Annotated in this window: 108 protein-coding genes, 1 tRNA gene and 3 pseudogenes (1 of these 112 running past the window's edge); 43 read left to right on the top strand and 69 right to left on the bottom strand. The window is 53.5% G+C overall.

Going from position 1 to position 114,956, the window contains the following annotated elements:
- The 28 genes from H6B30_RS06505 to H6B30_RS06375 all read right to left on the bottom strand — a co-directional run.
- Positions 1–868 carry the 5' end (the start) of a baseplate J/gp47 family protein gene (locus H6B30_RS06505; RefSeq protein ID WP_204428395.1) on the bottom strand. Its footprint begins 2,369 nt before the window's first position, so the window shows 868 of its 3,237 coding nt (coding positions 1–868); its start codon is at positions 866–868; its stop codon lies off the left edge, out of view.
- A 38-nt stretch (positions 869–906) separates the two neighbouring features.
- Entirely contained in the window at positions 907–1,245 is a 339-nt protein-coding gene (locus H6B30_RS06500) for a GPW/gp25 family protein (protein ID WP_239483666.1), read from the bottom strand.
- A 179-nt stretch (positions 1,246–1,424) separates the two neighbouring features.
- Positions 1,425–1,946 (bottom strand): hypothetical protein, encoded by a 522-nt coding sequence (locus H6B30_RS06495; RefSeq protein WP_205108936.1) that lies wholly within the window; start codon positions 1,944–1,946, stop codon positions 1,425–1,427.
- A gap of 94 nt (positions 1,947–2,040) precedes the next feature.
- Positions 2,041–2,343 carry a PAAR domain-containing protein gene (locus tag H6B30_RS06490; RefSeq protein ID WP_204428389.1) on the bottom strand — a complete coding sequence of 101 codons (303 nt, stop codon included), beginning with the start codon at positions 2,341–2,343 and terminating at the stop codon, positions 2,041–2,043.
- 18 nt (positions 2,344–2,361) lie between these two features.
- Positions 2,362–4,137 (bottom strand): type VI secretion system tip protein VgrG, encoded by a 1,776-nt coding sequence (vgrG, locus tag H6B30_RS06485; RefSeq protein ID WP_204428387.1) that lies wholly within the window; start codon positions 4,135–4,137, stop codon positions 2,362–2,364.
- A gap of 37 nt (positions 4,138–4,174) precedes the next feature.
- Entirely contained in the window at positions 4,175–4,837 is a 663-nt protein-coding gene (locus H6B30_RS06480; protein WP_204428378.1) for a CIS tube protein, read from the bottom strand.
- 11 nt (positions 4,838–4,848) lie between these two features.
- Entirely contained in the window at positions 4,849–5,007 is a 159-nt protein-coding gene (locus H6B30_RS06475; protein WP_204428376.1) for a hypothetical protein, read from the bottom strand.
- Positions 5,008–5,015: 8 nt separating this feature from the next.
- Complete coding sequence (locus H6B30_RS06470) at positions 5,016–5,477, bottom strand: phage tail protein (protein ID WP_204428370.1); 462 nt, start codon at positions 5,475–5,477, stop codon at positions 5,016–5,018.
- A 25-nt stretch (positions 5,478–5,502) separates the two neighbouring features.
- Positions 5,503–5,958: a phage tail protein gene (locus H6B30_RS06465; protein ID WP_204428368.1), complete on the bottom strand. Its 456-nt coding sequence runs from the start codon at positions 5,956–5,958 to the stop codon at positions 5,503–5,505.
- Between the two features lie 46 nt (positions 5,959–6,004).
- On the bottom strand, positions 6,005–7,588 hold the full coding sequence (locus H6B30_RS06460) for a phage tail sheath family protein (RefSeq protein WP_075318668.1): 1,584 nt from the start codon (positions 7,586–7,588) through the stop codon (positions 6,005–6,007).
- 52 nt (positions 7,589–7,640) lie between these two features.
- Positions 7,641–8,393 (bottom strand): hypothetical protein, encoded by a 753-nt coding sequence (locus H6B30_RS06455; RefSeq protein ID WP_205108934.1) that lies wholly within the window; start codon positions 8,391–8,393, stop codon positions 7,641–7,643.
- Positions 8,394–8,447: 54 nt separating this feature from the next.
- The gene (locus H6B30_RS06450) at positions 8,448–8,975 is read right to left on the bottom strand and encodes a Pvc16 family protein (protein ID WP_204428364.1); all 528 of its coding nucleotides are present in this window, start codon (positions 8,973–8,975) and stop codon (positions 8,448–8,450) included.
- Positions 8,976–9,031: 56 nt separating this feature from the next.
- Entirely contained in the window at positions 9,032–10,846 is a 1,815-nt protein-coding gene (locus H6B30_RS06445) for a fimbrillin family protein (RefSeq protein WP_204428362.1), read from the bottom strand.
- A gap of 19 nt (positions 10,847–10,865) precedes the next feature.
- Positions 10,866–12,611: a fimbrillin family protein gene (locus H6B30_RS06440; RefSeq protein WP_204428427.1), complete on the bottom strand. Its 1,746-nt coding sequence runs from the start codon at positions 12,609–12,611 to the stop codon at positions 10,866–10,868.
- Positions 12,612–12,647: 36 nt separating this feature from the next.
- Positions 12,648–13,538 (bottom strand): fimbrillin family protein, encoded by an 891-nt coding sequence (locus H6B30_RS06435; protein WP_178571351.1) that lies wholly within the window; start codon positions 13,536–13,538, stop codon positions 12,648–12,650.
- A 20-nt stretch (positions 13,539–13,558) separates the two neighbouring features.
- Positions 13,559–14,446 (bottom strand): FimB/Mfa2 family fimbrial subunit, encoded by an 888-nt coding sequence (locus H6B30_RS06430; protein WP_204428355.1) that lies wholly within the window; start codon positions 14,444–14,446, stop codon positions 13,559–13,561.
- Positions 14,447–14,462: 16 nt separating this feature from the next.
- Positions 14,463–15,563 carry a DUF3575 domain-containing protein gene (locus H6B30_RS06425; protein ID WP_204428353.1) on the bottom strand — a complete coding sequence of 367 codons (1,101 nt, stop codon included), beginning with the start codon at positions 15,561–15,563 and terminating at the stop codon, positions 14,463–14,465.
- Between the two features lie 221 nt (positions 15,564–15,784).
- A complete protein-coding gene (locus H6B30_RS06420) occupies positions 15,785–16,891 on the bottom strand; it encodes a helix-turn-helix domain-containing protein (RefSeq protein WP_188521406.1) in 1,107 nt (368 codons plus the stop codon).
- A 110-nt stretch (positions 16,892–17,001) separates the two neighbouring features.
- Positions 17,002–17,790: a PRTRC system ThiF family protein gene (locus H6B30_RS06415; RefSeq protein ID WP_188521407.1), complete on the bottom strand. Its 789-nt coding sequence runs from the start codon at positions 17,788–17,790 to the stop codon at positions 17,002–17,004.
- The gene (locus tag H6B30_RS06410) at positions 17,787–18,485 is read right to left on the bottom strand and encodes a prokaryotic E2 ligase family D protein (RefSeq protein WP_057252935.1); all 699 of its coding nucleotides are present in this window, start codon (positions 18,483–18,485) and stop codon (positions 17,787–17,789) included. Before H6B30_RS06410 ends, H6B30_RS06415 begins: the two co-directional genes overlap by 4 nt.
- A complete protein-coding gene (locus H6B30_RS06405; RefSeq protein WP_204428425.1) occupies positions 18,472–19,575 on the bottom strand; it encodes a hypothetical protein in 1,104 nt (367 codons plus the stop codon). The genes H6B30_RS06410 and H6B30_RS06405 overlap by 14 nt, the downstream gene beginning before the upstream one ends.
- Before the next feature lie 37 nt (positions 19,576–19,612).
- On the bottom strand, positions 19,613–19,834 hold the full coding sequence (locus H6B30_RS06400) for a PRTRC system protein C (protein WP_075318659.1): 222 nt from the start codon (positions 19,832–19,834) through the stop codon (positions 19,613–19,615).
- Positions 19,835–19,837: 3 nt separating this feature from the next.
- A complete protein-coding gene (locus H6B30_RS06395; RefSeq protein ID WP_204428351.1) occupies positions 19,838–20,908 on the bottom strand; it encodes a PRTRC system protein E in 1,071 nt (356 codons plus the stop codon).
- A 35-nt stretch (positions 20,909–20,943) separates the two neighbouring features.
- Positions 20,944–21,159, bottom strand: a complete 216-nt coding sequence (locus tag H6B30_RS16335) for a hypothetical protein (protein WP_239466047.1) — start codon at positions 21,157–21,159, stop codon at positions 20,944–20,946.
- 346 nt (positions 21,160–21,505) lie between these two features.
- Positions 21,506–21,742 carry a hypothetical protein gene (locus H6B30_RS06390; protein WP_075319296.1) on the bottom strand — a complete coding sequence of 79 codons (237 nt, stop codon included), beginning with the start codon at positions 21,740–21,742 and terminating at the stop codon, positions 21,506–21,508.
- A gap of 195 nt (positions 21,743–21,937) precedes the next feature.
- Positions 21,938–24,037: a type IA DNA topoisomerase gene (locus H6B30_RS06385; RefSeq protein ID WP_204428349.1), complete on the bottom strand. Its 2,100-nt coding sequence runs from the start codon at positions 24,035–24,037 to the stop codon at positions 21,938–21,940.
- A gap of 94 nt (positions 24,038–24,131) precedes the next feature.
- The gene (locus tag H6B30_RS06380; RefSeq protein ID WP_057252920.1) at positions 24,132–24,395 is read right to left on the bottom strand and encodes a DUF4099 domain-containing protein; all 264 of its coding nucleotides are present in this window, start codon (positions 24,393–24,395) and stop codon (positions 24,132–24,134) included.
- 45 nt (positions 24,396–24,440) lie between these two features.
- The gene (locus H6B30_RS06375) at positions 24,441–26,213 is read right to left on the bottom strand and encodes a DUF3945 domain-containing protein (RefSeq protein ID WP_204428347.1); all 1,773 of its coding nucleotides are present in this window, start codon (positions 26,211–26,213) and stop codon (positions 24,441–24,443) included.
- 82 nt (positions 26,214–26,295) lie between these two features.
- On the opposite strand from H6B30_RS06375, the gene H6B30_RS16330 reads away from it, so the two are divergent.
- Positions 26,296–26,580 carry a hypothetical protein gene (locus H6B30_RS16330; protein ID WP_239483664.1) on the top strand — a complete coding sequence of 95 codons (285 nt, stop codon included), beginning with the start codon at positions 26,296–26,298 and terminating at the stop codon, positions 26,578–26,580.
- A 474-nt stretch (positions 26,581–27,054) separates the two neighbouring features.
- On the opposite strand, the gene H6B30_RS06365 is transcribed toward H6B30_RS16330, so the two are convergent.
- The 6 genes from H6B30_RS06365 to mobA all read right to left on the bottom strand — a co-directional run bounded on the left by H6B30_RS06365 (position 27,055) and on the right by mobA (position 32,087).
- Positions 27,055–27,543, bottom strand: a complete 489-nt coding sequence (locus tag H6B30_RS06365; RefSeq protein WP_204428345.1) for a hypothetical protein — start codon at positions 27,541–27,543, stop codon at positions 27,055–27,057.
- Between the two features lie 12 nt (positions 27,544–27,555).
- Positions 27,556–27,795 (bottom strand): DUF6926 domain-containing protein, encoded by a 240-nt coding sequence (locus H6B30_RS06360; protein ID WP_430516434.1) that lies wholly within the window; start codon positions 27,793–27,795, stop codon positions 27,556–27,558.
- Between the two features lie 22 nt (positions 27,796–27,817).
- Positions 27,818–28,075: a hypothetical protein gene (locus H6B30_RS06355; protein WP_055172787.1), complete on the bottom strand. Its 258-nt coding sequence runs from the start codon at positions 28,073–28,075 to the stop codon at positions 27,818–27,820.
- A 230-nt stretch (positions 28,076–28,305) separates the two neighbouring features.
- On the bottom strand, positions 28,306–30,339 hold the full coding sequence (mobC, locus tag H6B30_RS06350) for a conjugal transfer protein MobC (protein WP_204428328.1): 2,034 nt from the start codon (positions 30,337–30,339) through the stop codon (positions 28,306–28,308).
- 34 nt (positions 30,340–30,373) lie between these two features.
- Positions 30,374–31,627 carry a conjugal transfer protein MobB gene (gene mobB, locus H6B30_RS06345; protein ID WP_204428326.1) on the bottom strand — a complete coding sequence of 418 codons (1,254 nt, stop codon included), beginning with the start codon at positions 31,625–31,627 and terminating at the stop codon, positions 30,374–30,376.
- Positions 31,617–32,087, bottom strand: a complete 471-nt coding sequence (gene mobA / locus H6B30_RS06340; RefSeq protein WP_204428324.1) for a conjugal transfer protein MobA — start codon at positions 32,085–32,087, stop codon at positions 31,617–31,619. The genes mobB and mobA overlap by 11 nt, the downstream gene beginning before the upstream one ends.
- Before the next feature lie 673 nt (positions 32,088–32,760).
- Here mobA and H6B30_RS06335 point away from each other — a divergent pair.
- From H6B30_RS06335 to H6B30_RS06320, 4 genes are read left to right on the top strand one after another with little or no spacing between them, the layout of a single operon-like run.
- Complete coding sequence (locus tag H6B30_RS06335; RefSeq protein ID WP_071149229.1) at positions 32,761–33,528, top strand: ParA family protein; 768 nt, start codon at positions 32,761–32,763, stop codon at positions 33,526–33,528.
- A complete protein-coding gene (locus H6B30_RS06330; RefSeq protein ID WP_071149228.1) occupies positions 33,525–33,962 on the top strand; it encodes a DUF3408 domain-containing protein in 438 nt (145 codons plus the stop codon). Before H6B30_RS06335 ends, H6B30_RS06330 begins: the two co-directional genes overlap by 4 nt.
- Before the next feature lie 2 nt (positions 33,963–33,964).
- Positions 33,965–34,420 (top strand): DUF3408 domain-containing protein, encoded by a 456-nt coding sequence (locus H6B30_RS06325; RefSeq protein ID WP_071149227.1) that lies wholly within the window; start codon positions 33,965–33,967, stop codon positions 34,418–34,420.
- Positions 34,399–35,178, top strand: coding sequence for a DUF4122 family protein (locus tag H6B30_RS06320; RefSeq protein ID WP_338088948.1), 780 nt, complete (start codon positions 34,399–34,401; stop codon positions 35,176–35,178). The genes H6B30_RS06325 and H6B30_RS06320 overlap by 22 nt, the downstream gene beginning before the upstream one ends.
- Before the next feature lie 163 nt (positions 35,179–35,341).
- Here H6B30_RS06320 and H6B30_RS06315 read toward each other — a convergent pair whose 3' ends face one another.
- Both H6B30_RS06315 and H6B30_RS06310 read right to left on the bottom strand, forming a co-directional pair.
- Entirely contained in the window at positions 35,342–35,647 is a 306-nt protein-coding gene (locus tag H6B30_RS06315) for a hypothetical protein (protein ID WP_071149226.1), read from the bottom strand.
- Between the two features lie 13 nt (positions 35,648–35,660).
- Positions 35,661–36,242, bottom strand: coding sequence for an SLOG family protein (locus H6B30_RS06310; RefSeq protein WP_071149225.1), 582 nt, complete (start codon positions 36,240–36,242; stop codon positions 35,661–35,663).
- 367 nt (positions 36,243–36,609) lie between these two features.
- On the opposite strand from H6B30_RS06310, the gene H6B30_RS06305 reads away from it, so the two are divergent.
- From H6B30_RS06305 to H6B30_RS06240, 14 genes are read left to right on the top strand one after another with little or no spacing between them, the layout of a single operon-like run.
- On the top strand, positions 36,610–36,906 hold the full coding sequence (locus tag H6B30_RS06305) for a DUF4134 domain-containing protein (RefSeq protein ID WP_005801791.1): 297 nt from the start codon (positions 36,610–36,612) through the stop codon (positions 36,904–36,906).
- A gap of 2 nt (positions 36,907–36,908) precedes the next feature.
- Positions 36,909–37,241 carry a DUF4133 domain-containing protein gene (locus H6B30_RS06300; RefSeq protein ID WP_005801790.1) on the top strand — a complete coding sequence of 111 codons (333 nt, stop codon included), beginning with the start codon at positions 36,909–36,911 and terminating at the stop codon, positions 37,239–37,241.
- Positions 37,238–39,736, top strand: coding sequence for a TraG family conjugative transposon ATPase (locus tag H6B30_RS06295; RefSeq protein WP_032944426.1), 2,499 nt, complete (start codon positions 37,238–37,240; stop codon positions 39,734–39,736). Before H6B30_RS06300 ends, H6B30_RS06295 begins: the two co-directional genes overlap by 4 nt.
- A 33-nt stretch (positions 39,737–39,769) precedes the next feature.
- The gene (locus H6B30_RS06290; protein WP_032944423.1) at positions 39,770–40,384 is read left to right on the top strand and encodes a hypothetical protein; all 615 of its coding nucleotides are present in this window, start codon (positions 39,770–39,772) and stop codon (positions 40,382–40,384) included.
- 40 nt (positions 40,385–40,424) lie between these two features.
- Complete coding sequence (locus tag H6B30_RS06285; protein WP_055172651.1) at positions 40,425–41,057, top strand: DUF4141 domain-containing protein; 633 nt, start codon at positions 40,425–40,427, stop codon at positions 41,055–41,057.
- Positions 41,058–41,075: 18 nt separating this feature from the next.
- Positions 41,076–42,080 (top strand): conjugative transposon protein TraJ, encoded by a 1,005-nt coding sequence (traJ, locus tag H6B30_RS06280; protein WP_032944415.1) that lies wholly within the window; start codon positions 41,076–41,078, stop codon positions 42,078–42,080.
- Between the two features lie 20 nt (positions 42,081–42,100).
- Entirely contained in the window at positions 42,101–42,724 is a 624-nt protein-coding gene (traK, locus tag H6B30_RS06275) for a conjugative transposon protein TraK (protein WP_029426967.1), read from the top strand.
- Positions 42,725–42,736: 12 nt separating this feature from the next.
- Positions 42,737–43,030: a TraL conjugative transposon family protein gene (locus tag H6B30_RS06270; RefSeq protein WP_071149221.1), complete on the top strand. Its 294-nt coding sequence runs from the start codon at positions 42,737–42,739 to the stop codon at positions 43,028–43,030.
- Between the two features lie 4 nt (positions 43,031–43,034).
- Positions 43,035–44,327, top strand: a complete 1,293-nt coding sequence (gene traM / locus H6B30_RS06265; protein ID WP_072544863.1) for a conjugative transposon protein TraM — start codon at positions 43,035–43,037, stop codon at positions 44,325–44,327.
- A gap of 20 nt (positions 44,328–44,347) precedes the next feature.
- The gene (gene traN, locus H6B30_RS06260; RefSeq protein ID WP_032944397.1) at positions 44,348–45,319 is read left to right on the top strand and encodes a conjugative transposon protein TraN; all 972 of its coding nucleotides are present in this window, start codon (positions 44,348–44,350) and stop codon (positions 45,317–45,319) included.
- A gap of 2 nt (positions 45,320–45,321) precedes the next feature.
- Positions 45,322–45,894 (top strand): conjugal transfer protein TraO, encoded by a 573-nt coding sequence (locus H6B30_RS06255; protein WP_072544998.1) that lies wholly within the window; start codon positions 45,322–45,324, stop codon positions 45,892–45,894.
- A gap of 6 nt (positions 45,895–45,900) precedes the next feature.
- A complete protein-coding gene (locus H6B30_RS06250) occupies positions 45,901–46,779 on the top strand; it encodes a DUF8464 domain-containing protein (RefSeq protein ID WP_072544862.1) in 879 nt (292 codons plus the stop codon).
- A 33-nt stretch (positions 46,780–46,812) separates the two neighbouring features.
- Positions 46,813–47,313, top strand: a complete 501-nt coding sequence (locus tag H6B30_RS06245; RefSeq protein ID WP_072544861.1) for a DUF3872 domain-containing protein — start codon at positions 46,813–46,815, stop codon at positions 47,311–47,313.
- 13 nt (positions 47,314–47,326) lie between these two features.
- Positions 47,327–47,839: a glycoside hydrolase family protein gene (locus tag H6B30_RS06240; protein WP_204428322.1), complete on the top strand. Its 513-nt coding sequence runs from the start codon at positions 47,327–47,329 to the stop codon at positions 47,837–47,839.
- 57 nt (positions 47,840–47,896) lie between these two features.
- Here the strand turns inward: H6B30_RS06240 and H6B30_RS06235 are convergent, their stop codons facing one another.
- The 3 genes from H6B30_RS06235 to H6B30_RS06225 form a co-directional block, all read right to left on the bottom strand.
- Positions 47,897–48,961 carry a DUF1848 domain-containing protein gene (locus H6B30_RS06235; protein WP_072544859.1) on the bottom strand — a complete coding sequence of 355 codons (1,065 nt, stop codon included), beginning with the start codon at positions 48,959–48,961 and terminating at the stop codon, positions 47,897–47,899.
- Between the two features lie 116 nt (positions 48,962–49,077).
- Positions 49,078–50,001 (bottom strand): DUF932 domain-containing protein, encoded by a 924-nt coding sequence (locus H6B30_RS06230; protein WP_071149216.1) that lies wholly within the window; start codon positions 49,999–50,001, stop codon positions 49,078–49,080.
- Positions 50,002–50,046: 45 nt separating this feature from the next.
- The gene (locus tag H6B30_RS06225) at positions 50,047–50,337 is read right to left on the bottom strand and encodes a DUF4120 family protein (RefSeq protein ID WP_071149215.1); all 291 of its coding nucleotides are present in this window, start codon (positions 50,335–50,337) and stop codon (positions 50,047–50,049) included.
- 334 nt (positions 50,338–50,671) lie between these two features.
- Between H6B30_RS06225 and H6B30_RS06220 the strand changes: the two genes are divergently transcribed.
- A complete protein-coding gene (locus H6B30_RS06220) occupies positions 50,672–51,016 on the top strand; it encodes a hypothetical protein (protein WP_168044568.1) in 345 nt (114 codons plus the stop codon).
- A 54-nt stretch (positions 51,017–51,070) separates the two neighbouring features.
- On the opposite strand, the gene H6B30_RS06215 is transcribed toward H6B30_RS06220, so the two are convergent.
- The 16 genes from H6B30_RS06215 to H6B30_RS06140 form a co-directional block, all read right to left on the bottom strand.
- Entirely contained in the window at positions 51,071–51,784 is a 714-nt protein-coding gene (locus H6B30_RS06215; protein ID WP_072544857.1) for a hypothetical protein, read from the bottom strand.
- A gap of 4 nt (positions 51,785–51,788) precedes the next feature.
- The gene (locus H6B30_RS06210; protein WP_071149212.1) at positions 51,789–52,496 is read right to left on the bottom strand and encodes a hypothetical protein; all 708 of its coding nucleotides are present in this window, start codon (positions 52,494–52,496) and stop codon (positions 51,789–51,791) included.
- Between the two features lie 10 nt (positions 52,497–52,506).
- A complete protein-coding gene (locus H6B30_RS06205) occupies positions 52,507–53,526 on the bottom strand; it encodes an LPD29 domain-containing protein (RefSeq protein ID WP_071149211.1) in 1,020 nt (339 codons plus the stop codon).
- 11 nt (positions 53,527–53,537) lie between these two features.
- Complete coding sequence (locus H6B30_RS06200) at positions 53,538–53,747, bottom strand: hypothetical protein (RefSeq protein WP_071149210.1); 210 nt, start codon at positions 53,745–53,747, stop codon at positions 53,538–53,540.
- A gap of 11 nt (positions 53,748–53,758) precedes the next feature.
- Positions 53,759–54,355, bottom strand: coding sequence for a hypothetical protein (locus H6B30_RS06195; protein ID WP_071149209.1), 597 nt, complete (start codon positions 54,353–54,355; stop codon positions 53,759–53,761).
- Positions 54,356–54,365: 10 nt separating this feature from the next.
- Positions 54,366–54,578, bottom strand: coding sequence for a hypothetical protein (locus H6B30_RS06190; protein WP_239483662.1), 213 nt, complete (start codon positions 54,576–54,578; stop codon positions 54,366–54,368).
- A gap of 31 nt (positions 54,579–54,609) precedes the next feature.
- Positions 54,610–55,191 (bottom strand): hypothetical protein, encoded by a 582-nt coding sequence (locus tag H6B30_RS06185; protein WP_057254238.1) that lies wholly within the window; start codon positions 55,189–55,191, stop codon positions 54,610–54,612.
- A gap of 39 nt (positions 55,192–55,230) precedes the next feature.
- A complete protein-coding gene (locus H6B30_RS06180; protein ID WP_025279125.1) occupies positions 55,231–55,719 on the bottom strand; it encodes a DUF4313 domain-containing protein in 489 nt (162 codons plus the stop codon).
- A gap of 31 nt (positions 55,720–55,750) precedes the next feature.
- Positions 55,751–56,683, bottom strand: coding sequence for a hypothetical protein (locus H6B30_RS06175; RefSeq protein ID WP_057254240.1), 933 nt, complete (start codon positions 56,681–56,683; stop codon positions 55,751–55,753).
- Between the two features lie 84 nt (positions 56,684–56,767).
- Complete coding sequence (locus tag H6B30_RS06170) at positions 56,768–57,055, bottom strand: hypothetical protein (protein WP_022460396.1); 288 nt, start codon at positions 57,053–57,055, stop codon at positions 56,768–56,770.
- A 12-nt stretch (positions 57,056–57,067) separates the two neighbouring features.
- Positions 57,068–57,382, bottom strand: a complete 315-nt coding sequence (locus H6B30_RS06165; RefSeq protein WP_005801751.1) for a DUF8466 domain-containing protein — start codon at positions 57,380–57,382, stop codon at positions 57,068–57,070.
- Between the two features lie 12 nt (positions 57,383–57,394).
- A complete protein-coding gene (locus tag H6B30_RS06160) occupies positions 57,395–57,886 on the bottom strand; it encodes a hypothetical protein (protein ID WP_057254243.1) in 492 nt (163 codons plus the stop codon).
- Between the two features lies 1 nt (position 57,887).
- Positions 57,888–58,106, bottom strand: coding sequence for a hypothetical protein (locus H6B30_RS06155; protein ID WP_235847274.1), 219 nt, complete (start codon positions 58,104–58,106; stop codon positions 57,888–57,890).
- 2 nt (positions 58,107–58,108) lie between these two features.
- The gene (locus H6B30_RS06150) at positions 58,109–61,111 is read right to left on the bottom strand and encodes an N-6 DNA methylase (protein ID WP_118686911.1); all 3,003 of its coding nucleotides are present in this window, start codon (positions 61,109–61,111) and stop codon (positions 58,109–58,111) included.
- A gap of 80 nt (positions 61,112–61,191) precedes the next feature.
- Complete coding sequence (locus H6B30_RS06145; RefSeq protein WP_072544855.1) at positions 61,192–62,133, bottom strand: hypothetical protein; 942 nt, start codon at positions 62,131–62,133, stop codon at positions 61,192–61,194.
- A 12-nt stretch (positions 62,134–62,145) separates the two neighbouring features.
- On the bottom strand, positions 62,146–62,976 hold the full coding sequence (locus H6B30_RS06140; RefSeq protein WP_072544854.1) for a DUF4121 family protein: 831 nt from the start codon (positions 62,974–62,976) through the stop codon (positions 62,146–62,148).
- Positions 62,977–63,587: 611 nt separating this feature from the next.
- Between H6B30_RS06140 and H6B30_RS06135 the strand changes: the two genes are divergently transcribed.
- A complete protein-coding gene (locus tag H6B30_RS06135; RefSeq protein ID WP_205108932.1) occupies positions 63,588–63,902 on the top strand; it encodes a hypothetical protein in 315 nt (104 codons plus the stop codon).
- Positions 63,903–64,372: 470 nt separating this feature from the next.
- Positions 64,373–64,795, top strand: a complete 423-nt coding sequence (locus tag H6B30_RS06130) for a GNAT family N-acetyltransferase (protein WP_205108931.1) — start codon at positions 64,373–64,375, stop codon at positions 64,793–64,795.
- A gap of 77 nt (positions 64,796–64,872) precedes the next feature.
- Here H6B30_RS06130 and H6B30_RS06125 read toward each other — a convergent pair whose 3' ends face one another.
- Positions 64,873–65,376, bottom strand: a complete 504-nt coding sequence (locus H6B30_RS06125) for a GNAT family N-acetyltransferase (RefSeq protein ID WP_239483651.1) — start codon at positions 65,374–65,376, stop codon at positions 64,873–64,875.
- Positions 65,377–65,718: 342 nt separating this feature from the next.
- On the opposite strand from H6B30_RS06125, the gene H6B30_RS06120 reads away from it, so the two are divergent.
- Positions 65,719–68,103, top strand: a complete 2,385-nt coding sequence (locus tag H6B30_RS06120; RefSeq protein ID WP_439116959.1) for a TonB-dependent receptor — start codon at positions 65,719–65,721, stop codon at positions 68,101–68,103.
- Positions 68,104–68,448: 345 nt separating this feature from the next.
- Here H6B30_RS06120 and H6B30_RS06115 read toward each other — a convergent pair.
- Positions 68,449–68,521, bottom strand: a tRNA-Phe gene (locus tag H6B30_RS06115).
- A gap of 770 nt (positions 68,522–69,291) precedes the next feature.
- Here H6B30_RS06115 and H6B30_RS06110 point away from each other — a divergent pair.
- Positions 69,292–70,686 (top strand): hypothetical protein, encoded by a 1,395-nt coding sequence (locus H6B30_RS06110; RefSeq protein WP_205108930.1) that lies wholly within the window; start codon positions 69,292–69,294, stop codon positions 70,684–70,686.
- A gap of 802 nt (positions 70,687–71,488) precedes the next feature.
- A complete protein-coding gene (locus H6B30_RS06105) occupies positions 71,489–71,806 on the top strand; it encodes a hypothetical protein (RefSeq protein ID WP_205108929.1) in 318 nt (105 codons plus the stop codon).
- A gap of 282 nt (positions 71,807–72,088) precedes the next feature.
- Here the strand turns inward: H6B30_RS06105 and H6B30_RS06100 are convergent, their stop codons facing one another.
- Positions 72,089–72,652, bottom strand: a complete 564-nt coding sequence (locus tag H6B30_RS06100; RefSeq protein ID WP_205108928.1) for a Crp/Fnr family transcriptional regulator — start codon at positions 72,650–72,652, stop codon at positions 72,089–72,091.
- A gap of 394 nt (positions 72,653–73,046) precedes the next feature.
- On the opposite strand from H6B30_RS06100, the pseudogene H6B30_RS06095 reads away from it, so the two are divergent.
- Positions 73,047–73,368 (top strand): annotated as a pseudogene (locus H6B30_RS06095) (DMT family transporter).
- Positions 73,369–73,664: 296 nt separating this feature from the next.
- Here H6B30_RS06095 and thiL read toward each other — a convergent pair.
- Genes thiL through sppA form a run of 4 tightly spaced genes read right to left on the bottom strand, consistent with a single transcriptional unit; the run spans position 73,665 to position 78,390 of the window.
- Positions 73,665–74,732, bottom strand: a complete 1,068-nt coding sequence (thiL, locus tag H6B30_RS06090) for a thiamine-phosphate kinase (protein ID WP_205108927.1) — start codon at positions 74,730–74,732, stop codon at positions 73,665–73,667.
- Between the two features lie 15 nt (positions 74,733–74,747).
- Positions 74,748–75,557: a purine-nucleoside phosphorylase gene (locus H6B30_RS06085; protein ID WP_205108925.1), complete on the bottom strand. Its 810-nt coding sequence runs from the start codon at positions 75,555–75,557 to the stop codon at positions 74,748–74,750.
- Positions 75,442–76,614 (bottom strand): tetraacyldisaccharide 4'-kinase, encoded by a 1,173-nt coding sequence (lpxK, locus tag H6B30_RS06080; protein WP_205108923.1) that lies wholly within the window; start codon positions 76,612–76,614, stop codon positions 75,442–75,444. The genes H6B30_RS06085 and lpxK overlap by 116 nt, the downstream gene beginning before the upstream one ends.
- Positions 76,615–78,390, bottom strand: coding sequence for a signal peptide peptidase SppA (gene sppA / locus H6B30_RS06075; RefSeq protein ID WP_205108921.1), 1,776 nt, complete (start codon positions 78,388–78,390; stop codon positions 76,615–76,617).
- Between the two features lie 918 nt (positions 78,391–79,308).
- Here sppA and H6B30_RS06070 point away from each other — a divergent pair.
- The 3 genes and pseudogenes from H6B30_RS06070 to H6B30_RS06060 form a co-directional block, all read left to right on the top strand.
- On the top strand, positions 79,309–80,637 hold the full coding sequence (locus H6B30_RS06070) for a rhamnogalacturonidase (protein ID WP_205108920.1): 1,329 nt from the start codon (positions 79,309–79,311) through the stop codon (positions 80,635–80,637).
- 122 nt (positions 80,638–80,759) lie between these two features.
- Entirely contained in the window at positions 80,760–82,610 is a 1,851-nt protein-coding gene (locus tag H6B30_RS06065) for a rhamnogalacturonan lyase (RefSeq protein WP_205108918.1), read from the top strand.
- A gap of 58 nt (positions 82,611–82,668) precedes the next feature.
- A pseudogene (locus tag H6B30_RS06060) lies at positions 82,669–83,352 on the top strand (DUF6250 domain-containing protein); the annotation flags it as partial.
- Between the two features lie 25 nt (positions 83,353–83,377).
- Here H6B30_RS06060 and araJ read toward each other — a convergent pair.
- Complete coding sequence (gene araJ, locus H6B30_RS06055) at positions 83,378–84,559, bottom strand: MFS transporter AraJ (protein WP_205108916.1); 1,182 nt, start codon at positions 84,557–84,559, stop codon at positions 83,378–83,380.
- A gap of 532 nt (positions 84,560–85,091) precedes the next feature.
- Between araJ and H6B30_RS06050 the strand changes: the two genes are divergently transcribed.
- The 3 genes from H6B30_RS06050 to H6B30_RS06040 all read left to right on the top strand — a co-directional run bounded on the left by H6B30_RS06050 (position 85,092) and on the right by H6B30_RS06040 (position 88,660).
- Entirely contained in the window at positions 85,092–85,958 is an 867-nt protein-coding gene (locus H6B30_RS06050) for a winged helix-turn-helix domain-containing protein (RefSeq protein WP_205108914.1), read from the top strand.
- Positions 85,959–86,081: 123 nt separating this feature from the next.
- Positions 86,082–86,666, top strand: coding sequence for a hypothetical protein (locus H6B30_RS06045; protein ID WP_205108912.1), 585 nt, complete (start codon positions 86,082–86,084; stop codon positions 86,664–86,666).
- The gene (locus H6B30_RS06040; protein WP_205108910.1) at positions 86,657–88,660 is read left to right on the top strand and encodes a TonB-dependent receptor; all 2,004 of its coding nucleotides are present in this window, start codon (positions 86,657–86,659) and stop codon (positions 88,658–88,660) included. Before H6B30_RS06045 ends, H6B30_RS06040 begins: the two co-directional genes overlap by 10 nt.
- A 142-nt stretch (positions 88,661–88,802) precedes the next feature.
- Here H6B30_RS06040 and H6B30_RS06035 read toward each other — a convergent pair whose 3' ends face one another.
- The gene (locus H6B30_RS06035) at positions 88,803–90,203 is read right to left on the bottom strand and encodes an undecaprenyl-phosphate glucose phosphotransferase (RefSeq protein WP_205108908.1); all 1,401 of its coding nucleotides are present in this window, start codon (positions 90,201–90,203) and stop codon (positions 88,803–88,805) included.
- 330 nt (positions 90,204–90,533) lie between these two features.
- A complete protein-coding gene (locus tag H6B30_RS06030; RefSeq protein WP_205108906.1) occupies positions 90,534–91,832 on the bottom strand; it encodes a threonine/serine exporter family protein in 1,299 nt (432 codons plus the stop codon).
- Between the two features lie 719 nt (positions 91,833–92,551).
- Here H6B30_RS06030 and H6B30_RS06025 point away from each other — a divergent pair.
- From H6B30_RS06025 to H6B30_RS05970, 11 genes and pseudogenes are all read left to right on the top strand, one after another.
- Positions 92,552–92,824, top strand: coding sequence for a co-chaperone GroES (locus H6B30_RS06025; protein WP_205108904.1), 273 nt, complete (start codon positions 92,552–92,554; stop codon positions 92,822–92,824).
- 37 nt (positions 92,825–92,861) lie between these two features.
- Positions 92,862–94,493: a chaperonin GroEL gene (groL, locus tag H6B30_RS06020; protein ID WP_205108902.1), complete on the top strand. Its 1,632-nt coding sequence runs from the start codon at positions 92,862–92,864 to the stop codon at positions 94,491–94,493.
- A gap of 407 nt (positions 94,494–94,900) precedes the next feature.
- Entirely contained in the window at positions 94,901–97,870 is a 2,970-nt protein-coding gene (locus H6B30_RS06015; RefSeq protein ID WP_205108900.1) for a DUF4450 domain-containing protein, read from the top strand.
- Between the two features lie 320 nt (positions 97,871–98,190).
- Complete coding sequence (locus H6B30_RS06010; RefSeq protein ID WP_205108975.1) at positions 98,191–99,177, top strand: aminodeoxychorismate synthase component I; 987 nt, start codon at positions 98,191–98,193, stop codon at positions 99,175–99,177.
- A complete protein-coding gene (locus tag H6B30_RS06005) occupies positions 99,161–99,748 on the top strand; it encodes an aminotransferase class IV family protein (RefSeq protein ID WP_205108898.1) in 588 nt (195 codons plus the stop codon). Before H6B30_RS06010 ends, H6B30_RS06005 begins: the two co-directional genes overlap by 17 nt.
- 483 nt (positions 99,749–100,231) lie before the next feature.
- Positions 100,232–101,794, top strand: a complete 1,563-nt coding sequence (locus H6B30_RS06000; RefSeq protein WP_205108896.1) for a RapZ C-terminal domain-containing protein — start codon at positions 100,232–100,234, stop codon at positions 101,792–101,794.
- Positions 101,795–101,808: 14 nt separating this feature from the next.
- The gene (locus H6B30_RS05995; RefSeq protein WP_205108894.1) at positions 101,809–102,567 is read left to right on the top strand and encodes a sugar phosphate nucleotidyltransferase; all 759 of its coding nucleotides are present in this window, start codon (positions 101,809–101,811) and stop codon (positions 102,565–102,567) included.
- A gap of 302 nt (positions 102,568–102,869) precedes the next feature.
- Positions 102,870–104,414, top strand: coding sequence for a glutamine-hydrolyzing GMP synthase (gene guaA, locus H6B30_RS05990; RefSeq protein ID WP_205108893.1), 1,545 nt, complete (start codon positions 102,870–102,872; stop codon positions 104,412–104,414).
- Positions 104,415–104,990: 576 nt separating this feature from the next.
- Positions 104,991–106,253, top strand: coding sequence for a DUF1593 domain-containing protein (locus H6B30_RS05985; RefSeq protein WP_239483649.1), 1,263 nt, complete (start codon positions 104,991–104,993; stop codon positions 106,251–106,253).
- A gap of 1,445 nt (positions 106,254–107,698) precedes the next feature.
- Positions 107,699–108,871, top strand: a pseudogene (locus H6B30_RS16325) (adenine-specific methyltransferase EcoRI family protein).
- Positions 108,872–108,889: 18 nt separating this feature from the next.
- On the top strand, positions 108,890–109,987 hold the full coding sequence (locus H6B30_RS05970) for a GmrSD restriction endonuclease domain-containing protein (protein ID WP_205108886.1): 1,098 nt from the start codon (positions 108,890–108,892) through the stop codon (positions 109,985–109,987).
- Between the two features lie 311 nt (positions 109,988–110,298).
- On the opposite strand, the gene H6B30_RS05965 is transcribed toward H6B30_RS05970, so the two are convergent.
- From H6B30_RS05965 to H6B30_RS05950, 4 genes are all read right to left on the bottom strand, one after another.
- Positions 110,299–112,173: a glycoside hydrolase family 13 protein gene (locus H6B30_RS05965; RefSeq protein WP_205108885.1), complete on the bottom strand. Its 1,875-nt coding sequence runs from the start codon at positions 112,171–112,173 to the stop codon at positions 110,299–110,301.
- A gap of 128 nt (positions 112,174–112,301) precedes the next feature.
- Positions 112,302–113,249: a leucine-rich repeat domain-containing protein gene (locus H6B30_RS05960; RefSeq protein WP_205108883.1), complete on the bottom strand. Its 948-nt coding sequence runs from the start codon at positions 113,247–113,249 to the stop codon at positions 112,302–112,304.
- Between the two features lie 321 nt (positions 113,250–113,570).
- The gene (locus H6B30_RS05955) at positions 113,571–113,936 is read right to left on the bottom strand and encodes a hypothetical protein (protein ID WP_205108882.1); all 366 of its coding nucleotides are present in this window, start codon (positions 113,934–113,936) and stop codon (positions 113,571–113,573) included.
- 119 nt (positions 113,937–114,055) lie between these two features.
- Positions 114,056–114,502 carry a hypothetical protein gene (locus H6B30_RS05950; RefSeq protein WP_205108881.1) on the bottom strand — a complete coding sequence of 149 codons (447 nt, stop codon included), beginning with the start codon at positions 114,500–114,502 and terminating at the stop codon, positions 114,056–114,058.
- Positions 114,503–114,956: the final 454 nt, after the last annotated feature.

Here is a 114,956-nt window from a genome sequence, read left to right as displayed (position 1 = left end):
CGACGTACGCCTTTTCATCGAGCCTGTAGAGCAGGTCATCGCCTCCGGATGTCTTACCTGCCGGAAAAACGGTTCCTTTGGGTAGCGAGAAAGTTTCCGTTGTCCGGTTCCTGTCCGGAATTACAGTGACGTAAGTACCGTCCTGTACGACTCCTTTCGGCTTGTCATGCAGAATCTCCCTACGGTAGAATTCCGTCCAGTCCGAAAATCTGCCGTTGAAATTCGAGACAATTCCGCAATAGTTCCGTACCATGGTCAGCAACAAGGCGAGCGAGGCATCCATGTCGCCTCCTGATTCTATGCGGGCCATGTAAGTGTCCGCCTTTGCCTGTATATCCTCCAGGACACCCAGCATCTGGTAATACGGCTGGCTTCTGTTGTCCATAAACGAAGGCATGCTGCGCATCCGCTTTTCCTCTTTTCTCGAAGGGAGTGCGGATTCGAGTCTTTCCTTGATTTCCAAGGCCACCAACATCGCAGGACTGTCAGAGCTGTAGCCGTGTGACATACGGATGAAACGGTCTAGACGCAATATCCAGTCCGTACAATTGTTCATCAGTTTCCGTGTGAACCACTTTTGGGCAGAGGTGCCCTGTCCTTCCACGAAAGAAGTGATGTAGCTGCCAAGGTGCTTGCGGACAATCTCCACCAGCACGACCAGCACATGCTCTTTCCACAGGCAGGAAAGGCGGTCCGTCTCTTTACCGTCGGCGTCCCGTAACGGCAGGTCGCCGCTTACGGATATGAGCCAGCGGAACAGCTCATGCCAGTCACATTCCAAGGCACGGAAACCATCCAAGGTTGCGGTATCCTTCATACATTCTTCCCGCAACGTGCCTTTCAGTTCGTATGTCGTCTTTTCTGCCATAGGGTCAACTTTATCGGATTCGTACTTTCAATGCTTGCTCACAGTCCGACAAGGTCCGTTCCTTCATTCAGGTAGAAGGGATAGACCATGTTGGTACGGCGGTTTGTCTGATGGATGGTATAGTCGAGGCAAATCTTCAGGATGCCTGCTTTCTGGTCCACCTCGAAATCCACCCGGTTCAGATCCACGCGAGGCTCGAACATCACCACGGAACGCTCTATCTCATCGCGCAGCAGGGTCTGTGTGGAGACATCCATAATCTCGAATACATATCGCCGTATCGGACAGCCGTAGCCGTAGCGGTGGACGCGTTCGTCGGGCGAAGTGCTCAGCAGCGTCCACAGACTCTGGCGGATGTTCTCCTCGTAGGCGGCCATCCGGGTGGGAGTGCCGTCCTTATCTAATGCAGGAGGAAAGCTCCAGCCGTTACCGAGGAATGTTCTGTTTTCGTTCATAAACTTGTTGATTTTTATTCTTGACAGACAATAAACATTTGATGATATCCATTATTCAGTTTATCAATGAATGTCTGTCTATATTGTTCGAAATGCAATTCTTATTCTTCTAAATAAGATACATAATTATTTGTGTTAATCCATTGAGCACACGTTGCGCATCTTGGCATAATATCTCCTATATTTCGTCCTTGATTAATCATGGATCGTGTTGGATTAGCAATTATTGCATCATTAACTCGAATAAAATCTATAACATATCTATTTTTTTTATTTATTTTTCTTAAAGCATCCGCAACAGCATGTGGTTCAGCACATTGTCCTGGATTATTTCCATTTGTTGCCTTTTGGACATTAGCTAATTTATTCAAACGATATAGTCTAAATACTTTGATAACATCAGCACTTGAACTGGCATCTGAACCACCGGTACCATGTTCTGTTATTTGAAATATTCTCTTTCCTGTACTAGTTCTATATTTAATAGTAGCTTTACATTTTATACTGGAACCAGGGAGGCCAAAGTACCTTTGTATCGCATTTTTATTCTGTTTTACTTTATCGTTCCTTTCAATTTTTCGAATAATCTTTTCTTTGCATAGCTTCGTTTCATACATATCCATCAAATTTTAAGTTATTACTTAATTAAAAACCTACCACTGTGGAATCTCTACTTTCATAGAATTACTTTACTTTTGATATACCGTTATTTTATGTTCATCCTCCTATCTGTACCGTGGGGCATCCGGCTACGATGACGCCGCCGTGTGCCGTCGTGTCGCCCATGCGGGCGGCAGGCTTCCCGCCTATAAAGACCGTTGCGGAGCCTTTGACAATCGTGTCCGGAGGACCGGTGCAGACGCATATATCGCCCACGACTGCCGCAGGCAGTTTACCGATCAATACGTTGGGTACTCCGGGTCCTGTGACAGGGCCGCCCACATGCGGTATCGGCGATGGGAATGCCGGAGTCTGCATGGGACAGGTGTGCATGTCTGTAAGTCTTGCTGCCGGTGGCATATTGTCCTCCTTTCTTTTTTAGTTGATCATTACCATCGCACCTTTAATGGTGGTCTGGCCGCTGGCAGAAACTTCTGCCGTGGCGTTGCCTTTGACGGTAGCGCCTATTTTAGCCTGCACTTTGACATTCATGCCTTCGAGACTGGCATCCTGCTTGGCTGTGCCGCTGAGTTTCATCGTGGCATCCATTGAAATGTTGCCTTTTGCCGTCAGCTTGATGTCTTTGGCAGACGAGAGCGAGATACCATTCTTGTCCATCTTGACGCTGTTGCCGTTCTGGTCGGACAAGGTGATGGATTTCCCGTCGTCGTTGATTTCCACTTTGTTATTACCGGGTGTGGAGACCGTTATTATTTTCTTCTCCTCGTCGAACTCAATGCGCATTTTCTCGCGTGTGACGAGGGCTTTCCTGTTGTTCTTCGCTTCGTATTCGTAGGGAGGCTTATGCTTGTTCCCGTACAGGCTTCCGAGAATTACCGGGTGCGTCGGGTCGTTGTTCACGAATCCCACCAGCACCTCATCATCCGGCTCGGGAAGCCAGAAGGAACCTGAACCTCCTGTGGCGTAAAGGGTTGACAGGCGTGCCCAAAGCAGTTTCTCCTTGCTATCCATCCATGGCAGTTCCACCTGTATGCGGCATTGCTTCAGCGGGTCACCGTCCAGTTTCTTCACCACAGCCGTGTGTAGTCCTTCCATACCTGGAAGCAGCCCTGCTGCCGGCGGACTTACCACATCCGGTTCGTCGGTGATGTTGCTGGGACTGATACCTATTCCGGCTTTGGTAATCCACTCGTTCTTCTCGATGATATGGGTCACGGAGCCGATGAAAGCCTTCCCGTTGAACCGTTTGCCGAGGCCCTTCAGCTCGATGATACAGCCCGGTACGGCTTCGGCGGCACCATAGAAGCTGAACGTGCCGTGATAACGGGCGAGTCCGGCCTTCAAAGCCTTGCTGTCCGCCCATGCCTTCAGCACAGAACTGTCGGTCGGGGCATCCGTCTGGAGCAGCATGTTGCCGTCGGCAGAAAGGTCACCCGCCTTCAGGTCGCCCTGGCTGTTCAGTGACGGTGCGGATGCGGACGCCTTGACCTGCTTCTGTTCTTCCGGATTCCATGACACGGCATCATAGCCGGAATACTGGTCGCCTGCCGAAAGTCCGGCATCGAAATCTATCAGGTCGTTGCCGTAGGTGACGGTCAGTACGGGTGACGCGCTTACTTTCGGTTTGAACACCTTGATGTCCTTTCCCACGGTCAGGATGAACATTCCGCAGGCATCGGCACGGGAGAGTGCGAAGTCCCAGTCCGTACAATAGTATTGCACCATTTCAGGATGCTGGTAGTCCGTACTGTCCACCGATACGCTTCCATAATCCTTCAGCACTTCCCTGATCATGTCCGCATCCTTCTTTTTCTCGAAGATACGGTTGTGCCGTCCCTGCGTGGCGGGCCATGCGTTGTCGCGGCATTCCACCACCATCATGGAACGATGTCCCTTCCCGATGCGGATGGCTGTCTGCATGATGATGCCCTCGAACAAGGTCTTCTGGTCGTTCAGGTCGCCTGCGTCAATGCGGATGGCATTTCCGGGCTTGAAACTGTCCGAATCACTCTCATCGAAAGTCTGGGTATCCATGTCCCCGGCGTTGAAGCAGAGGGTGGCCTTGCCGATACGGTTCAGTTCAAGACGTATTTTGACTGAAACGAGTTCGTAGGAACCGTCGAGCCTGGTACCGCCTGCGTAAACTGTCCAGGCAAGGATACGGTCTGCATATTTCGATGGAGAGTCGGCCATATTATAATTAATTTTCTACTGGTTTACAATAGCTTGTTCATTCTTTTTTGAGCGGCGGGAACAGCAGTTCCGTTCCTGCCGGTATATTCCTGAATCCGTCAAGGTTGTTGAACCTTGCCACTTCACGCACAAGCAGCGAATCACTGTATATCTTGTGACAGAGGTATGGCAAGGTTTCTCCAGCCTTCACGGTAATGAGTTGTGACATATCGGGAGACTGTTTGGAATACTTCTTGCGTTCTTCCTCACTACACATATACCCTTTGAATGAAAGTTCAATCTTGGCCTGCAGGGGTATGCCTTTCGTGGTAAACATAGTGTACTTTGTACCCATCTGTGCGAGTCTTCCTTTGAAAAGCAGTTCACCGTATGAGACCATGACATACGAAGGGCTGTGTCCTTTGTTCTTATAAATATAGAGCAGATCGGTAATTTCTTTCACCTTATCATATACACGTTCTCCCTTTTCGATTCCTTCCGCCACTCCCGAACAATCTATGACGAAATTCAGGGAAAGTGTCGTCGGACCATATCTTTCAAAACGTATGTTACCACCTGTATTGCCAAGCTGTTTGTCTTCACGGTAAAGGATGTTCTTCCCCAAACTAATCTGTTCGGGGTCTATTGGAAATTTCAATGGCGAGCCATGCTCATCTTTGAATTGATTGTCTGTATAGGCACTCAGTATAATTTTCTGCATAGCAATCTTTTTTATCGTTCCTTACTTCTTTCCGGTGATATATACTTTTCCCGTTCTGACAATTCTTCTATGATTTTTTCTTTCAGTTTCTCATAGAAACCGTCAGGAATCTCTGCCGGAATGATGACCTTTTTCTCGACAATAGTACTTACTTCTATTTCCTTTATCACAATCGGCATTATTTGTTCCTTATCAGTTGTGTATGTCTAAGAGTAATTGTCTCAGTTGCTATTTCGCTTTTACTTGCATTCAGACTGGCTATCTGCCATTTTACGGGAATGGAGCGGACACCGACCCATCTTGCAACAATCTCGTTTTTTTCGTTGAGCAAGGATATAATAACCGTACACGTATCTATCCACCCTGTATCTCGAAAATTGAAACAGTCCTTCAACCATGCAGTTATTTTCTCATTCAATGGCTCAATGGCACGCTTCAGTACAATGTCAGCAGGTTTAACGCCTTTGGGATGGCCGGGAGTCAAATCAGATTTTACTGTATGGTCATCAAGCACAAGCTCCTGACTCAAGCCGTCCACTTCCGCAAAGGAGGCGGATGCCTTGTCTCCTCCTTTCCATTGGAAGTCCACCCGAAAGTGGAATAGTACAGGAGGTTTCCATGTATTTGAGTCAGAAGCCATGCTTGTTCGTTTTTTAAGGTTTACATTATGCCGGTGTCACACCTTCATGGGCGAGTACGATGGTTTCCATTGACACGCCGTTGCCGTCGGCCTTGAAGCCCTCTACGGTATATTTCTTCGGCCAGGCATTGGTGAGTTTCCAGCTCTGTACAGGGCTTCCGCTCTCGTCCAGCAGGGCCACTGTGACGCTGGCACGCTTGATGGTGTTCATCTTCACTGTGTTGAGCCAATCCATGAGCTTTTTGTCATCCTTGAATATCGCCTTCTTGAGGGTTACATCTCCGCTCTTGCGCAATCCGGGCATCTTGATTTTGGTAAATTCCTTCATGTCACCGGAGCGGTATTCAATTACATCGAACTCGATATCGAGTCCGGACACCTCCTTGCAGGAGATTGTTCCTACCTCGGAGATCTCTACGCTAAAATGAAATTCCGGCACGGGCCACGTGGTAGCGCTCTGTGCTGATCCGTCTTCTGCCATAATATCTTAGGTTTTAAAATGTTAATAACTGAATTTATCTGTCATATCAGCTCTTCTGCATCTGCTGTTGGAAGGTGATTTCGATGAACTCGGCCGGACGGGTGATGGCCACCAGTACGGTAACGCGCATGATTCCGTCAAGGATGTCATTCGCTGTCATTGTGTCGCCCAGCCCTACATGGATTTCGTAGGCATCTTCCGGAGTGGAACCGGCAAGTCCGCCACGTTTCCATACGCTGCGCAGGAAATTGTCAATCATGGATTTCACATTCATCCAGGTAGCCGCCACATTAGGCTCGAACACATACGCCTTGGCTGCGTTCTTGACCGACTCTTCGAGGAAAATCATCGTACGGCGCACGTTCACATACCGCCAGTCCTGCGAGTTGCCGTCGAGTGTACGGGCTCCCCATACCTTGATGCCTTCGCCCGGGAATGTGCGGATGGCGTTCACCGCCTTACCGTTCATCGGCATGTTCAGGTCTTCCTGCTGGGCGTTGTCAATGTTTTCCGTCGGGCTGTTCACGTAGTTGACGGACACGTTTGCAGGAGCCTTCCATACGCCGCGCGTATTGTCCACCATGGTATATAGTCCTGCCATCGCTGCTGACGGAGGAAGGAGGTTCAGCCTGTCTTTCACACGGTTGACGATGTACTGATAGCCCGGAAGGTTCTGCAGCAGGGCATTGTGCAGGTTGTTCTTCATGGCCGCAATTTCGTCCGGCGTGCAGTCCGCAGTCTCGGCAGGTTCCGTTTCCGCTCCGGTTTCGTCTGTCACGGCAGGTTTTACGACCTTCTTGCCGGCGGCGATATCGGAGTAGGTCTCTTCAAAATACTTCGGGAACTTCGAGCCCGGGGCAAAGAACGGTGTCAGGTCCGGTGCGGAAGTGTCCGCCCATACCAGTACGGAACCGTCTATGTCCTTGTCGGAAAGTACGGAGGTATTCAGCCACGGATAATACGCTGCTCCATAGGAAAGGAAGTTCGCTCCCACGTTCGTGCGGAACTTGTCTATCTGTTCCGACATCACCTCGTTGGCCTTGGCCTTGGGCTGTACGTCGAGGATGGCGAAGCGGTTCATCATCTTTCCGCAGTGTGCCAGCATCTGTCCCTGGATGTCCTTGCAGTCCGGTGTGGATGCGGCTTCAGGAACGACAACCATCGTGATTTCCTGTTCCTTCTCCAGTGCGGCGAGCGCCGCCACCACCTTCTCCTTGTCCACCGGCGCACCTTCAGCGTATGTGCCTACAGACACGATGTAGCAGGTGCCGCCACCGTTGGCGAAGAACATCACCATGTTGTAATAGAGTGAGAACGGGTTTTCCGTATCCGCCACTTTGAGGGCTTTCGTGCCGTCCGATGAAGGGATGGAAAAGAGAACCTTCTCATCCTCCGCCGGGGCTTCGCCTACGGAAAGTGTGAATACCGGTGACGGTGCCCCTCCAAAATACTGCTGGAACTCCGTCATGGAAGTGATTTTCCACGGCTTTCCGCTTAATGAATCAGGACCGTTCTGTGCCTTCTCCGTGATGCCGATGAAAGCAGGGATAGCGGTAGCGGCTTCGACTACCGAGTTCGGAAAGGCGCTCTTCTCTACGATGTAAACACCTGGTGTCTTCATTTGTGCCATACGCTTTTGTTTTAAATAGTTAGACAATCAGTTATCTGGTATATTCAGTTTATTAGAGATAGCAGACCTGCCTGAGCAGGCCCGGTTCCGCATCCAGGAACTTGCCCGGTTCCGGTGGCGGGACGTACTTGAGCAATACCTGCCTGCGTCCGCTCCCTGTTGCAGACGAGAACACCTTGAGCCTGTAGGCATAGTGTTCCTTCATGGGGACAGCCTCCTGTGAAACGGTGCGAAGCACTTCCAGCCCGTATGCTTTGAATGTCTTGAACGGCGTGAACGCCAGCGTGCCGCCCTGTTCTTCCATCCGGCATTGCCTGGGATCAGGGCTGCCTCCATCGCGGGGCACCAGCAGGTATTCCCATTTGCATTGCGGGGCATGGAAACGAAGCGTGCAGGTCTTGTGTTTTTCTTTCTGTGCGGCTGCAAGGATTTTCTCCGTCATCAGGATGCTTACCGAACAGAAGCCGCTGCCGATACGCCTTCTGTCAGCGGATTCGCGGATGGCTTCTGCCGCCTCAACCGTATCGCGTGATGCAGGCAACTCCAGGGTATAGGCATTTTCGGGGCGCAGTGCCGCCCAATCCGTGAACAGGACGAAAGCCGGATCCGTAATGCAGAGTTCCGCTTCGACCTTGTCGGAAGAGGTGTCCACCCCCGCACTGTCGCAGTCATACAACAGTGTCCACTCGTTGACCGCTGTCTGTCTGAACAGCAGTCCTCTTCGCCGGCACAAATCGACCCCACTGGCTTTGAGCCGGAAAGCGAGGGCACGACAGGCAAGATTGTCATAGTAGTCGTGCTCCACACGAAGGCTGTATAACGGTCGATAAGTGCCCATATATCTAACTTTTGATTATATTTATGTTTTCACATCCGTAGTTCCTGCCATGCTGCTGCCGGACATGATTTCGGCGGAATCCACTGTCAGTCCGCGAACCTTGCAGATGAACGAAGGGTAATACTGCCCTCCCATGGTCGTCCAGATGTTGTGCAGATCCGTAGTGGACATGGGAACCAGTTCCAAAGTATAACTTTCATTGCCGACCTCGAACCGGGGCAGCGACTGAACGAAAGTGAGTGCATCGGACAATACTGACAACGCCTCGGCATACCGTTTGTCTTCATATACTGCCGCCATCATGATGTGCATGTTCAGCAGCAGCGGCTGACGTCTGCCGGCATAGCCGGTTGCGGCACGCTGCATATAGCCGCCGTCGCCGCTGGCTTCCCGTTCCAGATTAACGAGAGAGACCACCAGCTTGTTGGGGCATTGCTCGCCGGCAGAGCCTATCAGCCCGACCTCGGCCACCCCTTCGGGCTGCCGGTGTGAGCGGGCCAGATATTCATCCAGCCGTGCAGCGTAAGTTGTCAGTATCTTGCGTATCATAAATGCCTACAATTTACTATTTTATATCCAATCAGCCAAACTTTTGGGCTGCCTTTTTATGGATTCTGCACCAATAGAGGTAATGAATTGCCGGGTTCAAATGTGTATCGCCAACTTTCAGCGTTCAATGCGGCGTTCATGGCGTTAGCGGCATTCTGCCAGTTACCGTCCGTCACCTGCTCGGTTCCGCCGATGGTGCCCGCCTGATTATAGCCTATGCCTTGTTCCTGACCGTTGTCTCCCCAGTAGCAGGCGGTGATGACAGGGGCACCGAGTGATGTATAGTTTCGACCCGTTACGCCGCCTGTGGCTCCATCTGGACCGCTGACAGTCCCTGTAGCATGGTAGCAGGCGGTCAGGGTGCCCGAAGCATTGTCTCCCGTTACGCCGCCTACATAACAAGAGCCGGTTCCAGTGCCTGTACCGGTCACGTTGACCGTGGCATAGCAGGCGGTGAGAATGCTGCCGGTTCCGTTAGATCCCACCACGCCGCCGGCGAAGGTGTTGATTGTGGAGGCTCTTTCAAAGGTCACGTTTCCTGTGGCATAGCAGGCTGTCAGGGTGGCACTATTATCCGTTTTACCTGCCACGCCGCCGACTTCGCCCGTTCCCTTCACTGTGGCCGAGGAGCCGCATAGGGTGATGGAACCGCCAAATTGCTGGCCCACCACGCCGCCTGCGGTACAGCGACTGCTGACACTGCCCGACACCGAGCAGTTTTCAATGTTGCCCCGGCTATATCCTGCCACGCCGCCGACATAGCCATACTGGTAATCGCTTGTTATCTGCACATTCTCCAGCACCACGTTCTTCACCGTGCCGCCATCTTTGCCGATGTAGCCGAACAGCCCCGCATTTTCGTCACTTCCCTTCACGGTCAGCCCCGATATGGTATGGTTGCCGCCGTCGAAGGTGCCGGTGTATGAGTTTTTGTAGTCTGTGCCTATCGGTGTCCATTCCCCCGTCAGGGTGATGTCGGCGGTCAGGGTACAGTTTAGCGTGAGGTCGTTTTGCACGGCCTTATTCCATGCCAGCAGGCCATCGGCGGTATAGACTGTGTAGGTCTTGCCGTCCTCCGACACGGTGTATCCCGGGTCTTTTGCCGCAGCGAGGGAGACGGTGTAGGTATATTCCTCGCCCGCCTGCCAGTCGGTATCGTTCTTCATCTTATAGACGAAGACCTTGCCATTGGTGAATTTGCAGGTGATGAAGGCTGTGCCCGTTGCCACCGTCTGCGGGGCGACGAGGGCGGTGTAGGTGTCACCGCCCTTGTCATACGGGGCGATTACAGCCGGGTTTCCATTCTCGGTGGAGAGGCCTGTCAGCCGCACGAACATCTGCTCCTCGGTGTAGTCCGTCAGAACGACGGTGACCCGTGCCGTGCCGTGGGTGAAGCGGAGTGTGGGGTTGCCGTAGCTCACCGTCTGTTCCTCGGCTACGATGAGGTCGCTGCCCTCGAAGTCTTTCCGGGCACTTTGGTCGGCAGCTACCTTCACGGCAGGCGGGGTTGTCTCGCCAGCGGTGTAGGGCCACCACGCCGTGACGGTGATGTTATCGTGGTTGGTCCAGTAGTGCGGGTCGGTGGAGGTCAGCGTGGCGCCGGTGTTGTCGGAGGTGGAGGGCGTCACGTCGTACGCCTTCACCGTGCCGTCCATCAGGACTGCCACGCTCTGCACGCCCTCCCAGTCCCCGTCCACGGTGGCACGGGTGCCGGCGGTGGCTGTCGCGTCGGGGTTCAGCCCCGTGGCGGTGAAGACGATGGGTGTGCCTTCCGCCCCTTCCGGCAGGAAGCCCGCTTCGTCCTGCGTGCAGGCGGCAAGGCCGAGCAGCAGGGCGAGGGCTGCGGATATATGGATGGTTGTTCGTTTCATGATGTGTGTTGTTTAGGGGTTATTCTTCTTTCTTCAGCGTGGGCAGTTCTCCGGTGAGTTTGTAACGCCACTCTGAACCGGCACTCTGCAAGGCGGTGTTCATGGCGGCAACTGCCGTCTGCCAGGTAACGTCTGTGCCGTCCACTTTTGTGGCTTGACCGCTGCCATTGTCGTATCCGATACCGGGATCAGGACTGTCGTTCCAGTAGCAGGCGGTCACACTACCGACGCCGCCGTTGAATCCCGCCACGCTACCGACCCAGTTGTAAGTTGCCGTGACATTTCCATTGACATGGTAACAGGCGGTCACGGTGCCGTAATAGTTCCATCCTACCACGCCGCCGACATAGTTGATATTTCCCGTGACATCTCCCGTGGCATGGTAGCAGGCGCTCACAGTGCCGAAGTTTTCTCCCACCACACCGCCGGTATATTGGTTGCTGGAAATGTTGCCCGAGACAGTGCAGCCGGTCACGGTGCCTTTGTTCTGTCCCACCACACCACCGATACAGCTTTCAGTTCCCGTGATATTTCCAGAGGCGGTGCAGCCGCTCACGGTACCAAAGTTTGTTCCCACTACGCTGCCAACGTAGAAGACACCAGATATATGTACATTTTCCAGCGTCAGGTTCTGCACCTTGCCGTCGGAACCAAGACAACCGAACAGACCCGCATAGTTTTTTTCCGACTGATTGACGGTCAGCCCAGTGATGGTCTTGCCGTTACCGTCGAAGGTACCGTTGTATGAATTGTTTTCGTCTGTGCCTATCCGTGTCCATTCCTTACCCGCCATGTTGATGTCGGCGGAGAGGGTACAATTTATCGATTGGTCTTTTTGTGCAGCTTCGTTCCATGCCAGCAGGCCGTCTGCGTTATAGACCGTGTAGGTCTTGGTGTTGGTGTCGTAGTTATAGCCCAAATCCTCGGCTGCGCCGCTCTCGCCGCCGCCGTCAGCCCAGTCGCCGATAGTGCAACCCTCCAGCGTCAGGCCGGTGGCGTTCACATTGACGGTATATTTATAGCGGTTGCCCGCCTCCAGCACGACGTCGTTCTGCGGGCGGAAGTAGAAGTTGCCGCCGCCGAGTTCCACACGGATGAACGGCTCGCCTTTCGCAACGGTCTGTGGGGCGGTCAGTGCCTCGTAGCTGTTGCCGCCCACTGCGTATGTTTCGATAGTGGCGGGATTGTTGTTATCCGTGCTCAAGCCGGTCACATAGACATCGGCTCCCGTCACGCTCGTGATGCCGTCTCCCGGTTTAAGAAGAACCGTTATACGCGCCGTGCGGTGGCTGAACTTCAAGGTGGGGTTGTCGAACTGCACTGCCTGGGCTTCGGCAGAGATGAAGTCGCTGCCCTCGAAGCCTTCCCTCGTGCTTTGGTCTGCCTTTACTACCACATCGGGCATCGTGGTGCCGTATGGCCACCATGCCGAAACGGTGATGTCCTCGCGGCTTGTCCACCAGAACGGGTCGGTGTCGCTGCTCAGGGTGGCGGAGCGGTAGCCGTCTGCATCGGATGCCGTTACATTGTATTGCTTCACCGTGCCGCCCACGCTGAGGGCTACGGTCTGTATGCCCTGCCAGTCGCCGTCCACGGTGGCGCGGGTGGAGGCAGGGGTTGCCACGGCTTGCAGGCCGGTGGCGCGGATTACCAATGGATACTCGCCCTCGGGCAACGTGCCGCCGCCGAGGTCATCCCGCGTGCAGGCAGTCGCCGCAAAAAGCAGCACCGCCGCTGCCGGTATCAGGTATAATGCATGTCTGATGTTCATATTCCTTATCGTTTATCGGTTCGTATCTGACTACAGGTCAGCACCCACTTCTCCGCCGTCTATTTCGTTCCACGCCGCAATCGTGGCTTGGCTGACTTCAATGCCTCTATTGCGTACCTTGACGGTATAGGTATAGTTGTTGCCTGCCTTCAGTGCGCCTTCGGGCACGGTGAGCGTGGCACGATAATTCTGACTTCTGTAATTCACATTCAACGGCAGGGATGCAGCTGTCTGCGGGAAGAGGATGACCGATGACGTGAGGTTGCCATCGGCCAGCTCCATGGTCAGTTCTCCGGTCTGTGCCCCGTCGTCTGCGGTGGCAATGCCGTCGGCCGTGTTGAACGTACCGGTGAGTTTCAATCCGTCCAGCGTGTAACGTTCAGGCTTGATCACACTGAAATCCACGCCGTCGCCCGCCTCGATGGTAAGGGTTATCCGGCTCATGCGGTGGTGGAAGGAGTTGTCTGCACCGCCATCCTTCGTTTTGTCGGTGAAGCTCACTACCGGGCTGTTTTTGTCTCCCGTGGCTCCTGAGGCAAAGAGGAAGTCGATGGCAGGCTGGTTCTGCTGTGCCGTGGCATCGGTCGTGGCTGCGAGGGTGCCTCCCGCTGCGTTGTACGGATAGTAGGCGCGGAAAGTATGGGTCTTTACATCTTCGATATAGATGACCTTTTCTTCTGCCTCAAATTTCCCGTTCTTCAGGATGAAAGGCACGTTGCCGTACCGAGTATCGTTGCCGATGTCGGTGACGCCGATGCGGTCTCCGCCAGTCCATGTGGTTCCGCTGGCGCGGGTGGCAGGGGCGATGTCGGCGATAAACCGGGCGGCCACGGGACCGTCATTGTTCAGAATCTCGTTGTCGTTATTGCAGGCTGCCAGTGCGAGGGCGAGCGCCGCAAGTGCAAAAAATCTTGTCTTCATTATATCTGTCATTTTATTAGTTACAAATCGGCATTTACATCATCACCTTTCACTTCTTCCCAGCCGGTAATTCCGGCTCCGTCCACTTCCATGCCTTCGGGAGTCTCAACCAGCGTTCCGCCGAGGGTCAGCGATTCGCCCTTTCCGGTGTTGAACTCCTTGAGAGCTTCCGTAAGGTCGCTTTTCAACGTGGTGGGGGTCGGGTTGCCGTCAGCATAGCGGATTTCGCCCGTCAGCAACTGTTCCGTGCCGGTCACACCCAGCAGCCGCACCGTGGCTTTCCACTTGCCGGCATCATCACCTTCGGTTATCTTGGTGAAGGGCAGTACGACGCTCGAAGCGGCTCCGTAGGTATCGGTTGCGAAGTCGAGTGTTCCGGCTGCACCCGTCAGATGGGCAATAATCTCCGTGATGCGTCCGGCGGCATCACCCGTCGGTTCGACGACAAGCGTCAGCTCGCGTACCTGCTGCTTCATTGCGGCGGTCAGCGGATAGTCCTTGTCTTTCTCGATGCTCAACTGTTCCGTATAGGTGAAGAACCATCCCGGAGTATTGTTCACAAAGGCATCCGTGCCTGCCCGGTTTCCCGTGGCTGCGGCAACGGTGGCGGTGGTGCCGCTTACCGTGATTCCTTCAGCTGGGTTCCACACCGCAAGGGTGTAGTTGCCCGGAGCAAACAGATGGTCGGGTGTATGGGTGGCGGAAGTCTCCGTACCCGTATAGTCGCCCATGTTGACCGTCCATGTGGCAGGTATGTCGATGCCCTCACCGCGGGTCGACCAGTCGGCTGTCACCGCAATCTTCCCGTAGTCGGGATGCGGCGTGTCATAAAGCGTGTCCTTCACGCAGGAAGAGAGCAGCACGGCGGCTGCCATTCCCATCATATTTATATATTGTCTTGCTTTCATATTCGATTCCTCCGAGTTAGAATAACTTCCATACCAATGTCACACCGGCATTGAGGGGGCCCCACCAGTCCTTTGTCTCGTTGCCACGGCGCACGCGCACACCGTCGATGACTTCATATTTCTCATAGTCGGCATTCAGGTAGCCCAAGCCGAGGTTGAAATCAAGATCTAATGCCTTGTTCAGCCGCAGCTGGTAGCCGGCAGTGATGCCGCCACCCATCAGGTCGCCCTGCTTGCCTGTTTCGGAGAGCTTGTAGTTGAACTGTCCGGCCTTGAACATAGCACCCAGATACCAGGCTTTCTTCTCACCCATGTAGTAACGCACTTCCGGAGCCACTTCCAAGAGGGCATAGCGACGGTCCTTGTCGCTCCACGTCCAAGAAGTCCACGAGCCGTTTACGGCAATGCCCCACGACGGGCAGATGCGCCATTCAAGTCCTAAATCGGGTGTCAGGGTAGCCCAGCGCAACAGGTTGGCACGCAGGGAGAGATGATAATCATTTGTGATTTTGGTTTCCGACGGCATGTCGGCAAGTGTATTTTGTTGAGCGGCTTTCTCTGCCTCTGCCTTTTCAGCGGCAAGTCGGGCTTCTTCCGCTTTGCGCTGCTCTTCGGCAAGTCGTTCCTGTTCGGCACGCTTCTCGGCTTCCAGTCGTTCGGCTTCCGCCTTGCGTCGTGCTTCCGCTTCCGCATCCGTCGCGGCTGTTTCCTTGACCGGCATCGTTAGGCGCACAGTGACAAAGTCTCCCTCTGTCGCATGGTTGCGGGTGATAAAGTTTTCTTCCTTGATTTCCGCACGGATAATCAGTTCGGATTTCACACGGTTCGAGCGAATTTTGGCTATCGCGAGGTTTTCTTTTTCGCCATTCAAGGAATTGCAGTAGCCATCGACATAAAGCGGCAACTTGCCGTCAAGAATGTCCGTCTTGTTGCTTTCAATGCACTCCAGCAGACGGGCGAGTTCCATGTCATTGCCGTTCCAGGGAACATAGAACATGTCCTTCTGCGGCACGAAGCGGAAGGTGTAGGTCGTGTCTGCTTTCTGCTGCGCAAAGACAGGAAAAGTTACTGCCGTCAGCCACAGAAACAGGGTAAGAAAAGTGATTTTTCTGCTCATATAAACTTGAATTATTATCTTTGTCTTCCCCAAAGGTAATAAATGCCATTCAGCGCCCAAAATATTACAAAAACTTTTTCTGCAAAATTTTAGCGTTTTATACTATTTGCCGATTGAGCACTTTTCAAATTGTTGTATGAGCACTTTTTTGCTGATTGAGCACTTTTATTTTGTCAATAGAGCACTTTTAGTCAATAGAAAATTCTGGTTTTATCATAAAATTACTCCATATTGGCTTTTCTCCACTTGGCCGGTGTGTATCCTTCTTTCTTGGTAAAAGATTTGATGAAGTAACTACGGGATAAGAAGCCTGATGATTCAGCCAATTTCTGCACACTCATTTCGGGATGTCCCTTCAGTAGTTTTTTGGCGTATTCCAGTCTTAGTCCGGTTATCCATTCACAGAATGAGACCTTATATTTCTCCTTTATATAAGCAATCAGATATGTTCTGTTTGTATCGAGCATTTGTGTCAAATCCTGTATGGTTAGCCCCGGCTGCGTGTAACCGTTACGCTCCAGCCATGGAATCAGATTGTTCTCGATGTTTTCAAAATATTTAGGCAATTCCTTTTCTGATTCAGCCTTTACTTCTTCAACCGGTTCATTTCCTATCTCCAAAGTACGTTCAACCTGTTCATAAAATATCATATAGTTCTGGTAAGAATAAAACAGGTAGCTGTAGAACGGTATCGATGACAGAATCCAGATGTAAACATATTTATCTGGAAGGAATGTCAATAGTCCGCATCCGACACCGAAGATAATAGCCCAGTAAGTGAATATGGAAAGCCATTTGATATACGCGTCGATGTCATCCGCTTGAGTGTCTTCAAAAATCCGGATCGCCTTATTATAAGCCCGAAGAAGTCTGCAAGCCAGAACCAATCCATAAATGACCAGCCAAGCAGCCAGAACCAGCAATGCAACCGTCTGGAAGATTCCTTTCGGCAGTAGCAGCAATACAATACAGGAAAGAATAGAATATATAATCCAAAGACTGATATGTGTGCATAATCGACGTTTCGTTATGTAAAAACGGTCTAACAGAATTGTGAGTGCCGAACTGAAAAGCCAGTAGCACAGGAAGTAGGTTGAAAGGTTCATCAGAATGGCAGCATCGGCATTCTTGAACCTGATTCCGAAAAAGAAATGTACGGAATAGTTCACCGCGAGCAACAGCATGGCCACACCCATAATCCGGCGGGAACGCAGATAGTTCCTGAAAATGCTCTTTTCCGGCATTTTGAATAATAGTAAGTAAACGCCGAAGAATAACATCAACGGCAGCGCAAAAATAAGTGAATAGCTGTATAATGATGGTTCCATTTTTATATTATGCTTAATGATTTCTGTTTGCAAAGTTACGGAAAATATCAGTTTTCAGGATTATTTTCCAAGTTCTTTTTATCTTTTAATCATATGGAAACGCTTTTATATTATACAGTTATCGGATTCATTTTCATGGTGGAAAGGTTCAAGTACAGTCCGTGATGTTCGATCATGCCATTACGGAACATCTTCCACAGAATGTTACAGCCGAGCTGTGCCAGCGTGGAGTTAATGAACAGGTCCTGCTTCTCCAGAGCCTCCGCCAGCGAGCAGCTCGGTCCGGAGTCTTTCTCCTTAACTTTCTCATATTTCACATAGCGGGTGATTACCTTCAGCGATTCGACTGTCTCGTACAGTTTGGATGCCGGTTGCCTGATTTTCTTCGGCACGGTTCCGAGGATGACTTGTCCCGTGTCCTGCGTATTCCCGAAGTCCATCCAGTACAGGGGCGTTTCGTGGCTTCTGTATTCTGATATAGGCACGGCTTTCAGTATGTTCCAGAGGTCGAGCCGGGATTTGATGTTGTCCGTACAGGTGATTGTGATGTTGGCCAGGTTTTCCCGTCTGGTGTCCTTCATGATTGTCGGATAGATGTCCGGTATCGCCTTCCAGTCGTTGCCGAAGAAGTTGTTTATGCGTGTGACGAGACACTGCGCCTTGTTCAGTCCGATGTCCGATGGACTGAAGAGCTGCCGCCCGATGTTGGCTTCCGTCACGATGTCGGAATCATACACGGTTATGAACAGTCCGGGGTGTCCGAGTCCCCTGAGTGCCGTGTCGAGCCTTGCCAGACAGGTAAGCACCTGCGAGCCTGTTCCTCCCGCTCCGATAAGGTTTACCGTCACCGGATGCTGCGGGTTTATGAGATAGTTGTCGATGTAATGTACCCTTTTCATTTCAGTATGTCTTTAAGTTTCATATTGTTCAACGGTTTCAGTTCGTCGAGGTTGAAATCCCTGTCCCGTGCCGCCTTTGTCACCAGCACGAGGTTTGACTTTGTCGGGTTTCCGTTTCCTCCCAGGTGGGTGAATTCCGTCAGCCAGAATTTCTTTTCCCAGTATTCGAGCAGGTTCGCATAGGTCAGGTTCCGGGGTTTCTCTATTCTTGCCGAACCGAGACACACGCTTGAGCCTGTCACGTTGAACAGAGGCGCCGCATATAGTGCCGTCTCCATGTCAGGCAGGTTGTCCTTATAGGCATAAACATCCAGCTGTGTTTCTTTGGCCTGATAGATTATGCCAGGCAGGTTGTATTGCGCGTTCTCGATTCCGAGATTTTCCACGAAATACATCATCCGTTTCCCGGGAGGATTGTACCAGATGTATTCCTCGCTTCCCTTACGTGTGTCCGCATACAGCAGATTGGACGGCAGTCTGCCATACGGCGTTCCGCTGTATGTTTCCGAGTAGTTGCGTACCAGTTCATTCATGAATTCCACAGTTACAGGGTGTCCTTCACCCATTCTTCCCTTCGCGTCAATGCTCCGCTGTTCCAGGAAATACTTTTTGTCCTGGGCATAGGTGTAAGCTATCAGTACCGCACGGGGGCAAAGGGTGGTATGTATCGTATTCGTAAGTTCATTCTTTTCCATCTTCTTTATTCGATATATGGTTTATGAATTTGTCCGCCCATCTGAAAAAACGTTCGGGATAATCGTCTTCCATTCTGAACAGGCTGTCAGTTTCCGGTGATATTTTCATTGTGGTGACGGGAATCAGGTCATATGTTTCTTGTCTCTCTGAATTATATTGGTTTTCAAGGCTTTCCGTTACAATATCATAGATGTCATAAGCTATCCGTATCTGTCTGTCAAGTCCCATCGGCCAGTAATCCGGTTCCTCCTCGAAGTACGGGTCATAGCAGTAGTGCATGATCGGTTTTTCCGGAAAGAGAAACTGCACTCCCTCTGTCATCAGTTCCAGCAGGATCGTTTCCCATTTGTCCTTCGGGGAATATTTCCGTATGGCGGCGGGTAGATTCTTGTAATAGGATGTCTTTTCCACCCGTTTCAGCAACCTGCGGACTTTCCCTTTCCTGTATGAACGGATTGTGGCGAGCCTGTTCCGTGTGTCGGTTTCAGGTTCGTCCCATTCCGCCGTTTCAAGCCAGTCGAGTACCATGTCCGTTTCTTCACCGTCCAGTATCGTGGCGATTCCATTGGCATTAGCCATATCGCAGATGAATGATATTGAGATCCGTTTCAAGACCGGGTTTAGTGCTTCCACGAATTTTACGGGGAAATAGTACAGCGTATATTCTCCCCATTGGTGGTATTTCCACAGGTTGAAATACAGGTGTTGCTGATTTTGTTCTATGTTGACACCCACATTGTCCTTGAGCAGGGTTTCCATGTCATATACCAGCTGGTTGATGCTTTCCCCGATATTCCTTCCGGGGACATGATGGGCTTTTACCCCCATGAGTTCCGCATATTTCCGGTATGAGGCGAGCAGGAATCCGTAGTTTTCATCCGTCAGTATATTGAACGGCTCCCCATCGTAGTCCTTTATGAGAAAACCGGGTACGATATTGGAGAAAGCCGTACTTAAAAAATGATTACGGCACCGCTGGGCGCCGCAATCCTTTTTCTCTTTTCTGTTCCGTAACGGTAGGCTTGTCCGGTTCCTTGTATGATGTACCTTGCAAGCTGTTCCATTTGGGATTCGCTCAATAGTCTGCATGATTCCTTCTTTTTTCTGTTGTCCTTTGCCATATCCTTTATCCTTTCGTTCCGATGGTTGTCTTGAACTCATATTCCGCCATGTCCTCCCTGATGACCGGACCGTGTACGGTGGCCGTCGTCAGTTCCGGGTACATGTTCGAATAGTAGCCCATGACCATGTCCGGCGAGATGTTCGGATCCGGGTCCTGAAGGGTTATATACTCCGTTCCTTTCTTGAATCTGAATGAACGTATCATTCCTTTAATTTCGAGTGCCATGGCTTAAACTGTCTGATAAGATGAATACTTGGGTTCCAGCATGGACTGTGGGAAATCAACGTATTCCTCATAGTCCTTCTCACTGTATGCGGGGTACTCCTGGTCGGAGAGGTACGGTTGCTGCTGTTCGTCCTCTTGCATGAGCCTCTCTTCCTGCCAGTCCTGCATTTCAGGCTGCGGCGGGTATTGAGGTTGGGGAGGCTGCTGTCCGCCTGTCCGCTGCACGTATTGCGCGTGCGGCTGTATCTGCGGTCTTGCCTGCGGCTGTGGCGGCTGTTGTTGCGGCGGCCATATTCCCGGTTGCTGCGGATGCTGCGTGTATGCCTGTTGCGGTCTCTGCGGTGCGGGCTGTGCCTGTCCCGGCATCTGTGGCTGTGTGTATGCCGGTTGCGGCGGTACAGGCTGCGGCGGTCTTTGCGCCACTGTCTGTCCCTGTCCCGGCATAGGAGGCTGCGGAGACTGTGTATATACAGGCTGTGGCGGTACAGTCTGTTGCGGATGTTGTGCCTGCGGTGTCTGTGCATATGCCGTCTGTTCCGGCTGTGCTTCCTGCTCCATCAGGTCGAAAAGGCTGCCCTTGTTCATTTCGGAAGTTGCCGCCTTTATCTTCTCCTCTATTTCCTTCAGCTGGGCGGCTGTTGCATACGCTTTCGCCTGTCCGAGCACATTGATGACCTCCCTGTGATTCTTGGCGGCTGTCAGTTCTTCCGCCTTCTTCATCAGTTTCTCGTACTTTTCCCGTTTCTCGCGTTCTTCCTTCGTTTCCTTGGATTTCGCTTCCTTGGCGGCCTTGCTGCTGGCGGCGGCCTTGTCCGCCTGAGCCTCGAACTGTGCCATGTTTGAGATCAGCCCGCAGGCTTTCTGTATCGGTCTTGTGACTGCCTGCAGGAATCCCGTGTCGAGTTCCTGCGGCGTTCCCGTGACAGTCAGCGGCACGATGTGGTTCTGGGCCTCGTCCTTGAGTCCGTTCGACTTGGGTAATGTGGAAACGGTCAGTTGTCCGTTTGTCTTGCGGATGACGATCGTGAGATCCACGCTTTCCGTCATCATCTGGTGGATTGCTGTGAAAAACATAATTGAAAAAAAATTAAATGATTAGACGATAAATTTCAATATTCGCTGAAAAATTCTGCCAGCAGCCTGTCCCTGTCAGGATGCCTGCATATTTCCAGAACGGGGTTCAGCAGCTTTGAGATGTGAACCGGACCGGTGGTCCCTCTCGGTGGCAGCTTGATTGCCGGTTGCGGGACGTGTACTTTCGGTCTTCTTGTCACGGGCATCCCTATCGAGGCTGGTGACTGTCTTGTGATGATCGCTTGTTGCATATTCTTTAATTTTTAACTGTGAATACCCGGGCTTTGGCAGCCCGTTGAACTACAAGGGCCCAACGGCAAATGCTTCCGGAAAGGCAGGGTTTTCGGGAAAAATACCGGAGCGCAGCGAGGATGATTTTTTCCGAAACCGCTTGCGGCCTGACCTTGCCGTCCGACAAGAAGCGTTTGCCAACTTTGCCCTGTAGTTCTCGGTTTGCCAATGTCTGTGTTTTTAGTCCATTCCCTTTTCTTCCCGTGTCATTTCCGGCTGTGACGGATACAGAAAGAGCCGCCCGCTCCCGGACAGCTCCCTTATGCTGCAATGATAAATTCCGTGCATGTTCCATATCGTCAGATTTCAGAAGACCAGAAAACTCAGGATGCACAGAATGATGGCCAGTGCCACGAGAAAACAGGCTATACGGTAGAGGAACCTGAAGAATCCCCTGAAACAGATGATGGCCACGGCGGTCCATACGGGCGATATGCCGTGGGAATAGAGCCAGCTGAATATGATGGCTGCTGTTACGGCCAGCGCGAGTGTCCTTGTCCATCTGCTGTCCGCTATCTTTCTGATACGTTCTTTTGCTTTCATAATCTTCATGTGTTTGGCGGGAATGCCATTCCCGGTTTCAGGGGCTTTCTTGCAGTCCGCCTCCACAGGCAAGGTTTTCGGGGAAAATACCGGAGCCTCGGGCGAGGATGATTTTTCCCAGAAACCGTAAGGCCAGACCTTGCCGGTGGAAACGGGCGGGCTGCGACCTTTGCCCCTCGAATCGGGATGGCTTCATCATTTCCTTTTCCTGCCGTTCCCGTTTTTGGGGAACGAGAGTGTCAGGGTGAACCCGGCGTCGAAAGTGACCGAAGCGTCGAAAGCCACGCCCTTCTTTCCCTTGAATCCCTTGATGAGCCGTGTGGAACCGGAGGAGAAAAGCTGTTCCAGATGCTGGTCCGTCAGTTCCTTGTTCAGGAACCTGCGGTACACGGTCAGTCCGCACCCTTTATTGTCACAGCGGGCACTCTTTTCCCTGACGATGATGTGTCCGGTCTTGCATTTGGGGCAGGTGAACGTGCGGGCGGCTGCCGCCGGAAGGCTGAGGTTCAGGATTTCACGGGTAGCCTTGCGGGTGTAGTCCGTGATGGATACCATGAACGTGTCCGGGCTGAGCGTGTGCCGCTCTATCTGGAGCAGGGTCTTCTCCCAGCTTCCTGTCAGGGAAACATCCGCCACGAGCATGTCCTTCACCGCCTCGTAGATATGGAGTCCCTTTTCCGTGGGGACGATGCTCTTGCCGGAGCGGGCGATATAGTCACGTTTGAACAGTGTGGTGATGATGGCGGCTCTTGTGGCGGGCGTGCCGATGCCCAGCTCCTTCACGGCCTCGCGTGCCTGTTCGTCGGCTATCTCCCTGCCGCAGGTCTCCATTGCTGCCAGCAGCGTGGCTTCGGTATAGAGCGGTCTGGGCACGGTATTCTTTTGGGCCAGTCCGAATCCTGAAACCGGAACCGTGTCCCCTTCGGCAAACACGGCCGTACCCTCGTCGGTTTCCGGCTCGTCATCCTCCCGGTCCTCTTTCCGCCCAAAGATGCCGCGCCATCCCGGGCTGACCACGGTAGAACCCTTCGAGCGGAAGTCCATCCCCTCCAGACGGCACTCCATGAGCTGCATTTCCTTCTCGCAGCAGGGTGCGAACGCCTCCAGCATACGTCCGGCTATCAGCGTATAGACGGCCTCCTCCGCCTCGGAAAGCCCTTCGGGTGCGATGCCGGTCGTGATGAGGGCATGGTGGTCCGTCACTTTCCTGTCGTCCACGCTGCGGGTGTTGAGACGCGCAAAGTCAAGGATTCCGGCACTTGTGGCGAATCCGGGCATGGCCATTATCCTTTCCAGCAGACCGGGCACACAGGCCATCACGTCGTGCGGGATATACCGGCTTCCCGTTCTCGGGTAGGAAATGAGCTTCTTCTCGTAGAGCGACTGGGCGATGTCCAGCGTCTTTGCCGCGGGCAGGTCGAGGTGCACGTTGCAGTCCTTCTGGAGTGCCGTCAGGTCGTAGAGCAGCGGCGGCTGTTGCAGGGTTTTCCTGCGCTCCACTTTCGTGACCGTCGCCGAAGAATCGGGAGAGAGACTGCGGTAGGCGGCTTCCGCCTTCTGCCTGTCGTCAAAGGTCGCGGGATGGAAGAAGCGGCGGTGTGACGTGCCGCCATTGAGGGTGACATGCAGCTGCCAGTATGGTGTGGATACGAAACTGCGGTTCTCCCTGTAGCGGCGGCATATCATGGCGAGCGTCGGAGTCTGCACCCGTCCGATCGAGTTGTTGGAAGAGCCGGAGACGATGGCCAGGGCACGGCTGGCGTTCATGCCCACCAGCCAGTCCGCCTTCGCGCGGCTGTCGGCGGCGGCATACAGGCTGTCGTATTCCGAGCCGTCCTTCAGTTCCTCCAGCCCTTTCCGTATGGCCTCGTCGGTCAGCGAGGAGATCCACAGGCGTCTGAACGGTTTCGTGCAGCCCAGAAAGTCGTATATCCAGCGGAAGATAAGTTCCCCTTCGCGACCGGCATCGGTAGCCACGATGATGCTGTCACAGCGCTTGAACACGCTTTCTATGACTTTCAGCTGTTTCGAGGCGGCGATGTCCGTGACCATTCCCCTGTCCGTGCGCACCTGTCGGGAGACCAGGCGGAACGTGTCCGGCAGCATCGGCAGGTCCTCCGCTGCTGTTTTCGTGTAACCGTAAGTGTCCGGCATGGCCAGCGACACGAGGTGTCCCAGTGCCCAGGTTACCATATATCCGTTGCCGGAACAGTAGCCGTCATTTCTTGTATCAGCCCCGACTACACGGGCTATGTCCATGCCTACACTCGGCTTTTCTGCGATGATTGCTATCATATTGTTAGGATAAAAATTAAGCCGTTTCCCGTTTTCCGTGCGGAAGACAGGAAACGGCGGTAAGACATCAGTTTACTTGATAATTGCTCTCAGGCTATCTGCCCAGCGGCGTTACGCCCTGGATTTCCAGCAGCGGGGCCTCGCCCTTACGGACCAGCTGGAGCGTGGCGTCCATCACCACGTCCACGCCGAGGAGCACGAGGCTCAGGGACATCACTTTTGTTTTCTCTCCCCTGAGGAGGGTGTCCATTTCGCCGGAGAGTTCCAGCTCGTCCTTCATGATACCGATACCGGAGAGTTCGTCCCAGTTCACTTCATCAGCCTTGAAAGGCATGTCGTTTCCGTTTTCCTTTTTCATATTTCTTTCTTTTTTTATTTAACATTCATTTTCCGTTACCTATAGTCAGGCAATGCTCGCACCTTTTGACTTGCGGTTGCCCTGTTCCTGTCGCTGGCTGTTGGCCACCACGTTTCGCTGTGACGCGTCACGTTTACGGTCGGGATTCTCGTTGTAGAAGTCCAGACGCCCCTGGTTGAAGTTCGCCTTGACGTACTGCGAGATGGTCTTCCCGTCATATCCCTTGATGCCTTCCACCAGCACGGCCTTTCCGCTCTGCAGGTCCGCACGCTGCTGTCTGGTCAGTTCCACGTCCCATACCTTGGTTGGAATCTTGAAATCCTCGCGCTGTTCGAAACCGTCCGGCGTACGGGAGTAGCTCAGGCGTCCCGTTTCCAAATCGGCCTTGATGAAGGAGGAGAATTCCTCTCCCTTGCGGTTCACCATGTCATTGAGGAAAATCACCTTGCCGTCACGGAGCTGCTGCTGTTCCTCCAGCGATATTTTCACTCCGTTGATTTCGTTGGGGATATAGATTTCGCGTGCGCCTTCCGGAGAGTCCGGGTTGTAGCGGGTGTATGACGGGCGGCCTGTCGCCTCGTCCAGCTTCACGTAAGAGGAGAACACCTCGCCGTCCTTGCGCTGCATTCCCTCCACGAAGATGGCTTTTCCGGCGTTCAGGTCTTCAATCTGTTTCTGTGTCAGTTCCACACCCCCGAGTGTCTGGCGGTTGAAGAGCTTGTCGTTCTCGAAAATGAACTCGACACCCCTGCGTTCGGCATTTACCTGAATGAAGGCGTTGAACTCGTTGCCGGACTTGGCAATCATGCCCTCTACATAGACCTTCTTGCCTTCACGCAGGTCATTCTGCTCCTGCTCTGTCAGTTCCACGCCCTTGATTTCCCTTGGGATGAAGGCATTCTCCGCTTTCATGGCGACCACCTCGTTGGTCAGCTTGTCAATACTGATGAAAGAAGGGATATATTCCCCGTTGCGTCCTTTCAGTTCCACGACACGTCCCATGTTGCCCGTTTCGAGCAGGTTCTTCTTGTCCTCGTCGGAGAAGATGTGTCCGAAATACGGTCGGTCAAGGTCGGGTTTCTGTCGGATACCATGGATGCCGAGCACCACTTCGCCCGCCATGGACTGCTGGAATGACAGACGTGCGTCAGTCCTCAGTACGGCCGAGCCGAAGTTCATGCTGATGGGTACTACCTGGTTGGTCTTGTATCCTTTGAGCATCTGTTCGAGCAGTCCGCGTTCCTGGAGGTATTCACGGGAGATTCCGAAATTCTTTAGCTGTTCCCAGTTGATCATGGACTCGTTGTAACGGTACTGAGGGGACTGGGTCTGCGGCTGGCTGTCAGCTGCGGCAGCCTGCTGCTGGGTTTCATTTTTCTTTGCCATTTCTTCTTGATTTTTTTGGTTGATACTTTGGTTTTCCTTGTTGCGCGGAACAATCTCGTACTGCTTGAGAAATTCCTCCACGACTTTTGTCTTTTTTCCTGCGGCGATGTCCTCGATGGCCTGCTGTACGGCAGGATCGTCCAGCCTGTCTTCCTTGACGGAGAGGATTCCGAAGCGTGTCGGGTCTTTCAGCTGGCTCCAGAAGTTCTTGATGAAGTTCTCGAAGGCATCTGCATAGCGGTCAATCTTCAGGAAGGAGTTCCGGTTCTGCCTGTCGGCGGCTACCGTGTTGAATTTTCCGTCCTGTCCGATTTGCGACACCGCTTCAAGAATCAGTTCCATCTTGTCGAGGATGAACACGATGTCACTCATCTGCTCGTTTTCGGTGACCTGCGGTTTCGGGGGTTCTTCTCGTGCATTTTTCTTAGCCATAATTTTTGATTTTTAGTGTTGATAACTCATGTTGTCACCGCAAATATATAGGAGAAAAATTGATAAATAATTGATTTGTAATATGTTAGGATATACATTACATCTTGTGTCATCACATTACACCGCAGGCTGGAGAAAACAGAGCGGAAATGCGTGGGAAAACGGCGGGAAAAGGAGGAAAAAGCAAGGAACGAAAAAGGAAAGGGAAAAGGCTGGAACAGGCCGGACAGACAAGGGCATGGCGGTACGCACAGTCGCATGGAAGAAAAGGAAAAACTGTAATTATGCAGAGTTGGGAGCGAGCTGCTTTTGTCCCCCCCTTGATGTGTCCTTTTGTGACAGGAAGCGGATTTTTTTAGGGGAATAACCGGATGGCGTAATCCATTGGGACGGCATAGAGGAGCATGGTTCTCCCGCCGGATTCTTTTTTATTTTGACCTGTATCTATGCGTCGTAGGTCGCTTCGCTTGCTAAGTCCCGGTACTTTCCCCAACTCGGACGGCAATACCGGAGCGTTTTTTCGGGCGGAAAATTACCGCAGGGAATTTTGTGTCCCGAAAACCGGAGGCTTGAACGTGGAGGTATTCGCCCTCCGAGTTACCTTCTTTGAAGGGACTTATCAAGTGAAGCGGGGCTTATGACCGTATTATTGGAATGATTATGGACATTGATGTTTACGATTGAATTCGACATCTGATATGTCCAAACGGTCGGTTTGTATTGATGTACATGTATTGTGAATATTAGAATTAGATTAAGGTATAATTGGTTTCTGATACAAAGATTTAATCCTTGACCTCATCCATACTCATAAAAATCAAAGATTAAATCTTGAATTGTGTCATAAAAGTTCTTCATACACTCCGAATCCGAAACATCCGGCTATGACAAAATCTTCCCCGCTTTTGTCAGCCAGTGACAGCAGGCTGTCCAGAGTATCGCAGTAGAAAAAGATTTCATCGTCCATTTCCGTATCGGAATCCATGCTCAGGGCTATTCTTGTTTCCAGTGTCTCCAAAGTGTCGTTCCAGCGTATGGCGCATTCGAGGAAATGCGGTTCATGTCCCTTTTCAGTACGGTACTCCTGATATTTTTCACGGATTTCCTTCTTGATTTTCTCCGGCTTCTTCCAGGAACTGTCATCCACGATTTCAAGACTCAGACCCTCGACAAGCAGGCACGTGCCTCTGTCATATACCATCAGGGTACGTTTTCCCATGTGTTTTTTTCTCAAGTTTTCCCAATCGGGAATGTCCCATCGTTCGGTAGTCCATACTCCCCGATAATTTTCGGGGACAGCGAGATATTCGCTCAGTGTCATTCTTTTCATTTTTCTGTGTATTTATGGTGAAACAAAAAGAACCTTGCAGGTCTTGCAAGGCTCTCCAAATGCGGGATAGCGGTCAAACTCGTTGCAGGCGTCCCAGTCCACGCTCATCGTGTATCCTTTCGGGAAATGTGTGCCGACAAATTTTTCAATCATGGCCCGTTCCTTTTCGTTCAGACTGCCGTCCTCTTCCGTTCCGTATTCCAGGGCATATATGGCCCATTCGGGGATGTTGTCCCATTCCGTCTTTTTCATGTGCGCTGCCATAGCATACCGTTTATGCGGCGGAAAGTCTGCCGATTATCTCCTGAAGTTCCTGTTCCCATTTCCCGTCGCCATTGCCGAAGGATGGATAGGTAAGCTGGTACCAGTTGTGGTAATCGAAGAGTTTCATCCTCAGCGGATAGTAGTCGAATATTTTCCGGCCGTCCCTAAAGATGCGGATATGATTTATACCTACGTTCATGGCCTGTAATCCGTGTCCGTTTAGAATCTCATGGAATCTTTCCATCGGGGTGAAGTTGCTTCTGCTCATATCTTTCATTTTTTTGAGTTAGACATCTGCGGCTTGTCAAGCCGGTATTTTATTTCTTGCCTGCCTTTCTGTCCCGTGCCGGATAGTGCAAGGCTTTGCGAAAAAATACCGGAGCACTCGTGCGAGGATGATTTTTTCAGCAAACCACGGAGGGCCCCGGCCTTGCACAATCCAGCGGGCACGGGACGACCTTTGCAGGCGGAAATAAAACAGCGGTCTCTGTTGTTCCTCTATTCCTCGTCATTGTTTTCTTCTCCGTCCTGCTGTGGAATAAGGTGTTTCAGCTCCGGATCATTTTTTATTCTTTCCATCTCTTCTTCTATTATCTGCAACACGTCCGCCTTTATCTGCGAGTAGTTTCGGTCAATCTGCTGTTGCATGATATCGTTTCCGTCCGCGTCCCTGAACTCGTTGATGACAGGAATTTTCTTGTAGGCTTTCATCTCTTCCGATACCTTTGCGCTGTCCACGATGATGCGGGCATGGAAAATCTTCTGGTCTATCTCTTCCCCGAAATTGTCGGCCACGCTGCCAACGAATGTACCCTGCGAAAGATTGGCTATCTTGGAGGCCGGTATCAGGGAATCAAGCTGCGTATTGATGGAAGTCGAAGTGTCCTGACGGTTGATGGATATGGACTGCCGCTGCTGGAGAATCTTGCCGAACCGTTCCGACAGTGATTTTGCCGTTTCTCCAACCACCTGTCCGCTGAAGATGTTGCCCACCGTGTTTTGGATTACCTTCGCTTCCTTATCCCCGTAGTCACGTGCCAGTTGCGAGAAGTCCTGGAAGCCGAGACAGACGGCTACTTTGTTGCTTCGGGCGGTCGCAATCAGGTTGTCGATACCACGGAAATAGATGGTCGGAAGCTCGTCAATGATTATGGAACTTTTCAGTTGTCCCTTTTTATTTACCAATTTAACGATGCGCGAATTATACAGGCCGAGAGCCGCCGAATAGATATTCTGCCTGTCCGGATTATTGCCCACACAGAGGATTTTGGGGTGTTCGGGATTGTTCAGGTCCAATGTAAAATCATCCCCCGTCATCACCCAGTAAAGCTGTGGCGAAATCATGCGCGAAAGCGGGATTTTCGCACTTGCTATCTGGCCCTGGAGCTGATCTTGCGCTCCGCCTTGCCAGGCATCCATAAAGGGGGAAAGATAGTTCTCAAGGGACGGATAAGAGGTAAGAATCGTGAAAATATCTGCATACGGCTTGTTAAGAAATTCGATTGCATGAGGGAACGTGCAATACTTCCCGTCCTTGTAAATCCGCAAATACCAAATGATTGCGGCAAGCAGGATAATCGGGGATTCCACGAAAAAATCACCCTGTTTCTGTATCCAGGTCTTGTTCAAATTGAGCATTATGGTATAGGCACTTTCGTAGGCATCGCTGATGTCTGCCATGAATTTTGGATTGATAGGATTGCAGCGGTGGCTGCGTCTGGGGTCGTCGAAATTGATGACGTAGAATTCCGGTTTGACCTTGTAATGTTGTCTGTGCTTGAGCAGATGGTTGTAGGCTATCTCCGAAAGGTCCGGAAACTTGTAGTCATAGATATACATGGCAAAGGATTTCTCAATCTGCTGTTTGATGTAGTTGTTCACCACGGCATAGCTCTTTCCGGAGCCCGGTGTTCCCAGCACGATAGAGGCTCTGAACGGGTTTACGATATTGATCCAGCCGTCCCATTCCTTGCCCTGATAGACAAATTTCGTGGGCAGGTTGACGGAATACTCGTTTTCCATAAGCCTTGTTTCCTGCATGAAACTTTCGTTGGCGGTGTTGAATACGTCTTCCATGAGGTTGTGTTTCAGCATACGGCTGATCCATATTCCCGACATAAGCAGGAGAATGTAACCTGCGGTGAGCGTCAGCGTATATGCGGCCGCATTCACCGTCGGGTTGAACGGCAGGTCAAGCATCCACCAGTTCATGAAGAACAGGACGATGCCGCCGAGGAAGGCGGCGTATATTTTCCGCCACGTCATCTTCTGGTTCTTGACACCTTTCGTACCCAGACACGAAAGTCCCAGGAATATGAAGGCGAACACTTTCGTCACGAGCAGGTTGCTGAACAGTCCTGCCGTCCTCTGGAAGTTCAGCAGAATCCTGTCCACGACTCCGATGTTGATGCCCATATCCACGAATGCGCTGTAGCAGAACCAGTAGACATGGATCACAATAAACACGATGGAAATGGCACGCATGAACTCCATGACCTTGGCCAGTCCTCTTAAATCATCTTCTTGTTGCATAACTGTAAAAATTTTGATGGTTGGTAATTGACAATCAGGATATGCCGCGTGAACGGCGTTTCTTCTTTTTCTTGCGTTGCAGTCTGCGGGCGAGTGCCTCCTCCTGCGGGTCCGGCCCGTTGATGTCGGGACTGAATATTCCGAAAGCCTGTTCGATGGCGCTTTCCATGTTGTCGGAAAGGCTCTCCCGTGTGGAGGCATATTGTCCGGTGGATTCCGGCTCCGGAAAATCCTGCGGCCTGTTAAAAAGCTGTTCGAAGGCGTTGGCGGAAAACTCCTTGCCCAAACGGGAACCGTTATATACCTCACGGTTTCTGTGGTCTATGAAGGTCACGCCGTAGATACGGCCTTCCTCGTTTTCCCTGAACACCACGTCAATGCCCTTTTCCCCGAGCAGCCGGATGAAATCTTCCCGGTTTCCTCGGCAGCCGTGCATGGCCAGCGTGACGGCATCATGGATTTTCGGCTGCCACTTCCGGTTTCTGAAATCTCGGACATTGACGGCAATCCTTTTTTCTATCCATTCGTAGCCGAAGCGCTTGCCGATGAGCGAAGACTTGATGGGCGTGCATACCGGCCTGCCCGCATCGTCCGTCAGGGTATATACGATACCGTTGTAGGGTGATCCTTCAAATTCTCCCCGAACCTGTTTGGCCTCGATGTTGAAGCATGAGAGCATGGCACTGAACTCCCCGAATGTCTGGAAGCGGTAGGCGGTGAACACACTTTTGAGTATATTGCCGACCTGACGTTTCACGTCCCCGTCCCGGTAGTCCGCCTTCTTGAGATACGGTTCCAGCAGTTCGTTCCGCTTGTCAGCCACAGGCTTGAGTCCGAATCTGTTTTCCAGTTCCCGGCAGGCTTTCATCGAACGGTTCCATTCGTATGTGTCACTGATTTTCTCGCCGTTCTCCTTCACGCAGGTGGAGACAATATGGACATGCCTGCGGTCGATGTCCTCGTGCAGATAGACGATGTAGGGCTGGTCGCCGTAGCCCATTTTCTGCATGTACTCGCGTGCCAGTTCCGCGAACTGCCCGTCCGTGAGGCGGTCATCCACCGAAGGGTTCAGAGAGATATGCAGTACCGGCTTCTCCGTGTTCCTGTTGGCGGCGAGGTAGCTCTCGAAAGCCCATAGCGTCTGCTGCATGACATTGTGGGGATTTCCGGTGAGGTCGGTAATCATGCGGTTGCCCGCGATGATACGGGCGGTTGCCTCATCCACTTTACGCTGGTTGTAGATGACCGCCCCGTAGAGCGATACACCCCTGTTGATCTTAGCCACCATTCTGCTGTTCCTCCTTCTTTCTTTTTATAAGGTATTCCTCCTCGAACTCCCGGGTAAGCATGATGATCCGCTTGCTCAGCACCACCAGGTCGATGGTGGCCTTTTCCAGATTGCGGAGCAGGGCGAACGCCCGTTTCTCGCCGAAATTGGACTTGACTGCCTTCACAGTCTGGTTGTAGTTGTTGCCGATGGCCTGGAACTGGTGATAGAAATTTGTAAGTCTAATGTAGTAGTCCATCGCAGCCTTGTCGATTCTGACGACCTTCATTTCACGTCCGAAAATCATCGCCTTGATGAATCTTGCCCGTTGTTTCATCCCGGATTTTTCAAACAGCAGCTTGAAATTTCCGTTCTCTTCCGAAGTCAGTTTGATACCGTAGCGGAATACTGCCGGGTCGGTCTTCGGTTTTCTGCCCGTGCTTCTTCTTGTTCTTCTTTTACTGTTTTCTTCCATACGCATTGAGATTTTCTGTTTCTGATTTTACGTCATGGATTTCCGACTTTGGAGGAAATCCCTCCCGAGCCTTCAGGCGAGTGGCAAGTTTGTTTTGGGATGCCCGAATCATTTCGGGCTGCCCAAAACACAACTTGCTATGTTCGCTTGAACATGAATTTGCCTGAAGTCAAATTGAGTTTTGACCTTCAGCCTCATTCTTCGGCTTCGGGATAGCTCCATCCGGTATCCATTCCGTTGTTGGTGGCAAAGTTACAGCGGTATATTTATCTGTAAAACAGTGGATTATATGTAACAAGATGTCATACGGTGACAAGGGTCGTCACCGTCTCCGGATGATGGTGATCATTCGGGAAAATCCCCTTTTATTTGCAGTGCGGACGGTTGCAACCGGCCTTCTGATAGCGGAATAATGGTCATGTTATCCGATGATTCCGGTAACGGTTGGGATGATGGAAGCAATATCGGACGGGACCGTTGACGGATTGTCATGACCAACAGACAGACCGCGGATGGAAGCGATGTCGGAAAGATGCGGTAACAGTAGCATCAAAGGTTATGACACTGGATGATACCGTTAATGGATGCGGATTCGGATGGTTGGAAAGAAACGTCTGCGGATTCACGGATTAGTGGATGACACCGGTATTTATTCAATAACAATTAAAAAGAAAGACTTATGAGTAAAGAAACTTTGTTCGTTGCGATTAGCAACCAGAAAGGAGGGGTCGGGAAATCGGCCCTGTCCGTAGTGCTTGCCAGTTACTTCCATTTCGAGAAGGGACTGAACGTGGCTATCGTTGACTGTGACTCTCCCCAACACAGTCTCGTACGTATGAGGGAGCGTGACAAAAAGGCTGTTTCCAACAGCGCCTATTACCGGCAACTGATCAAACAGCAGTGGAACCAAGTGCAGAAAAAGGCTTATCCCATTGTAGGCTCCACCGCTGAAAAGGCAAGGGAAGCGGCTGATGCGATTGCGGCAAGCGGGGATTATGACCTTATTTTCGTGGATCTTCCCGGAACGGTAGAATCCACCGGGGTATTCCGAACGATTGTCAATATGGACTACGTGCTTACTCCCACCGTTCCGGACCTGATTGTGATGCAGAGTACACTGTCCTTTGCCACGACCGTGCTTGACCATATCAAGAAGATGGAAAATACCCCGTTGCTCAAGGACATCTTCTTTTTCTGGAACAAGTTGAAAAAACGTACCAATGTGGAGATTCTCAAGTCATATTCGGAAGTCATGAGGGAGTTGCATCTGACAGTCCTCGACAGCACGCTTCCTGACCTGTGCCGTTATGAAAAGGAGATTACCCATGCCAAGCGTGCCTTTTTCCGTTGCACGCTGCTGCCGCCTCCGGCCAGACAACTGGAAGGCAGCGGGCTGGTGGAACTTGCGGAAGAGCTTATGGTCAAACTTAAACTCGGACAGTCATGAAAAAGAAAATCGTAGAGGTGGACGAAGATGTCCTGAAGGAAATCATTGTCGGCGACATACCTGTTTTCGGCAAGGACAGCCTCGCCCCGAAAGAAAAGCCCGTGGAACATCAGGAAGCGAAAAGCCCCGCCTCAACCGTACCGGCAGATACTCCAGCGGAAAAGCCCTCCGTGGAGAAGCCCAAAAGGAAAAAGGATGAATCCTGCGGATACCGGGAAAGGTTTCTGGTCAATATACCCGCGTCAAACCGTTCCCATGTGTATATCAACCGTGAAGTGGCCGAGTGCATCAAACGGGTACTGCCTGTCATCGCTCCGGAGATGAGCATATCCGGCTTTATCAGCAATATCCTTGTGGACCATCTGCAGAAACACTGGGACGAAATCAACGAATTGTATAACAAAGAGTATTATAAACCATTAAAACCATTTTGATTATGACACAGATTATTTTTCAGGCCATCGTTGCCTGTTGCTGCATTTACACTGCTTACAGATTGTCATTGTTTATTTTCCGTAGGCTGTTCAAGGGCAGGAAAAGAGGAAAGGATGTCCGCGACGTTTCTGGTGAAACGGCAGACATGACAAAAACTGACAACAGGGATGACGATACATCCGAGATTACGTTTGAGATACTGAAAGACATATCTGCTTCCAGGTCTCCGGAAAGCGGTTTCTATAAATCCATCTATCTGGTAAACTATCCTGTTGGAAATCGGATACAAGTCTATATCAACAAGGAAAATCACTCCCATATCAAGCGTTTTCTGGCAGTTACCGCTCCTGAGGTGCCCATTTCCGGTTTTGTAAACAGGATTATAGATGAACATTTGAAGAAGTACGAGCATGAGATGTCAAAGCTGTACACGGAATGTATCACCAAACCTTTATAATTATGACTGCGATAGTTTATTTTACCGTAAAGGCAGTATGTGCTGTCTATATATTGTGCCATTTGTGGACATTTATTTTCCACAGACATATGTACGGAATATGGGACCTCATTTTAAGGCTGATGCGGATTGCCCGTGTCAGAGTGTGGAGATACCGCAGACAACGCAAGGAAGAGGCGGAACGTCGTGCCCGCAGAAAGGCAAGGCGCAGAAAGCCGGAAACGGATAAGTCCAAAGGAAAAACCGAAACGGCTGTTCCGTCCTCTTCTTCGGATGACGATGATGTGATAGGCAAGACAAAGGTCATCTATCTGGAAGACCCGAAAGTTGCAAGGATGACTCCAACCCGTTCCGAGCCGATGGAGAAAATTCCATTGGAGGAAGACGAGGATATCGGTTCTGATGATGTGGAGCAGGAAAACAAAGGACTGACAGAAGAAGAGCGTGAGGAACTGATGGCTCCCGTAGATGCCGAACCCGACCCGGATTTCAACACGGCATTGACAATCGAGGAAATAAACAACGTAGCGGAAGTACTTACTTCCGGGATTGTTGACGAACAGAAAGCCCTGCGTGCCGCAAGAACCATCCATTACAAACTGAGTGAAACGGAGATACTGGCTTTCCTGACCGACAAGCTGAGCAATCTGGAGAAGGTGAACGGTTTGCTTGACAAGTATCTGGGAAACCGGAGGGGTGTATCAGGAAGAAAAGGCAGTAAGGAAGATGAGCCTTTCGATATAGACAAGTATGCGTGATCAGGAAGTTCAAACGTGGCCATCCTGAAACGGTCAGATGAAGGAGATTCTGGTTGAATCTGAAAGAGTGATACATACAGGATAACTTTAGTTTCATACCCCTGCTTTCCCTTTTTAATATTTAGGGGGAAGTGGGGGTATGCGATATGAGACGGTGGATATCCTATTTCCTATCCGGGTACAAAAGGTCGGGACTGACATTGATGAAACGTACGTAATCCTCCGTATGCGCGAAAGACTCGTCATTGATTCGTCCAGCCAGTTCATCGGGTGTCAGACATTCCACATCGTAGAATGTCTCGTCTTCAGGATCATCCAGACTTCTGGCGGGGGATTTCCTCCACATCTCAATGATTTTCTCATCAGAAACGTCTCTGCTGAAAAAACCGCAGTTCCATACAAAAGCGAGTAATCGTGTTTCTCTTTTCCCTGTATGGTCAGGGATTTTAATCTGTTCCTTTGATTTCATAAGTTCCTATCTTTTAATCTGTCCATTTTATATTCGGTTTATTTGGTTCATGATTGTTTTGCAATGCAGTTATGTCCGTTATCACTTCTCCAGTAAACAGATTGATGACTTCCCGTCCAGTTTCCACGGCCTTTTTCACGGTATGGTATGTACCTCCGTTGCACACGTTGTCCCAATATGCTATTACCATTGAAGCCCTGCTGACCATATAGGTGTCACGGCGCAGGTAACATCCCCTGTAATATTTTTCTGAAAGCATCACTACCCGGTCAGCCTTCTTAAGCAGTTCCCTGTAAAGCAGCTGGTCTTGCGGGTCAAACCATTCGGCTTGGGCTCTGAAAGGGATAGCAGCCGCCAGTGTCATATCCTCATATTGTTCTTTCAGTTGCAGGACAGCTTCAGCCGCTATCATGTCGAACCCTTCTGCCATGCCCGAATAAAATTCTCTGAAACCTTCTTCATAGAGGTTTTTTATCATAGTTATGACCTTTCCCCTGATTTGTCCGCTGAAGTTCCGGTAGTCCTTGTTTTCCTGCATCAGTCTTTGCTTCCGGTGTCCCGTGAATGCCGCTACCTTTTTTTCTTCCTGTTTCATGATGTTCTGTTTTTTGTTCTACATGTGTCCGGTATATGCCGGAGTTTGATTTCTTGCAGGCTTTTCTGTCCCGTGCCTGGATACTGCAAGGCTTGTCGGGAGAAAATACCGCAAGCGCAGCGAGGATGATTTTCTCCCGGGCAACCGGAACGGCCTGCCTTGCAGATTCCGTAAAGGCACGGGCTACCTTTGCCGGAAGAATCAAAGGACGTTTTCCCAGTGTTTTTCCTTTGCCGAAATCCCCCTGCCGATGTAACGTAATGACACCCGATGTCACGCATCGTCAGTGTTGTAAATCAATGGATTAAGCGTTATATATTCGTGGTCGAAATCATTTTTTTGTCTCACCAATTAAAAGTTTCGACACATGAAAAAAAGATTCTTTTTTGCAGCCATGATGCTGCTTGCAACGACAGGGGCTTTCGCCCAGGGTAATGGTATCGGCGGTATCACTGAAGCCACCAACATGGTCACTTCCTATTTCGATCCGGGAACCAAACTGATTTATGCCATCGGAGCCGTGGTCGGCCTTATCGGAGGCGTGAAGGTCTATTCCAAGTTTTCCTCGGGAGATCCCGACACCTCCAAGACGGCAGCCAGCTGGTTCGGTGCCTGCATCTTTTTAATCGTAGCCGCCACCATCTTACGTTCATTCTTCCTCTGATTATGGCGGAGTATCCTATCAACAAGGGAATCGGCCGCAGCCCTGAGTTCAAGGGGCTGAAAAGCCAGTACCTGTTCATCTTCGCCGGCGGACTGCTCGCCCTGTTCGTCCTGTTTGTCATCATGTACATGGCAGGCATCGACCAGTGGGTATGTATCGGCTTCGGTGTCATCTGCGCTTCGGTGCTTGTCTGGGTGACTTTCCGCCTGAACGCGAAATATGGTGAATGGGGACTGATGAAATTGCAGGCGCTGCGCCGCCATCCCCGCTACATCATCAGCCGGAAGGGTTTCCTCCGGTTGATTTGTCCAACCCCGAAAAAACGTAATGTATGAGAAATGTAATGAAAGCCGCCACACTGGAAAGCCGGTTTCCTCTGATGGCCGTCGAGCACGGGTGCATCATCAGCAAGGATGCCGACATCACCGTGGCCTACAGGGTGGAGCTGCCCGAAGTGTTTACGCTGACACGCGCCGAGTACGAGGCCCTCCATTCCACATGGGCGAAGGCTGTCCGGGTTCTGCCGAACTACAGCATTGTCCACAAGCAGGATATCTTCATCGAGGAGAGTTACAGACCTGACATCTGCCGGGATGACCTGAGTTTCCTCAGCCGAAGCTTTGAAAGGCATTTCAACGAACGGCCGTACCTGAACCATACCTGCTATCTGTTCCTGACTAAGACCACTAAGGAACACAGCCGCACGACAAGCAGTTTCAATGCCCTCACGCGCGGGTTTATCATCCCCAAGGAGATGCAGGACAAGGATACCGTTGCACGCTTCCTGGAATGCTGCGGGCAGTTCGAGCGTATCGTGAACGACAGCGGTCTGCTCCGCATGGTCAGGCTGACGGACGAAGAGATTACCGGTACGGAAACCTCCGCGGGCATTATCGAAAAGTATTTTTCGCTTTCGCAGGAAAATACGACCAGCCTGCAGGACATCACTCTCGGAGCCGGGGAAATGAAGGTCGGCGACAACCTGCTCTGCCTGCATACCCTCTCCGAAACGGAAGACCTGCCGTCATCCGTGGGTACGGACAGCCGTTATGAACGGCTGTCCACGGACCGCAGCGACTGCCGCCTGTCCTTTGCCGCACCGATAGGGATACTGCTCACGTGCAACCATATCGTGAACCAGTATCTCTTCATAGACGATTCGGCGGAAAACCTGAGGAAATTTGAGCAGACCGCCCGCAACATGCACTCGCTGTCCCGTTACAGCCGCTCCAACCAGATCAACCGTGAATGGATTGAGGAGTACCTGAACGAGGCGCACAGCAAGGGGCTCACTTCCATCCGTGCGCACTGCAACGTCTTTGCATGGAGTGACGACCGGGAGAAGCTGAAGCGTATCAAGAACGACGTGGGCAGTCAGATTGCCCTGATGGAGGCCAAGCCCCGTCAGAACACGGTCGATGTGCCGACACTCTTCTGGGCGGCCATTCCCGGCAATGCCGGTGATTTCCCGTCAGAGGAAAGCTTCTACACCTTCATCGAGCAGGCCCTGTGCCTGTTCATCGGGGAAACGTCCTACAAGGATTCGCTCTCGCCGTTCGGCATCCGCATGGTGGACCGTCTGACCGGAAAGCCTGTCCATCTGGACATTTCCGACCTTCCGATGAAGAACGGTACGATTACCAACCGCAACAAGTTCATCCTCGGACCTTCGGGCAGCGGAAAGTCTTTTTTCACCAACCACATGGTGCGCCAGTATTATGAACAGGGAGCGCATGTGCTGCTGGTGGACACGGGAAATTCCTATCAGGGACTGTGCAGCCTTATCCATGCACGCACGCATGGCGAGGACGGCATCTATTTCACCTATGAGGAGAGCGATCCGATAGCCTTCAATCCTTTCTACGTGGAGGACGGTGTGTTTGACATCGAAAAGAAGGAGTCCATCAAGACACTTATCCTTACCCTGTGGAAACGTGACGACGAGCCGCCGACACGTGCCGAGGAGGTGGCACTCTCCAACGCGGTCAATCTCTTTCTGGAGAAGATACGCACGGACAGTACCGTGGTTCCGTCCTTCAATACCTTCTATGAGTTCATCCGAGACGAATTTCAGGAAATCCTGAAGACCAAGCGTACACGGGAGAAGGATTTTGACGTGTGGGGATTCCTGAATGTGCTGGAACCTTATTACAAGGGTGGCGAGTATGACTTCCTGTTGAATTCCGACAGACAGCTTGATTTGCTTGGCAAACGCTTCATTGTCTTCGAGCTGGACAATATTCGTGACAACAAGGTGCTGCTTCCGATTGTCACCATCATCATCATGGAAACTTTCATCAGCAAGATGCGAAAGTTGAAAGGTATCCGAAAGATGATACTTATTGAGGAATGTTGGAAGGCATTGGCATCCGCCAATATGAGCAACTATATCCGCTACCTTTTCAAGACCGTCCGAAAGTTTTTCGGAGAGGCTGTTGTCGTTACCCAGGAGGTGGAAGACATCATTTCGTCACCCATCGTCAAGGGAACCATCATCAACAACAGCGACTGCAAGATTTTGTTGGACCAGAGGAAGTATGTCAACAAGTTCGATGAAATCCAGTCCCTGCTGGGCCTGACCGACAAGGAACGTGCTCAGATTCTCTCCATCAACATGGCCAACAGCCCGTCCCGCAAGTACAAGGAAGTGTGGATAGGTCTCGGCGGAACACAGTCGGCGGTCTATGCCACCGAGGTCTCGCCGGAAGAGTACTGCACCTACACGACCGAGGAGACGGAAAAGCTTGAAGTAATGCGGCTTACCCGGAAGCTGGGTGGCAATATCGAGCTGGCAATCAAGCAGCTGGCCGAGAGCAAGAGGAAAAAGTGAAATCATTTATCAACCCATTAAACTTCTGAATTTATGTATAGCGATCTGGAATCTAATGAAAGCAAACGCCGTGAGGTCGTGTCATCTCTCTACTGGTCCCTGATGCAGGGCTGGAATATTCCTCTTTCCATACAGGACTATTACGGGCTCACGGAGGATTACCGTCTGTTCCATCAGCTTGAAGGGATGGCTCCTGACGAATACCTGCGGAAGAGGCAGACGGGGGAAGTACCCGACATTCTGGAGGTGGATGCAAGACTGACACACGCGGTGGAGAAGATTTTTGAAAGTGTATGTCCCCGTCCTCCGGCTGAATACCTTGACAAGCTGAACGGGGAACTGGAGAGGCTGGGCAGTATTGCCGCCTCGCCGGGTTCCGTACATGACCCGATACATATCCGCCCGGATTTTCTCGTGAAATACGGCATTGACAGGAGCAGTCCGGAGGATGTGATACGGAAACAGGCGGAGAAGGCTTACCGGGAACTGGATGCCCGATTTGTCAGGATGACCGGCAGACGTCCTTATGCGGACGAGTTCTTCAGGAATATCAGGCCTGCCCGCACGGTCTCCTCGGAAACAACACTGCGGAGGAAACCGCACATCACCGTCCGTCCTAAGCCGAAAGGCCGCAAGATGGGACTCTGAACTAACGGAAAAGATTTATCAACCATTAAAGATTAACGACATGAAGAAAAGAATTCTGACAGCCTTATGCTGTATCTGCCTCCTTTCGGCAGGCAGGGCACACGCCCAATGGGTAGTGACCGATCCCGGGAATCTTGCCCAGGGCATCATCAATGCCGCCAAGAATATCGTCCACACGTCCTCGACGGCTGGCAACATGCTCAACAATTTTCAGGAGACGGTCAAGATTTACAAGCAGGGCAAGGAGTATTATGACGGCCTTAGGAAAGTGAAGAATCTGGTACGCGATGCCCGCAAGGTGCAGCAGACCATCCTGATGGTCGGCGACATCACGGAAATCTATGTGACCAGTTATGAGCGTATGCTCAGTGACCCTTATTTCACCCCTGAGGAACTGAGTGCTATCGCCCTCGGCTACACGAAGCTGCTGGAGGAGAGTGCCAATCTGCTGACGGACCTGAAGACGGTGGTCAACGAGAACGGCCTTTCGATGAACGACAAGGAACGTATGGACATCATCGACCGCTGTTATACCGACATGCTGCAATACCGCAGTCTGGTGCAGTACTATACCAACAAGAACATCGGCGTGTCGTACCTGCGTGCCAAGAAACAGAATGATCTTGACCGTGTGATGGCTCTGTACGGTTCACCCAACGAACGTTACTGGTAATTTCAAGGAGGATTGCTTATGGTATTGTTGGCTGTGAATTTTGACAATCTGCACCAGATCCTGCAAAGTCTGTACACGGACATGATGCCGCTCTGTTCGCAGATGACCGGCGTGGCCAAGGGCCTTGCCGGATTGGGAGCCCTCTTTTATGTGGCGTACCGTGTCTGGCAGTCGCTGGCCAGGGCCGAACCTATTGACGTGTTCCCTTTGCTGCGTCCGTTTGCTCTGGGTATCTGCATCATGTTTTTTCCGACCATCGTGCTGGGTACGCTCAACAGCATTTTGTCACCCGTCGTGACCGGAACGCACAGGATTCTGGAGACGCAGACCTTTGACATGAATGAGTATCGGCAGCAGAAGGACAAGCTGGAGATTGAGGCGATGCGGAGGAATCCCGAGACGGCCTACCTGGTGGACAAGGAGGCTTTTGACAACAAACTGGATGAACTGGGAGCTCTGGACGCTATCGAGGCTTGCGGTATGTATGTGGACCGTGCCATGTACAACATGAAGAAGTCCGTGCAGAATTTTTTCCGTGAGCTGCTGGAACTGATGTTCAATGCGGCCGCGCTTGTAGTGGACACGCTAAGGACATTCTTCCTGATTGTCCTTTCCATTCTCGGACCGATTTCCTTTGCCATTTCGTGCTGGGACGGCTTTCAGGCCTCGCTGAGCCAATGGTTTGTCCGCTATATCAGCATCTATCTGTGGCTGCCCGTCTCTGATCTTTTCAGCAGCGTGCTGGCACGCATACAGACCCTGATGCTTCAGAGGGACATCGAGCAGCTGTCCGACCCCAACTTCATTCCGGACAGTTCCAATGCCGTGTACATCACGTTCCTGATTATCGGCATCATCGGGTATTTCACGATTCCGACCGTGGCCAACTGGATTGTTCAGGCCGGTGGAGGTGCAGGAAATTACGGCAAGAACGTGAATCAGGCTGCTTCCAAGACAGGCTCCATTGTGGGCGGTGCCGCAGGTGCTACTGTAGGAAATGTGGCCGGAAGACTAATCAAGTAACAATCATAAAACGAATAAGAATGGAATTCAAATCATTGAAAAATATCGAGACCAGCTTCCGGCATCTGCGCCTGTTCGGAATAGTCTATCTGGGTGTCTGCACCCTGCTTGTGGGCTATTCCGTGTGGAAGGCATACAGTTTTGCCGAAGCCCAGCGCCAGAAGATCTATGTGCTGGATGAGGGGAAGTCGCTCATGCTCGCCCTCTCGCAGGACCTGGAGCAGAACCGTCCCGTAGAGGCAAGGGAACATGTCAGACGTTTCCATGAGCTGTTCTTCACGCTGGCCCCTGACAAGAGTGCCATCGAGGGGAACGTGCAGCGTGCCATGTTCCTGAGTGACCGTTCCGCCTATTCCCATTACGGGGATCTGGCCGAACAGGGTTATTACAATAGAATAATTTCGGGCAATGTCAGCCAGCGTATCGAGATAGACAGCGTGAAATGCGACTTCAACACCTATCCGTATGATGTCATGACATACGCACGCCTTTTCATCATCCGTGAGAAGAGCGTGACGGAACGCAGCCTTGTCACGCATGGCAGGTTGCGGAATTCCACCCGCAGTGACAACAATCCGCACGGGTTCATCCTGGAAGGGTTCCACGTGCTGGAGAACAGGGATATCAGAATGTATGACAGATAAAACAATGTATGTATGAGAAAAATGTATGTAAAGTTCAAGGAATGTATCGGGGGCAGGCTGCGCGGCCTTTGTGACAGACTCACACCCCGTCAGAGGGCAATCGCCATCATCGTGATGGTTTCCCTTTTCGCGCTGGTGAATTTCTACATGATTTTCCGTGCGATTTATGACATCGGACGGGAGGATGCCCGGCAGGACATCATCAGGATAACCCCGCTTGAGGTTCCCGACTTTGTGCCTGCGGATACCCTCTCCGATATGAAAGTCCGTGAGATGGAAGAGTTTTTTAACCAGTTCAACAAGTAAGATTATGAGTACAGATGCAGAAAAATTGAAACAGAAGCAGAAAATCAGGAAATATCTGGTTTTCACAGGCATGTTCCTGCTGTTCCTCGGGTGCATGTGGCTAATTTTCGTCCCGTCCGAAAAAGACAGGCAGGAGGCGGAAAGGAAGACGGGCTTCAATGCCGAACTTCCCGATCCGAAAGGTACGGGTATAGAGGCGGACAAGATGGCTGCCTATGAGCAGGCAGACATGATTCGCCGGCAGGAGGAGAAGAAGCGTACGCTGGCCGACTTCTCCGCCCTGACCGATGGACACAGACAGGATAATGTCCCGAAGACAGAACCGGCGCAGGACATTGCAAGTGAAAATGAAAGCCGTGCGTACAATTCAGGAGGAAACGGCAGGACGGGAGCCTTCGCCTCTTCAGCCTCGGCTTACAACGACATCAACGCCACTCTCGGCAGTTTTTACGAGAGTCCTGAGGAAGACCCGGAAAAGGAAGCCCTGAAAGCAGAGGTGGAACAGCTCAGACAGGCTGCCGCAGCGCAGACGGCCGGACCGAGCTACGAGGAACAGGTGGCTCTGCTGGAGAAGTCCTATGAACTTGCCGCCAAATATATGCCTTCGGGCGGCAGCACGGGAACAGCGGACAGTCAGGAGACGGAAAGTCCCTCAAGGGAGAGGAAGGCGAAAGCCGTTCCCGTCGGGCTGGTGTCCTCTCCGGTCGTGTCGTCCCTTCCTCAGCCTCTTACCGATTCGGTACAGTTCGCGAGGCTGCTTTCCGGTGCTGATATCGGCTTCCATACGGCTGTGGGCAGTGCCGGGACACAGATGGCGAGGAATACCATACGGGCCTGCGTGCATGGCGACCAGACCATTATCAGCGGACAAAGCGTGCGTCTCAGGCTGCTGGAGGCCATGCGTGTGGGAAGACATGTGCTTCCCCGCAATACCCTGCTGACCGGTGAGGGACGTATCCAGGGCGAGCGGCTTGGCATTGAAATCCTGCAGGTCGAATATGACGGCAATGTCATTCCCGTGGAACTGACCGTGCTGGACAGTGACGGACAGGCCGGGATATTCATTCCCGGTTCGACGGAAGCGAATGCGGTAAGGGAAGTGGCTGCCAACATGGGACAGAATCTCGGCACGACCATCTCCATCACCAACCAGTCGGCAGGCGACCAGCTTCTCTCCGAGCTTGGACGAGGGGCCATACAGGGCGTGTCGCAGTACATCTCCAAAAAGATGCGCGAGGAGAAGGTACACCTCAAATCAGGCTACGGACTGATGCTTTATCAGAACAACAATCAATAACCCATTAAAACAGTAAAGACATGAAAAAGATTCTTTTGATGCTTGCCCTCGCAGGCGGCGTTGCAAGTGCACATGCACAGTCGGCTGATACCACGGCCGTAAATGATTTGACCCTGAAGGCGGATATCTATCCGCAGCAGGAGGACGGCGACCTCTATCACGGGCTGTCCAGAAAGCTCACCTTTGATCGGATGATTCCGCCTTACGGTCTGGAAGTGACGTATGACAAGACGACTCATATCATCTTTCCCTCGGCTGTCCGTTACGTGGATCTCGGTTCTCCGAATCTGATTGCGGGCAAGGCGGACGGTTCAGAGAATGTAATCAGGGTAAAGGCTACCAGAAAGAACTTCCGTGAGGAGACCAACATGTCGGTGATTACCGAAAGCGGAAGTTTCTACACCTTCAATGTGAAGTATGCCGATGAGCCTCTGCTGCTCAACATCGAGATGGCCGATTTTGTTCATGACGGCAGCGAGGTGAACCGCCCGAACAATGCCCTTGACATCTACCTGAAGGAACTCGGCAGCGAGTCGCCCAAGCTGGTACACCTTATATCCAAGGCCATCCACAAGGATAACAGACGTCATATCAAGCATATCGGGAGCAAGGCGTTCGGCATCCAGTACCTGCTGCGCGGACTCTATACCCATAACGGGCTGCTTTATTTCCATACCCAGGTGAAGAACACGTCGAACGTGCCTTATGAGGTGGATTTCGTGACGTTCAAGATCGTAGACAAGAAGGTACTCAAGCGCACGGCCATCCAAGAGCAGGTGATATTTCCACTGCGTGCCTACAACTATGCCACGGCTGTCGCCGGAAAGAAGGATGAGCGTACTGTCTTTGTCTTTGACAAGTTCACCATTCCCGCCGACAAGATGCTGGTGGTGGAGATGCACGAGAAGAGCGGAGGCCGTCATCAGACCTTCACCGTGGAGAGTGAGGACATCGTGAGAGCGAGGGTGATCAATGAACTTAAAGTGAAATGACCATGAAGAAGTATCTGTTTCTTTTTGCCGTATGCGTATCGCTTGCCCTGTCATCGGGGCAGGCATACGCCCAGCGTTACCTTCCCGGAATGAAGGGTGTGGAACTCAGGGGAGGCTTTGCCGGAAACCTGAAATCACCGGTTGACTGGTACACGGGCTTTGCCGTGTCGGGATATACGAAAAGGGCCAACCATTGGGTGGCTGGCGTGGAATATCTGCTGAAGAACTACGGCTATCGCGGGACCTTCGTTCCACGGGCCCAGTTTACTGCCGAGGGCGGCTATTACCTAAAGTTCCTGTCCGACCCGGCGAAGATATTCTTCCTTTCTGTCGGCGGTTCTGCCCTGGTGGGATATGAGACGTTGAACTGGGGAGAAAAGGTTCTGTATGACGGTTCCATGCTTTCCTACCGTGATGCATTTGTCTATGGCGGAGCCCTGACGCTGGAGCTGGAAAGCTATGTGACTGACCGTATCGTGCTGCTTGCCCATGTGCGCGAACGTGCGCTATGGGGCAGTTCTCTGGGAAAATTCACGACACAGTTCGGGCTTGGAGTCCGTTTCATCATCAATTAGACGCCTATGGATATAGAGATGATAAGAGGCATTCCCATTGAGGAATTCCTGTCCCGTCTGGGACAGGAGCCGGTCAGACGGCACGGCGACGAATGCTGGTATCTCTCCCCGTGCCGTGAGGAAAGGACACCTTCGTTCCATGTGAACACCCGTAAGGGGGTATGGCATGACTTCGGCACCGGGCATGGAGGCGACATCTTCACCCTTGCGGGGGAACTTTCAGGAAGTGACGGCTTCATGGCGCAGGTGAGGTTCATCGCCGGAGTTTATGGAGGCACAATACCTGAATATGCCGGACAGAAAAGAGAAAAGGAAAGTGTCAGGACAGAAAAGCGCAAGGAGCCTTCCCGCTTCGAGGAGGTGGTTTGCGGTCCCTTGCGGTGTAATGCACTGCTCGGCTATCTGAAGGGACGCGGTATTCCAGTGGAAATTGCCTGTGCGGAGTGCGAGGAAGTACGGTTCCGGCTGTACGGCAAGCGGTATTTCGCCGTCGGTTTCAGGAATATGGGTGGAGGCTATGAGCTTCGGACCAGGTTCATGAAATGGTGCCTGCCGCCCAAGGACATTTCCCTCATCCGTAACGGCTCGCTTACCTGCAACCTTTTTGAGGGCTTTATCGACTTTCTTTCATGGAAGGTACTCGGCATCAGCCGTGGTGAGGATTATCTGGTCCTCAATTCGGTGGCCCTGCTTGAACGCTCGTTCCCTTATCTGGACAATTACGGGAAAATCCGGTGCTATCTGGACAATGACGATGCCGGAAAAAGGACACTGGCCGTCCTTCGGAAACGCTACGGTGACAGGATTGACGACTGTTCCGACCTGTATGCCGGATGCAAGGACCTGAACGAATATCTGGAAAGCAATTTTCCGCCTGAACAGTAATTTTTTTATAAACCGTTAAAACAAGAAATGAATATGAAACCGATTATGAACAAGAAAGGGCTGTTTGCCCTTGTATGCGCCCTGATGGGCATGACCTTCAGTATATTGACCTCGTGCAGCGATGACCTTGACGTGCAGCAGTCCTATCCCTTTACTGTGGAGACGATGCCTGTACCCAAGCGTATCGTGAAAGGCGAGACCGTGGAAATACGCTGTGAACTGAAACGGGAAGGACGGTTCTCCGACGCCCGCTATACCATCCGCTATTTCCAGCCGGACGGCGAAGGCAAACTGCGCATGGATGACGGGATGGTGCTGCTGCCCAACGACCGTTATCCTCTGGACAGGGAGGTGTTCCGTCTTTATTACACCTCAGAGTGTGAAGACCAGCAGAGTATCGACATCTATTTTGAGGATAACAGCGAGCCGGCACAGCTTTTCCAGCTGACCTTCGATTTCAACAACGAGACGGAGGACGAGGATACCGTAGTTATGTCAAGCGGCGAGGAACTGCCTGTTGTCGTATCACAATGAACCTGACCTGCCTATGGGAATAAGAGCAAAGTTGTTTGCGGCGTTTTTCGCCATCATCTGCTTCGGGAGCATACCGTTGCGGGCGGAGAATCCGGTAAAGGAAAAACAGGACAGGTTCAGCCTTGCGGTTGAGTGCATTAAGCGGTTCGAGGGCTGGCATGGAGAAAAAAGACACTGGCCTTATGTCGGGTACGGGCATAAGGTCCTTCCCGGGGAAAGGCTGACCAATGGCATTACAAAAGAACAGGGGGATTCAATCCTGAGAGCGGATTTACGCAAGTTGTGCCGTATGTTCAGTTATCTGGGACGTGATTCGCTGATTGTAGCTGTTTTGAGCTATAATGTGGGGGCATACCGTTTGAAAGGTTACGGCAAGATGCCCAAGAGCAGTCTGTTGAAGAAGCTGGAGGCCGGAGACCGGAATATCTATAAGGAGTATGTTTCTTTCCGGTGTTACAAAGGCAAGGTAGTGCCGAGCATTGAACGGAGAAGGAAGGTGGAATACATGCTGCTTTTTGAGGAATGAAAAATGAGGAAGAATCTTTCAGTCTTTTGACTGTCAGTTTCTTCCTCGTCTTTTGTTTTACTTTCCGGTTATCGTTTCCGCCATAGGGTTCTGCCGGTGCATTTCCCAGTTCATGATTGCCGATTTTTTACTTGAATTTGCATAGCAGTATTCGCAGAGATGGGGGCAGGTATTGTATTCCCCGATATCCTTGGCTGCCATACATCCGCATGAGGCACGTTGTCCCGGATCCTTTTTGTGATTGCTGACGAAGTATTTGTTGCCAGGTAGAAGCACAGCATCGTAAGGAAGGTCATTCATGTCGAAAAAGGCTGGAGAAGGCATTTCCTGTATGGTGACTCCCAATGCAGACATCAGTTTCTTGTCTTTCCATGCCAGACGTGCTATCAGGTCACCGTCGATGCAGCGGTTACGTGATATTCTGTATTTGCCAAGATCCAGATTTTCGCCGCAGGTAGCCAGCTCCAGATTCCATCCTCTGTTACGGTTCAGTACTGTCAGTTTTCCGGCAAGTTCCTCCATTTTTTCTTTATTCCATTCATGATACGGGATTCCGCTGTCTGTCATGTTGGCCTTGACCTTTCTGTACGAGTCTATGTCTGCAAAACTGAAAACCAGCTTTTCCGTACAATTGTGTATCTCCGTTCCTACACGTTCAATCTTTTCAATCAGAGTATCCACGGATATGTTGTCGGTGAGTATCAGCGGATCGAACCGCCATATTACGGCTTCTTTACCCAATATCTCAGAAAGAGTCCTGAATGTTTCAATGCGTTCCGTCAGTGGAGGAACACCGGTTTCCAGTCCGTCTTTCTCATAATCATTCAAAGTGAACTGGATATAGCAGCCGATACCCCTTTCTTTCAGGATTGACAGATAAGGAAGAAGAGGTTTGGGATTTTTCGACCAAAATACTATGAATCTTGTATTCCGGTAAGAGATATAGTTTTTTTTCCCGTTGAACGGGTTGTTCCATACGGAATAGCCGGTTTCGATCCGATGGAAGAACCAGTCCGCATAGAATGCCGGGATGTCCGTGCCACGGCTTGCCGATATGATGTCGGGAGCCGGGACTTCCATCTTTCGGCCGTCTATGATGATATTTGCTTTTTTCCAAGTCATATTGTTAAAATTATATAGTAAAGACAGGCGTCGGTTATGAACGCCTGTCCGGGTTGTTGATATGTCATTGGTTTGCTTGCGGCAAAAATAATATGAATATTTCATTCTGTAGCCGTTCAGCTTACCAGAACCGCATCCTGTATTTCCACCTCTGCTGGAAGACGGGAAAGCAGGAGTTCCGCCATTGCCCCATTCTGTGGAATCAGTGCCGGGAAATCCGTTCTGCCCGGCTTATATATCTCAGTCGCTACGTTATACAAGTCCCAAGCGGTGATTTGTCCCTTTTCGCGGACCAGTTTCAGCACCTCTTCCGTGAAGATGGAAATCTGGCTCTGGTTCAGCGGGTAGGTTTCCACGGAGGATGACAGGTTCCTGTCCGAACTGTCATGGGAGACGCGCAATGCTGTCAGCAGCCCGATATACATATACACTTCCTCCAGGGAGACAATTCTGCGTTTCAGCCGCTGAATCCTTGCGATGTCCTCGTTCATGTTCACCTCGAAGTTTGCCAGCCAACCGTCCACCGTTTCGAATACCCCTTCCGTTGTCACCTTGTTTTTTCCGTAATTGCAGATGCTCCTTTCCGGTGATAGGATACACTGGTTATGGCATATCTTCACGCACGGGCCTATGGCCGCTTGTATGCCGTCCTGATGGTAGGCGACGACCAGCGTAGTCGTCAGCTCGTCCGTTTCCCAGTCCTTGATCCGGATGGTCGCGAAGATGCGTCGGAGGATGTGCGCTTCCACTGCTTTTTCACCAAGTGTCTGTTCCACCTGCGGGAGAATGCTTACTCCCGGCTGTGTCTTGTTCCTGTTCTGTGCCGCGAAGATTTCTTCCACCTCGTAATCGAGGTTGTACTTCTCGCAGATGTCCATCATACGCTGCAGGACCTGGTAGTGATAGATGCCCTGGACAGGCTTGCCGTAGATGTCATTTTCTTTGTAGGTACGCTGGAGAGTCTCGAAGTTCATTACTTCGATTCCGTTGTTCTGAAAATCAAACTGCTGTTGTTTTTCCAATACTGCCATTGCTTCCATAATCTTGAATTTTATAAAGTTAATACTATGATTGTCTATCTTTTTTCAGGTATGTATCTGCCATCCGTGGAACGGTTCAAGTGTCACGGCAAAAGACCGGTCCGGTATTCCGTGATAGAGCAGACCGCCTACGATGCCGATGCTTCCGTCGGGATAGCGTTGCGTGAAGCCGAACGAGTACGGGGCATGGTCATAATAGAGCGAGATTTCGCTTGGATGGTCTGGATTCTCCTCCCATTTTTTCAGTCTATCCAGACAGTTCTGGAGTGATGTGTCACCGATGGATTCGGCGTAACGCTTTACATTCTGGAAATGTTCTTCATTCAGGATTTTCATGAGTCATTGTATTTTATCTGTTAAACACGTCCGGCTTCGGGAGCCGGTATTTTTTATTTTTCGCCTGCCTGACTGTCCCGTGACCGTACCCGCAAGGTTTGGCGAAAGAAAATACCGCAGCCACCGGCGAGGATGATTATCTTTCAGCCAACCCCATAGGGGCCTGACCTTGTCCGGGTACGTTGGACACGGGACTACCTTTGCTGGAGGAAAATAAAATATACAGGTTGTGTGTCGTTGTATTTTCTTGCAGCTATGTCGGTGAGAAACCCATTGATTTGTTCGTCTTTGACAAAGGAATGGTGTACTTTTGCAAATCCTAATTTGAAAAATCATGGAAGATTATATAAAGAAAGCTGCGGATGCTTTCCTTGTGGAGCGTCCGTATGGTATGCGTGTGGATTACAGTAAGCAGGGATACGTGCTGTTCAACCGTAACCTCAATGTGTTGGGCAATGGGGAACATGCCCGCCTGGAGGAACTGCCTCTGGAAGAGTTTGATGTGGACGAGATTCCCTTGGAAGGAGAAATCATAAAGGAACATGCGGGTTTTACCGATGTGTTTTTCTATTCGGATTGTACCAATCCCTATGCAGGGTATGTGCTGGATCTGAAGAAGCTCAAGGTCTATAACCAGTTTATATATCCCTTGGCGATGGTACTGAACAGAAAGCTGTAAAATTCAGATAATAGCGGTAACAGTTGCATAGGAGAGCTGTTACCGCTTTGGATCTTATTTTCTGATTTCATTTCCGGCAAGAAATGCAAGATAGTCTGCCACAGCCTTATGGCACCCGGTAAAGTCGGGAGTACGGCGGCCTTTGTATTTTCGGAAACTGACGGTTCCGTTCCTGTCGATTGCTGTCACATGCCTGTTGAATGTCCCTTTGGTTCTGATATGGATGTCAAAGCCGTCCCTTCCGGTAATTTCAAGAAACATTTCTGCCGTTATTTTCTCACCGTCCAGGAATTTCCGCTTGTTCTCGTCAAGCAACTGTTGCCATCGGGTTTCTTTCTCCTTTCTTTCCAGTTCTTCTTTTCTTTTCCGTTCCAGTCGCTTTTCTTCCTGCTTTTTTGCATATTCCTCACGGGCCTGTACCAAAGGGGTGGAGTCAAGACCGAGTGCATTGAATACATGGACAGACAAGAGGGGAATGATTTTTCCATCCTCTACATCCTTCAGGGTGTTTTCAATCCAGTTCTTGCAATAGGTCGCCGCTTCTTCCCGGTGCCCCTCCTTGTCAAGTATTCTGCGTGAATACTGTCCACAGGAAAAATGGACATCACCTATCTTGCAGATTATATGGAAACTGTCTTCACTTTCGTTTCCGTATTCGTTTTTTCTTGCCAGCGAGATGAATACATTCTCCGCATACGGCTCAAGTTCCATGTATGGGGCAACGATGGTGTTGCCGTCAAACTTGTATTTCAATACTTTTGCTTTCATGTTTCTATTCTGTTTTTCTGTCGGTAGATATTTCATCTATTATCTCATTCTCTTTTCTCTCACCTTTGAGGAAGGCAAGCAGCCGCCCGAAAAAGAACGGGGCTTGGTCTGTCCCCAGCTGTGAGCTTTCCCCGTTCCGGGTGGCGCATATTGCAAACCGTCCCAGTCCGAGACTGTCCTGTGGAGGTAGGATATGGAATGACAGGTTTCCCGTACCGTTGATATGAAGCCCGCCACGGTAGGTGTAGAATGTCTTTGCGGTTCTTCTGTCCGTATCAATGTCCACCCGGCTGTAGCCTGTTTTTTCCAGGTGCTCAATTATTTCCCGGACGGATATTTCCATGTCTGTACAACAGTTCGTCCAGTCCATGTTTGCCAGCACCGCCTCATAACGGTCATAAACCGTGTTGAACTGCTTCTGATATTCTTCAAGAAAATTTCCTTCGTCATCGCACATATCTTCAAGCGCAATGCCGCTTCTTTTCACGAGGGCGATATCCGCCAGTCCGCATACCGTTTCGATAAGCAGCGACCGTTCCATATCCCCGTTTTTCCCTATCCCGAATATTTTCATCCGGCAATACCGGAACATGGCAACCCGTGTCGACATGTCAAGGTCTTTCCATACATTGATATTTTCCTGTACATATAGCTTTTTTCTGATTTCTTCCGGCAACGAGTACCACCATTTGTTCAAATTTTCCGTATCCATAAATTTTGATTTAAGTTGTTTTAAAATTCCGCCTTGATTGCCATGTGCGGTATGCAGTGGCATATTCCTGCCTTTCCCGTTCCAGATTGCTTTCCGTTTCCGGGGTATATCCGAGCAGGCGTATGTATCCGCCGTTGCAGCCTGTCAGTTCGCAGCGCATTCCGGCTGCCTCCAGTTTCCCGATGCGTTTCTGTGCCGTCTTCGCACTCGAATATTCCTTGGGCCAGAAATAATGTTCGCCCTGTGAGCCGTAAAAGTCCTCTCCAAGTATCATTTCCCCGATATGTCTTCGGTTCTCGATGAAGCCGAACCGGGCCTTGCCCAGTGCCTGACGTATAGCCTTGTGTGCCGCTCCTTCGGGATGTCTGAAAGCTTCAGGATTGTCTTTTCCCGTAATTTTCGGCAGTTCCATCCGGTACGGCTGTCTGTAGCTGCCGATTCCGAGCGTGAGATAGAAGTTGGTGTGGAAATAGTCGGTCATGGGGTCGCTTTCATCGAAATTGTATGACATCACAAAATCCCTGACGTTTGTCATCACGTCCTTGGCCCGGTCGGTCAGACTGTCTGATGTCTGGATGTTGTAGTGGTTGATGTCTCCCTGTATTTTTCCTGACTCTTTGGTGAAAGCCTCGAAGTCTGCTTTCATCAGCCGGATAAGGATTGAATTGTATCCGTCCCTGCGGACCGAGAAGGTATATCTCGGGTAGGTTTCCTTGAGCCATGCCCTGACCAGTTCCGTGATCTCCGGTGCGGACTGTCCGGTATAGTTGTGTCCTTTCCAGCGGTATTCATTGTACACATATTCGGTGTATTCCTTTGCGGTGGCACCCTGAAAGTCGTGTTCGTAGCCTGTTGGAGCTGTGGAGACGCAGGGCTTGTCTTTCCAGACCTCGAACAATTTTCCGAATTCGGTGTTCACCTGCTGCATGAGGGCAGTGTCACCACCCTTGTCCGGGTGGTGAAGCATTGCCAGACGGCGGTATTCCTTTTTCAGGTCCGCCAGAGAGTGTATGTTTTGAAAATAAGTCATGTCTGTATCCGTTAAAGTCCCGCGAGACGGTTGATGAAATATATCTGCCAGTCCAGGTCAAGCCCGAGGTTGCTGCACGCGATTTCGAAGTCTTCGCTTCTCAGGTCGTTGTCCTCCTGAAGTTCCTGCAGGTTTCTTATCTCGTCGTCCAGGTATTCCTGTGCCTCTTCCTTGCCGCAACTGCATGAGTTGCAGATCAGGTCAATGATATTCCGTGCCATATCTGTTGTCTTTAATTGTTTGTCAGGTATATGTTCCTCTTCTCGTCATAGTTTTTGCCGTTCCACCATTCGTCGGCGGCCTCGGAGAATGTTTGCCCGGAATTGGCTGAAGGGAAATCGGATGTCTTGAATCCGGTCAGGTATTCAAGGTTATCGGTATTGTTGGATTTCCACCATTCCTGCATCTTTTCCAGAAAGGATTGCTTGGAGCAGGTCTCCACATTGTCCTCGCACTGGGAACACCAGATGTCATCGTCCACGTCACTGTGGTATTCGTTCGTGTTTACATCCACCCATGCCTGAATCTCAATCTCTGTTGAACCGCAGTCACTGCACACTTTGATTTTGGAATCGTCCGGGTGTTTGCGCCTGGCCTTGCCGTCATACAGGCTGACGGCCCGTTCCACCAGTTTTTCCCTGTAGCGGTCCGTCAGTTCCGCATAGAACCGTTCGGAGGCTCCGAATACACCCTTGTCCGTCATCAGACTCCATTTTTCCCAAAAATGTGGGTACATTTCCTTGAAGACTGTCTTGCACTCTTCCTCGCACCAGGTATTCCACATGTAGTAGAAGTAGCTGGACACTGCATTTTCCGCTTGATATTTCATACTGTTGTTTCTATTTGAGGTTATACATTTTTGCAAAATGGCTGTTCACTTCAGGAATCCTTTTCTTGTAATAGGGTTGGTTGTCCCTGCACCAGTCCGCCAGTTCCTGTTTGTTTCTGAAAGGTTCCCTCCAGCTTTGCCCGCTCATGATCATTTCCACCTGCGGGGCCAGCTCCCTGATGAACGCTCCGACAGTCCATCCCTCCCGGACGTGTCTGTCCATATTGACTTTTGTTGCCATATTGTCTTTCGTTTTAAGAGTTCCCGTTTGTATTTTCAAGTTGAAGCCTGACTGCTTCGTACATTTGATTGAGCCAATCAATGTTGCTGGCTCCAAGTTCGAAAGGACTCTGACAGAAAACCTCTTCCATACTGTCCTTTATTGTTGCCAACACGGTAATGAACTTGTCAGTAACCTCAATTCCTGTAACATAACACTCGTATGGGTCTCCATTATCGTCAAACCAGATAATCCATACGGGGTCTTCTTCGTTGTCGGTAAACGTGATTTCTTTCAGTCCCTGCGCATCAAGCAGCTCCCTGATGGCTTCGATTATGTCCTTTCTCAGTTCTTCAATCCTGTCGCTGAAACACATGGACGTGTATCTGACCTTGCCTTTGCCACCCCGTTCCCTGAAAGAAAGGATCTGCATGTCGGGGTGACAGCCGAATCTCCAGTCTGTCACCTCGTCATCATCGCAGGTAGTGTGGATGTTTCCGCCCAATACCAGACCGCAGTCTTCCGTTACAATTCTTTCCGCCTCGTCGCGGTCTTCCGCCACGACCTTGTAGGTACCCTCGAAGGTGTACCTTACTCTTACATCGTACTTTGCCATAATTCCTATGATTTGGTTAATGATTTCTGTTGTTGATTCTTATTCTTGGTTCTCGAACGATTCCGGTGACAACCGGTACAGTTCAGCCAGGTTCAGTTTGGCCATCGGGTATTCTACCCATCCGCTTTTGCGTCTGTATCCCGTATCTTCGGCAAGGCTGTTCCTTATGAGGAATTCCATCGCTTCCGGATTGTTGTTTATGTCAATGAATGCCTGGTCGGGAATCCCGAATGCCGGAGAGTCTTCCAGATTGACGGTAAGTACCGTGTATAGTTCCCCGTTGTCCGGTGATTCCAGACTCAGAACCGGCCATCCGTTCGGGTAGAAGCCGGTGACAAGCCTGAATTCCTTTCCATGGTACCGGAATGTCCTTTCAGACCGGTTTTTCCCGGATTCCTGAATTTTGAAGTCGTCTTCTCCTTCAGTGAATGTCCTCACCGGGCAGGACACATCGTAATGGCAGCCGTCTTCGTGTCCGCACAGGTATTCTTTTCCCTTGAATAGGATGATTGCATATTTCTTTTCCATGATTTGATATCTTTAATTGACCATACTTGATTTATGAAGCGACAAGACCTATCTTTTCTCCGAAGAAGGAATCGCATACCCCGTACACATGCTTGATGGAGCATTCATATTTTGAGTTCTCGCTGTCAAGACGGAAGCGGAATCCGTGATAGTCCCTGACTTCCAGTTTCAGTCTGACATCTTTCAGGAGTTCCATTTCCAGGAGGCTTCCACCGCCGTACATGGAGCTGAAGATGCCGCAGCAGTTGCCTTTGGGAATAATGACTTCCCCAAGCGAGAATCCGGCATCATAAAGTTCCTGCAGGCTTACCTTGCCGATATAGGTCAGCAGGTTGGCACCGCAGCAGGAGTTGATAAGTTCATGGTAGAACTGTTCATAGGATACCTGTTCCTTGCCGTCCCTGTATTTTTTGTCGGGGAACCGGCCATATACCGTGTAGCCTTTCTCCACCAGCATTTTCTTCACTTTGGCTGGATTGAGGTTCAGCGCGTCTATCATATCCCCGAAATAGGATTCCTTGTACCGGTATCCTTCCTGCGATTCCAGCCAGTTGGAATTGATGCAGTCGTAGTTTGACAGCATCTCGACACGCACGGGGATGTCATCCGTGTTTTTGAGAAGTTCTTTCAGCGTGTCAGAGTCGTTTCTGTCATAGATTTCTTCCCTGATTTCGTCTTCGTGTTCTTGAAAGAACTTGTCCACTTCCTCTTCCCCGAAATCATGGAAACGGATACATTCATCCTTCAGCTTTGAGACGATTTCACGGACAGCTTCCCATTCGGCGTCACCGTACCATTCGTCCACTTTCTCCCACAGACTTTCACAGCTCCTTTCTTCCAGACACTTCTGGATGGTGTCACGGCAGTTGTCGAGATTGTCGTTGTAGTCCACCCATACCAGCGTGTAGGACTTGTCCATGAGCGATTTCACGAGTTCCATTGTCAGTCTTTCCTGTTCTTCCATTTCTGTTACCTGTGTACGGCAGGATTCTGTTTCCCGTACATGTCGTTTATAAATGAGAAGAGCGACCTTTCGGCCGCTCCCTTGTCATTCGTACTCTTCCTTGAGCCTTTCATATTTCTCTGTTTCCATTTCCGTCTCGCCGTCGAAGTGGAAATGTGCCATATGACCGTATCCGGTTTTAGGCTCACCGCCGCATTTGTGCAGTGCGGTGTCTATTTCCCAGTCGGTATCACCGATGCCGAGGGATATGTATGTCCCTCTGAGCATACACCCGGCCAGCCTCAGTGCGGCATCCTTCCTTTTTTCCCGGCGGAGCCTGTCAAATGCCGCGAGCGCGATTTCCCGGTTGGGTATTTTTATCGTAGTTTCCATATCGTTTCATTTTCAGTTTGCCGTTTCCTTGTCTTTCCCGCTGTCTTTTGCTGCCAGGACACCGAAAGGCAGATCGAGTATCCTGTGGTTAAAACATAGCGTTGAATTGTAGTCCGTGCGTTGCCAGAGGGTAAAATGGTCTCCGGCGAACGACCATCTGAAATAGCCTGACAGTGAGCCGAACTGCGGATTGACATTCCTGCTTATGAGGAAGCGGTTCACATCCACGATGTGTCCCGCCGTCAGTAGTATGTTCAGTATTTCCACGAATGCCAGCTGCGAGTATGGGTCGATAGGCATTACAGGTCCTTTGAAGTTGATTTCCATATCTTTTGTCTTTTAGTCATAATTGTCATCAAATATTTCGTAACGGAATGTAAGCATGTCGCAGTAGTAGCTTGATACGCCCGTGTATATCAGGGCATCTTCTCCCGTGTCCGCGTCTTCTTCCGTTTCCGTGACGGTATCCCCGTACAGGTCATGGTAGTGTGATACCATCATGTGCGGGTCATCCGTGGTGATGTCATATCCGTAACTTCTGCTCCAGCTTATGAAAAACTCCGTTTCTTCCTCTTCGAGCCTTTCAAGGGCATCCCTGATCTCGAAGAAGTTGGGACAGAGCCATTCACGGCTGATCAGTGTGTCCGGAATGTTTTCCCATTTCGGATACCGGTATTCCGGTTCCTTTTCCCCGGGAAACAGGTCGGAACAGGCACTCAGGAACTCGCCCATGTCGCTGTAGTCGGACAGGTGCAGCCAGTAGTCCCTGTAATCCTTTATGTCAATGAGATGCTGTGTGGTCACGGCAATCTCTGCATTGTTCAGATCCATATTACTTGTCTTTTATGTATGTGGATGCCGGGGATTCCATTCCACCGACCTCGACAAGGTGCCGTGTCCCGGCTGTGCAGGGTTTTTCGGGAAAATACCGCAGCTCCGCGAGGATGATTTTCCTGAAAACCGCCTGCGGCCTGACCTTGCTCAGCCGATGGGGACGCGGCTTACCTTTGTCGGTGGGAATGGAACTCCCGGTCTTCTTCATACGGTTCATATTTATTCTGTTATGCGCTGGCTTCCCCAGCTGATGTGTATTTTGCCTTCACTGTCCTGCGTGCGGATGAGCAGGCTGTCGATGACAGACATTGTGATGTCGAACTCCTCGAAGATTTCTGACTGTTCTTTGACCTCACCGGTCTTGATGAATTCGTTCAGACGCTCCTTGGTCAGTACCAGTGCCATCAGGTTCTGTTCGACCGAATCTTCGTAGGTGACGTAGTGGACATCCTTCATTTCTTTGGAATCGAGACGGATGAAACGGAAGTAGAACTGTTCCATACGGGGGATGTTCCACTGCAGGGATTCCAGTATCACGTCGTTGCAGGTAGGTATGTTCACGGAGCTGCTCAGGCTCTGCTGTGTGCATATCAGGATGCCGTTGATGGTGGAGTCGAATTCGGTCACGATGCTCTGCCGTTTCTTGAAGGCTACATCTCCCTTGACCACAAATACAGGTCTGTCGGGAAAATGTTCCCGGATATAGCTCTCGTAGAGGTCGAAGGCCGCCAATGTGGTACATCCGATGGCAACCTTACCCGGTATTGTCCTTATGAGCCTTTCAATATAGCGGGTCTTGGAAGGATAACTGTCACCGTAGTATCCCTCTATCAGGTGAGGTACCGAACAGGCTTTGATAAGCAGCTTGATCTGCCTCATGAGTCTCAGTCCTGCATCCTTTTTCGTGTCTCCCGTGCTGTTGTAGTACAGCTCACAGATGCGGCAGAATTCCTCGATGATGACACGGTATACCTCGTGTTCTCCTTCCGAGGGACGGACGGTATGTGTCCGTATCCGGTATTTCTCTCCTGCGAAGTCCCTGAATTTACGGGTGATGACCGTTTTGCCGATAAGTTCGGAGAGTTCGTCCTTGTTGTACACGTCCTGGTTCTGTTTCTCGATGCCGAATACAGTGGCTTTCCCCGGACAGTGGCAGGCACGGAAAAGGACATGCCCCCTGAAGGCGGGGAACGGTGTTCCGTAATCCGGGTTGTTCTCTTCCTCTATCTCGTGGTCCCTGTTTTCGTGGTAGACCTGCGGGCTCCAGCATATCATATTTACGGAGTTGTTGTAGAGTAGTTCGAACTGGCTGTACAGTTCCGCGATGTTGTTGCGGGTGGTTGTTCCCGTGTCGAGGATCTTGTACCTGAGCCTCCTGAATATGCACAGGATGTTTCTTGTACGCTGCGATGTGGGATTGGTGATTTCGTCCGACTCGTCGAAGACAAGGCACAGCTTGCCGGAAGTGCGTTTCACGAAACGCATCAGTCCTCTTTTCAGTTTCCGGAGCATGGAGGTGGAGACGACAAGGAATGTCCCTTCCGGTATGTTGTTGAGGTCGCCGGCGGTCTGTATTGTACGGAAGCGTTCCTTGTTTATGGTAAGGAACGGTATCCAGGTCATGTTGGTGGCGATGGCCGGGGCAAGTATGATGACGTTCTTTGCCTTTCTGAACTTGAGCAGGTATTTCGCCCTGTGATAGACGGCGGCGGTCTTGCCTGAACCCTGCTGCCAGTTCAGCAGGGCGTAGCGTTTCTGCAACACGAGGTTCAGGTCGTGTTTCTGCAAGTCCGTGAATTCGCAGACTTCACCGTCCTTGTTGATGAATGTGGTGCGGTCCAGGTATTCCTTCAGGCCGGCATCTTCCCGCATTTCCGCAAACTGGAGATTCTGGGTCTCGTATTGCCTCTGTTTGCGCCGTATCAGTTTACTGGCGGCACGGATCTGCCGCATGTTCTTTTCTGTGACGTTTTCCGGCATCGGGAGTTCGGCCCTTCCGAGTATGAGGTCGTTGATGCCTGCGGCCTTGTGCGTGACCTTGTCAAGCAGACGCGGGGCATATTGCTTCAGCTTGAAGCCGTAGGATGTCTTCACCAATGCCACTTCCTTGCGCGGCACCACGTTCTGCGAGGTGATGTACCTGCGGATGATGCCGAGAACCTTGCCGGTGGTCAGCTTCTTGCGTTCCCATTCCTTTATCTGTTCCCGGGTGGCATTTTCCGGCGGTTTCTGGTTGCGGAATTTGGACACCAGCGCCTCCGCCTTTTCGACATGCCTGTTCAGCACGGCATGGGCTTTCAGCTCGTACATGTATTTGGCGAGCCTGTACTCGAACTGTTCCAGCTCTTCTTTGTCTATATGGTTGCACTCCCGCATCAGCTGGAGGCGCAGCCGGTGTTTCATTTTCCGCACTTCGGCTATGCGTTTCTTCAGCTCATCCATGCTGACAAACTCTTCCGCGTTGTAGGGCTGCATTTCAATATGGAGGGAACGGCGGAGGAATACCATGATTTTTGTTGCGAAATTCTGTACGCCCACCGTAGAGAAGGCTGAATGTTCCAGCCTGGTCTGGCCGATGAAGGAGAAATTCGAGTTGATTTTCGCCACGCGTGTCTTTTCCCAGAACTCGTTCTGCATGAAGGAGAGAGGGACGATGACCATCAGGATTCCGGCAGGGTTGAGCACGTCATAGGCCTTGTCCATGTAGAATTCCTGCGACAGCCTGTAATCAAATTTCAGGTTGAAGGGCGGATTTCCGACAATGATGTCGAAACGCTGTTCGGGATTGTACAGCTGTATGTCGCATTTCTCGATATGAGCTTCCGGGTAGAGGTATCTGGCAACGGCCACCGCCTTGCCGTCAATGTCGAATCCGTAGGCATTGTGCAGGTTGGGCAGATGGTTGAAGAAGTTGCCCATGCCGCAGCACATGTCAAGTACCATTTCCGCCGATGTCGGAGAAAGGGTCTCCACCATGCTCCGGCATATGTCGTGCGGGGTGAAGAACTGTCCCATCTCGAATTCCTTCTTGGCCTCGGCGTATTCATGGTAGCTGGTGAAATCCGACTGCCTGAGGTTGTGCAGTCCTCCGATTCCCGTGTAGCAGTTGTAGATGCTTTCCTTCGGAACGAGGTCCTTGCCGGAGTCTATGGCGAAAAGGATTTTCTCGTTGATCTCGGCACGCCTGTCCTGGGGAATCTGTTGGGGTATGATGGCATACATGTCTTTTCTTTTTTAATGGTTGGAAACGAAGACACCCCGCAAGGATGTCTTACGGGGTGTCTGAATAAGTATTTCATGAATCACTCTTCTCTGAGTGTGATTTCATCCAGCCGCAGCCTTCTGTAGCAGTTCTCTGCGGCCTGGCTGTCCTTGAAGCGTACGTCGATGCGTCCGTTCTTGTAGAACTTGATCTGTTCTGCGTTGCTCAGGGTGAGGTTGTACCATTCGGTTATATCCACATCGCGTCTGTCAAGGCCGATGACCATACCGCTTGAACCGTTTATCACGTCATCTGCCCCGTATGCGATACCTTCGCAGAAAATGTCCACTTTCCTTCCGCAGTCATACGAGAACTCATATTCCCGGTGGTATTCCAGATGGATGCTGTCCCAGGACACGATGTCAGGGAAAGTTATCTTGTCCTTTTTCAGTTCGGGCTTCACCTTGCTCCAGCGGGAAGGCTGTACCGTTTTCAGGAAACGGGCCAGCAGTTCTTCCTCTGCGGTCTCACGGAAACTTTTTCCGCCGAGGTGTTCAATGACCATGTCCACGTAAGTCTGGTAGACCGGACGGAATCCCATGCGCATGGCCTTCTCGTCGATTACAGGAATGGGTACGTCTACATTGTAGGTCCTGTTGAAATAGGAAATGATGCGATTCGCGAAATTCGCGTTGGCATTGCAGTTGTTGTCCGCAAGCTCGTTGATGAGGTCAAACGGTTTGAATTCGTTGTGGGTATAGTCATCCTCCCCGCTGTTGTTGAAATAGAAATTCCGTATGGAGACCTTACCGTTATCCTCATACTTGAAGCTCTTGATTTCCCGGTACCGTTCCGCTTCTTCCTTGAAGATGGCATACCAACGGTCGATACGGTCAAGCGTCTTGTAGAGCTGGTCCTGCTGGAGCTGGCAATACTGCCTGTCCTGTTCTGTAATCTTGTCCTCGTTCCTTACTTGCACGTTCAGGATACCTGTGAGCAGGTCAGTGTGGCTGCCTGCTGTTCTTGTTGCTGTTGTCTGCATAACTGTATTGTTTTAGAGATTGTCAATTTCGGGTTTGATACGGTAACAGTAGGTGATGCGGCTGTCCATGTCCTTGACCAGCTTGACCTGTTCGGGATAAAAGTTGAGACGCCGTTCCACGGCCTGGACATCTATTTTGTCCCACTCGTGCTGCGGCAGGAACCGGTTCTCATGACGGAAACACCAGAGAACGATATGGTTTTCCTGGTTGCCCTTGAACACGGTCCCTTCATAGTCCTTCAGGAACTGTAGGAAGTCCTCTTCGGTCCTGAAAGCCTTGTCGAAGCCTTGGTACAGGTTACGTGCGTCCGGACCCGTGTTTTTTGTCAGATAATACTGTCTCCATGTCTCAGTGGTGAAATCGCCGTAGAGAGGGTCAGGTTCGGAATAGGACCATAACGGCACTTTTGCCGTGAATGCGACGGCACCGTTGGCGCACGCACCGCAGTTGCCCCAGTCTTGGAATATCCCTTCCGTCCATCTGACGAACTTCAACTGGAGGGGGTCAATATGGTGGAAGGATCCTCCGCTGACACTTAAACCGATACCGTCATACTCTTCCCATATGAAAGGGATATAGGGGATTTCACAGATGGAAATCAGTCCGTCCGTATTTTTGCGTTTCTCGATGAGGGCGTTGCCGTAATATTTCCCGTATCTGTCCACATAGATGAGTCTGTCACCGACCTGTGGAATCTTTTCAGAGCGTGTCCTTTCTATCAGTTCCACATAACCGTTGGCCATATCCACGTCCTGCTGTGTCAGCCGGTGTTCATGATCGTACAGAATGTTCAGTGGTTTGAGTGTTTCCACCGTGTACTTGTTCTTTGTTGCCTGTAACATAACATTTGATTTTTTGTTAGTCCGGCTTCTGGGGCCGGAGTTCCCATAACTACAGGCTTAAAAAGGTCGTGTTCCGTACATGCAAGGCTTCGGGAAAAAATACCGCAAGCCCTCCGGGGCGAGGATGATTTTTTCTACGAACCCGAAGGGCTTGGCCTTGCTTGTACGGGAAGAACACGAATTACCTTTGCCTGTGGTTATGGGGACTCGGCTACGGTATGCTTGTTTTTCCCGATATGTTTTTATTCCGTAAGATTGCAGCCGTTTATATGGCCTTTTCAGAAAGAAATGTTATCTTTGCAGGTGAGATAAAGAGTTATTTGAAAGCATGAGAAATATGGCGGTTCGGAACAGTCCGGCTTTTTCTTATCCATTGCCCGTTCTCGTGCGAGTTTTATCCAATCTGTTGATAGTCAAATAAAACCTACCTGATTACAACAAATATACGAACAAATTTGCGATTGGCCAAGAGTTTGGGCTTATTTGTGGGCTTGTGCTGTCTTTATTGAGTTGCGTTTCGGTTTTTCAGGCGTTAGCCTGTGCTTGCTTCGCCACCATGGGGCCGGTGTTTATCCGCGATTGTGTTGATTGGTTAAAATGATGCTTGCCAGATGATTCCGTCATCCGGCCTGAACCCGTGCCGCGGCTTTGCGTTGGTGTGCCTCGCCGCGCTTTCGGCAAAGGCGCATGGCAGCCTGTTGTGCAACGGTGTGAAAGTGCCCTTCGGCATCCGGCAGCCGTCCATTGCCGTTAACATTTTATGTTTAAATGCGGCGCCAGCGGTTGGGTTTGATAACAGACTGGCATACAGTGAGTTGCCAAAAGCTCTGTGTAAGGCTGCTAAACGTGCCGTTTTGCGGTGCCGAACGTGCCGTATTGCAGCCTGGTATGGGCTGTTTTATGGCGCGAAATGGCGCATGCGGTAAATCAGTGTGGCTGACACTGTTTTTAGTTGCATATTTGCAAGTAATGTCACATTGCCGAAAATAAACAAAGCGCAATAGGCTGTCGGGCCGCCTTATGCTTGGTTCGATGTTCATGCCGTGCTTGTCAAGCGCTCCCATCCCCACCTCGGCGTCTTGCCGGCAGCTTTGCCTTGGAGTGGCCAGCCACGCCTTATGCTGAGTAATATGCCGGTCTGCACGGCAACATGGCTAAGTCTGCTTGGCCTCCGGCGGCCGGTTTTGAGTAAATAAATGGCGTCAGGCATGTGGCTGTCGCGGAAAATCATTAACTTTGTGCTGTGCCGACAAGGCAATGCCTGCATCCGTAATTCCTGGTGCGGGCATGGCTGTGTAGTCAGCTTTGTTGTTTTTGCGCGTTGTCGGAATATATGTTATAAAATGCAATCGAGATGGAAAACTACCGTATTGTCAGCATAAGCTAACGGCCGGAGTTGCGCAAGGCCGCCGCCGCATGGTTTCATCGGAAATGGGACATACCCGAGGACGAATACCTTGACAGCATCGACGAGAGCCTTGGCGGGTCTGTTGGCGTGCCTCAATGGTATGTGGTGTTGGCCGGAGGCGACATCGTTGGCGGCGTTGGCGTGATAGACAACGACTTTCATGAGCGCACAGACCTCGCCCCGAATGTCTGCGCCCTTTATGTAGAGCGGCAATGGCGGCGCCGTGGCTTGGCCGGGTTGCTGTTGGAGCGCGTGTGCCGCGATATGAAGCGGGTGGGCTTTGCGGCGCTTTATCTTGTCACCGAGCACGACTCGTTTTATGAGCGCTATGGCTGGAAATTCATTGGGTGGGTGAAGGAAACCGGCAGCGATGGCCTGATACGCATGTACGGCCGGGCGCTCGACTGTTGACGTTACCTGGGCTGGAAACCGCATGCCGGCATCAATGCGCGCCGTGGCACAGATGGTGCCATGGGGCGCCGGATGGTTCATTTGTGCAGGTTGCCGCACAGTTTCATGTGCAATATCGGAAACGGGTTGCCCTCGCCGTCGGTCTCATCGCGGCCGAATGTTTCAAATCCGAGGTGCCGGTAAATGGCCTCGGCAGTGCGGTTTTGTTCGTTTACGTCAATGTAGATGGCACCATACCTGTCGGTGGCAGTGCTTATCAGTTGCTTGCCGAGCCCTTTCCCTATGTGCGGCGGGGCTACAAACAACGCTTCAATCTTGCGATTCTGTATGCCGATGAATCCTGTAGGCGTGGTTCCGCAATACGCAACAACCAACGTCTCGATTGTGCGCAGTGCCGTTTCTGCCTGCGGCCTAATGCGCTCTATGTCTGGCTCGGCCAGAAAGTGGTGGGTGGTTCGCAGCGAAGCCTCCCAGATGTCAAGCAGTTTGCCGGTCAGTTCGTCGGTGCGTTCGGACTTGTCTGTTTCTTTTGTGTGCATTGCCGTGGCGTTGCCGTTTTGCTGTTCTCCTTGTCTGTCCATTTGTTTTGTTTCGGGCAAAGTTACCAATTCCATGTATAATGCCCTGCTCATGGCCGGTTAATAAAAGTGAATGCGCGTTGGTTCGTGTGTAGCGGCCTTTGTGTGGGCGCCTTGTTGTGCCCTTCGGGCTTAATGATGCCTCGTGGGCTGATTCTTCGTTTAACTATCCCGATTCTACTGTGAAATTGTTACCTTTGCAACGTTCCGGCCATTGTGCCTTGCGCTTTTGTGCGTTTCACAGGTCGGGACGGCAAGAAATAAGTGATGTACTATAAGAAGATGGATTTGGGTTTTGGGGAAAATGAGGCCAAATGCGTGTGGTCTGGCTTTGTTGCACGCTTGATGCCGATGCTTCCGGTCGTTGCGCTCATTGTATGTTTCGCCTTGCCGTGCACAGCCCGGCAGGGTGGATTCACCGTTCGTGGCCGCGTGGTCGATGCGCTTTCGCGCAGGCCGGTGCCGTTCGCCGTGGTCTCGGTCTACGGCGAGTCGGGCCATGGTGCCTCGGCCGACAGCCTTGGCGTGTTTGCCATCAGTGGCGTCACGCCAGGCATGCACCGCCTTTCTGCCAGTTGCATGGGGTATAAAGACATGGTGTCCGACGAGTTTCTTGTCTCTGCAACCCTTCCGCCTGTGGTTCTTGAGTTAGAGGAAGACGCATCGGTGCTGGCCGGTGTCACCGTCAGTGCCACGCCGTTGCGCATAGACAAGGTAAGCCCTGTGAGCCTTCATCTCATCGGCATGGGCGAGATAGAGAAGAGCCCGGGCGGCAACCGCGACATATCGCGCATTGTCCGCTCTTATCCCGGTGTGTCGTTTTCGCCCATCGGCTATCGCAACGACCTCATCGTGCGCGGCGGTTCGCCGTCGGAGAACCGCTTTTTCCTCGACGGCATCGAGATACCCAACATCAATCACTTTGCCACGCAGGGGGCCACGGGAGGCCCGGTGAGCATACTCAATGCCGACTTCATACGCGAAGTGCAGTTCTATACCGGCGCTTTCCCTGCCGACAAGGGTGGGGCGCTCAGCTCTGTGCTCGACATAAGGCTGCGCGACGGCAATGCCGAGGGCAACAATTTCAAGGCAACCCTCGGTGCGTCGGAGGTGTCGCTGAGCGCGTCGGGGCATGTGGGGCGGCGCACCACCTATCTCTTCTCCGTCCGCCAGTCGTATCTGCAGTTGCTGTTCAAGATGATCGGCCTGCCGTTTCTGCCCAATTTCATCGACGGGCAGTTCAAGGTTAAGACACGGTTTTCCGAGCACGACGAACTGACGGTGCTCGGGTTGGCCGGCATAGACGACATGAAGCTGAACACCGACGAAGAGGGTGAGGACGCGGAATACCTGCTCAGCTACCTGCCGCGCATCAAGCAGAACACGTTTACCGTAGGGGCTGCGTATAAGTATTACTCGGGCCGCAACGTCACAACGGTGTCATTGGGCTACAACTATCTGTATAACAGCAACCTTAAATATCGTGACAACGACGACTCTTCGCCCGACAACCTCACGCTCGACATCTCTTCGCACGAGCGGAAGGCTTCGCTCAGGGCCGAAAACCGCACGTACGGCGAACGTTGGACTGTGGCCGAGGGGGCCGACGTCTATTATGCGCGGTATGACGACAATTCCTTTCAGCGGCTTTATGCCGCCGGCGGGCGGACAGACCGCAGCCAGTCGGCTGCCATCGGAATGGTCGGCTGGGGGGCGTATGCCTCCGCCCGCTACAAGAGCAGCGACGAACGGCTGACGGCTTCGGCCGGTTTGCGTTTCGACGGGTGCGGCTATTCGTCGCCAATGGCCCGCGTTTGGGACAATGTGTCGCCCACGCTGTCGGTGTCGTGGCGTTTCGTTCCGTCGGTGGCGCTCAACGCGGCAGTGGGCCTATACCACCAATTGCCGCCTTACACTGCGCTCGGCTACAAAGCCTCCGACGGCAGCTATGCCAACAAGGGGTTGCGGTATATGCGCGTGGCCAATGCCAACGTCGGGGCGGAGTGGAATGTTTCACAAGCCATGGTGGTTTCGCTTGAGGGGTTTTACAAGCAGTATTCGCGCTTGCCGCTGTCGGTTGCCGACGGCATTCCGTTGTCGTGCAAAGGCAACGATTACGGCATTGTTGGCAACGAACTGCTCACGTCTACGGCCGAAGGCAGGGCTTTCGGGCTTGAGGCGTCGTTGCGCTGGCAGAAGCCGGGCCGATTTGTGTCGGTGGCTTCTGTCACGCTGTATCGCAGCGAGTTTCGTGATGGAAGCAAGGGTGGGGCGTATGTGGCGTCGGCATGGGACAACCGTTTCATCGCCAACGTTAGCGGTACCTACGAGTTGCCGCGCAACTGGAGCGTTGGTGCCAAGCTGAGTGCCATTGGCGGTGGCCCGTTCACGCCGTATGATGTCGATAAGTCTTCGCTTGTTGAGGCTTGGGATGCGCAAGGCAGGCCCTATCTTGACTATTCGCGCTACAACACCGGGCGCCTCGATGCGTTCTGCCAGCTGGACGTCAGGGTCGACAAGAACTACTACTACCGCAGTTGGCGGCTCGGCATATATGTCGATTTGCAGAATGTTACCAAGAGTGTGTTGCGCCAACCCGACGTGCTTATGAGCACGGGGATTGTTGAAAACCCAGGTGCACCGGTAGCTGAGCAACGTTACCGCATGAAGTATCTGCCGCAGGAGAGCGGCACACTGCTGCCTACCATCGGCCTCACAGTTGAGTTCTGACGGGCGCCCGACTCTGTCCGCCGGTGTTTGTGTCTCTCTGTCATTACATGTCCGGGGGTGCCCATTGCTCGCAGCCAGTGGGCTGTGTTGCCTTTGTGGGTGGCGTCTTTTTGCTTTCTGCCGTTTATGTCTCGATGCTTTGTAGGGGTGGCGGGCTGCGTCCGCCATGGTGTTACGCGCTAATTTGCCATTGGCGCGGCCTCGGTCGCTTCACCCGTCAGCTACGATAACGCGCTGATAGCGGCGGGGGTTAATTATATTGGTGCTGTTTGTATGCTGCTCAATGGCATCTATGAAAAAATAAAACCCTGCCGCTTGCGCGAACAGGGCTAATGAAAGGAGGAGTGGTACCACCAGGAATCGAACCGGGGACACAAGGATTTTCAGTCCTTTGCTCTACCAACTGAGCTATGGCACCATTGTTTTTCGTTTGCGGATGCAAAGGTAGTCATAATTTCCGAGACCCGCAAGAATTGCTAAAAGAATTTCATTCGGTTAACTTCTTTTAAATGTTTGCCGCCCGTTTTGCCTCTGTCGGTCGTTTAATTCCAAAACTGTTCCACACTCTCTATGGGCTGATTGTACAGCGGCATTGCCTGATTGGTGTCGGCCTTAGCTTGAGGCTATGTTGCAGAACGGATGCCTGCGGGCGGCTTTTAGGCTCAGTGAAGGCTATATGAATGTAGAAACAGGCATCTTGCAGCATTATTGCTGATTGGGCAAAATTGTACCTGCAATGGTTGGTATGGGGGTAATTGCAATAGTGTGCGGATGTTTCTTGCCATCTTTTTTGGTGGATCGTTTGTTTTGTGTTACTTTTACAAATGAGTTATGTTAGATGTCCGAAGCAATCTTTTGCATTATATTTATATGGTTTGTTTGGCTTTTTCGGCACTATCGTGTGTCTCGTGAAAGTCTCCCCGTGGGCCTGTTACGAGCTACGTTCTTGCCGTAGGCTATCCCGGGGATGGGGCGTCTGATGTTAGTCCTGTTCATGCCATGCTACATGTATCTTCAGTTCCCGAGTTCATTTTACAAGGATTGTCGGTTGGCAAGAATGCCGGCGTGTCTGAACTTGGCCATGGGGTGGCGGCTGGAGTATGTGGGTTTATTTGCAACATGGCCGGAAAGGGTGTTTACAGTCTGCTTTCCAGGGCGTATTACTATGTCGGGAGCATTTGCCGGGACATGGATGATATAAAGCGTGCAGTTGCATTTTATCGCAAGGCAGCCGAAGAGATAGTCGATGACAGAGACTTTGGGCTGAAGAGCAACGCGTATTCTCAGATTGGAAGGTTGATGATGCTTCAGTCTGATTGCAATATGGCAGCCCGGTATTATTGTTTGTCTTACCAAACCGATTCGGCCCGGAGAGACACCACGGCCATGGTGCATTCTTTGCTGTATATGTCTATGGCTTACCAGAGGGAAGGCAGGTTTGATGATGGCGTAAGTTGTCTTTATCGGGCTGTGGCTTTGGGTGAGAAAGCAAAATTGGGCTTGCGGTATGATGCTTACCATCGGCTGAGCCTGTTGCTGTGTGATAGTGGTGATTACAATCAGGCTTGGCGCTATGTTCAATACCCCTTGCGTTTGGCTGATTACGGCGACCGTGATGCAGTATGCGCAACGGCCATGGACATCTGCGTGCATACCGGCAGGATTGACTCTGCCCGCGTTTTATGCAAGCAGTTGATGCAGAGCAACTCTGCCTACGCACGCCGGTATGCTGCAAATGCCTTGGTCAAGATTTCAGGCATGAGCGACCAACATGGCAGTGCCGCCAAATATATTGATTCTTATGTCTTGTCTTCCGATTCTGTAGATATGCTTGAAAGCTGTCTTGATATGTCCGATGCATTGCCAACAACTGAGCGTTGGGTGGTGGATGATGAGATTTCATTACTGAAAGCCGACCTTCACGACAGTCGTGTGGTTTTGCTTGGCGTTTCTTCGTTGCTGGGTGTTATGACGTTGTTTCTTTTTTTTGCCAATGCCAGATACGGGGCCATGCGGCAAAAGCATAGCTTAGGAATTGCCAAATTGCAAAATAAAGAAACAGATTTCATTGTTCAAAGCGGTGATAAGATGATTGAAGCCTCAGATGAAATTAGGCATTTGATGCAGAAATTGCACGAGTCCGCTTGCATACGTGAAGAGCTTGAGGCAGAGGTGGCCCAACATAAAAGCAGATTGCAGGCGTCAATGGAGGCAAGTAGCAGTGAGGCAGTAATGAGAAACGTACGCGACTCCCGGCTTGTCGGCTCCGAAGCGTTTGCCTTGGCCAAGAGCCGTGTGGCAGTGTCAAAGCCTTTGTCACAAGCCGAATGGTTGCAGGCAGAAGAAGAACTCGGGTGTATACTGGTTGGGTTTAAGGAGGCTTTATACAGTGCCCATAACATCAGTGAGCATGAATACTGCATTTGCCTGCTGGTAAAAATGGGGTTTTCAAACAAGGAAATAGGTATACTTATTTGTCGTGCGGCAAATGCTGTTTCGCTGGCGCGCAAGCGCTTGTATAAGAAACTTACCGGACGTGACGGCACCGCTTCTGATTTTGATGATTTGATTAAGTCGTTGTAAATGAGGTTACTATACAGATTGCTGAACCGCATGTGAACGTTTGAAGGCAAAAGTGAACTTTTTGTGAACAAGATTTTTCGCCAGTGTGGCGGCAAAAATATATTTTTGCATCGACGCCACCAACTATGTTTAACAAAAGGTTTAGTTTATGAGCAACCGCTTAATGTATATTTCCCATCGCTTCATTGGCTTTACGCCTACGTGCAATCAAGCCACGGATGTTTTGAAGTATGCCGATTCTGTCAGGCAAACATGCAGTTTGGGTGGCAAGTTGCCATTGGTTGAACGTTCCTGTCACCGTGGTTCCACTTTGTTCACCGCTGAATTGCCCATGGTTGAAAAGGTGGCATGGCATAAGGCCGGCCGCACTGTTAGTCGGCCTGTTATATATTTAACATCCAAAGTAGTGGTCTTGAGCAAAGGCAAGGTGAATATCCGCGAGACATGTTCGTGAAACTGCCTATTTGTTTACTTTATTATTAAGAGGTATATTTATAGAAATATAACGATATAAGTATGTAGTCATGAAACAGATATTTTAATTTTTGATGCTATGTATGCCGGTCTTTGTCTTTGGCGAAGGGTTGGCACCAGATTCATCGATGGTTGATTCGACCGGAACCGTGCATTATGACAAGTTGACTAAATGGTATTATAGAGTGTATGACAGGTGGGAAAGTGAGGCAGAGGCATCGTTCACTTATCCCCACACAACCTTACACCGTGGTTTTTCTTTTCAGGTATCACTGTAAACCCCGTAGGGCGGCTTACTGTTGGGGCGTCTTACGTGTTTTTCCTCGGATTGTACCATCCTGAAGGCGAGAAGCGCTACCTTACTTCCCACGGCATTGGCGGCAGCTTGGGTTACCGTCTGTTCCAGGCCAACCACGACAGGTATTTATTCAAAAAAGACTTTGTCGTTGAGTTGCGTGTGCGCTATGCCCACAGCTTGGGTGGGCGATGCGACCTTGAATACAACCTATACGACGCTGGTCTCCTTTTTTATAATAAACGCCATAAGCGCATTCCGTACTTCACAATAGGTTATCGCAATGTAGACTCCCGTACGGATGGCATACGAAACATGAATGCCCTCTATCTCTCGATAACGTTGAGATAAGATGGCATAGGTCGTTGTTTGCCCTGAGCCTACCCGGCCTGTAAGGCTATTGCCTTGTTGCAGGTTCAGCCTCTGCTGCCATCGGTGACACCGTGTCGCCGATGGCGCATTGCTTTTATTGGCTTCTTGGTCATCGCAGCCCTGGCTTTTCCATCGCATTGACGTGCGTATGCGTGTTGCACACATGCTTGTTGGCGTAAGCCCTGGCTTAAATTGTGGTTGGCTCTTTTTGCTTACGGGCCTACGCTTGCGGTAAGGGGGCGTGGTTACGGTGCTGCCGCTTCATTTCAGAGTCGCCCTGATGCGGCTCAGGCTCACCGGCGTTACGCCGAGATAAGAAGCCAGGTGCTCCAGCGGAACGCGGCGCAGCAGTTCCGGGTGGTTGGCCATAAGTGAGCTGTAGCGCTCGGCCGCAGTGGTAAACAGTTGCGGAATTAGCCTTTCTTCGGTGCGCAGCATCTCCTTTTCGGCAAACCGCCGTCCCCAGTTGGCACTGTTGACGTCGTCGGCAAACAGGGATGTCAGCGTGGCATGGCGCAGCACGTAGAGCACCGTGTCTTCGATGCACTCAACGCTCTCGTAGCCCGGCAGCCCGCTGACATAGCTTTTCATCGACACCACCGGTGTGCCCTCGGCGCCGAGCCAGAAAGTTATCTCGCGGCCATGTGTGCTCACAAAGGCCCTCACTATGCCCTTCTTGATGAAAAACACATTGCGCTCGGTCTTGCCCGCGCGCAGTATTCGCGTGCCTTTGGCGTATGTCACTTCTTCCATGCAGGCCGCCATGCGCTCCATTGAGCCGGCAGGCAGCGGGTGGATGGCGTTTATTATGTCGCTCTTGTCCATTGTCGCAGTTTGTCGTTTGTCGTTTCCTTTGGTTGCGGTGTTGTCTGGTTGCGGCGTGTTGCGGCCGCCCTTGCTGCCCGCCGTTGGTGAGGTTTAAGCTGTGGGGTGTGCCGGGCAGGCGTGGTCGGCTCTGTTTTCGTTTGTCTGAGTCTCGTTTCCCTGAAGCATGGTCTTGTTGTATGAGCATCCGGCTTTTGTCTTTTTCCAATGCCTGCCTGGCCGTTTTTTGCGTGGCATGGCGCGCGGTGTCGCAATGCAAACAGGCATAGTGGCAGGCAGGGTAGGGAGCCCGGATGCCCCGCAGGCAGCTTCTTATCAAATGTAAAGTGTCGCGACGGCATTTTTCATTACCTTTGCAGCCGAAAACAAGCATTGGTAAAAAATAGCAAGACAAATGAGTTGGATTATTCTTATCGTGGCCGGTCTTTTTGAGTCGGCCTTTGCCTTCTGTCTCGGCAAGATGAAGGGGCAGGCGGGCATTGAGTATTAATATGTGGGGAGCCGGCTTCATCGTAAGCCTTGTCATGAGCATGCTGCTTCTGGGCAAGGCTGTCCACACGCTGCCCATTGGCACGGCCTATCCCGTGTGGACAGGCATTGGTGCGGTCGGTACGGTAGTTCTCGGCATAGCCTTCCTTCACGAGCCCGTTTCGGCGGCGCGCATTTTCTTCATCGTCACCCTCATTGGGTCGGTTGTCGGGTTGAAGATGAGCTGACGTCACGGCAGGTAACATTTTCTTACAATGCCCGGGCAACCGGCCGTGTGCCCTTGTCCGGCATTGCAATATAGCCCGTTTGGCAGTCTGGCATGGCCCGTTTTGACTGCTGATACGGGCTGTTTTGCCATGCCAAACGGCCCATGTTGCAACATGTTGCCAGTCAGGCGGTTGAGTGGAAAGCTCCTGACGGTGAAAAAACATTGCAAATATGGCAGCCGTGTGCGAGGCTGTGGCGGCTTGAAAACGAAAGGGCCGGGCGGCCTGCCTTTATGGCACTGCCGCCCGGCCGGTGTTCATTTGAGTGGGTTCCAGCCCTGCGCTTTCAGGTCAAACTCGTTGCCGTCGCGTGAGACGAGCACCCGGCCGAGACTCTCTTTCGTGATGTGGCCGATGAGCTTCACGTCGTCCATGGCCTCAATCTTCTCGTGGTCGCCTATTGGTACGGTGAACAGCAGTTCGTAGTCTTCGCCCCCGTTCAGGGCGCATGTGGTCACGTTCATGTTCAGTTCCTCGGCCATCACAGCCGTCTGGTAGTCTATCGGCAGGTTCTTCTCGTAAATCCGGCACCCCACATGGCTCTGTGTGCAGATGTGGGTGAGCTCGCTCGACAGCCCGTCGCTTATGTCCATCATGGCCGTGGGACGCACCCCCGCCTCGCGCAGGCGGGCAATGATGTCGCCTCGGGCCATGCCTTCGAGCTGCCGCTGCAGCAGGTATTCGCGGCCGGCAAAGTCGGGCTGGAAGTGTGCCAGCTGCTCCAGGGCCCGCTTGTCGCCTCGCTTCTTGGCCTCGTCTACCTGCTGGTAGTACACCGATTTCTCGCGTTCGAGCAGTTGCAGTCCCATGTACGCGGCCCCGAGGTCGCCCGATACGCACACCAGGTCGGTGTCTCTTGCCCCGTCGCGGTAGACGATGTCGGCCGCGTCGGCCTCGCCGATGCACGTTATGCTTATGGCCAGCCCGGTGAACGACGACGTGGTGTCGCCACCCACGATGTCCACTCCCCAGCGGTCGCAGGCTGCTCTCAGTCCGGCATACAGCTCGTCCATGTCTTCCACGGTAAACCTCTTGCTTAGCGCCAGGCTCACCGTGAGCTGCCTCGGTGTGCCGTTCATGGCAAACACGTCACTGATGTTCACCTGCGCGGCCTTGTATCCCAGGTGGCGCAGGTCGGTGTATGTGAGGTCAAAATGCACCCCCTCCATCAGCAGGTCGGTCGTTACGAGCACCTCCTTGTCGGGGTAGTGCATCACCGCGCAGTCGTCGCCGACGCCGCGCAGTGTCGATGCGTTCTTCGGCTTGATGCCTTCGGTGAGGTGGCGGATAAGCCCAAACTCACCAAGCTTGGCAATTTCGGTCATCCTATGTGCCTCCCCTCAAGCCCTGTTTATCATCTCGCGCATAATCTCGGTCATGAGCGGCTGAGCCTTGTTGGCCGCTTCCTGCACCTCTTCGTGGCTTACCTCTACCGGCGTGTCTTCGAGTCCGAGGTCGGTGATGATGCTTATGCCAAAGGTGCGGATGCCGCAGTGGTGGGCAACGATGACCTCGGGCACGGTGCTCATGCCCACGGCGTCGCCGCCGAGCCGGTGGTACATCTTATACTCCGCGGGCGTCTCGAACGTCGGGCCCTGCACTCCAACATACACTCCGTGAACCACCCGTATGCCCTTTTCGGCCGCAATGGCGTCGGCTTCGGCTATGAGAGCCTTGTCGTATGTCTCGTGCATGTCGGGGAATCGGGGCCCGGTGGGGAAGTTCTTGCCCCTGAGCGGGTGCTCGGGGAAGAAGTTTATGTGGTCGGTGATTATCATCAGGTCGCCTATCTTGAACTCCGGGTTCATGCCGCCCGAGGCGTTGCTCACGAACAGCGTGCTGATGCCGAGCTCATACATCACCCTGATGGGGAACGTAACCTCCTTCATCGAGTAGCCTTCGTAGTAATGGAAGCGCCCCTCCATGGCCATGATGTCTTTCCCTCCGAGCTTTCCGAAGATGAGTTTCCCGGCATGTCCCTCTACTGTAGATACGGGGAAGTTGGGTATGTCCTTGTAGTTGAACTCGTAAGAGTCAGTTATTTCTGAAGCTAATTGTCCCAGTCCGGTGCCCAGTATTATCGCTGTCTTTGGGCTTGTTGTCATCCTTTGCTTTAGCCAGGATGCTGTTTCTTGAATTTTTGCGTACATATCCTATTATGTTTTCGTTGAAATTGTCTTCTTGTTCGAGCATGAACCTGATGTGAACCGGCAGCACATATATGGCCTTTCTCACCTCGTCGGTCAGCTCTTTCAGCCCGGCCAGCCTTGCCGCGTCCTTTTCCGTCGTTACGATGAGCCTCGGTGCGGGTGTGGCCTCGAAGGTGCGGTTTATCCGGTTGGCGTCTTCGGCGGTGAAGTTGTGGTGGTCGGCAAATGTCAGGGGGCGTATGTCGGGGCACAGCGGCGCCAGGTCGAGCATCATTTGCTTGGGCGATGCGATGCCCGTCAGCAGCACTATGTGCTTCTGTTTCCTCAATGTCTCTATGCCCAAGGGGCGCCCTCCGGCCAGCGGATGCAGGTCGCCGTAGTCGAGCCTGGTGAAGTACAGGTGCTGGTATGGGTACAGGTCCATGGCCTTTGTTATCACCCTGAACTCCATCGGCTTCAGGTCGGCCGGGCATTTCGTGATGATCACGATGTCGGCCCTGTTCTTGCCAGACAGCTGTTCGCGCAACCTGCCGGCCGGCAACAGCTTGTCGTAGATGATCAGGCGGTGGTAGTCGACGAGCAGGATGTTGATGCCCGGCTTGACATACCGGTGCTGGAAGGCGTCGTCGAGCAGCACCACGTCGATGCCGTCGGCCGACTTGTCTTCTGTCAGGCGGCGTATGCCGTGGCGCCGGTCGCGGTCTACGGCCACGGTGACGTCGGGAAACTTGTGCTTCATCTGGTAAGGCTCGTCGCCGATGGTGCGTGCTGTCGCCGTGCTGTCGGCCACCACATAGCCCCTTGTCTTCCGTTTGTAGCCCCTGCTGAGCACTGCCACGCGGCACTTATGGCGCAGCAGGTCTATCAGGTATTCCACGTGTGGCGTCTTGCCGGTGCCTCCCACGGTTATGTTGCCTACCGAGATGACTGGCACGTCGAAGCTTTCCGACTTGAGCACACCCAGGTCAAAGAGCGCGTTGCGCACCCTTACGGCCAGTCCGTAGAGCCAGCTCAGCGGCAGCAGCCATTTGTTTATCCTGATGAAGTCGCCTTCCATTTACTTTATTGTTATCATGTATGGCATCCGGGCCTGTATCGCGTTGTGCCTGTTGATGTCTTTTATCAGTTTGAACGGGGCGTAGTATTCGCCCAGGGTCTGGCGCAGTTGCTCGTCGAGATAGTTGCCGTTGGCCGACGAAACGGCCATTATCTGCTCCATCCATGTGGGTTGTGCAGGGTAGGCGGCAGTGTTGTAGTCGGTCAGCTTGGCCAGTTCGGCAGCTTTGGCCACGGCGTCGTCAATCCCTCCGAGCCCGTCGACGAGCTTTACCTTCAGGGCGTCTGAACCGAGCCACACCCTTCCCTGCGCTATGCTGTCAACGTTGGCGGTGCTCATCTTGCGGCCTTCGGCCACTCGTTTGATGAAGAGCCGGTAGCCGCGGTCTATGTATGCGTTGAGGTAAGCCATCTCCTCGGCATTGAACGGGCGCGCCATGGTGCCGAATGCACTGTGCTTGTTGGTCGTTACCTCGTCGAACTTGATGCCCAGCTTGTCGGTGAGCAGCCCGCTGAAGTCGGGGAACATGCCGAAGATGCCTATCGAGCCGGTCAGCGTGGTGGGCTCGGCGTATATGTAGTTGGCGGCGCAGCTGAGGTAGTAGCCACCCGAAGCGGCCATGCCGCCCATCGACACCACCACGGGCTTGCGCTCCCTTAGCTTCGTCACGGCGTGCCATATCTGCTCCGAGGCGTACGCGCTGCCGCCCCCCGAGTTTACTCTCAGCACCACGGCCTTTACGTCATCGTCGTCGGCCAGCTTCTCGAGGTCGCTGCAAACCTTGTCGCCTGCTATGCATGCCTCGGTGTTGATGCCCCCGGGGTTGGTGTCCACCACATCGCCGTAGGCATAGTATACGGCCACTTCGCCGCCCTTGCCATTGTCGGCTCCGGGCAGGTTTTTCATGTCGGCCAGCGTCAGCTGGTTTATCTTCCGGTCGGCGTCGATGCCGAGCAGGCGCTTTATCTCGCCCTTGACGTCGCTTGCGTATACCAGCTTGTCAACCATCTTCATCTTCACCAGCTCCTCGGCGGCAGCCAGCGTGACCATGCTGTCGGCATAGGCGTCAAGCCGTTGCTTGCTCAGCTTGCGGCTTTGGGCCACGTCGGTGAGCATGGTGTCCCAGATGCCGTTGATGTATGCGGCCACCTGCTCGCGGTTGGGGCCGCTCATCTTGTCGGCCGTGAACATCTCGGGGGCGCTTTTGTACTTGCCCACCTTGGCCAGCTGCATCTTCACCCCGAACTTGGCCATGAGATCTTTGAGGAATATCGGCTGCGCGGCCAGGCCCCGCCAGTCGACCACGCCCTGCGGGTTGAGCAGCACCTTGTCGGCCACCGAGCATATATAGTAGGTAGACTGCGTGTATGCGTCGGCGTATGCCACTATCCATTTGCCGCTCTCCTTGAAGTCGGCCAGCTGCTTGCGTATTGCTTGTGTCGATGCCGGTGAGTCGGGAACGAACATGCCTGCCTCGATGTATATGCCCTTTATGTTGTCGTCGTCCTTGGCCTTGCGTATGGAGTTGAGCACATCCTCCAGCCCCACCACAGCCGGGGCGTTGCCCGTTATCTGGCTGAACACGTCGTCTTCGGAGCGCTCCTGCATGGCGCCGGAGAGTGACAAGACGAAAACGGAGTTGTCTTTTACCTTCGGCTTACTCTGCTCAGAGGCCAGCATGCCTATGAGCGATATGATGCCGAGGAACATCATTACTGCCGAGACTGCTATTATGCCGGTCACAGTGGCAAGGGTGTACTTCAGAAAGTCCTTCATAATCAATCGTTGTTTTTATACAGTTAGAAAATCATAGCGTGCATTGAGGTCCGTTCCCCGCCCGCAAGAGTTATCCCGGGGGCGGTTGGGTGGGTTGGCGTCTGAGCAGCATAACTTTTGCAAAGATAGCAAATTTTCCTTCGTTTCGTGTAATAAATGCATAAAAATATGCTGTTTCTTGTTTTTTGTTACTTGTAGACCGGCCTGTCGTGCCAATGTGTCGGCGCGGCCACAGGCAGCGGCAGGCGGAACGTCGCGGCCGGTATTTTTTGTTTACACCGGGGCTTTCCCACGCCATTCCGCCATGTTTCGTTTGCCCAGACTGCCCGTCATGCCCTTCAGGACGGCCCGTTTTGCGATGTCAAACGGGCTGTATTGCAACGCGCTGTGGCCCAGATGGTTGCGTGCTGCCGAAGCTTTGGCGATAAGTTCTTACATCCGTAGGCCTGTTGCAGTGGACATGTGGCGCCGGGGTGGGGCTGTCGCGGCCGTTGGTGCCGCCCTTGCCGGGGCGCAACCCGTTCGACCGTGCTTTGTGGTGTCTGCCGTATTGAAATGTGGTTTAAACCTCGCCGAAATGTATAGAAAATCCCTAAAAAAATTGATAAATGTACAAAATCAAGCGATTTTCTGCCGTTATATGTATGCAGATTGGAGAAAGTGTTGTATCTTTGCACCGACAAAACAACACTGATCATGTTTTCAGAATAGTTAATAATATAGTTTTAGTTAGTAATTTTTTATGGTAAAGTAGGAAGCGGGCTGTGAAGTTCGCTTCTTTTTTTGTTTAAGTCGCGATTAATTATTAACTTTGTGGCGCATAAGCCACAGTCAGGCTGGTTGCGTGGTGAGTGCCGCCGGCAGGGTGGCAGTGGCATCGGTGCAAGGAAACTAATCAACAACTAATAAACAACAGTTATGAAATTCAGACTCGCAATGACAATGACGTTGGCGCTTGCGTGCGTTGCGTCGAACGCCAAGAAGAAAGCAGTGCAGCTCTTTCCCGACGGTACGCCGATACCGGAATGGTTCAGCGACACCACCAAGGTCGACGTGGCCAAGCTCGGAAAGCAGTATGTCATCACCGACTATGGGGTGAAGCCCGATTCGACCATCATCCAGACAGAGCAGATACAGGCCGTCATCGACAAGGCAGCCGCCTCGGGTGGCGGTGTGATAGTGATTCCGCAGGGCACGTTCCTGAGCGGTTCGCTCTTCTTCAAGCAGGGAACCCACCTCTATCTTCGCTCCGGCGCCACCCTGAAAGGCAGCGACCGCATACGCAACTTCAAGCTCGTGAAGACCCGGATGGAGGGGCAGACGCTCAATTATTTTGCCGCATTGGTCAATGCCGACAGTGTCGACGGGTTTACAATAGCCGGGCATGGCACGATAAACGGCAACGGACGGAACTACTGGGAGGAGTTCTGGATTCGCCGGCAGTACAACCGCCAGTGCACAAACCTTGAGGCCATGCGCCCCAGGCTGGTCTACATATCAAACGCGAAGAACGTCACCGTGCAGGACGTGCACCTCATCAACAGCCCGTTCTGGACCAACCACCTGTACAAAAGCGAGAACATTCGCTATCTCGACTGCCACATCTATGCGCCGACAAGCGGCATAAAGGCCCCGAGCAGCGACGCTATCGACCTCGATGTGTGTAAGAACGTGCTCATACGTGGCTGCTACATGAGCGTAAACGACGACGCGGTGGTGCTCAAGGGCGGCAAGGGCACGTGGGCAGACAAAGCCCCCGACAACGGCCCGTGCTCGAACATAATCATCGAAGACTGCACTTACGGCAAGGTGCATGGCTGCCTTACGCTTGGAAGTGAGTCGCTGCACGACCGCAACGTGATACTCCGCCGCTGCAAGATTACCGATGCCAACCGTGTGCTGTGGCTCAAGATGAGGCCCGATACGCCCCAGCATTACGAGTATGTGACGGTGGAAGAACTGACCGGAAACTGCTCGAGCTTCCTCGTTGTGCGCCCCTGGACACAGTTCTTCAAGCCCGAGAAGCGCGACGACATGCCCCTGTCTACATGCAACAACATCACTATAAGGAACATAAAGATGGATTGCAAGAACTTCTTCGACGTGGGCAAGTCGGACAAGTACCGCCTGAAGGACTTCACGTTTGAGGACTGTGACATCACCGACCAGAAGAAGGCGTTTGACAAGACGCTCATAGAGAACTGCGTGGTCGATGGGCTCAAGGTCAACGGAGAGGAGATAAAGTGATTCTGATGCGCCCGCCCGCGCATGTTGTGGCAAGCGTACGTTTGGCCGGCTGTTGCCTTGCGTACGCTTGCTTGCATGATGGCGGGAGGCCAAGGGCCTGTGGCTCGCAAAATGGTATGACTATGAAGAAGCTTTTGTTGATTGCTTTGTTGATGGCTGCCGCTGCCGTCCGGGCTGTGGCGCAGCCGTATCTTGGCGAACGGCTCGGCCGTGGCATGGTTGGTATATGGTCGGGGGCGGCCATGTTCCTGAGCTGGCGCATGCTCCCCACCGACCCCGACACGATGGCGTTCGACGTATACAGGAGTGCCGGCGGGCGCGAGGTGAGGCTCAACAGTGAGCCCATTGTCGCCTCATCGTGTTTTGCCGACTCTTCGGCAGGGGCATGCGGCCCTGCCCGCTGGCGCCTGGTGAGCGGCGGACGTACACTGGCCGAGTGGACTGTCGGCGCCGGCGAGCAGCCCCGGCCCTACATCAGTGTGCCCATATCCAGGCCACGGGGCGGAACGGTGGCAGGCGAGAGCTACACCTATTCGGCCAACGACTGCAGCGTGGGCGACCTTGATGGCGACGGCGAATATGAGATAGTGCTGAAGTGGAGCCCCTCAAACTCAAAGCGTCCGCCCCAGCGGGGATTCACCGGAAACACCATCCTCGACGCTTACAAGCTCGACGGCAGGCGGCTGTGGCGCATAGACCTCGGCGTGAACATACGCTCGGGCGAGTGCACAACCAACTTCCTCGTGTTTGATTTCGACGGCGACGGGCGCGCCGAACTGTGCTGCAAGACTGCCGACGGCACCGTCGACGGCACCGGCAGGGCCATCGGCGACCCGCTGGCCGACTGGCGCACGCACGACGAAAACAGTCCGACATACGGCAAGATTGTGCGAGGGCCTGAGTACCTCACGGTGTTCGAGGGGCTCACAGGGCGCGCGCTGTCGACAGCGGCATACATACCGACGCGCTATCCGCTCGATGGCTGGGGCGGGATTGGCGGCAACGGGGGCAACGACAGCACCGGGGGGCGCTCCGACAGGTTCACGGCCTGCGTGGCGTTCCTCGACGGCAAGCGCCCCTCGCCGGTGATGGTGCGCGGCTGGTACGGGCGAACGGTGGTGGCGGCATGGACTTTCGATGGCGACTCGCTGCGCAGCCTGTGGACGTTCGACAGCTCCGTGCCGGGGCTGCAACGCTTTTCCGGCATGGGCAACCACAACCTGTCGGTGGCCGACTTCGACGGCGACGGCTGCGATGAGGTGTGCGTCGGGGCCATGACGGTAGACAATGACGGTACCGGTCTCTACTCTACGGGGCTGCGCCATGGCGACGCCATGCATGTGGGCAGGCTCGTTGCAGGCCGCAGCGGGCTTCAGGTGTTTGGCGTGCATGAGAACGAAGGCAGGCGCGTGGCTTATCTTCAGACCCCCGCCGTGGCCATGTTCGACGGGGCGACGGGCCGGGTTATCTGGCAAGACGGGGCCGGACTCGACGCCGGCCGTGGCGTGGCAGCCGACATAGACCCGCGCTATCCCGGTGCCGAATGCTGGTGCTCGGTGGGCGGTTTGCGCCGCGGCGACACCGGACAGGCCATCAGCCGTAGCAAGCCGGGGCCCTGCAGCTTCATCGTCTATTGGGATGCCGACCCTCTGTCTGAGCTGCTCGACCGCACCACCATCAGCAAGTGGGACTGGCAGCAGGAGCGGGTGCGCCCGCTGCTTGAGGCCGACGGTTGTGTGTGGATAAACGGGTCGAAGGGCAATCCGTGCCTTTCGGCCGACATACTGGGCGACTGGCGCGAGGAGGTGGTGTGGCCCTCGGCCGACCAAAAGGAGCTCCGCATATACAGCACGGCCATACCAGCCTACAGCCGGCGCCCTTCGCTCATGACCGACCGCCAGTACCGGCTGTCTGTGGCATGGCAGAATGTGGGCTACAACCAGCCCCCTCACCTTAGCTTTGAGTTGAAATGACGGTGCCGCCTGGCCCGGCATGTTTTTTTGGAATGCCCTGATTAATGCTTAAAACAACATGAGACTGATTTCAATCCTGATGATGCTGTTGCCGGCTTGCATGCTGCATGCCGGGCAAGACAGCGTGTCCGGGCTTACACCCGGCGAGTTTGAAAAGTATTGGATGGTAGAGTCGGAGTCGCCGGACAGCAAGGTTTCGTTTTCCGGCGACACCATAGAGATTGTCGCCCCAAAGGGCCTTACGTTGTGGCGAAAGGCAAAGATGAGCGGCGACGTGACCATAGAGTATGACGCCTGCGTGGTGGTTGAGCGCGCAACCGACCGGCTCAGCGACCTGAATTGCTTCTGGATGGCGTCCGACCCCAAGCAGCCCGCCGACATCTCGGCGCGTGCCGGGTGGCGCAGAGGCATCTTTGCGCGGTGCTATACGCTGCAGCTCTACTACGTGGGATACGGCGGCAACCACAACAGGACTACCCGCTTCCGCCGTTACGACGGCAATGAGGCTGGGGTGACCGACAAGGCTGCCCGTCCGGCCATACTCAAAGAGTACACCGACACGGCCCACCTGCTGCGCCCCAACCACTGGTATCACGTGAGGCTCGAGGCCCATGGCGGCCGCGTCAGGTATTACATCGACGGGCAACTGCTGGTAGACTATGCCGACCCGCAGCCGTTGCGCGAGGGCTGGTTTGGCTTCCGCACAACGCTGTCGCGCACGCGCATGGCCAATTTCAGGTACACCGAGAGTCCCCGGCCTTAGCCCCTCATGCCCCCTGGCTGGCGCTTGCGGCAGCCGCCTGCGGCCTGTTCTCGTGGCGATGTATGAATATTGCCATCGAGATGTAGCCCAGCAGCACCACCGGCGCGCCCACCAGGGCGGCATACCTGTAGGGCAGTCCGTGGTCCATGGGCAGTCCGCCGCAGAATGCCCCGAGCGCATTGCCGAGGTTGAAGGCCACCTGTATGGCCGCCCCGCCAAGCATCTCGCCTCCCGGGGCATGCTTCAGTATGAGGAATTGCAGCGGGCTGCTCACCGCGAAGAGCCCCGCCGTGCACACCACCATGAGCCCCGCCGTGAGCCATCCGTATTGTGCCAGGGCGAAGATGAGCAGCAGGGCCGCCACTACCACGGCCTGGGTGCACGCCGCCACGCGCCCGGGCGAGTAGCGGTCAGACAGCCGTCCGCTCGTCAGGTTGCCCACCACCATTCCGAAACCGGCAGCCACCATCAGCAGCGACATCGTTTCCGGCGGGAAGCCGCCTTCGGTTGTCATGAGCGGAGTGACGTAGCTGTACCAGCAGAATATGCCCCCGTTGCCAAGCATCGTGGCTGCGAGGATGAGCCATGGGGCGCTGCTGCGCAGGAAGCGGAACTGCCCCTTGTACCCGTTGTCGGGCAGAGGGTCGATGTGGGGCACCCATTTCCAGATGTAATACAGCACGAGCAGGCTGAGCAATGCCACCAGCACAAACGGCACCCGCCACGATATGTTGCCGCTCAGGGCCGTGCTCAGCGGCACGCCAAACAGGTTGGCAATGGTCATCCCGGCCACCATTATCGACACGGCGCCCGTCTTGTGGCGCTCGTCGGCCAGCCTGATGGCCGCTATGGAGGCCACGCCGAAGTAGGCCCCGTGGGGCAATCCGGCTATGAAACGGGCGGCAAGCATCATCCCGTAGGTTGGCGAGACGGCGCAGAGCACCGCTCCCAGTAGCATCATGGCGGCCAGTACGAGCAGTATGCGCTTCGGACTGTACTTGTGGGCCACCGTCAGCAGCGGGGCGCCGCAGCACACTCCGATGGCGTAAGCCGAGATAAGGTGGCCTGCCTGGATGATTGTTATGCCCAGTCCGCGCGCTATGTCGGGCAGGATGCCCATCATTACAAATTCCATCATGCCCAGGGCTAAGGTGCCGAAGGCCAGTGCTATGAGTCCTTTTTTCATGATTTTTATGTTTGCCACATCCGTCCCGGCGGTGACGCGGGTGCCGCGTGGCCTTGACGGCGTGGCGCGGGCAGCCCGTGCCTGTGGGCTGCAGGCCGGATGGTTTGGCTTGGTTATGTTTTTGTGTAGTTGTATCCTGAATGCCGGTTCTTGGCCCCTTTGCCCGCGGGCCGCGCTGTGCCGGGCCGTGGGGTGGGGCATATATTGGTTTGTTTTGGCTGCAAAATTATATCTTTTTCGCCTATTACAGGCATCGGTGTCGGGTTAAATCGAGTTAAAATGATGGCGGCAGACATGGTAGTGGGGCTTTTTTCGTATCTTTGTATCAGCCTTTTGCCAATGGCATGCGCTCCGTGTCGCAATGAGGCCCCGGCCTTGGCGTCGGGCCAAACGGGCCATATTGCATTGCCAAACGGCCTGTTTGGGCGGCCAATACGGCCCGTTTGGCATAGCGATTCGACCCGTTTTGCAATGTGCTGTGCGCCAGGGAGATGCGCAATGGCAAAGGCTGTGCATTAAGAACTACCACAAGATGAGACTGAGCCGTATCAAGAAAGCATTGGCACACGGAGTGCCCGTCTTTGTGTTTATTGTCCTCGTGGGGTCGTCGGCCATGGCCAGCGTTGGCAGTTATTGCGCCACAGCCGACCTTGTTGAGGGCGACTTGCGCCGGGCTTTGGCCGACACCATAGCCGCCAAGGGCGCCTACTATGCAGCCAACGACACGATTAGGACATTCCGTGGGCTGCAGGCCGCTGCCGGGGGCAATGTGGTGATGAGGGTCGACGATGCCACCTTCCGCCGCAACATTGCCTCGGGGCGCTTGCGCGAGAGTGCCTACCTGCAGGTGAGCATTGTGGGCGGGCCGGGCAGCGGCGTCGGGCCGGCGGTGGCCTGCGGTGGCGGCATAGCCACCGATGCGGTGGTGTTGCGCTCGGCCGACGGAGCTTCTGCCGTGGCGCTGCGCGGTTGTGCCGGTTGCTCGGCGGCGTCGGTGCTGGCCATGTCCGACCAGCGGCTGCCCCTGGCGCTGTTTGCCGCGGCCCTGCTTTGGGCTTTTGGTTGTGCGGCCGGCCGCAGGCGCGCCTCTTTAAGCCGGGCGCGTGCCGAGGCTTATGGCGGGCTTGAGCTCTCGGCCGACGGCGCCCTGTTTGTCGACGCTGCCGGCGAGCCCGTGCGGCTCACGCCCATGCAGCACCGTCTGCTGGCCATGTTCTTCGCTGCCGAGGGCCACAGCCTGTCGCACCGCGAGATATGCGACGCGCTCTGGCCTAAGAAACCCGATGCCTCCGACACGCTTTACACGCTGATAAGGCGGTTGCGCTGTGTGGTCGAACAGCGCAGTAGCCTGCGCATAGAGAGCGACCGCGGCAGGGCTTACAGGCTGACCGACAGGTAGTTGGCCCCATTGTCAGACTTGTGTCAGATTTCTTCCGGCGCGTTGTCAGGCAGATGTCAGCGCCATGTTTCTTTTCTTTTTCCTTTGCTTGCTATCTTTGCAATCGACTATCGTTGTGAAGATATGAAGGCATTTTTTATCGTTGTTCTTTCCGTAGTGGCGGCTGCCTCGTGCATAGACATAGTGAGGCCGCGCACAAGGTTGAGGCCGTTTGCCGACGTTTTGCGCGAGCAGATGTACAAGGCCGACCTGCTCACCTACACCGACGGGCTGTTTGGGTATACCGTGGCCTATCCCGCCTGCTTTAGGCCCGACCGCAATGCACCGTCGGCAGGCAAGGGTTATGCCCGCTTCTGCCATGACAGCTGGACCAACATCAGCCTTGAGTGTTACGTGACGAGGGCCGTCGGGCCCGACAATACCGCCGTGTGCGACATTCGGCGAATGGGCCGCCTGCTGCATTCGAGGCCCAGGCCGGTCGGTGGCGGAGCCTACATACTGAGCGGCCCGCTCTATGAGGGGAGCGCAAGGATAGGCGGTTACCGCCATTACACCAAGTGTGTGCGCTCGGGCAAGCTGTGGTTTTGCTATGCCCTGAGCTATCCCGAGGAATACCGCGACAGCCTCGGGAGACTCTTTGCAATGATAGACCGCTGGCAGCCATGGGCCAAGCCGGCAGTGCAGAGAGGAGGCAGGGCATGGGGATGAGGCTTGCGTTGGCAATGGCTCTGGCGCCGGTAGTGGCGGCCGGGGCACAAGAGGCCGACTCGCTATGGCTGCGCGAGGTCGTGGTCGAGGGGGCTCGGGTGGTGAGTAAGGCCGGCGGCGTGGCGATATACCCGGCGCAGTGGCAGAAAGAGGCGTCGGCATCGCTCTATGCCGTGCTGGCCAGGGCGGGCCTGAACGGCATCAGGGTAGACGAGGTTGGCAACACAATAACGCCGCTCGACAACCGTGGCGGAGTGGAGTTGAGGATAAATGGCGTCAAGGCTTCGGCCTACGACCTGCTGCAGGTTGCCCCGACCGACCTGCTGCGCATAGAGTATACCGATTCGCCGGGCGTGCGCCACGGGCGCGAGGTGGGGCGGGTGGTCAATTTCATTGTGCGCGTGCCGGTGGCCGGATATGGCGCCGGGGCGCGCCTTTCCAATGCCGTGACTGCCGCGGTGGGCCGCAACAGCGTGTATGCGAGGGCCAGCCGGGGCACGAGCCAGGTGAGCGTAGACTATGGCATGGGCTACACGAGGTTCGACGGGGCGCGCACCGAGGAGACGGCCCGCTACCTGATGCCCGGCAACACGCTGCGGACGATTGTCAGGAGCGACGCCGACGGACTGATGACAGCACTTTCACACAGCGTGGGGCTCGCTTACAGCATGCGCCGCGACAGTGTGCTGGCCTTTCAGGCGAGGCTTCGCACCGACATTGAGCGCACGCCCCACAACGACAGCCGCCGCGTTGTGGCCGACGGTAACGAGGCATCCGGGGCGTCAATGCTGTCGGCCGAGCGTCGTGCCACGCCCGTGGCCGACGTGTTTCTCGACGCGAGCCTTGGCAGCAAGACACGGCTTACGGTGAGCGCGGCCGTCTCAATGGCCGACAGCCGGCGCGACTATTCTTACGACGAGGGCTCGCCATACGCTTACCATCTGCACGGGCGCAGCTACCGGCTCGACGCCGAGGCGGTGGCCGAGAGCCGGCCGGGGCCGTTCGTTGTGACGGCGGGCATGGTATGCTCGCAGCATTATGACGCCATTGACTATGGCGGCGACGTGGATGCCGCCGACCGTTCGCGCGTGTCAGACATTTATGGTTCCGCCCAACTGAAGGGCAGCCTGTGGCGCGTTGACTATGTTGCCGGCATAGGCCTGAGCACATATTACTTCCGGCGCAACGCCTCGGCGCACCGTTTCACGCTGCTCAGGCCTAAGCTGACGGTGCAGTGCCCGTTGCCATTTAGGCTGAAGCTGAGCTACGACATAGAGCTGTCGGAGTATATGTCGCGCATGGCCGCCACCGGCAGCGCTGTCGTGAGAGTAAACAGCATGGAGGCCGAGGCGGGCAACTCGGGGCTCCGTCCATACCGCAGGGTGGAGCAGTGGCTGCGCCTTTCGTACGACGGCGTGCGGTTGTCTGCTTCGTTGCAGGGTTCTCTCAGGGTAAACCACGATTGCAACATGGAGCGTTATTCACGCCATGCGGATGCCGCGGGCAACGCGGTTTTTGTAAAGACGCAGGTCAACGACGGCCACTGCAGCATGCTGTCTGTGTCGGGCTATTGCAGGGCCGACATCATTGAGCGGCGCCTTTCGGTTGCGGCCAATGGCGGGGTTTACCGTTTCATCAACATCGGGGCCGACTACCGCCACTTCTATACGGCCTTCAACGGAGGGGTGTCGCTGGCCGCCCACTTCGGCAAACTGACGCTCACGGCTGCTGCCGACAACGGATGGAGGTTTATGGAGGGCGAAAGGCGCGGCCAGCAGGGCGGTTCGGTCGGCATGACGGCGTCTTGCCGGCTGGGCCGTTTCACTTTGGCAGCATATTGGCAGAACCCGTTTCGCAACACCATAATGTCTGAACGAACGGAGCTTGTGAACCGTTTCGTCGGCAAAAGCACCACCAGGCGCAATGGCAACCTTGGAAACCTGCTCGGCATCAGCGTAAGCTGGACAATGGGGAATGAACAAAATGAAAGGTAAAACAGTGGAAGGGTAAAGGGAGGAAAAGGCACAAGTAAAGGCATAGAGGCATGGTGAAGTGATAAAGCAAAGCCGCCTTTGGCGCGGCTTTGCTGCCTTTCCACCCTTTTGCCTTTATGCCTTTACGTGGGCCTTTTTGCCTTTAATATGCTTCTTCGTCGCCTTTTATCGCATTGGCAACGGTCTTGTAGATGATGTAAATGTCGAGCCAGATGCTCCAATGCTCTATGTAATAGATGTCGCCCTTGACGCGTCCTTCCATCTGGCAGAGCTCTTTCGTCTCGCCGCGGTAGCCCGTCACCTGGCTCCAGCCGGTAATCCCGGGCTTCACAAAGTGGCGCATCATGTACTTGTCTATCAGCTTCGAGTATTCTTCGGTGTGCTTCAGCATGTGCGGCCTGGGCCCCACTATGCTCATGTCGCCCTTGAGCACGTTGATGAACTGAGGCAGTTCGTCGATGTTTGTCTTGCGCATTATGTTGCCCCATTTGGTCTTCCGCGGGTCGTCCTTGGTGGCCTGGAGCGTGTCGGCCTGCGCGTTGACGCGCATCGAGCGGAACTTTATGCAGTAAAACTCCTCGCCGTTGATTCCGTTACGCTTCTGCCTGAAGAACACCGGGCCGGGCATGGTGAGCTTGGTAATGATGAACACGATGACAAACACTATCGGGAAGATGGTGCAAAGGAACGCCAGTGAGAACAGGATGTCGAACGTTCGCTTGATGGCACGGTTCTCCACTTTCTCCAGCGGGTCGCGGTAAAGGCTGAGGTAAGGCACGTTGCCCAGCATGTTGAAGTACATGCGGTGGTGCAGGTAGTTGCTTACGTTGGGCACACTGTAGAAGTGTACGAGGTGGTTGACGCAGTAATGTATTATCGGAATGATGTCGTCTTTGTGCCGAGACGTAAGGCAACAGTAAAGCTCGTGCACCTCGCTGTGTTTCTGCAGGTAGCCCACCACGTCGTCGGGCGTTCCGAGGTAAGGGCAAGACTCGGGCATGTTGGATGCCCGCTCGTAGTCGAAGTAGCCCTCGACGGCGTATCCGAAGTAAGGCACGCTTACCATCTCGTCGTACAGCGCGCGTATGTTCTCTTTGCTTCCCACCAACACCGCGTGGTGCTTATGCTCCTCCTTGGTGCGGTAAGCCTTTACCATTCGGCGTATGGTGAGGCGGAATGTTGAAGCAACGATGAGCTGCGAGAGCAGGAAAAGGACAGACAGGTTGAGCGGAAGCAGGTAGAATCCGCCTATTTTGAGCAGTATGACGCTTGCTATGGTGAACACAATGATGTTGCGGAGCACGAGCAATGGCACCTGGAAGTCCTTGACGTTGCGTTTGTAGAGGATTACTCCTCCGTTGATGACGCATGAGAAATAGATGGCGGCCACGACTACAACCGACTGCATGAAGTCGTCTTCAAGGATGTGACCACTTACTTTGCAGAACATGCAATAGAGGGCAATGCATATCAGCACATCCCCCATGACGGTGAAAGCCGATAAGATGAGATTGTGGTGAATGTTCAATACCTTGTCATTCATAATGTAGTTTGCTCTTTCAACCTAATCGGTGGCAAATATAAACATGATTATCCGCAAAAAAGAATTTTCAATATTGAAATTTAAAAAAGTGGAAATAATTTCAAAAGAATGTAGCCTTTTTGAATTGTTTTTGAGTCATTCAGTAGGTTGTTGTTGTCTTTTTGCGTTGTATTGGTGACTATTGGCGAACAAGAGGACAGTTGTCGCGGTCTCTTCCATGGCCGAAGCCGGATGTCGGCCGTGGCAATTGTCCTCTTTGCCTGTGCTGTTGCAGTGGTGTGGGCAGCGCCGTCGCGTTGCCGGCCACGGGTGGCTTGCCCATGCCGGGCGTCAGTTTCTCGTCACCGAGAACGACTGTCTGTGGAATATGAATATAGGTATTATGCACCCAACCACCATGCCGAACATCACCAGCACGGTGAGCGATCCGTTATGGAAGAAGCGTGCCACATATTCAGCCGTGTAGGTGTCGGGCAGCCTTACGATGTTAATCAGGTCGCGTATGGCCTTGTATGCAAACATGCCCGGCACCATAGGCAGCAGCGACGGGAAGGCGAAGCACTCTGCCGGGCAATGTATGCGCATGGCAAACGGCACGGCAAGCAGTCCGATGGTGAAGCCCGCCACGGTGGATGCCGTCACTTGGTCGAGCGGCATGGTGCCGTTGTGCATGAGGAAGTAGCGCACGCCGTGGCCTACGCAGGCCAGCAGGGCGCAGATGAGCAGTGCCTTGCGCGGCGGGTTGCTGATGATTGCGAAGCCTATGGCGGCCACGGCGGCAAACAGTCCGTCGGCTATGGTGGCCGACACTATGTCGGGCCGTGTCACCGAAGTGAACGTAGTGGGGTCTATGCCGAACAGAATCACCGTGCCCGAAAGGCCTATCGCTATGCAGATTATGAGCAGCAGGGCGTTGGTGAGCCTCGACAGGCCGTCGAGCACGTGGTTGTCAACGATGTCCATCACGCCGTTTATCAGCGGCACGCCGGGCACGAGGTAAAGCATCGACGTGCCAAGCGACATGTCTTCGGTGCCTCCGTGGAAGTAGATGTAGTCGGTGACGCCTATCATAGTCGACACAAAGGCGCAGGTGACGAACACCGCCAGGTGGTTGACCCCGCGCTTGGTGAGCTGCTGGCGGAGCAGGAAGCCAACGAAGGTGGCCACGAACACTATGGCCATTGACAAGGTGTTGCCGTCAAAAAGGCGGCAGAAGCAGGCGTTGGCCAGCGATACCAGCACGAGCACCAGCCACGGGCTCTCTCGCTTTTCGGTGGCTATCGACTTCAGCCTGGCCCACAGCTCATTGAGCGGCAGGCGGTCGTCGAAAGCGTTCCACGACAGTTGCGACAGCTTCATGTTCACTTTGAAGTTGAGCGGTATGCCTGGAGTCTTCTTGATGTATGTGTAAGTGTGGTTCCGCTCCTGGTCCTGCAGGGTTATGCTTATCGTCTTCGGGAAGATGAGCAGGCTCACGTGGTAGCCCATCGAGCGTGCCATGCGCACAGTGTTGAGCTGTATGCGCGATGTCTGTGCGCCCACGGCCATCAGTGTCGATGCGTATTCGGCAAGGAATAGCGTGGCTTCTTTCAGTTGCCTGTGGGTGTCTTGGTCTGTTGTCTGTTGCATTGTCCTGGTACAATTTTTTATATTATGTCGTTTACTCTCGTCGGGGCTGTCGGCCCGTTGTGTAATTCTTTTTGGCCGCTATGGCCTTGCCTGCCTTGCGGCCTGGGTGCCAGTGGGTTGCGTTCCGGCCCGTTTCGTGTTGCCAAACGGTCGTTTTCATGCCCTGAAACGGCCTGTTCGGCAGGCCCGGACGGGCCGTATTGCGGTTGCGTCCGGCGCCGGGGTTGGTGTCGGCGCAGCGTTTGTAAAAAATAATCTCTGCCTCGTCGCGCCACCGGGCTGGCTGGCTCACCGGGCCGGCCGTTGCGTTTCAGTGCCTTGCGCCCATGCCCACGGCCTGCCGCCGCGGGCGCCCCCGTGGGCAGAGCGGCTGCAAAATTATACAATTCTGGTCAAAACGCAAAATGTGCCAGGCGTTATTTTCATGTCGCCTTGCAATGGCGGCAGTCGCCGATGGCGCATACATACATTATATATATGTATCGCTCGCGGGTGGCTACAGCCGTGCCGGTTTCAGAAAAAGGGGCGTGGCGTGCGCCGTTTGTTGCCAATGGCGCCATGGGCGCGGCAGCCCGGATGTCATGGCTCTGCCAGCTGACATGTGACAGATTGTCAGTGCGCAACCTTTGGCACGGTTTTGGCAACATAAAGGGTGACCGGCGCCGATGGCATGCGGCGCAGGCAAAAGGTAGAAACAACAATTTAAAAATAAACGAACTATGAACATTAGACCATTGGCAGACAGAGTGCTTGTACTCCCTGCACCAGCTGAAGAGAAGATTGGCGGTATCATCATCCCTGATACGGCAAAAGAGAAACCTTTGCATGGCACAATCGTTGCCGCAGGCAAGGGTACGAAAGACGAAGAGATGGTTCTGAAGGAGGGCGACGAAGTGCTTTACGGCAAGTATTCCGGCACAGAGCTGGAGTACGACGGCACGAAGTACTTGATGATGCGCCAGAGCGATGTGCTCGCAGTCATAGAGAAATAACATAACAGCAAACGACATTTTTTAAACTTGAAATATCATGGCAAAAGAGATAAAATTCGACGTAGAAGCCCGCGAGATGTTGAAGCAGGGCGTTGACCAGTTGGCAAACGCAGTGAAGGTGACGCTTGGACCGAAAGGCCGCAACGTGATCATCGAGAAGAAGTTTGGCGCTCCCCAGATTACCAAGGATGGCGTGACCGTTGCTAAGGAGGTTGAGCTCGAAGACCGTTTCGCAAACACCGGCGCGCAGCTCGTAAAGAGCGTGGCCAGCAAGACCGGCGACGATGCCGGCGACGGAACGACAACTGCAACCATACTCGCGCAGAGCATTGTCAACGTCGGGCTTAAGAACGTCACTGCAGGCGCCAACCCGATGGACCTCAAGCGAGGCATCGACAAGGCCGTGGGCGCTGTGGTGGCTTACATCAAGGAACACGCCGAGAAGGTTGACGACAACTATGACAAGATTGAGCAGGTGGCCACGGTGTCTGCCAACAACGACCCTGAGATTGGAAAGCTCGTTGCCGACGCCATGCGCAAGGTGAGCAAGGACGGCGTGATCACCATCGAGGAGAGCAAGAGCCGCGACACTTACATCAATGTGGTCGAGGGAATGCAGTTTGACCGCGGCTACCTGAGCGGCTACTTCGTAACCGACGCCGACAAGATGGAGTGCGTGATGGAGAATCCTTACATCCTCATCTACGACAAGAAGATAAGCAACATCAAGGACTTCCTGCCCATCCTGCAGCCTGCCGCCGAGAGCGGACGCCCGCTGCTCGTCATCGCCGAGGACGTTGATTCGGAGGCACTGACCACTCTCGTGGTCAATCGTCTGCGTGGCGGACTCAAGATTTGCGCCGTGAAGGCTCCCGGTTTCGGCGACCGCCGCAAGGCAATGCTTGAGGACATAGCCATCCTGACAGGCGGAGTCGTTATAAGCGAGGAGAAGGGACTTAAGCTTGAGCAGGCCACTCTCGAGATGCTCGGCACCTGCGACAAGGTGACTGTGACCAAGGACAACACCACCATCGTCAACGGAGCAGGCGACAAGCAGTGCATTGCCGACCGTGTGGCCCAGATAAAGAACGAGATTGCCAACACGACAAGCTCTTACGACAAGGAGAAACTGCAGGAGCGCCTGGCCAAGATATCCGGCGGCGTTGCAGTGCTCTATGTCGGTGCCAACAGCGAAGTTGAGATGAAGGAGAAGAAAGACCGCGTCGACGATGCTCTCTGCGCCACACGCGCTGCAATCGAGGAGGGCGTAGTGGCCGGCGGTGGCACTACATACATCCGCGCACTCGATGCCGTCAAGGACCTCAAGGGCGACAACGCCGACGAGCAGACGGGTATCAACATCGTTGAGCGCGCCATCGAGGAGCCGCTTCGCCAGATTGTTGCAAACGCTGGCGGCGAGGGAGCCGTGGTGGTACAGAAGGTTCGCGAGGGTGAAGGCGACTTCGGTTACAATGCCCGCACAGGCGTTTACGAAGACATGCGCAAGGCTGGCGTGATTGACCCGGCAAAGGTTTCGCGCGTCGCCCTGGAGAATGCCGCATCGATAGCAGGCATGTTCCTTACCACCGAATGCCTCATTGTTGACAAGCCCGAAGAGAAGCCCGCAATGCCGATGGGCGGCGGTGCCGGCATGGGCGGAATGATGTAATATTTGCAAACTGCAGATATCAAAGTGGAGGGCGTTTTTGTTAAAATGTCCTCCACTTCTTTTTAATCTGCGTTTTTATGCATTTTTTTCAGTATTTTGTTTTGAAGTGATTGATAAAGTGCTTACCTTTGTGTTGTCAAATACGTAATTAAATGATTAAGGATATTTTTTGATTTGTTTTAGTAGATTAGTTTTTAAGTAGTTTGTTTTTCGAAACCGAGTGTCGGGACGACAGTCGGTTTCTTTTTTGCCCATTCGTTTGCATTTTTTGCCCATTCGTTTGCATTTGTTGGATTTATTGGTTACCTTTGCAGATGGCAAGCCATTGGCGTGCGCCCGGCCCTTGTCCGCCCGGCAGGAGGGTAATGGCGGGCGTGGAATTGACTTAACAACTAATCACCGTAAAAATGATAGCTAACAACAGAACACTGAGAACAGCAACATTGGCCGCATTGTTTCTCGCTGCGGTAGGGGTGCCTGCGCAAAAGCGCATAGGCGATTTCATCGAGTCACGTTCGTACAATGATGACAAGCGGGGCACCGAGCGTTCGCTCCAATACCGCCCCGACGGGCGCGACTTCGTGAGCGTCAACGGCAAGAACGAGTACACACGGGCCCTCTACGGGGGCTACACCGACTATCGCATCGAGACAAGCGACCGACCCATATTCGCCATATACAAGAAGCGCAACTACCGCAATGTGCGTTTCCGCGCCATCTATGATGGCCGTGAATACCCGCTCGAGGCCACCGAATGGTGTGAGGCACGCTATTCGGAGGGCTCGCGCCGATATGTGGTAAAAGACAAGTCGTGGGGCAATGCGGCCCTTTACATAGATGTGGTGGCGCTCGTCGACAGCGAGGGAGCGGTGTGGCAGTTCCGTGCCGAGGGCTTTGCAAAGCCGCTGAAGGTAAAGGCCTTGGTGTGCAACATAGCCGACAGGCGCCTCAGGCGCAACGGCGACATGGGCGCCGACAAGCCCGGATGCTTTGCCCCCGCCCCCAATGACGACGGCCTTGTCACCGCCGAGTGGGATGCAAGCGGCGAGAGCTATTTCACTGTAAGCGGCGTTGAGATAGCCAAAATGCCCGCGGCAGAGGCAGCGAAGCAGTTCGGGGCGACCAAGGAACGCAACAGACTGATGGCCGCAAGGGTTGAGTTCAACACCCCCGACCCGTTTATCAACACCTTGGGCGGGGCGCTCGTGATGGCAGCCGACGGAGATTGGGACGGCCAGACCTGGCTCCATGGCTGCATAGGCTGGCGCATGCCGCTTGCCGGTTGGCGCGCCGGTTTCCTCGGAGATGTGCTTGGCTGGAACGACAGGGCTGTCTCGCATTTCGACGCCTACGCAAAAAGCCAGGTGACAAACGTGCCTCCCACCATCCCGCACCCGTCGCAAGACCCGGGCAAGAACCTTGCCAGGGCAGAGAAGAAGTGGGGAACCCAGATGTACAGCAACGGCTATATATGCCGCAATCCGGAGCGTAACGACCAGATGCACCATTACGATATGAACCTAAACTACATCGATGAGCTGCTCTGGCACTTCTCTTATGACGCGGACACTGCCTACATGCGCAAGATGTGGCCGGTCATAAAGCTTCACCTCGAGTGGGAGAAGAGGAACTTCGATCCCGACAACGACGGTCTCTACGATGCCTACTGCTGCATCTGGGCGAGCGATGCGCTGTACTACAACGGCGGCTCTGCCACGCATTCGTCGGCCTACAACTATCGCGGCAACCTGCTTGCGGCACGCATAGCTGAGATAATCGGTGAGGACGCGGAGCCCTACCGGGCCGAGGCCGAGCGCATACTCAAGGCAATGAACGAGCGGCTTTGGCTTGCCGACAAGGGGCATTGGGTGGAGTATGAAGACCGCATGGGTCTCGGACGCAAGCATGAGAGCGCTGCCGTATGGTCGATATACACCCCCATCGATTGCGGTGCCGGGTCGCCGGAGCAGTTCTACAGGGCCACGCGCTACGTCGACCGCAACATCCCCCACATACCCGTCATTGCCGACGGAAAGCTGTATGGCTCCACCATATCAACCTCCAACTGGCTTCCTTACTCCTGGAGCATCAACAATGTTGCGGCTGCCGAGGTGATGCACACGGCCCTCGCATATTATGAGGCCGGCCGCAACGAGGCGGCCTTCATGCTTATGAAGGCCAATATCATGGACCAGATGTACATCGGGCAGAGCCCGGCCAACTTCGGCCAGATTAGCTTTTACGATGCTGCCCGTGGCGAATGCTACCGCGACTTCGGCGATTGCATAGGCATATCGGCCCGTACGTTGCTGCAAGGCCTGTTCGGCATTGTGCCCGATGCGCTAAACGGGCGTTGCTTCATACGCCCGGGCTTTCCGCAGTCGTGGGACAGCGCTTCGGTGCGCACGCCCTACATGGAATACAGTTTCAAGCGTTCGGGCGACTCGTTGGTTTACGACATCACCCAGAACTTCACCCGTCCGTTGCGCATTGTCGTCCGCCAGAACATTGGAGGGGGGAAATACAAGGAGATAACGGGCACTGCCGAGAAGCACCAGGTGATAAAGACCCCCATCCCGGCCATGCTCATCGAGCCGGCCATCGACGAGAACGTGCAGCACACAGTCGACCCCGTGGCATACGGGCTGGCCGAGCCCGACACCTCGGGAAAGTTCAGGAAGGTGAATATCGACAAGTTTTTCAACTCCGAGGTCGACGACATTTACAAGAACAAATATCTTTCCCCGCGCCCGCCATACACCTCGCTTGAACTGCCAACGCAGGGTGTGGGCGAGTGGTGCCATCCCGACATGACTGCCGACGTCAACGACTCGGTGTTCCGCACGCTCATTGCCGACGGTGAGTTCAGCGTTGCCGGCGTGCCCTTCCGCACCCCGGCCGAAGGCCACAACATTGCCTACACGTCGCTATGGGACAACTATCCCGACAGCATAGAGATACCGTTGAAGGGCAAGGCCGCCTCGGCCTACCTGCTGATGGCCGGTTCCACCAACCACATGCAGAGCCGCATAGACAACGCATTGGTAATAGCCGAGTACAAGGACGGCACTTCTGACACGCTGCACCTGGTAAACCCCGACAACTGGTGCCCCATTGAGCAAGACTATTTCGTAGACGGCAAGGCCTTCTACACCACCGCCCCGCGTCCGTACCGCGTTGCCCTTGGCACAGGCATGGTTAGCCGCGACTTCGGTGCAGAGCTCAACATAAAGGAAGTCTACGGCCGTCCCATACCCGGTGGGGCTGCGCAGATGCTGCGTATGCCGCTCGACGGGCAGAAAAAACTCAAGTCGATAAAGCTCCGCACGTTGTCCAACGACGTGGTGGTAGGGCTGATGGGCGTGACGCTACAGTGACAACGGCCTGCGGGCCGCAATGCAACAACCGGGCTGCACCCTGCAAGGCGGGGGCGGCCCGGTTGTTTTTGTTTGTGCGTGGGGGCTGTGCCGTTTTGCCGGGTCATTTGCCCGATGTGCATAGGCTTGGCCTTTCTCAGGCTGGCCCATTCCTGTTTACATTGCGCCCTGTGCCTGTTGTTTTGGTGGAAAATGAATTTTTTTGGGTTAAAATGGGTGTGTTGTACATACAATGGCCGCCGGATGCAGTCTGTGCATCGTGGAAAATTCGTATCTTTGCACAATATGTACCAGAACAAAACTACACACAGGGCGTCATGATGCAGCAGCTTTGCAGGCACGATGCCATCAGTCGCATCGATGCGCTCTACGCTGAGCGCACGCCATTCCTTTTCATCATAGACTACGACGGGAGCCGCGCCTACGTCGAGCCAGTGGCCGACGTGGATGCCGCCGAGTGCCTGTTTGACTTCGGCGGCACGGGCAATGGCGCCGGCAAGCGCCGCCGCAGGCCGTCGGCGCCGCAGTGGGGCTACACCCCCGAGAGCCTCGACGACTACCGGCGTGGCTTCGATACCGTTGTGAGCAATATCAAGGCAGGCAACAGCTACCTTGTCAACTACACCTGCCGCGTGCCGTTAGAGACCGACATGCCCTTGCTCGAGATGTTCCTTTGCGCCGATGCCCGCTACAGGCTTTGGCTCAAAGACCGTTTCGTATGTTTCTCGCCTGAGTCGTTTGTGCGCATCGACGGCGGCGTCATACGGTCGTATCCCATGAAGGGCACAGCCAGCCTGTCGAGGCCGGAAGCCGAGCGCGAGCTGATGGACAGCGTGAAAGAGGCCGCCGAGCACGCCACCATTGTCGACCTGATACGCAACGACCTGTCGATGGTGGCCGGCAATGTGCGTGTGGCCCGCTACCGTTATTGCGAGCGCATAGACACCAACCGCGGCCCGATATGCCAGACCAGTTCTGAGATATGCGGCGACCTGCTGCCGGGCTACGGCCGGCGCATGGGACAGATACTGTTTTCGCAGTTGCCCGCCGGGTCGATAACGGGGGCGCCAAAGCGCAAGACCATGGAGATAATAAGCCGGGCCGAGACCTACGAGCGTGGCTTCTACACCGGCGTGATGGGCTATTCCGACGGGCGGATGGTAGACAGCGCGGTGATGATACGCTATGTGGAGCAGGGTGCCGACGGTGAGCTCTGCTTCAAGGCCGGTGGCGGCATAACAGCCAAGAGCGACCTGCTCTCAGAGTATGAAGAGATGAAGCAGAAAGTGTATGTGCCGGTTTATTGAGACGATAAGGGTTGAGCGCGGACAGGCGTGCAACCTGCAGCTGCACCAGGCCCGCGTAGATGCCACCATGGCCCGTTTCTTTCCCGGCAGCCCGGGGGTGAGCCTGGCTGGCATCCTGAGCCTCGACCCCGGGTGGGATGGGGTGAAGTGCCGCGTGGTTTACGGGCGCGGTGGTGCCGAGAGCGTAACTTATGCGCCGTATGCCATGCGTCCTGTGGCCACGCTGCGCCTCGTGGAGGCCGACATAGACTATGGCTACAAGTTTGAAGACCGCCGGCAGATAGACCGTGCATTCGCTATGCGGGGCGACTGCGACGATGTGCTCATCGTGAGGCGCGGCATGGTGGCCGACACGTCGATAGCTAACGTGGCCTTCGGCGACGGCCGCGAGTGGTTCACGCCGCGCCATCCGTTGCTGCCCGGCACGCGGCGGGCGGCATTGCTGCGCGACGGAGTGGTGGGCGAGCTCGACATCAGAGTGGTCGACATACCGCGTTTCTCGCACATCATGCTCTTCAATGCCATGATACCCTGGGGCGCATGTTGCCTGCCGTCGGGCAGCATACGCTGAGCCGCCAGTGCGCATGCGGTTGGCAGGCCGGGCATTGAATTTGTTTTACAACATCCCTTCTCTCGCAGCCATGCGCCCCGTACGGCTTTCCGTTACGGGCCTTTTTGCATGGCCGTATGGCCCGTTTCGCCAATCCGAAAGGGCCGTTTTGCAATGCTGTTTGGCGGCTGTGGCAACCCGTTGGATGCCAGGCGTTTGCCCGTTGTTGCTGTCTTTGCCAGAAACAATCGCTTTTGTTTACACGCGATAAGATGCAAGCACCAAGTCGGGATGCCTGTAGCCATCGGTGTGTCTGCATGGTTCTCGACGGTCGCAAAAATAGGGCCTACCACTTGTTTTTTCCGTAATTTTGCATTAACTTTGCATTGGCAAAGCATTGGCGGCAAGCCGCTGGCGGGCCATGCCGGCCCGGGCCTGTGCCGCCCGCTGCCGTGTGGGGGCGGCGGCTGCCGTAGACAGCAATGCCACAACATATTTTGAGATATGCAAAGACTGATAGATTTATACCGGCAGTGGGCCGGAGAGGCCCCGGCCAACGTGCAGAAGCTGCCTCAGGCAGGCAGCAACCGCGAGTATTACCGCATGGCCGATGCCGACGGGGCTACCGTGGTCGGCGTGGTGGGCACGAGCCGCGACGAAGACCATGCGTTCGTTTACCTCAGCAATCACTTCAACAAGAGGCGCCTGCCCGTGCCGCGTGTGCTCGCCGTGAGCGACGACGAGCTGTGCTACCTGCAGACCGACCTCGGCTCGGTGTCGCTCTTCGACGCCATTGCCGGTGGTAGGGAGGCCGGAGGGCGCTACAATGTCAACGAGAAAGAGCTGCTCGTGCGCACCATCAGGGAGCTGCCCGACATACAGATAAGGGGCGCCCGCGGGCTCGACTTCAGCCACTGCTACCCGCAGCCCGAGTTCAACATGGACAGCGTTCTGTTCGACCTCAACTATTTCAAGTATTGCTTCCTCAAGCCCACCGAGCTCGATTTCCACGAGCTGAAGCTCGAGGCCGACTTCCGGCTCTTTGCCAAAGACCTCACGGCAGAGCGCGCCGACAGTTTCATGTACCGCGACTTCCAGGCGCGCAACGTTATGCTCGACGGGCGCGGCAACCCGTGGTTCATCGACTTCCAGGGCGGGCGGCGCGGCCCGTATTACTACGACGTGGCCTCGTTTCTGTGGCAGGCGTCGGCCCGCTACTCGCATAAGCTGCGCCGCGAACTGGTGTACGAGTACTACGAGTCGCTGAAGAACTACACCGAGGTGCCCTCGGTGCGCCACTTCGTAGAGCAGCTCAGCCGCTTCGTCTTGTTCCGCACGCTGCAGGTGCTCGGTGCATACGGCTTCCGCGGATACTTCGAACAGAAGCGCCACTTCATCGACTCCATACCGCCGGCCATACAAAACCTGCGAGAGATGCTCGGCCTGAAGTGCTTCCCATACCCGTATATGATGGACATGTTGAGGCGGCTCACGGCCCTGCCCCGGTTTGCCACGATAGAGCAGCCCGCCCTCAACAGGGCCGACGGCTACCGCACGGCCCACACCAACGTTTACAAGGCGCACCCGCAAGACGGCCCTGCCACGTTTTCAAAGTACGACGGGCGCGGGCCGCTCGTGGTCAGGGTGTTCAGCTTTGCCTACCGCAACGGCATACCGGCCGACGAGTCGGGCAACGGAGGCGGCTATGTGTTCGACTGCCGCAGCACCCACAACCCCGGCCGCTATGAGCCCTACAAGAAGCTGACGGGGCTCGACGAGCCGGTGATACGCTTCCTCGAAGACGACGGCGAGATACTGGTTTTCCTCGAGAGCGTATATAAGTTGGCCGACGCCCACGTGCGCCGCTACATGCAGCGGGGCTTCACCGACCTGATGTTCTGCTTCGGGTGCACCGGCGGACAGCACCGCAGCGTCTACAGCGCGCAGCATCTGGCCGAGCACATCAACGGCAAGTTTGGCGTAGAGGTGCGCATAGTGCACCGCGAGCAAGGCATATCCACTGTGCTCGAGGCACGCAGCAAGGGCAAGGAGGGCCCACAGCCATGAGCGCCGGCGCCAGGATGCAGGCAATGGTATTTGCCGCCGGGCTCGGCACGCGGCTCAAGCCGCTCACCGACACCATGCCCAAGGCCATGGTGAGCGTTGGCGGCCGCCCGCTGCTGTGGCGGGTGCTGATGGGGCTTCGCGACGCCGGGGTGGGGCGGGTGGTGGTCAATGTGCACCATTTTTCAGGCCAGATAACCCGCTACTTGGCCGACAACGACAACTTCGGGATGGACATACGCATATCCGACGAGACCGACAGGCTGCTCGATACGGGCGGCGGACTGAAGAAGGCGGCGCCGCTCTTCTGCGGCGATGCGCCAATACTGATACACAATGTCGACATTATGAGCAACGTGCAGCTGGCTTCATTCTATGCCTCGGCGGCCGGGCCCGATGCCACGCTGCTTGTCAGCGAGCGACAGACCAAGCGCTATCTGCTCTTCTCGGCCGACATGAGGCTCGTAGGGTGGACAAACATTGAGACGGGCGAGGTGCGCAGTCCTTATCCAGGTCTTGACCCGCGGTCGTGCCGCATGTACGCCTTCTCGGGCATACACGTGTTCTCGCCCCGCCTGTTTCCGCTCATGCAGCCGTTTCCCGACAAGTTTGGCATCATCGATTTCTATCTCCGTGCCTGTGCCCAGGCCGACATACGCGGATGCCTGATGCCCCGACTCAGGCTGCTCGACGTGGGCAAGCTCGACACGCTTGCTGCCGCCGAAGAGTTTGTGGCCGGCGCCGGGGGCGGTGCCGGGGCCGCGCCGGTGGGGTGAAGCCCGTAGGCCTTGGCGCCCCGCCAGCATGGCGCCAAGGCAGCATTCACGCCGGCTGCATGGTGGCCGCGGGCTCCGTTCGGGCTCGAGGGCGTTAGGCCATGGTTGGCGTCAGCCGCCAGCGGGCATGTTTTCCGGGCCAAACGGGCGTCGCCCGGGCTTGCCGTGCCATTTCCGTTTGCTTCTGCCTAAAATACACAGCGGCCCGTTTGGCGGTATTGCATTTTTGTTGTAACTTTGCATTTAAAAACCTGATGTCTTGTCGATGTCGGGTGTTGGGCTAATAACTTTAATTACATAGTATGCAACAGAAGATCATTATCCTCGACTTTGGCTCACAAACCACGCAGCTCATCGGGCGCCGCGTGAGGGAGCTCGACACATTCTGTGAGGTTCTTCCGTACAACAAGTTCCCTAAAGACGACCCGTCTGTGATTGGCGTCATCCTCAGCGGCTCACCCTATTCGGTGCACGACCCCGAGGCGTTTAAGGCCGACCTCAGCCAGTTTGTGGGCCGCCTGCCGGTACTTGGCATCTGTTACGGGGCGCAGTTCATTGCCAACTCGGGTGGCGGCAAGGTCGAAAAGACCGATACCCGCGAGTATGGGCGTGCCCATCTGCAGTGGTTTGAAGCCGGGAACCCGCTCTTCAAGGGGTTCGACGCCAACTCGCAGGTGTGGATGAGCCATGGCGACACCATCACGGCCATACCCTCCGACTGTCGCGTAATAGCTTCTACGGGCAGCGTGAAGTATGCCGCTTACGCCAGCGACACAAATCCGCTGTGGGCCGTGCAGTTCCATCCCGAGGTGTTCCATACCACCCAGGGCAAGCAGCTTCTGCGCAACTTCGTGGTCGACATCTGCGGCAGCCGCCAGGAGTGGAGCCCGGCCTCGTTTGTAGAGACCACCGTGGCAGAGCTCAAGGAGCAGCTTGGCAACGACCGGGTGATACTCGGCCTGTCGGGCGGGGTAGACTCTTCGGTGTGTGCTGTGCTGCTTAACAAGGCCATAGGCCACAACCTCACCTGCATATTCGTAGACCACGGAATGCTCCGCAAGAACGAGTTTAACAAGGTGATGGACGCATACCAGGGCCTTGGGCTCAACGTGATAGGCATCGACGCGAGCGAGAAGTTCTTTGCCGACCTTGCCGGTGTGACCGACCCCGAGCAGAAACGAAAGATAATAGGGCGCGACTTCGTCGAGGTGTTCAACGCCGAAGCCAAGAAGATAACCGATGCCAAGTGGCTCGCCCAGGGCACCATCTACCCCGACAGGATAGAGAGCCTTAGCATCACGGGCATGGTGATAAAGAGCCACCACAACGTTGGCGGACTGCCCAAGGACATGCACCTGAAGCTGTGCGAGCCGCTGAAGTGGCTCTTCAAAGACGAGGTGCGCCGCGTGGGCTACGAGCTCGGCATGCCAGAACGGCTCATCAAGCGCCACCCCTTCCCCGGACCGGGCCTGGCCGTGCGCATACTTGGCGACATAACACGCGAGAGGGTGAGCATCCTTCAGGAGGCCGACGACATCTATCTGAACAATCTGGTGAGCTACATCTGCGAAGACGGCGAGCCGCTTTACGACAAGGTATGGCAGGCCGGGGCCGTGTTGCTGTCAAACATACGCAGCGTAGGCGTTATGGGCGACGAGCGCACGTATGAGCATCCCGTGGCTTTGCGCGCCGTGACCAGCACCGATGCCATGACGGCCGACTGGGCGAGGCTGCCCTACGACTTCCTTGCAAAGGTGTCAAACGAGATTATAAATAAGGTGAAAGGGGTCAACCGCGTTTGCTATGACATCTCTTCAAAACCACCTTCGACAATAGAGTGGGAGTGACCTCCGGCCTGCTTCCGCTTTTACAAAATCCCCATGGTGCGGTAGGGCTGTGCCCGCCACATCATGGGGATTTTTTTATGCCGCGTCTGCATGCGGCGTTGACGGTCTTGGCGTTCCTGTATAGAGAATGCTGTTTTGCAACAAGAACAATTATGAATGCCCGCAAGTTGCCAGGTGGTTATATTGAGTTGGCGGGAGTTGGGATTCATTGTGGTAGCCCGAATTTGGCGGACAGCAGCTTTTGGGGGGATGTCTGCTACCTACAAGAGCGAGCTCATTGAGTGATAACTCATGCTAATTCCGGCCAACTCTTTTGCATTTAGCATTATAATCAGATTGTGTGAAGTTTCGGAATAGTGTCGTATGATGTGAAAATTATGTGCGGGCAGTTGGCCGTTACGTTGTTTTTTGCTATTTTTGCAAATGCCTAATCGGCCCCATGCGCCTGCACCCATAGTGCAGCAGCATACATAGCAGCTTATGGAAGACGCAACGTGGCCGTATCAATGCTTGATAACAGATATTATATACACACTAAAACTATATAAAATGTAGACAAAGACCATACTAACGGCAATGGCCGTATTGCTGATGGGCGTATGCTCAGGCGTGCAGGCGAGGGTGAAACCGACAGAGAAGCCGCGCATACTGATAAGCACCGACATTGGTGGCACCGACCCGGACGACAACCAGTCGATGGCGCATTTCCTCATGTACAACGACGAGTTCGCAACCGGGGGCATCGTGTCGTCGCCGTCCTACGGCGATGGCAGCGCCGCAGAGATACTCCGCATGATAGGCGTCTATGAGCGCGACCTGCCCCGGCTCAGGCAGCATGCGCCGGGGCTGGCCCACCCCGACAGCCTGCGCGCGTTGACTAAGCAGGGGCGCAAGGGGGGTGCTCCGCTTTGCGGATACTCCACGCCGACCGAAGGCTCTGACTGGATTGTGAGATGCGCCCGCAAGGAAAGCGCCAAACCGCTGTATGTGCTGGTGTGGGGCGGCCTCGACGACCTGGCCCAAGCCCTGCACGACGCGCCCGACATAGCCCCTAAGATACGCGTCTATTGGATTGGAGGGCCTAACAAGAAGTGGGGCATAAACAGCTACGTGTACATCGTTGAGAACTTCCCCGACCTGTGGTTCATTGAGAACAACGTGGCCTATCGCGCTTTCATTGCCGACGGGAAGAAGGACGACAAGTATAACAAGGGCTTCTATGACTACTTTGCCAAGGGGGCAGGGGCGCTCGGGGCCGACTTCGGCTCGTATCTGGGAGGGCGGCCCAAGATGGGCGACACGCCGGCATTGCTCTACATGATGGACGGCGACCCGGCCGACCCAACCCGTGAGTCGTGGGGTGGGAGCTTCGAACCGTGTGACAGGAGCCCGAGGGTGGTGTTCCGACGTGCGGCTACCGCTGCCGACACGGTGCAGAACTACGCCATCATCGAGTTTCATGTGGCCGGCCCCGAACTGCCCGACTCAATGGTGGGGCGGCCCTGCGTGACGCTCAACATCGCGCGGCAGAGCTGGCAGGGCTACTACATGGGCGGTGGCGACTATATGGCGAGATATTCCACTTACACCCTCGGCACGCTGCCTTACACCATCGTTTCTGATGTCGATGGGTTCCCGGCGCAGAGCGGCGCGGTGACGATATCTAACTCATGGCCCGGCCGGCGTAGGCCCACCGACTATAGTCTGGGCCGCAATTGGTGGACAGACAAGAGCTCGCCCGAGCTGTTTTACTCTATATTACAGGGAGGGGCAACAATATATAAATGGCGCACCGAGGTGATGGACGACTGGGGCGAGCGCTGGTCGTGGCTTAAGTGAGCGGCCGGCGGGCAGCCTTTCTCTATTGCCGGGGCATGACAAGGCAATGCGGCGGCGCGCGAGTTTTTCACTGTAGATACGCTCGGAGAAATTCAAATCTTACAGTATAAGTGCAGTAAGCAGAGGATACTGCCGGCAGAAAGTCACACTTTTGCTGTCGAAAACTACGACTTGTATTTTCGTTACAAATGATGTGATTGTCATTTTGTTGCCGGCAAAGAGCACGTCGCCCTATGCGACGACCACTACACAGAGGAATATCAGCTGTTTCCAGATGCCAACACGATGATTGAGCAGTTTGAAATAGACGGAAAGAAACTGATTGACATCATCGAGGAATTGGAGGAAGTGGAGCCTATGTTAGGCGCAGTATGCCCATGCTGGTGCTGTCGATAGCGGCGGACGGCATTGGGCAAAACGCCCAAACGGCTGTTTGGTTATTATCATGCAGGCCTTTTATGCCAGCCGGATTGAATGCCTTTGGAGTCATGTCAGCCCATTGGTTTTATCCAGTAGCACGCTATGCCCTTTGGCAAACGGACAAACGGGCATATAAAATTCAGCTAATTTCGGTCATTGTAGAATAAAACCTGTTTATAAATAGCCCGGGGGCAGACATGTCTTCGGGCCATTTTTTATTATGGGTGCGCCAACATGGCTTTGCGGCAAAATGTGGGCGGGCTGCATTTCCTGCACAAAATTCCCACTTACAGCCATGCTCGCGCAATGGTACAGGCGGTGCTTCAGAGTTTGATTTCAGCCTTGTTGCACGCTGTTTTTGCTGCCGCTGTAAGCGGTTGATTGCCAGATTCTTTGCAATACGTGCCGTTTTTATGGACAAAACGGCCGTTTTTGCACTCTGAAACATGCCATATTGGACTGCAATACGGCACGTTTCAGAGTGCAAAGCTGCCCACCGTTGGTTTTTGACGCGCTTCCGGCCGCGCGCAAGCGGGCGTGAGACATTGTGCGGGTCGGGGCTTTTTGTGGTCTCGCGGCTTTCGCGTTTGCCGATTATTTAGTATATTTGCACTCGCAAATGCGGCGGTTGCAGCGTGCGGCAAGCACGGGACGGCCGGCGCACAGCGCAATGATGCCCGGAGCCAAGGGCCACAATGTGCGGCCGCGAGAGGCCGCCGTCGGCGCGGTGAGGGCAGAAATGACATTTATAAACAACAGCATTGGCTATTATTCGCGTTCAAGAAAAAGCCTGAGAAACTGATTTCTGAAGCAACGGGAAATTAGTGCCGATGTTCACGGAGAGTCCGGGAGGCTTTCCCATCTACACCATAATGTTGATGTCTGCACCCATATCGGGTGTAGGCCTATTCTTGGTGTATGGCGGGTTTGTTTCTCAGGCTTCCCGTGAACGCGAGAGAAAGGTCTGCACCTTTTTCTGTTTCCCCTTGCCAAGTGATTGATAGCACGGTGCGCAAAGGCTATCAATGACAATGGCAAACAACAATCTTCATGACGCAAAGGCGGCAAAGAAGGATGAGTTTTACACCTGCATCGAAGACATAAGCAACGAGTTGCGCCACTATCGCGACTTTTTCCGGGGCAAGTCGGTGCTGTGCAACTGCGACGATCCTTACGAAAGCAACTTCTTCAAGTTTTTCGCCCTCAACTTCAACTCGTGGGGGCTGCGCCGTCTCGTGGCCACTTGCTACGACGGTTCGCCTGTGGCCGGGAGCGAGCTGCGGCTGCCCTTCGATGACTACCCGAAGCCGGTGAGGCTGCGCACGGCCTACAAGATAGTGATAACCGAGGTGCCCGACCTCAACGGCGACGGGGCAACCGATATGGCAGACGTAGACATGCTGATACGCAACCGGGCCAACGTGCTAACCCGCCTCAATGGCAACGGCGACTTCCGCTCGCCTGAATGCGTGGCGATGCTGCGCGAGGCGGATGTAGTAGTGACCAACCCGCCGTTCTCGCTCTTCCGCGAATACCTCGCACAACTTATAAAGTATGACAAGTAGTTCTTGATAATAGGGAATCTAAATGCTATCACCACAAAAGACATTTTCCCGCTAATCATGACCAATAAAGTATGGTTTGGCCCAAGCATTACGAGCGGGGATAGGGCTTTCCGTGTGCCAGATGACTATCCATTGAACGCCTCCACTTGTGGCATTGACAGCGAAGGGTACAAATTCATTCGCATTAAAGGGGTGCGGTGGTACACAAACATAGACCACAAGAAGCGCCATGAGGAAATTGATCTCTACAAAATGTACAGCCAGGAAGAGTATCAAACCTTTGACAACTACAATGCAATAAATATCAACAAGACATCCGACATACCTTATAACTATGATGGGGTGATGGGCGTTCCAATCACTTTTATGGACAAGTATAACCCCGAACAGTTTGAAATTATTGGCCTGACCCAGATAGGATGCCATGACCTCGTGCCCGACACGCGCCGCTACGACGACTACGTGGAGGTGAACCGAAGCACCGGTAAGGCAACTGGCGCTTCAGGAAGAAAGACCAACGAGAATGCAGTGATTGCCGGTGAGGGAAACAAGAAAACTTTCTACCGAAATGCAGAGGGGCACATCGTGCATTCGGAATACAAGCGTGTACTAATCAGAAAGAAGAAGAACTAAAGACAAAAATATATAGAAATGGAAATAAAGTTGCAAAGAATAACCATCCGTCAGCTCGTTGAGGGGTTCACGAACAACGACGAGGAGGGCGTGACGGGATATGGAGGGCGACTGAATATCCGCCCGAAGTACCAGCGGGAGTTTGTTTATGACGACAAGCAAAAGATGGCGGTGATAGACACTGTGTTCAAGGGCTATCCGCTGAACGTGATGTATTGGGTTGAGACCGGGGATGAGGCCTACGAGCTTCTCGACGGGCAGCAGCGCACGATGAGCATCTGTTCGTACTTTGCCGGGGAGTTTTTTGTTGATCTCGACGGCAACCAGAAAGGCTACGGCAACCTGACCCGCGATGAGCGCGAGCGTTTTCTCGGGTACAATATGATGGTTTACATCTGCACGGGTGGCACAGACTCGGAGCGCATAGAGTGGTTTCAGACCATCAACATAGCCGGTGAGAAGCTCACCGGGCAGGAGATTCTCAACGCGATATACTGCAGCGAGTGGGTCACGGAGCTGAAACGCAAGTTCAGCAAGACGGGTTGCGTGGCCATGAAGCTGGGCGGCGACTACGTGAAAGGCTCGGCAATACGCCAGGACGTGCTCCACACGGTGCTCGGATGGATAAGCGGCGGCGACGTGGCGGCATACATGGCGCGGCATCAGCGCGACACGAACGCCGACCGCGAGTGGCAGTATTTCCAGCGCGTGATGGCGTGGATAAAGTCGGTTTTCCCCCGTGTGCGCCGCGAAATGAAAGACGTTGGCTGGGGCGTATTGTACGATAAATACAAGGAACGCGACTTCAGCGCAACCGAACTTGAGGCCCGCGTGGCCGCGCTGATGGAGGATGAGGACGTCAGCCGCAAGGTCGGCGTCTACCCATACGTGCTCTCCGGCGACGAGCGACAGCTGAGCATACGCGCCTTTACGCCCCGCATGAAGCGCGAGGCCTACGAGCGTCAGCACGGCATCTGCCCCTCGTGCGGCCTGCATTTCGACCTGTCGGGCATGGAGGGCGACCATATCACTCCGTGGCACGAAGGCGGGCGCACCGTGGCCGACAACTGCCAGATGCTCTGCCGCGACTGCAACCGCCGAAAGGGAGGGCGGTGAGGTGCTTCGGCTTGTGTAATGTGTTGGTGCGAGGCTGCGGGCTGCAGTGTTCCGCCGGGCTGATTGATTGTGTGGCTTTGCGTGTGGCCGGAATGTGCAGGCAGGGCCGTCGGCAGGGTAATTCGTGTCTGTTGGGGTGAATGAAGCCGCTGTGGATAAGCAAATCGGGAGCGCCATTGCATACGCCGGCACTCCCGATAGTGGCTGTTTGAAATAAGTTGGGCCTGTTGATGGCCGGTTGTGATGGCTGCGGGGCGTTACGCCGGTTTTGCGCCATCTGCCGTCGAAGGCCATGAGAGCCAAGATGCTTGTCAATACTCCAGCACGAGCGTCTGGCGCGGACGGAGCTTGAAGTCGTGGCTTATGTCGTATTTGTGGCCCGAGGTGACGTCGCGCGCCACGGTGCCTTGCGGCACAACCTCGGCGTAGCGGGCGGCAGTGAACGTGGCCTCAGACTTCTTTCCGTTGATGACCACGAGCACGTTCTTCCCATTGTAAGAGCGGTTGATGGCGTAAACGCCCTTCATCGGTATAAACTGCGTCATCGTTCCCTTGGTCACCACCTCGTTGCCCTGGCGCCAATGCAGCAGCCGGCTCAGCCAGTTGAACATGGCGTTCTCGGCCTGTGTGCGCCCTTCGGCAGTGAAGGCGTTGCGCTTGTCGCCCGGGAAACCGCCGGGGAAGTCCTTGCGCACGTTGCCGTCGGTCACCTGCTTGGTGCCGTTCATCAGTATCTCCGTGCCGTAGTATATCTGCGGAATGCGCTTCACGGTGAGCAGCAGCGCCAGTGCCTGCTTCAGCGCGAGGGTGTCGCGGCCGTTGCCCAGGAATCGGTCGGTGTCGTGGTTGTCTATGAATGCCATCACGCTCTCGGGGTTGGGGTAGAGGTAGTCGTATACAAAGTTGTTGTATATTCGGTTCATCCCCTGCCACCAGTCGTCGGTTTCCTCGTTCTTTGCCTGGTTTATCTTGTCGTAGAAGCTGAAGTCCATCACGGTCTTCAAGTGGCTGTTGGCTTTGGCCACCTTCGAGTCTTTCTGCCAGGCAGCCGTGTATGCAGGCTCCGTCACCCACGTTTCGCCCACGGTGTTGAAGTTGGGATACTCGTCGTTGAGCTCTTTCATCCAGCGGGCCATGCCGTCGGCAAAGGCGTAGGGATAGGTGTCCATGCGTATTCCGTCTATTCCCACCGTCTCAATCCACCAGATGCTGTTCTGTATGAGGTAGGTCATCACGTGCGGGTTGTGCTGGTTCAGGTCGGGCATTGTGGGCACAAACCATCCCTCTACGGTCTCTTTCGTGTCTATCTTCGAAGCGTATGGGTCTACCACCGGCGTTAGCTTGTAGCTCGTCTGCAGGTAGTCTTCGTTCGGTTTCGGCGTTCCGCCCGACTTCTCGAGCCACTGCGGCTGGTTGAGCCAGTCGTGGCTGGGCATGTCTTTTATCCACGGATGGTCGAAACCGCAGTGGTTGAATATCATGTCCATCACCACTTTGAGCCCTTTGCCGTGGGCTTCGTCGGTCAGCCGGCGGTATTCCTCGTTGGTGCCGAAGCGCGGGTCAACCTTGTAGTAGTCCGTTGTGGCATACCCGTGGTAGGTGCTGTTGCCGCCGTTGTCGGGGCTGTTGTTTTCGAGCACCGGCGTAAACCACAGCGCGGTTACTCCGAGTTGCTTGAAGTAGTCGAGGTGTTGGCGTATGCCTTCCAGGTCGCCGCCGTGGCGCAGGCTGGGTTGCGAGCGGTCGTTCTTGTAGGGCATCATGCCTTTAATCTGGTCGTTGTCAGTCTTGCCCGATGCAAACCGGTCGGGCATAAGCATGTAGAGCACGTCGGCGTTGGTGAATCCCATGTGCTCGTCGCCGCGCTTGTCGCGCCTCTTCAGCTGGTACTTCACTTTCTTCCCCGAGAAATTGAGCGTCATCTCTCCGGGTTGCGCGCCGCTGAGGTTGAGGTAAACGAGCAGGTAGTTGGGTGAGTCGAGCCTCACGATGCTGTCTATCCTCACTCCGGGATAGTCGGTCTTTACCTCGGCTTTGCTTACGTCCTTGCCGTAAACCATAAGTTGCAGCGACGGGTTTTTCATCCCCACATACCAGTCGGTGGGGTCAATTCGGTCGATTTTCAATGCTGCGTTCATAGCCATTGCTGTTGTTAGCAGAGCTATTGTCAATAACTTCCGTTTCATGTTTTTATTGTGTTTGTTAGGTTTTGGTATTCTTATATGCGATATTTCCTTGTCGTGCATGTTCTGTTTGTTGGCATGGCACAGCTGCCTTGGGCTTTTGTTGGTGTCTGTACAGGTCTGCCATGGTGCTATTCCAGCACGTATCCGTAACCTTCTTGCTGTGATCCTATCATGCAGCTGTCCTGCGCCCATTTTTTGGGGGTTGTGACCCACTTGGGTATTTTGGTCGAAATCCTGTTGCCTACCAGATATGGAACGCGCATCGGATTGTCGTCGCTCCATACCTCTAAAGGCAGGTCTTCTATGTTGTTATACGCTAAGTTCGCGCCATTCCTGTTTGAGGCTATTTCCAAAAGGCATGTTCCAGACAGCTTGTTGTATGACAGGTCTATTCTGCAAAACCTCAGTTTGCCCATACTCTTGGGTACTTCGCCGCTGATGTCCGTGCCTTGTATCCTCAGCATTTCAAGGTTTTTGAGGTCGCCAATGGTTTCCGGAATAGGCCCGGAGACATGGCAATTTACAATCTCAAGGTTTTTTAGGTTTGCCAGTTTGCCTATGCTCGACGGTATTTCTCCGTTCAGCTCGTTATCGCCAAGCTTCAGGGTCTCCAGCTTTTTCAGCCTGCCGATTGATTCAGGGATAGGGCCGTGCAGAGTGCCTCCCTTGATTACAATCTTCCGCAGCTCGTCAAGATATCCTATTTCTTTGGGCATTATCCCTCTGAAGTCTCCATCTGGAACGTTAATTGCCACAATCCGCAACTCATTAGCGTCAAAGTCGAAAGCCACTTCCATTCCAATCCATGTGCGCGGGTCATGCAAGTCCCATCCAAAAAGGTACCAAGGGCCTATTACATCATATATCTTTGCCATCATGAGGCTGTCTCGGGCGTTGAGTGTCATGTGCTCCGGCAGCGTCATGTCCTTTGGTAGCTCTATTTCGGGCTTGGGGTTGTCTTCCTCACACCCGCCTGTTGCCGTTGTTGCAACAATCATACACAATAGCGAAAGCAATGTGTGCATAAATCCTGTCCACTTGTTGTGGCTTGCCTTGTGGCTTATGTTTTTTTTCATCTTCATGTTCGTTTGTTATATTGAGTGTTATGTTGTTGTGGTTATATTGGTGCTCTGTTTGGTGGCAGGCGTTCAATTTGGGTAATATTGGGTCTTTACGTAGCCTTTGTTTTCCAATTCCCTTAGCTGCCAGTTGTGAGGTCTGGCAGAGCAGTCTGTCTTGATGATCCAGGTTGTTATCTAGCTTGCGCTGTTATGGCGCGTGTTTGTATTGTCGCGTCATCGTTTGAAATTGCATACGGGTTGTCGTCGTCACATGAGCAAAACAACTGCACTGACATTGCCATGACCAATGGCAACATGCGATATGTGAATAGTTTCTTATTCCAGTTCATAGCCATAACCTTCTTGTTGTGATTCAATTTTATGTTTGTTCTCTTTCCACTTTTTTTGTTCGGTCACCCATTTGGGAATCTTTGTCGATATCCTGTTGCCTTCCAAGTGGGGTATTCCGTGCGGGTCTTCGTCGCGCCATGTCTCTATTGGCAGGTCTTCGATGTTGTTGTTCCTACACGACACCCTTTCGCTTGCCAGCTCAATGGGGAACGATCCTGACAGCTTGTTTGAGTCAAGGTTTATCGTACAGTCTTTTAATCTGCCAAGACTATTTGGCAATTCGCTGTCTATTCTTGTGCCACTAATCTCTAAATACCTGAGATTTTGAAGGTCTCCGATGCTTTCCGGCAAATATCCATCAATATATTTGCTATTGATACGTAGGTATATAAGCTCGGTTAGCTTGCCTATGCTATCTGGTATTTCACCAGACATCGAGCTGTTATGAATGTCCAGTCGTTTGAGTTTTTTCAGATTGCATATAGTTTAATGAATTCCAACAAAAACGGATCCCCTTTGATTTCAAGTACTTCAAGTTCGCTCAGTTTGCCTATGGTCTCGGGTAACCTGCCCCCCATATGGGCAAAATTGAGTTTCAGTTGTGTAACTCTGAACTCTCTTGCTTCTTCGTTTAATTCAAGGGTGATGCCCGGCCACGTCCTGAAGTCTGAAAACCTGAACGAGTCGTCGTACCTCACCCCTATTGATTTGTAAATCTCATCCATGACAAGGCTGTCTGAGGTGTTCGGTCTTAACGGCGGTTTTTGGTTGGACCAGTCGATTTCAGGCTTTGGGTTTTCATCCTCGCATGAGCAAGTCACGATTGAAGCCGCTCCCATGCACACTGCGGTAAGCATGGCGAGCATAAGCCCTTTTGGCTTTTTTCTGGTTGATTGATAGTTGATAATAGTTTTCATATTTATTGTTTTAAATGAGGTTTCAGTATAAAAACATCCGATATACGCCGTCTTAAATAGTGCTCCAAGCCGTGAGCGCTTTTCTTTTCTTATGTGCATTAAGCGGTTGTGCGCCTTGTCTTCGGGCAGCAATCTGTTTGGCTTTTGCACCTGTTGGCCGGATAAAGACGCTTGTTTGGTGTGTTCCATGGTGTGGTAGTGGGCTTGATTACCGATGCTGTCTCGCTATTTGACATTCTGCCATGGCATTGTTGGTGGAGCTTTGGGGCTTCTCCAAGGCAGTATCTGTCAATTTGCAGGTCAAAAGACTTTGTTAAATATACTGCCAAATAAAATAATTCCATGATGCAGTCATTGGTAATCATTGCGGCATGTATTCACTACTGTCCCGTTAAAAATGGGAATTGGTCTTTGAAATAATTGAAATATAGTCTTTTACAAGCATTTTTAAGGT

The organism is Marseilla massiliensis (assembly GCF_016899955.1).
In the GTDB taxonomy this organism is placed as follows: Bacteria; Bacteroidota; Bacteroidia; order Bacteroidales; family Bacteroidaceae; genus Prevotella; species Prevotella intestinigallinarum.
The sequence above is the reverse complement of the archived record's forward strand: the minus strand, read 5'-3'. Positions and strand labels throughout refer to the sequence as shown.

Bases quoted from the DNA above. Each gene is read 5' to 3' on its own strand.
- H6B30_RS06190 (WP_239483662.1), bottom strand. From the start codon at position 54,578: ATGGACAGACACGTCCGGGAGGGATGGACTGTCGGAGCGTTCATCAGG.
- H6B30_RS06050 (WP_205108914.1), top strand. From the start codon at position 85,092: ATGAGACTGAGCCGTATCAAGAAAGCATTGGCACACGGAGTGCCCGTC.
- H6B30_RS16330 (WP_239483664.1), top strand. From the start codon at position 26,296: ATGTTAGGATATACATTACATCTTGTGTCATCACATTACACCGCAGGC.
- H6B30_RS06405 (WP_204428425.1), bottom strand. From the start codon at position 19,575: ATGCAGACTATTGAGCGAATCCCAAATGGAACAGCTTGCAAGGTACAT.
- H6B30_RS06425 (WP_204428353.1), bottom strand. From the start codon at position 15,563: ATGAGCAGAAAAATCACTTTTCTTACCCTGTTTCTGTGGCTGACGGCA.
- H6B30_RS06085 (WP_205108925.1), bottom strand. From the start codon at position 75,557: ATGTACGCAAAAATTCAAGAAACAGCATCCTGGCTAAAGCAAAGGATG.
- H6B30_RS06385 (WP_204428349.1), bottom strand. From the start codon at position 24,037: ATGATAGCAATCATCGCAGAAAAGCCGAGTGTAGGCATGGACATAGCC.
- H6B30_RS06235 (WP_072544859.1), bottom strand. From the start codon at position 48,961: ATGACTTGGAAAAAAGCAAATATCATCATAGACGGCCGAAAGATGGAA.
- H6B30_RS06210 (WP_071149212.1), bottom strand. From the start codon at position 52,496: ATGGATACGGAAAATTTGAACAAATGGTGGTACTCGTTGCCGGAAGAA.
- H6B30_RS06000 (WP_205108896.1), top strand. From the start codon at position 100,232: ATGCAAAGACTGATAGATTTATACCGGCAGTGGGCCGGAGAGGCCCCG.
- traM (WP_072544863.1), top strand. From the start codon at position 43,035: ATGAGTACAGATGCAGAAAAATTGAAACAGAAGCAGAAAATCAGGAAA.
- H6B30_RS06365 (WP_204428345.1), bottom strand. From the start codon at position 27,543: ATGAAAAGAATGACACTGAGCGAATATCTCGCTGTCCCCGAAAATTAT.
- H6B30_RS06395 (WP_204428351.1), bottom strand. From the start codon at position 20,908: ATGTTTTTCACAGCAATCCACCAGATGATGACGGAAAGCGTGGATCTC.
- H6B30_RS06290 (WP_032944423.1), top strand. From the start codon at position 39,770: ATGTATAGCGATCTGGAATCTAATGAAAGCAAACGCCGTGAGGTCGTG.
- H6B30_RS06320 (WP_338088948.1), top strand. From the start codon at position 34,399: ATGTATCACCAAACCTTTATAATTATGACTGCGATAGTTTATTTTACC.
- sppA (WP_205108921.1), bottom strand. From the start codon at position 78,390: ATGAAGGACTTTCTGAAGTACACCCTTGCCACTGTGACCGGCATAATA.
- H6B30_RS06325 (WP_071149227.1), top strand. From the start codon at position 33,965: ATGACACAGATTATTTTTCAGGCCATCGTTGCCTGTTGCTGCATTTAC.
- H6B30_RS05970 (WP_205108886.1), top strand. From the start codon at position 108,890: ATGGAAATAAAGTTGCAAAGAATAACCATCCGTCAGCTCGTTGAGGGG.
- H6B30_RS06360 (WP_430516434.1), bottom strand. From the start codon at position 27,795: ATGAAAAAGACGGAATGGGACAACATCCCCGAATGGGCCATATATGCC.
- H6B30_RS06225 (WP_071149215.1), bottom strand. From the start codon at position 50,337: ATGAAAATCCTGAATGAAGAACATTTCCAGAATGTAAAGCGTTACGCC.
- H6B30_RS06010 (WP_205108975.1), top strand. From the start codon at position 98,191: ATGCAGCAGCTTTGCAGGCACGATGCCATCAGTCGCATCGATGCGCTC.
- lpxK (WP_205108923.1), bottom strand. From the start codon at position 76,614: ATGGAAGGCGACTTCATCAGGATAAACAAATGGCTGCTGCCGCTGAGC.
- H6B30_RS06045 (WP_205108912.1), top strand. From the start codon at position 86,082: ATGAAGGCATTTTTTATCGTTGTTCTTTCCGTAGTGGCGGCTGCCTCG.
- H6B30_RS05995 (WP_205108894.1), top strand. From the start codon at position 101,809: ATGCAGGCAATGGTATTTGCCGCCGGGCTCGGCACGCGGCTCAAGCCG.
- H6B30_RS06145 (WP_072544855.1), bottom strand. From the start codon at position 62,133: ATGCAGACAACAGCAACAAGAACAGCAGGCAGCCACACTGACCTGCTC.
- H6B30_RS06135 (WP_205108932.1), top strand. From the start codon at position 63,588: ATGATTCCGTCATCCGGCCTGAACCCGTGCCGCGGCTTTGCGTTGGTG.
- H6B30_RS06070 (WP_205108920.1), top strand. From the start codon at position 79,309: ATGAAATTCAGACTCGCAATGACAATGACGTTGGCGCTTGCGTGCGTT.
- H6B30_RS05965 (WP_205108885.1), bottom strand. From the start codon at position 112,173: ATGAAACGGAAGTTATTGACAATAGCTCTGCTAACAACAGCAATGGCT.
- H6B30_RS06155 (WP_235847274.1), bottom strand. From the start codon at position 58,106: ATGAACCGTATGAAGAAGACCGGGAGTTCCATTCCCACCGACAAAGGT.
- H6B30_RS06100 (WP_205108928.1), bottom strand. From the start codon at position 72,652: ATGGACAAGAGCGACATAATAAACGCCATCCACCCGCTGCCTGCCGGC.
- H6B30_RS06270 (WP_071149221.1), top strand. From the start codon at position 42,737: ATGAGAAAAATGTATGTAAAGTTCAAGGAATGTATCGGGGGCAGGCTG.
- H6B30_RS06490 (WP_204428389.1), bottom strand. From the start codon at position 2,343: ATGCCACCGGCAGCAAGACTTACAGACATGCACACCTGTCCCATGCAG.
- H6B30_RS06215 (WP_072544857.1), bottom strand. From the start codon at position 51,784: ATGAAAGCAAAAGTATTGAAATACAAGTTTGACGGCAACACCATCGTT.
- H6B30_RS06200 (WP_071149210.1), bottom strand. From the start codon at position 53,747: ATGGCACGGAATATCATTGACCTGATCTGCAACTCATGCAGTTGCGGC.
- H6B30_RS06170 (WP_022460396.1), bottom strand. From the start codon at position 57,055: ATGGAAACTACGATAAAAATACCCAACCGGGAAATCGCGCTCGCGGCA.
- H6B30_RS06420 (WP_188521406.1), bottom strand. From the start codon at position 16,891: ATGGAACCATCATTATACAGCTATTCACTTATTTTTGCGCTGCCGTTG.
- traN (WP_032944397.1), top strand. From the start codon at position 44,348: ATGAAAAAGATTCTTTTGATGCTTGCCCTCGCAGGCGGCGTTGCAAGT.
- H6B30_RS06120 (WP_439116959.1), top strand. From the start codon at position 65,719: ATGCCGATGCTTCCGGTCGTTGCGCTCATTGTATGTTTCGCCTTGCCG.
- H6B30_RS06125 (WP_239483651.1), bottom strand. From the start codon at position 65,376: ATGGACAGACAAGGAGAACAGCAAAACGGCAACGCCACGGCAATGCAC.
- H6B30_RS06375 (WP_204428347.1), bottom strand. From the start codon at position 26,213: ATGGCTAAGAAAAATGCACGAGAAGAACCCCCGAAACCGCAGGTCACC.
- H6B30_RS06315 (WP_071149226.1), bottom strand. From the start codon at position 35,647: ATGAAATCAAAGGAACAGATTAAAATCCCTGACCATACAGGGAAAAGA.
- H6B30_RS05985 (WP_239483649.1), top strand. From the start codon at position 104,991: ATGGCCGTATTGCTGATGGGCGTATGCTCAGGCGTGCAGGCGAGGGTG.
- H6B30_RS06040 (WP_205108910.1), top strand. From the start codon at position 86,657: ATGGGGATGAGGCTTGCGTTGGCAATGGCTCTGGCGCCGGTAGTGGCG.
- traK (WP_029426967.1), top strand. From the start codon at position 42,101: ATGGAATTCAAATCATTGAAAAATATCGAGACCAGCTTCCGGCATCTG.
- H6B30_RS06410 (WP_057252935.1), bottom strand. From the start codon at position 18,485: ATGGAAAAGAATGAACTTACGAATACGATACATACCACCCTTTGCCCC.
- mobC (WP_204428328.1), bottom strand. From the start codon at position 30,339: ATGCAACAAGAAGATGATTTAAGAGGACTGGCCAAGGTCATGGAGTTC.
- H6B30_RS06195 (WP_071149209.1), bottom strand. From the start codon at position 54,355: ATGAAATATCAAGCGGAAAATGCAGTGTCCAGCTACTTCTACTACATG.
- H6B30_RS06220 (WP_168044568.1), top strand. From the start codon at position 50,672: ATGGAAGATTATATAAAGAAAGCTGCGGATGCTTTCCTTGTGGAGCGT.
- H6B30_RS06015 (WP_205108900.1), top strand. From the start codon at position 94,901: ATGATAGCTAACAACAGAACACTGAGAACAGCAACATTGGCCGCATTG.
- H6B30_RS06035 (WP_205108908.1), bottom strand. From the start codon at position 90,203: ATGAATGACAAGGTATTGAACATTCACCACAATCTCATCTTATCGGCT.
- H6B30_RS06330 (WP_071149228.1), top strand. From the start codon at position 33,525: ATGAAAAAGAAAATCGTAGAGGTGGACGAAGATGTCCTGAAGGAAATC.
- H6B30_RS06390 (WP_075319296.1), bottom strand. From the start codon at position 21,742: ATGAAAGCAAAAGAACGTATCAGAAAGATAGCGGACAGCAGATGGACA.
- H6B30_RS06400 (WP_075318659.1), bottom strand. From the start codon at position 19,834: ATGGCACTCGAAATTAAAGGAATGATACGTTCATTCAGATTCAAGAAA.
- H6B30_RS06470 (WP_204428370.1), bottom strand. From the start codon at position 5,477: ATGGCTTCTGACTCAAATACATGGAAACCTCCTGTACTATTCCACTTT.
- H6B30_RS06165 (WP_005801751.1), bottom strand. From the start codon at position 57,382: ATGGAAATCAACTTCAAAGGACCTGTAATGCCTATCGACCCATACTCG.
- traJ (WP_032944415.1), top strand. From the start codon at position 41,076: ATGGTATTGTTGGCTGTGAATTTTGACAATCTGCACCAGATCCTGCAA.
- H6B30_RS06285 (WP_055172651.1), top strand. From the start codon at position 40,425: ATGAAGAAAAGAATTCTGACAGCCTTATGCTGTATCTGCCTCCTTTCG.
- H6B30_RS16335 (WP_239466047.1), bottom strand. From the start codon at position 21,159: ATGCAACAAGCGATCATCACAAGACAGTCACCAGCCTCGATAGGGATG.
- H6B30_RS06150 (WP_118686911.1), bottom strand. From the start codon at position 61,111: ATGTATGCCATCATACCCCAACAGATTCCCCAGGACAGGCGTGCCGAG.
- H6B30_RS06380 (WP_057252920.1), bottom strand. From the start codon at position 24,395: ATGAAAAAGGAAAACGGAAACGACATGCCTTTCAAGGCTGATGAAGTG.
- H6B30_RS06175 (WP_057254240.1), bottom strand. From the start codon at position 56,683: ATGGAAGAACAGGAAAGACTGACAATGGAACTCGTGAAATCGCTCATG.
- H6B30_RS05950 (WP_205108881.1), bottom strand. From the start codon at position 114,502: ATGAAAACTATTATCAACTATCAATCAACCAGAAAAAAGCCAAAAGGG.
- H6B30_RS06140 (WP_072544854.1), bottom strand. From the start codon at position 62,976: ATGTTACAGGCAACAAAGAACAAGTACACGGTGGAAACACTCAAACCA.
- H6B30_RS06240 (WP_204428322.1), top strand. From the start codon at position 47,327: ATGGGAATAAGAGCAAAGTTGTTTGCGGCGTTTTTCGCCATCATCTGC.
- H6B30_RS06250 (WP_072544862.1), top strand. From the start codon at position 45,901: ATGGATATAGAGATGATAAGAGGCATTCCCATTGAGGAATTCCTGTCC.
- H6B30_RS06480 (WP_204428378.1), bottom strand. From the start codon at position 4,837: ATGCAGAAAATTATACTGAGTGCCTATACAGACAATCAATTCAAAGAT.
- H6B30_RS06355 (WP_055172787.1), bottom strand. From the start codon at position 28,075: ATGAGCAGAAGCAACTTCACCCCGATGGAAAGATTCCATGAGATTCTA.
- H6B30_RS06310 (WP_071149225.1), bottom strand. From the start codon at position 36,242: ATGAAACAGGAAGAAAAAAAGGTAGCGGCATTCACGGGACACCGGAAG.
- H6B30_RS06435 (WP_178571351.1), bottom strand. From the start codon at position 13,538: ATGAAGACAAGATTTTTTGCACTTGCGGCGCTCGCCCTCGCACTGGCA.
- H6B30_RS06295 (WP_032944426.1), top strand. From the start codon at position 37,238: ATGAGAAATGTAATGAAAGCCGCCACACTGGAAAGCCGGTTTCCTCTG.
- H6B30_RS06445 (WP_204428362.1), bottom strand. From the start codon at position 10,846: ATGAAACGAACAACCATCCATATATCCGCAGCCCTCGCCCTGCTGCTC.
- H6B30_RS06300 (WP_005801790.1), top strand. From the start codon at position 36,909: ATGGCGGAGTATCCTATCAACAAGGGAATCGGCCGCAGCCCTGAGTTC.
- H6B30_RS06415 (WP_188521407.1), bottom strand. From the start codon at position 17,790: ATGAAAAGGGTACATTACATCGACAACTATCTCATAAACCCGCAGCAT.
- groL (WP_205108902.1), top strand. From the start codon at position 92,862: ATGGCAAAAGAGATAAAATTCGACGTAGAAGCCCGCGAGATGTTGAAG.
- H6B30_RS06495 (WP_205108936.1), bottom strand. From the start codon at position 1,946: ATGGATATGTATGAAACGAAGCTATGCAAAGAAAAGATTATTCGAAAA.
- guaA (WP_205108893.1), top strand. From the start codon at position 102,870: ATGCAACAGAAGATCATTATCCTCGACTTTGGCTCACAAACCACGCAG.
- H6B30_RS06430 (WP_204428355.1), bottom strand. From the start codon at position 14,446: ATGAAAGCAAGACAATATATAAATATGATGGGAATGGCAGCCGCCGTG.
- mobB (WP_204428326.1), bottom strand. From the start codon at position 31,627: ATGGTGGCTAAGATCAACAGGGGTGTATCGCTCTACGGGGCGGTCATC.
- H6B30_RS06460 (WP_075318668.1), bottom strand. From the start codon at position 7,588: ATGGCACAAATGAAGACACCAGGTGTTTACATCGTAGAGAAGAGCGCC.
- H6B30_RS06160 (WP_057254243.1), bottom strand. From the start codon at position 57,886: ATGGATCTGAACAATGCAGAGATTGCCGTGACCACACAGCATCTCATT.
- H6B30_RS06245 (WP_072544861.1), top strand. From the start codon at position 46,813: ATGAAACCGATTATGAACAAGAAAGGGCTGTTTGCCCTTGTATGCGCC.
- H6B30_RS05960 (WP_205108883.1), bottom strand. From the start codon at position 113,249: ATGAAAAAAAACATAAGCCACAAGGCAAGCCACAACAAGTGGACAGGA.
- H6B30_RS06255 (WP_072544998.1), top strand. From the start codon at position 45,322: ATGAAGAAGTATCTGTTTCTTTTTGCCGTATGCGTATCGCTTGCCCTG.
- H6B30_RS06500 (WP_239483666.1), bottom strand. From the start codon at position 1,245: ATGGCCGCCTACGAGGAGAACATCCGCCAGAGTCTGTGGACGCTGCTG.
- araJ (WP_205108916.1), bottom strand. From the start codon at position 84,559: ATGAAAAAAGGACTCATAGCACTGGCCTTCGGCACCTTAGCCCTGGGC.
- H6B30_RS06185 (WP_057254238.1), bottom strand. From the start codon at position 55,191: ATGGCAAAGTACGATGTAAGAGTAAGGTACACCTTCGAGGGTACCTAC.
- vgrG (WP_204428387.1), bottom strand. From the start codon at position 4,137: ATGGCCGACTCTCCATCGAAATATGCAGACCGTATCCTTGCCTGGACA.
- H6B30_RS06005 (WP_205108898.1), top strand. From the start codon at position 99,161: ATGTGCCGGTTTATTGAGACGATAAGGGTTGAGCGCGGACAGGCGTGC.
- H6B30_RS06180 (WP_025279125.1), bottom strand. From the start codon at position 55,719: ATGGAAAAGAAATATGCAATCATCCTATTCAAGGGAAAAGAATACCTG.
- H6B30_RS06335 (WP_071149229.1), top strand. From the start codon at position 32,761: ATGAGTAAAGAAACTTTGTTCGTTGCGATTAGCAACCAGAAAGGAGGG.
- H6B30_RS06230 (WP_071149216.1), bottom strand. From the start codon at position 50,001: ATGGAAGCAATGGCAGTATTGGAAAAACAACAGCAGTTTGATTTTCAG.
- H6B30_RS06450 (WP_204428364.1), bottom strand. From the start codon at position 8,975: ATGATACGCAAGATACTGACAACTTACGCTGCACGGCTGGATGAATAT.
- H6B30_RS06065 (WP_205108918.1), top strand. From the start codon at position 80,760: ATGAAGAAGCTTTTGTTGATTGCTTTGTTGATGGCTGCCGCTGCCGTC.
- H6B30_RS06205 (WP_071149211.1), bottom strand. From the start codon at position 53,526: ATGACTTATTTTCAAAACATACACTCTCTGGCGGACCTGAAAAAGGAA.
- thiL (WP_205108927.1), bottom strand. From the start codon at position 74,732: ATGACCGAAATTGCCAAGCTTGGTGAGTTTGGGCTTATCCGCCACCTC.
- H6B30_RS06025 (WP_205108904.1), top strand. From the start codon at position 92,552: ATGAACATTAGACCATTGGCAGACAGAGTGCTTGTACTCCCTGCACCA.
- H6B30_RS06305 (WP_005801791.1), top strand. From the start codon at position 36,610: ATGAAAAAAAGATTCTTTTTTGCAGCCATGATGCTGCTTGCAACGACA.
- H6B30_RS06465 (WP_204428368.1), bottom strand. From the start codon at position 5,958: ATGGCAGAAGACGGATCAGCACAGAGCGCTACCACGTGGCCCGTGCCG.
- mobA (WP_204428324.1), bottom strand. From the start codon at position 32,087: ATGCGTATGGAAGAAAACAGTAAAAGAAGAACAAGAAGAAGCACGGGC.
- H6B30_RS06030 (WP_205108906.1), bottom strand. From the start codon at position 91,832: ATGCAACAGACAACAGACCAAGACACCCACAGGCAACTGAAAGAAGCC.
- H6B30_RS06110 (WP_205108930.1), top strand. From the start codon at position 69,292: ATGGATGATATAAAGCGTGCAGTTGCATTTTATCGCAAGGCAGCCGAA.